At 63.6% G+C, this 115,343-nt stretch carries 100 protein-coding genes (1 of these 100 cut by a window edge); 62 read left to right on the top strand and 38 right to left on the bottom strand.

Translation table 11 applies throughout. The features are described 5' to 3' along the window. Positions 1-161: 161 nt before the first annotated feature. From moaC to KCG88_RS13640, 4 genes are all read left to right on the top strand, one after another. Positions 162-635, top strand: coding sequence for a cyclic pyranopterin monophosphate synthase MoaC (gene moaC / locus KCG88_RS13625; RefSeq protein ID WP_047284014.1), 474 nt, complete (start codon positions 162-164; stop codon positions 633-635). After that, a complete protein-coding gene (locus KCG88_RS13630) occupies positions 632-874 on the top strand; it encodes a MoaD/ThiS family protein (RefSeq protein WP_047335759.1) in 243 nt (80 codons plus the stop codon). The genes moaC and KCG88_RS13630 overlap by 4 nt, the downstream gene beginning before the upstream one ends. Before the next feature lies 1 nt (position 875). Next, positions 876-1,328: a molybdopterin synthase catalytic subunit MoaE gene (gene moaE / locus KCG88_RS13635; RefSeq protein ID WP_047284016.1), complete on the top strand. Its 453-nt coding sequence runs from the start codon at positions 876-878 to the stop codon at positions 1,326-1,328. A 213-nt stretch (positions 1,329-1,541) separates the two neighbouring features. Continuing rightward, complete coding sequence (locus KCG88_RS13640) at positions 1,542-2,318, top strand: ABC transporter substrate-binding protein (RefSeq protein ID WP_019094752.1); 777 nt, start codon at positions 1,542-1,544, stop codon at positions 2,316-2,318. Positions 2,319-2,411: 93 nt separating this feature from the next. On the opposite strand, the gene KCG88_RS13645 is transcribed toward KCG88_RS13640, so the two are convergent. The 5 genes from KCG88_RS13645 to KCG88_RS13665 all read right to left on the bottom strand — a co-directional run bounded on the left by KCG88_RS13645 (position 2,412) and on the right by KCG88_RS13665 (position 7,634). After that, a complete protein-coding gene (locus KCG88_RS13645) occupies positions 2,412-3,041 on the bottom strand; it encodes a transcriptional regulator (RefSeq protein ID WP_047284017.1) in 630 nt (209 codons plus the stop codon). Between the two features lie 73 nt (positions 3,042-3,114). After that, complete coding sequence (locus tag KCG88_RS13650) at positions 3,115-4,254, bottom strand: FAD-binding oxidoreductase (protein WP_047335760.1); 1,140 nt, start codon at positions 4,252-4,254, stop codon at positions 3,115-3,117. A gap of 34 nt (positions 4,255-4,288) precedes the next feature. Next, positions 4,289-5,242, bottom strand: coding sequence for an ornithine cyclodeaminase family protein (locus tag KCG88_RS13655; protein WP_210712544.1), 954 nt, complete (start codon positions 5,240-5,242; stop codon positions 4,289-4,291). 141 nt (positions 5,243-5,383) lie between these two features. Then, entirely contained in the window at positions 5,384-6,880 is a 1,497-nt protein-coding gene (rhlB, locus tag KCG88_RS13660) for an ATP-dependent RNA helicase RhlB (protein WP_015634252.1), read from the bottom strand. Positions 6,881-6,977: 97 nt separating this feature from the next. After that, complete coding sequence (locus KCG88_RS13665; protein WP_047284020.1) at positions 6,978-7,634, bottom strand: alpha/beta hydrolase; 657 nt, start codon at positions 7,632-7,634, stop codon at positions 6,978-6,980. A gap of 473 nt (positions 7,635-8,107) precedes the next feature. Here KCG88_RS13665 and KCG88_RS13670 point away from each other — a divergent pair, with 473 nt between their 5' ends. The 4 genes from KCG88_RS13670 (at position 8,108) to KCG88_RS13685 (ending at position 12,266) form a co-directional block, all read left to right on the top strand. Next, positions 8,108-9,136 carry an amino acid ABC transporter substrate-binding protein gene (locus KCG88_RS13670; protein WP_047284021.1) on the top strand — a complete coding sequence of 343 codons (1,029 nt, stop codon included), beginning with the start codon at positions 8,108-8,110 and terminating at the stop codon, positions 9,134-9,136. A 65-nt stretch (positions 9,137-9,201) separates the two neighbouring features. Beyond that, on the top strand, positions 9,202-10,383 hold the full coding sequence (locus KCG88_RS13675; protein ID WP_210712545.1) for an amino acid ABC transporter permease: 1,182 nt from the start codon (positions 9,202-9,204) through the stop codon (positions 10,381-10,383). Positions 10,384-10,393: 10 nt separating this feature from the next. Then, entirely contained in the window at positions 10,394-11,491 is a 1,098-nt protein-coding gene (locus KCG88_RS13680; RefSeq protein WP_047335762.1) for an amino acid ABC transporter permease, read from the top strand. 10 nt (positions 11,492-11,501) lie between these two features. Continuing rightward, positions 11,502-12,266 (top strand): amino acid ABC transporter ATP-binding protein, encoded by a 765-nt coding sequence (locus KCG88_RS13685; RefSeq protein ID WP_011059402.1) that lies wholly within the window; start codon positions 11,502-11,504, stop codon positions 12,264-12,266. 65 nt (positions 12,267-12,331) lie between these two features. Here KCG88_RS13685 and KCG88_RS13690 read toward each other — a convergent pair whose 3' ends face one another. Further along, positions 12,332-12,814, bottom strand: coding sequence for a type II toxin-antitoxin system MqsA family antitoxin (locus tag KCG88_RS13690; RefSeq protein WP_210712546.1), 483 nt, complete (start codon positions 12,812-12,814; stop codon positions 12,332-12,334). Further along, entirely contained in the window at positions 12,811-13,122 is a 312-nt protein-coding gene (locus tag KCG88_RS13695; protein ID WP_210712547.1) for a type II toxin-antitoxin system MqsR family toxin, read from the bottom strand. The genes KCG88_RS13690 and KCG88_RS13695 overlap by 4 nt, the downstream gene beginning before the upstream one ends. Positions 13,123-13,287: 165 nt before the next feature. Between KCG88_RS13695 and KCG88_RS13700 the strand changes: the two genes are divergently transcribed. From KCG88_RS13700 to KCG88_RS13720, 5 genes are all read left to right on the top strand, one after another. Beyond that, complete coding sequence (locus tag KCG88_RS13700) at positions 13,288-13,947, top strand: FadR/GntR family transcriptional regulator (RefSeq protein ID WP_210712548.1); 660 nt, start codon at positions 13,288-13,290, stop codon at positions 13,945-13,947. 13 nt (positions 13,948-13,960) lie between these two features. Then, positions 13,961-15,232, top strand: a complete 1,272-nt coding sequence (locus KCG88_RS13705) for a CynX/NimT family MFS transporter (protein ID WP_047335765.1) — start codon at positions 13,961-13,963, stop codon at positions 15,230-15,232. Positions 15,233-15,331: 99 nt separating this feature from the next. Then, positions 15,332-15,802 (top strand): nuclear transport factor 2 family protein, encoded by a 471-nt coding sequence (locus tag KCG88_RS13710; RefSeq protein ID WP_047284027.1) that lies wholly within the window; start codon positions 15,332-15,334, stop codon positions 15,800-15,802. Between the two features lie 54 nt (positions 15,803-15,856). Further along, complete coding sequence (locus KCG88_RS13715; protein WP_210712549.1) at positions 15,857-16,177, top strand: GIY-YIG nuclease family protein; 321 nt, start codon at positions 15,857-15,859, stop codon at positions 16,175-16,177. Between the two features lie 88 nt (positions 16,178-16,265). Beyond that, positions 16,266-17,201: a glutathione S-transferase family protein gene (locus tag KCG88_RS13720; RefSeq protein ID WP_047284029.1), complete on the top strand. Its 936-nt coding sequence runs from the start codon at positions 16,266-16,268 to the stop codon at positions 17,199-17,201. A 92-nt stretch (positions 17,202-17,293) separates the two neighbouring features. Here KCG88_RS13720 and KCG88_RS13725 read toward each other — a convergent pair whose 3' ends face one another. Together KCG88_RS13725 and yejK are read right to left on the bottom strand one after the other, a co-directional pair. Further along, positions 17,294-17,647: a glutaredoxin family protein gene (locus tag KCG88_RS13725; protein WP_210712550.1), complete on the bottom strand. Its 354-nt coding sequence runs from the start codon at positions 17,645-17,647 to the stop codon at positions 17,294-17,296. Continuing rightward, on the bottom strand, positions 17,647-18,651 hold the full coding sequence (yejK, locus tag KCG88_RS13730) for a nucleoid-associated protein YejK (RefSeq protein ID WP_210712551.1): 1,005 nt from the start codon (positions 18,649-18,651) through the stop codon (positions 17,647-17,649). Before yejK ends, KCG88_RS13725 begins: the two co-directional genes overlap by 1 nt. A 394-nt stretch (positions 18,652-19,045) precedes the next feature. On the opposite strand from yejK, the gene KCG88_RS13735 reads away from it, so the two are divergent. Further along, on the top strand, positions 19,046-19,327 hold the full coding sequence (locus KCG88_RS13735; RefSeq protein WP_003440137.1) for an HU family DNA-binding protein: 282 nt from the start codon (positions 19,046-19,048) through the stop codon (positions 19,325-19,327). 94 nt (positions 19,328-19,421) lie between these two features. Here KCG88_RS13735 and rlmF read toward each other — a convergent pair whose 3' ends face one another. From rlmF to KCG88_RS13760, 5 genes are all read right to left on the bottom strand, one after another. After that, entirely contained in the window at positions 19,422-20,447 is a 1,026-nt protein-coding gene (rlmF, locus tag KCG88_RS13740) for a 23S rRNA (adenine(1618)-N(6))-methyltransferase RlmF (RefSeq protein WP_210712552.1), read from the bottom strand. A 190-nt stretch (positions 20,448-20,637) separates the two neighbouring features. Next, positions 20,638-23,484 (bottom strand): valine--tRNA ligase, encoded by a 2,847-nt coding sequence (locus KCG88_RS13745; protein ID WP_210712553.1) that lies wholly within the window; start codon positions 23,482-23,484, stop codon positions 20,638-20,640. 119 nt (positions 23,485-23,603) lie between these two features. Beyond that, positions 23,604-24,089 (bottom strand): hypothetical protein, encoded by a 486-nt coding sequence (locus KCG88_RS13750; protein ID WP_047335769.1) that lies wholly within the window; start codon positions 24,087-24,089, stop codon positions 23,604-23,606. A 7-nt stretch (positions 24,090-24,096) separates the two neighbouring features. Further along, positions 24,097-24,525 carry a DNA polymerase III subunit chi gene (locus KCG88_RS13755; RefSeq protein ID WP_015634262.1) on the bottom strand — a complete coding sequence of 143 codons (429 nt, stop codon included), beginning with the start codon at positions 24,523-24,525 and terminating at the stop codon, positions 24,097-24,099. 60 nt (positions 24,526-24,585) lie between these two features. Beyond that, positions 24,586-26,076 carry a leucyl aminopeptidase gene (locus tag KCG88_RS13760; RefSeq protein WP_047284035.1) on the bottom strand — a complete coding sequence of 497 codons (1,491 nt, stop codon included), beginning with the start codon at positions 26,074-26,076 and terminating at the stop codon, positions 24,586-24,588. 306 nt (positions 26,077-26,382) lie between these two features. On the opposite strand from KCG88_RS13760, the gene lptF reads away from it, so the two are divergent. The 8 genes from lptF (at position 26,383) to pdxJ (ending at position 34,788) form a co-directional block, all read left to right on the top strand. Continuing rightward, on the top strand, positions 26,383-27,501 hold the full coding sequence (gene lptF, locus KCG88_RS13765) for an LPS export ABC transporter permease LptF (protein WP_047284036.1): 1,119 nt from the start codon (positions 26,383-26,385) through the stop codon (positions 27,499-27,501). Next, positions 27,494-28,555, top strand: coding sequence for an LPS export ABC transporter permease LptG (gene lptG / locus KCG88_RS13770; protein WP_047284037.1), 1,062 nt, complete (start codon positions 27,494-27,496; stop codon positions 28,553-28,555). Before lptF ends, lptG begins: the two co-directional genes overlap by 8 nt. A 168-nt stretch (positions 28,556-28,723) precedes the next feature. Beyond that, the gene (gene lepA, locus KCG88_RS13775; RefSeq protein ID WP_047284038.1) at positions 28,724-30,523 is read left to right on the top strand and encodes a translation elongation factor 4; all 1,800 of its coding nucleotides are present in this window, start codon (positions 28,724-28,726) and stop codon (positions 30,521-30,523) included. 5 nt (positions 30,524-30,528) lie between these two features. Then, the gene (lepB, locus tag KCG88_RS13780; RefSeq protein WP_047284039.1) at positions 30,529-31,383 is read left to right on the top strand and encodes a signal peptidase I; all 855 of its coding nucleotides are present in this window, start codon (positions 30,529-30,531) and stop codon (positions 31,381-31,383) included. A gap of 216 nt (positions 31,384-31,599) precedes the next feature. Next, a complete protein-coding gene (rnc, locus tag KCG88_RS13785; RefSeq protein ID WP_011059421.1) occupies positions 31,600-32,289 on the top strand; it encodes a ribonuclease III in 690 nt (229 codons plus the stop codon). Then, positions 32,282-33,184 (top strand): GTPase Era, encoded by a 903-nt coding sequence (gene era / locus KCG88_RS13790; protein WP_019094760.1) that lies wholly within the window; start codon positions 32,282-32,284, stop codon positions 33,182-33,184. The genes rnc and era overlap by 8 nt, the downstream gene beginning before the upstream one ends. 118 nt (positions 33,185-33,302) lie before the next feature. Further along, positions 33,303-33,992 carry a DNA repair protein RecO gene (gene recO, locus KCG88_RS13795; RefSeq protein WP_210712554.1) on the top strand — a complete coding sequence of 230 codons (690 nt, stop codon included), beginning with the start codon at positions 33,303-33,305 and terminating at the stop codon, positions 33,990-33,992. Between the two features lie 49 nt (positions 33,993-34,041). After that, positions 34,042-34,788, top strand: a complete 747-nt coding sequence (gene pdxJ, locus KCG88_RS13800) for a pyridoxine 5'-phosphate synthase (RefSeq protein ID WP_011059424.1) — start codon at positions 34,042-34,044, stop codon at positions 34,786-34,788. Between the two features lie 66 nt (positions 34,789-34,854). Here the strand turns inward: pdxJ and mltF are convergent, their stop codons facing one another. Continuing rightward, positions 34,855-36,315: a membrane-bound lytic murein transglycosylase MltF gene (gene mltF / locus KCG88_RS13805; RefSeq protein WP_210712555.1), complete on the bottom strand. Its 1,461-nt coding sequence runs from the start codon at positions 36,313-36,315 to the stop codon at positions 34,855-34,857. A 287-nt stretch (positions 36,316-36,602) separates the two neighbouring features. On the opposite strand from mltF, the gene purL reads away from it, so the two are divergent. Next, the gene (gene purL, locus KCG88_RS13810; RefSeq protein ID WP_210712556.1) at positions 36,603-40,499 is read left to right on the top strand and encodes a phosphoribosylformylglycinamidine synthase; all 3,897 of its coding nucleotides are present in this window, start codon (positions 36,603-36,605) and stop codon (positions 40,497-40,499) included. Between the two features lie 5 nt (positions 40,500-40,504). Further along, positions 40,505-40,816, top strand: coding sequence for a YqfO family protein (locus KCG88_RS13815; protein WP_047284042.1), 312 nt, complete (start codon positions 40,505-40,507; stop codon positions 40,814-40,816). A gap of 123 nt (positions 40,817-40,939) precedes the next feature. Here the strand turns inward: KCG88_RS13815 and nagE are convergent, their stop codons facing one another. From nagE to KCG88_RS13850, 7 genes are all read right to left on the bottom strand, one after another. Continuing rightward, on the bottom strand, positions 40,940-42,646 hold the full coding sequence (gene nagE, locus KCG88_RS13820; RefSeq protein WP_047284043.1) for an N-acetylglucosamine-specific PTS transporter subunit IIBC: 1,707 nt from the start codon (positions 42,644-42,646) through the stop codon (positions 40,940-40,942). Positions 42,647-42,668: 22 nt separating this feature from the next. Then, the gene (ptsP, locus tag KCG88_RS13825; protein WP_210712557.1) at positions 42,669-45,191 is read right to left on the bottom strand and encodes a phosphoenolpyruvate--protein phosphotransferase; all 2,523 of its coding nucleotides are present in this window, start codon (positions 45,189-45,191) and stop codon (positions 42,669-42,671) included. Between the two features lie 26 nt (positions 45,192-45,217). Beyond that, on the bottom strand, positions 45,218-46,240 hold the full coding sequence (locus tag KCG88_RS13830; protein ID WP_144420505.1) for an SIS domain-containing protein: 1,023 nt from the start codon (positions 46,238-46,240) through the stop codon (positions 45,218-45,220). After that, positions 46,221-47,327, bottom strand: coding sequence for an N-acetylglucosamine-6-phosphate deacetylase (nagA, locus tag KCG88_RS13835; RefSeq protein WP_210712558.1), 1,107 nt, complete (start codon positions 47,325-47,327; stop codon positions 46,221-46,223). The genes KCG88_RS13830 and nagA overlap by 20 nt, the downstream gene beginning before the upstream one ends. 27 nt (positions 47,328-47,354) lie before the next feature. Next, positions 47,355-48,086, bottom strand: a complete 732-nt coding sequence (locus tag KCG88_RS13840; RefSeq protein WP_047284047.1) for a GntR family transcriptional regulator — start codon at positions 48,084-48,086, stop codon at positions 47,355-47,357. Positions 48,087-48,362: 276 nt separating this feature from the next. Then, positions 48,363-48,866: a L,D-transpeptidase family protein gene (locus KCG88_RS13845; RefSeq protein ID WP_047284048.1), complete on the bottom strand. Its 504-nt coding sequence runs from the start codon at positions 48,864-48,866 to the stop codon at positions 48,363-48,365. Between the two features lie 48 nt (positions 48,867-48,914). Beyond that, positions 48,915-49,466, bottom strand: coding sequence for an NUDIX hydrolase (locus tag KCG88_RS13850; RefSeq protein WP_011059434.1), 552 nt, complete (start codon positions 49,464-49,466; stop codon positions 48,915-48,917). Between the two features lie 147 nt (positions 49,467-49,613). On the opposite strand from KCG88_RS13850, the gene KCG88_RS13855 reads away from it, so the two are divergent. The 5 genes from KCG88_RS13855 to purT all read left to right on the top strand — a co-directional run bounded on the left by KCG88_RS13855 (position 49,614) and on the right by purT (position 52,881). Then, the gene (locus tag KCG88_RS13855; RefSeq protein ID WP_047284049.1) at positions 49,614-50,213 is read left to right on the top strand and encodes a CoA pyrophosphatase; all 600 of its coding nucleotides are present in this window, start codon (positions 49,614-49,616) and stop codon (positions 50,211-50,213) included. A gap of 56 nt (positions 50,214-50,269) precedes the next feature. Further along, positions 50,270-50,794, top strand: coding sequence for a gamma carbonic anhydrase family protein (locus tag KCG88_RS13860; RefSeq protein ID WP_210712559.1), 525 nt, complete (start codon positions 50,270-50,272; stop codon positions 50,792-50,794). Next, positions 50,791-51,006, top strand: a complete 216-nt coding sequence (locus KCG88_RS13865) for a DUF1289 domain-containing protein (protein WP_210712560.1) — start codon at positions 50,791-50,793, stop codon at positions 51,004-51,006. The genes KCG88_RS13860 and KCG88_RS13865 overlap by 4 nt, the downstream gene beginning before the upstream one ends. A gap of 132 nt (positions 51,007-51,138) precedes the next feature. Further along, complete coding sequence (locus KCG88_RS13870) at positions 51,139-51,606, top strand: preQ0 transporter (protein ID WP_210712561.1); 468 nt, start codon at positions 51,139-51,141, stop codon at positions 51,604-51,606. 93 nt (positions 51,607-51,699) lie between these two features. Next, positions 51,700-52,881, top strand: a complete 1,182-nt coding sequence (gene purT, locus KCG88_RS13875; RefSeq protein WP_047284052.1) for a formate-dependent phosphoribosylglycinamide formyltransferase — start codon at positions 51,700-51,702, stop codon at positions 52,879-52,881. A gap of 79 nt (positions 52,882-52,960) precedes the next feature. Here the strand turns inward: purT and KCG88_RS13880 are convergent, their stop codons facing one another. From KCG88_RS13880 to ccsA, 3 genes are all read right to left on the bottom strand, one after another. Next, the gene (locus tag KCG88_RS13880) at positions 52,961-54,277 is read right to left on the bottom strand and encodes an MFS transporter (RefSeq protein ID WP_047284053.1); all 1,317 of its coding nucleotides are present in this window, start codon (positions 54,275-54,277) and stop codon (positions 52,961-52,963) included. 289 nt (positions 54,278-54,566) lie between these two features. After that, positions 54,567-55,796 (bottom strand): transporter associated domain-containing protein, encoded by a 1,230-nt coding sequence (locus tag KCG88_RS13885; protein ID WP_047335776.1) that lies wholly within the window; start codon positions 55,794-55,796, stop codon positions 54,567-54,569. A 9-nt stretch (positions 55,797-55,805) separates the two neighbouring features. Next, positions 55,806-56,609 (bottom strand): cytochrome c biogenesis protein CcsA, encoded by an 804-nt coding sequence (ccsA, locus tag KCG88_RS13890; protein ID WP_169892741.1) that lies wholly within the window; start codon positions 56,607-56,609, stop codon positions 55,806-55,808. 217 nt (positions 56,610-56,826) lie between these two features. On the opposite strand from ccsA, the gene ffh reads away from it, so the two are divergent. From ffh to rplS, 5 genes are all read left to right on the top strand, one after another. Then, complete coding sequence (gene ffh / locus KCG88_RS13895) at positions 56,827-58,203, top strand: signal recognition particle protein (RefSeq protein WP_047284055.1); 1,377 nt, start codon at positions 56,827-56,829, stop codon at positions 58,201-58,203. 251 nt (positions 58,204-58,454) lie between these two features. Next, complete coding sequence (gene rpsP, locus KCG88_RS13900; protein ID WP_007927680.1) at positions 58,455-58,706, top strand: 30S ribosomal protein S16; 252 nt, start codon at positions 58,455-58,457, stop codon at positions 58,704-58,706. Positions 58,707-58,711: 5 nt separating this feature from the next. Continuing rightward, positions 58,712-59,248, top strand: a complete 537-nt coding sequence (gene rimM, locus KCG88_RS13905; protein WP_011059444.1) for a ribosome maturation factor RimM — start codon at positions 58,712-58,714, stop codon at positions 59,246-59,248. Next, positions 59,230-60,003 carry a tRNA (guanosine(37)-N1)-methyltransferase TrmD gene (gene trmD, locus KCG88_RS13910; RefSeq protein WP_170001093.1) on the top strand — a complete coding sequence of 258 codons (774 nt, stop codon included), beginning with the start codon at positions 59,230-59,232 and terminating at the stop codon, positions 60,001-60,003. Before rimM ends, trmD begins: the two co-directional genes overlap by 19 nt. Positions 60,004-60,048: 45 nt before the next feature. Beyond that, entirely contained in the window at positions 60,049-60,399 is a 351-nt protein-coding gene (gene rplS, locus KCG88_RS13915) for a 50S ribosomal protein L19 (RefSeq protein ID WP_009047143.1), read from the top strand. A 58-nt stretch (positions 60,400-60,457) separates the two neighbouring features. Here the strand turns inward: rplS and KCG88_RS13920 are convergent, their stop codons facing one another. After that, positions 60,458-62,584 (bottom strand): DUF4132 domain-containing protein, encoded by a 2,127-nt coding sequence (locus KCG88_RS13920; RefSeq protein WP_210712562.1) that lies wholly within the window; start codon positions 62,582-62,584, stop codon positions 60,458-60,460. Between the two features lie 325 nt (positions 62,585-62,909). Between KCG88_RS13920 and KCG88_RS13925 the strand changes: the two genes are divergently transcribed. Next, positions 62,910-63,323: an acyl-CoA thioesterase gene (locus tag KCG88_RS13925; RefSeq protein ID WP_019094772.1), complete on the top strand. Its 414-nt coding sequence runs from the start codon at positions 62,910-62,912 to the stop codon at positions 63,321-63,323. Between the two features lie 72 nt (positions 63,324-63,395). On the opposite strand, the gene KCG88_RS13930 is transcribed toward KCG88_RS13925, so the two are convergent. Continuing rightward, positions 63,396-65,198 (bottom strand): sodium:proton antiporter, encoded by a 1,803-nt coding sequence (locus KCG88_RS13930; RefSeq protein WP_210712563.1) that lies wholly within the window; start codon positions 65,196-65,198, stop codon positions 63,396-63,398. Positions 65,199-65,305: 107 nt separating this feature from the next. Between KCG88_RS13930 and xerD the strand changes: the two genes are divergently transcribed. The 6 genes from xerD (at position 65,306) to KCG88_RS13960 (ending at position 75,092) form a co-directional block, all read left to right on the top strand. After that, on the top strand, positions 65,306-66,202 hold the full coding sequence (gene xerD, locus KCG88_RS13935) for a site-specific tyrosine recombinase XerD (protein WP_210712564.1): 897 nt from the start codon (positions 65,306-65,308) through the stop codon (positions 66,200-66,202). A 149-nt stretch (positions 66,203-66,351) separates the two neighbouring features. After that, positions 66,352-67,083 carry a thioredoxin fold domain-containing protein gene (locus KCG88_RS13940; protein ID WP_011059450.1) on the top strand — a complete coding sequence of 244 codons (732 nt, stop codon included), beginning with the start codon at positions 66,352-66,354 and terminating at the stop codon, positions 67,081-67,083. Positions 67,084-67,217: 134 nt separating this feature from the next. After that, positions 67,218-68,522, top strand: a complete 1,305-nt coding sequence (locus KCG88_RS13945; protein WP_011059451.1) for a homoserine dehydrogenase — start codon at positions 67,218-67,220, stop codon at positions 68,520-68,522. Positions 68,523-68,629: 107 nt separating this feature from the next. Further along, positions 68,630-70,039: a threonine synthase gene (gene thrC / locus KCG88_RS13950; protein WP_011059452.1), complete on the top strand. Its 1,410-nt coding sequence runs from the start codon at positions 68,630-68,632 to the stop codon at positions 70,037-70,039. Positions 70,040-70,139: 100 nt separating this feature from the next. Then, positions 70,140-73,742: a transporter substrate-binding domain-containing protein gene (locus KCG88_RS13955; RefSeq protein WP_210712565.1), complete on the top strand. Its 3,603-nt coding sequence runs from the start codon at positions 70,140-70,142 to the stop codon at positions 73,740-73,742. 90 nt (positions 73,743-73,832) lie between these two features. Further along, positions 73,833-75,092: an EAL domain-containing response regulator gene (locus KCG88_RS13960; protein ID WP_047284059.1), complete on the top strand. Its 1,260-nt coding sequence runs from the start codon at positions 73,833-73,835 to the stop codon at positions 75,090-75,092. Here KCG88_RS13960 and KCG88_RS13965 read toward each other — a convergent pair. Next, positions 75,089-75,751: a response regulator transcription factor gene (locus KCG88_RS13965; RefSeq protein WP_047335782.1), complete on the bottom strand. Its 663-nt coding sequence runs from the start codon at positions 75,749-75,751 to the stop codon at positions 75,089-75,091. The genes KCG88_RS13960 and KCG88_RS13965 overlap by 4 nt on opposite strands. A gap of 208 nt (positions 75,752-75,959) precedes the next feature. On the opposite strand from KCG88_RS13965, the gene KCG88_RS13970 reads away from it, so the two are divergent. Further along, positions 75,960-76,247: a DUF3509 domain-containing protein gene (locus tag KCG88_RS13970; RefSeq protein WP_047284061.1), complete on the top strand. Its 288-nt coding sequence runs from the start codon at positions 75,960-75,962 to the stop codon at positions 76,245-76,247. 168 nt (positions 76,248-76,415) lie between these two features. Here KCG88_RS13970 and KCG88_RS13975 read toward each other — a convergent pair whose 3' ends face one another. Both KCG88_RS13975 and KCG88_RS13980 read right to left on the bottom strand, forming a co-directional pair. Next, a complete protein-coding gene (locus KCG88_RS13975) occupies positions 76,416-77,267 on the bottom strand; it encodes a TIGR02285 family protein (RefSeq protein ID WP_047284062.1) in 852 nt (283 codons plus the stop codon). Between the two features lie 76 nt (positions 77,268-77,343). After that, a complete protein-coding gene (locus tag KCG88_RS13980) occupies positions 77,344-78,543 on the bottom strand; it encodes a CaiB/BaiF CoA-transferase family protein (RefSeq protein WP_047284063.1) in 1,200 nt (399 codons plus the stop codon). 305 nt (positions 78,544-78,848) lie between these two features. Here KCG88_RS13980 and KCG88_RS13985 point away from each other — a divergent pair, with 305 nt between their 5' ends. The 6 genes from KCG88_RS13985 (at position 78,849) to KCG88_RS14010 (ending at position 89,046) form a co-directional block, all read left to right on the top strand. After that, entirely contained in the window at positions 78,849-79,469 is a 621-nt protein-coding gene (locus KCG88_RS13985; protein ID WP_047284064.1) for a YjfI family protein, read from the top strand. A 15-nt stretch (positions 79,470-79,484) separates the two neighbouring features. Beyond that, positions 79,485-80,180, top strand: coding sequence for a PspA/IM30 family protein (locus KCG88_RS13990; RefSeq protein WP_047284065.1), 696 nt, complete (start codon positions 79,485-79,487; stop codon positions 80,178-80,180). Between the two features lie 66 nt (positions 80,181-80,246). Continuing rightward, a complete protein-coding gene (locus KCG88_RS13995; RefSeq protein WP_047284066.1) occupies positions 80,247-80,888 on the top strand; it encodes an OB-fold-containig protein in 642 nt (213 codons plus the stop codon). Positions 80,889-80,924: 36 nt separating this feature from the next. Further along, positions 80,925-83,000 carry a flotillin family protein gene (locus tag KCG88_RS14000; protein ID WP_047284067.1) on the top strand — a complete coding sequence of 692 codons (2,076 nt, stop codon included), beginning with the start codon at positions 80,925-80,927 and terminating at the stop codon, positions 82,998-83,000. Positions 83,001-83,172: 172 nt separating this feature from the next. Next, positions 83,173-88,320 carry a DNA repair ATPase gene (locus tag KCG88_RS14005; RefSeq protein WP_210712566.1) on the top strand — a complete coding sequence of 1,716 codons (5,148 nt, stop codon included), beginning with the start codon at positions 83,173-83,175 and terminating at the stop codon, positions 88,318-88,320. Positions 88,321-88,356: 36 nt separating this feature from the next. After that, complete coding sequence (locus KCG88_RS14010; RefSeq protein ID WP_047335785.1) at positions 88,357-89,046, top strand: phospholipase D-like domain-containing protein; 690 nt, start codon at positions 88,357-88,359, stop codon at positions 89,044-89,046. Positions 89,047-89,074: 28 nt separating this feature from the next. Here the strand turns inward: KCG88_RS14010 and KCG88_RS14015 are convergent, their stop codons facing one another. Together KCG88_RS14015 and KCG88_RS14020 are read right to left on the bottom strand one after the other, a co-directional pair. Continuing rightward, entirely contained in the window at positions 89,075-90,799 is a 1,725-nt protein-coding gene (locus tag KCG88_RS14015; RefSeq protein ID WP_210712567.1) for a hypothetical protein, read from the bottom strand. Between the two features lie 104 nt (positions 90,800-90,903). Then, positions 90,904-92,640, bottom strand: a complete 1,737-nt coding sequence (locus KCG88_RS14020) for a hypothetical protein (protein WP_210712568.1) — start codon at positions 92,638-92,640, stop codon at positions 90,904-90,906. Positions 92,641-92,859: 219 nt separating this feature from the next. On the opposite strand from KCG88_RS14020, the gene KCG88_RS14025 reads away from it, so the two are divergent. The 3 genes from KCG88_RS14025 to KCG88_RS14035 all read left to right on the top strand — a co-directional run bounded on the left by KCG88_RS14025 (position 92,860) and on the right by KCG88_RS14035 (position 96,686). Further along, a complete protein-coding gene (locus tag KCG88_RS14025) occupies positions 92,860-93,402 on the top strand; it encodes a YaeQ family protein (protein WP_011059467.1) in 543 nt (180 codons plus the stop codon). A gap of 57 nt (positions 93,403-93,459) precedes the next feature. Continuing rightward, complete coding sequence (recJ, locus tag KCG88_RS14030) at positions 93,460-95,169, top strand: single-stranded-DNA-specific exonuclease RecJ (RefSeq protein ID WP_072451195.1); 1,710 nt, start codon at positions 93,460-93,462, stop codon at positions 95,167-95,169. A 410-nt stretch (positions 95,170-95,579) separates the two neighbouring features. Continuing rightward, complete coding sequence (locus KCG88_RS14035; protein ID WP_047284073.1) at positions 95,580-96,686, top strand: NADH:flavin oxidoreductase/NADH oxidase; 1,107 nt, start codon at positions 95,580-95,582, stop codon at positions 96,684-96,686. A 203-nt stretch (positions 96,687-96,889) separates the two neighbouring features. Here the strand turns inward: KCG88_RS14035 and KCG88_RS14040 are convergent, their stop codons facing one another. Continuing rightward, positions 96,890-98,509: a glucan biosynthesis protein D gene (locus KCG88_RS14040; RefSeq protein ID WP_047284074.1), complete on the bottom strand. Its 1,620-nt coding sequence runs from the start codon at positions 98,507-98,509 to the stop codon at positions 96,890-96,892. Positions 98,510-98,709: 200 nt separating this feature from the next. Here KCG88_RS14040 and KCG88_RS14045 point away from each other — a divergent pair, with 200 nt between their 5' ends. Next, positions 98,710-99,243, top strand: a complete 534-nt coding sequence (locus tag KCG88_RS14045; protein ID WP_210712569.1) for a GNAT family N-acetyltransferase — start codon at positions 98,710-98,712, stop codon at positions 99,241-99,243. On the opposite strand, the gene KCG88_RS14050 is transcribed toward KCG88_RS14045, so the two are convergent. From KCG88_RS14050 to KCG88_RS14065, 4 genes are all read right to left on the bottom strand, one after another. Continuing rightward, on the bottom strand, positions 99,240-100,433 hold the full coding sequence (locus KCG88_RS14050) for a DUF418 domain-containing protein (RefSeq protein ID WP_210712570.1): 1,194 nt from the start codon (positions 100,431-100,433) through the stop codon (positions 99,240-99,242). The genes KCG88_RS14045 and KCG88_RS14050 overlap by 4 nt on opposite strands. Positions 100,434-100,580: 147 nt before the next feature. Then, positions 100,581-101,603 (bottom strand): hypothetical protein, encoded by a 1,023-nt coding sequence (locus KCG88_RS14055; RefSeq protein ID WP_241774807.1) that lies wholly within the window; start codon positions 101,601-101,603, stop codon positions 100,581-100,583. Between the two features lie 50 nt (positions 101,604-101,653). Further along, positions 101,654-102,097: a hypothetical protein gene (locus KCG88_RS14060; protein WP_047284078.1), complete on the bottom strand. Its 444-nt coding sequence runs from the start codon at positions 102,095-102,097 to the stop codon at positions 101,654-101,656. Next, entirely contained in the window at positions 102,087-102,497 is a 411-nt protein-coding gene (locus KCG88_RS14065) for a hypothetical protein (protein ID WP_210712571.1), read from the bottom strand. Before KCG88_RS14065 ends, KCG88_RS14060 begins: the two co-directional genes overlap by 11 nt. A gap of 271 nt (positions 102,498-102,768) precedes the next feature. Between KCG88_RS14065 and KCG88_RS14070 the strand changes: the two genes are divergently transcribed. The 8 genes from KCG88_RS14070 to KCG88_RS14105 all read left to right on the top strand — a co-directional run bounded on the left by KCG88_RS14070 (position 102,769) and on the right by KCG88_RS14105 (position 112,181). Beyond that, positions 102,769-103,494, top strand: coding sequence for a tellurite resistance TerB family protein (locus KCG88_RS14070; protein WP_047284079.1), 726 nt, complete (start codon positions 102,769-102,771; stop codon positions 103,492-103,494). A 217-nt stretch (positions 103,495-103,711) separates the two neighbouring features. Next, a complete protein-coding gene (locus tag KCG88_RS14075; RefSeq protein WP_047284080.1) occupies positions 103,712-105,334 on the top strand; it encodes a methyl-accepting chemotaxis protein in 1,623 nt (540 codons plus the stop codon). Next, a complete protein-coding gene (locus tag KCG88_RS14080) occupies positions 105,334-105,870 on the top strand; it encodes a chemotaxis protein CheW (RefSeq protein ID WP_047284081.1) in 537 nt (178 codons plus the stop codon). The genes KCG88_RS14075 and KCG88_RS14080 overlap by 1 nt, the downstream gene beginning before the upstream one ends. Next, the gene (locus KCG88_RS14085) at positions 105,867-107,141 is read left to right on the top strand and encodes a protein-glutamate O-methyltransferase CheR (protein ID WP_047284082.1); all 1,275 of its coding nucleotides are present in this window, start codon (positions 105,867-105,869) and stop codon (positions 107,139-107,141) included. The genes KCG88_RS14080 and KCG88_RS14085 overlap by 4 nt, the downstream gene beginning before the upstream one ends. Continuing rightward, positions 107,138-107,824, top strand: a complete 687-nt coding sequence (locus KCG88_RS14090) for a chemotaxis protein CheW (protein ID WP_047284083.1) — start codon at positions 107,138-107,140, stop codon at positions 107,822-107,824. The genes KCG88_RS14085 and KCG88_RS14090 overlap by 4 nt, the downstream gene beginning before the upstream one ends. After that, positions 107,821-110,124 carry a hybrid sensor histidine kinase/response regulator gene (locus KCG88_RS14095; protein ID WP_210712572.1) on the top strand — a complete coding sequence of 768 codons (2,304 nt, stop codon included), beginning with the start codon at positions 107,821-107,823 and terminating at the stop codon, positions 110,122-110,124. The genes KCG88_RS14090 and KCG88_RS14095 overlap by 4 nt, the downstream gene beginning before the upstream one ends. Next, positions 110,121-111,131: a chemotaxis response regulator protein-glutamate methylesterase gene (locus KCG88_RS14100; protein WP_011059482.1), complete on the top strand. Its 1,011-nt coding sequence runs from the start codon at positions 110,121-110,123 to the stop codon at positions 111,129-111,131. Before KCG88_RS14095 ends, KCG88_RS14100 begins: the two co-directional genes overlap by 4 nt. A 48-nt stretch (positions 111,132-111,179) precedes the next feature. Further along, positions 111,180-112,181, top strand: coding sequence for a PleD family two-component system response regulator (locus tag KCG88_RS14105; protein ID WP_025127597.1), 1,002 nt, complete (start codon positions 111,180-111,182; stop codon positions 112,179-112,181). A gap of 5 nt (positions 112,182-112,186) precedes the next feature. Here the strand turns inward: KCG88_RS14105 and KCG88_RS14110 are convergent, their stop codons facing one another. Then, complete coding sequence (locus tag KCG88_RS14110) at positions 112,187-112,702, bottom strand: hypothetical protein (protein ID WP_210712573.1); 516 nt, start codon at positions 112,700-112,702, stop codon at positions 112,187-112,189. Positions 112,703-112,890: 188 nt separating this feature from the next. Here KCG88_RS14110 and prfB point away from each other — a divergent pair. Together prfB and lysS are read left to right on the top strand one after the other, a co-directional pair. Next, positions 112,891-113,986 (top strand): peptide chain release factor 2 gene (prfB, locus tag KCG88_RS14115; protein WP_210712574.1). Its coding sequence is split into 2 segments (ribosomal slippage): positions 112,891-112,962 and positions 112,964-113,986, totalling 1,095 coding nucleotides; the frame shifts between segments, so codons are not numbered across the junction. Between the two features lie 112 nt (positions 113,987-114,098). Next, positions 114,099-115,343 carry the 5' portion of a lysine--tRNA ligase gene (gene lysS, locus KCG88_RS14120; RefSeq protein WP_047335798.1) on the top strand. Its footprint extends 258 nt past the window's final position, so 1,245 of the gene's 1,503 nt are visible here — the first part of the coding sequence; its start codon is at positions 114,099-114,101; its stop codon lies off the right edge, out of view.

Here is a 115,343-nt window from a genome sequence, read left to right on the forward strand (position 1 = left end):
GAAGGTAGGCACTGTTGTACGTTTATCCGCCGTCGGGCTCCAATTCGTTGTTCTGATGCGGGATATTCGTCGGGCTGATTGCCGTTTGGCGCGGGCAGATGCCCCGTGCGAAAAATTGACCCGCGGGTTTACAATCGGCCCACCTGATCAGGAGTAACGCCGTGCTGACTCATCTCGATTCCCAAGGGCGCGCCAATATGGTCGACGTCACCGACAAGGCCGTGACCTTTCGCGAGGCGGCGGCCGAAGCGCGGGTGCGCATGCTCCCGCAAACCCTGCAGATGATCGTCAGTGGCGGTCACCCCAAGGGCGATGTATTTGCCGTGGCGCGCATCGCCGGGATCCAGGCGGCGAAGAAGACCAGTGACCTGATTCCCCTGTGCCATCCCCTGATGCTGACCAGCGTCAAAGTCGAACTCAGTGCCCAGGGCGAGGACAGCGTGCACATCGTGGCGCGTTGCAAGCTGTCGGGGCAGACCGGGGTGGAAATGGAGGCGCTGACCGCCGCCAGCGTCGCCGCGCTGACCATCTACGACATGTGCAAGGCCGTGGACCGCGGCATGACCATCGAAGGCGTTCGGGTGCTGGAGAAGAGCGGTGGCAAAAGCGGCGATTACCGGGTGGCTGACGCATGAGGATCTCGGTGAAGTTCTTTGCCCGTTACCGTGAGGCCCTGGGGCTCGATGGCCTGCCTATCGAGGGTGACTTTGCCTGTGTCGACGATGTGCGCCAGGCATTGCTGGCCCGTGAGGGCGCCAGCGTATTGGCCGAACAGAACCTGATGTGCGCCCGCAACGAAGAGCTGTGCCAGCTGGACGAGCCCTTGGCGGACGGCGATGAAGTGGCGTTCTTCCCCACCGTGACCGGAGGCTGAGATGGCGATCCGTGTGCAATCCGCGGCCTTCGATCCCGGCGCCGAAGTCAACGCCATGCACGCCGCCGATACCGGGGTGGGCGCGGTGGTCAGCTTTGTCGGCTACGTGCGCGACTTCAATGATGGGCAGGATGTCCATGGCATGTTTCTTGAGCACTACCCGGGCATGACCGAAAAGGCCCTGGGCAAGATCGCCGCCGAAGCCGAGCAGCGCTGGCCACTGTTGCAACTGGAAGTGCTGCACCGCATCGGCGCCCTGGAGCCGGGCGAGCCCATTGTGTTTGTCGGTGCCGCCAGTGCCCATCGCCAGGCGGCATTCGAGGCCTGCGCCTTTGTCATGGATTACCTGAAGACTCGGGCGCCTTTCTGGAAGAAGGAAAACACCGCCGACGGCCCGCGCTGGGTCGAAGGTCGCGACAGCGACCATGCGGCGGCGCAGCGCTGGAAAGCCTGACCCCCTGAGGCAGCGTCCAGGGCAGGCAGCCTGCTGATCCCCTCAAGCGAGTGTGCATTTCCCCAGTGACCATTGGGGAAATGCACCTGTTCGCGTCGTTGACGATATGTACATAAAAGTCCAGTATGGATTAACAAGTACAAATAAAGCGTCGCCTGTTTCTCCTCTTCTTTCTGTCTTGCCAAACCAACAACAACCCGCGAGAGAACGAACATGAAAAAACTCCCCCTCATCAGTGGCCTGGCCTTGAGCCTGTTGGCGTGCAGCAGCCTGTTCGCGGCCGAAAAGACCCTGCGCCTGGGCATCGAGGCGGCGTACCCGCCATTTGCCTTCAAGACCGCCGAGGGCAAGATCGGTGGTTTCGACTACGACATCGGCAATGCCCTGTGCGCGCAGATGCAGGTCAAGTGCGAGTGGATCGAGGGCGAGTTCGACGGCCTGATTCCCTCGTTGAAAGTGAAGAAGATCGACGCGGCGCTGTCCTCCATGACCATTACCGCCGAGCGCCGCAAATCCGTGGATTTCACCCACAAGTACTATTTCACCTCGTCGCGCCTGGTGATGAAGAAGGGCGCCGAGGTGGACGACCAGTACGCCAGCCTCAAGGGCAAGACCGTGGGCGTGCAGCGCTCCACCACCACCGACCGCTATGCCACCGAGGTGTTCGAACCCAAGGGCATCAAGGTGGTGCGCTACAGCAACAACGAAGAGATCTACATGGACCTCGCGGCCGGGCGCCTGGACGCGATCTTTGCCGACAGCATTCCGCTGGCCGACTTTCTGTCGATGCCCCGGGGGGCCGACTACGCCTTTGTCGGGCCTGAGCTCAAAGATCCGAAGTACGTCGGCGAGGGCGCCGGGATTGCCGTGCGCAAAGGCAACAGTGAACTGGTGGGCGAGTTGAACAAGGCCATCGATGATATTCGGGCCAATGGTGAATATCAGAAGATCCAGGCCAAGTACTTCAAGTCGGATATCTATGGGGATTGAGACGTTGCGGCATTCTTGAGGGCGTCTTCGCGAGCGCGCTGGCTCCTACAGGTGTGGTGCAAGCCGTGTAGGAGCGAGCTTGCTCGCGAACCTTTATTGGCCCTTCAATTCCTTCAGGTGCTTGTACACCGTCGCCCGGCCCATGTTCAGCACGTTGGCCACGTAGTTGGAGGCGCTCTTGCCCTTGAAGGCGCCCTCGGCGTGCAGCGCCAGCACCAGTTCGCGTTTGTGATCGCGGGTCAGCAGGTTCAGCCCCAGCTGGCGCTCGCGCAGCCAGTTGTGCAGGAAGGTGTTGATCCGCTCCTGCCAGTCATCGCGAAACAGCGAGTCGGGCTGGGGAATCAGCTTGCTCGGCGACAGAAACAGGTCCAGTGCCGCCTTGGCATTTTCCAGCAGCGAGATGTTCAGGTTGATGCACAGCACCGCCTGGGGCTGGCCTTGGCTGTCGCGCAGCACGCTGCTAAGGCTGCGGATCTTCTGACCGTCCCAGTTGAGTTTTTCATAGGGGCCGATATTGCGTTCGTCGCTGTCGCCGCTGAGCAGGTCTTCCAGGGCCGCATCGTCGCCCACTTCGCGCTTGGACAGGTTGTTGGCGATGTAGTCGATCTTCTGTGTACGCAGGTCGTGGAGCACCACCTCGGCATGGGGGAAGAACAAGGTGGCAATGGCATCGGCAATCGCCCGGAAATTGTCCAGGGCAGGGTCCTTTGCAGGTGAGGTCATGGTCGTACTCCAGGCAGCTTCAGTGCCCGCCGGCAGCGGGCGCTGGGAGTGTGCCGCAATCGTTGGGGGCGCCTCAACCGGTGGTTCGGTCGAGGCGGGCCGGGGACAGCATGGCAGGCGTGAGGCCGAAGCGGGTCAGGTGTTCCGGCAAGGGGGCACCTCGCACCAGGGCGGCGCTGGCCTGGCCCATGGCCGGCGAGGTCTGGATGCCGTAGCCGCCTTGCCCGGCGACCCAGAACAGGCCGGGCACCTGGGGATCGAAGCCGGCCAGCAGATCGCCGTCGCTGACAAAGCTGCGCAGGCCAGCCCAGGTCCGGGTCGGACGTCGGATGCTCAGGGTGGTGGCTTCTTCGATCTGGTAGATGCCCAGGGCAATGTCCAGCTCTTCGGGTTGCACATCGTGGGGTTCGACCGGGTCGGCGTTGGCCGGCGAGCCGAGGAACATACCGGCGTCGGGCTTCATGTAGAAGGATTCGTCCAGGCTCACCAGCATTGGCCAGTGGTGGAAGTCCAGGCCTTCGGCGCCGGCGAAGATGAAAGCCGCGCGGCGCTTGGGCTGCAGGCCCAGGGCGCGGGCTCCGGCCATTGTGCCGATGTGGTCGGCCCAGGCCCCGGCGGCATTGATCAACACCGGCGCGCTGAAGGTCTGACCGGCCGTTCGCACCTGCCACTGCCCCTGGCTGTCGCGCTCGATCCCCAGCACTTCGTGGTCTGTGCAGACCTGGCCCTGGTTGCGGCGGATGCCCCGCAGGTAGCCCTGGTGCAGGGCGTCGGTGTCGATATCGCTGGCGCTGGGGTCGTAGAGGGCGCCATGGACCTTTTCACGGCGCAGGATCGGCAGGCGTGCACAGGCTTCGTCTGCACTGAGCAGTTGCATCTCCGGCACCGAGGCCTTGGCGCTGAGGTATTGGCTGTTCAGTTCGGCCGGGTCACCGTTGAAGTCCACGGTCATTTCACCCCGTGGGGTCAGCAGTGGGTGTTCGCAGAAACCTTCTGGCGGGTGGTCGAAGAAGGCCCGGCTGGCCAGGGTCAGGGCTCGCACCTGGGCGGTGCCATAGGCGGCGGTGTAGAGCGCGGCGGAACGGCCGGTGGAGTGATAGGCCGGGTGCGACTCGCGTTCCAGCACGATGACCCGGCCATGGGGCGACAGCCAGTAGCCGGTGGAGGCCCCGGCGATACCGCCGCCGATGATGATGAAATCTGCCTGGGTCATTGATAACTCCGCAAAAAATACAGGTGACGGGTGCTTATGGCTGGCGTTGCAAGTGGTACAGGGCATTGGCCAGGGCAATGTCTTCCAGACCCAGGCCGATGGAGCGGAAGAACACATGGCGCTCGGCGCTGGGGCGCCGGGCCTGGCCGCTGAGCAGCTCCGGCAGGTCGCCGAGGATCGCCGCGCTGTCCCAGCCGTGCTGTTGGCCGGCAATCAGCATCTCGCCGGCCGAGCCCGGCGTGGTGCGCCGGTAGTCGCAGTAGACCTGCATCTGTGCCAGGGCCGCGGGCGGCACTTCGTGGGCCCGTGGCGCATTGGTGCTGATGGAGGTGATCAGCGCCGGCTTGCCGAGGCTGCTCGGATCCAGCACGGGGCCGGCGGACGAGGTGCAGAGCATGATCACGTCGGCGCCTTCGGTGGCGTCTTCAAGCCGGGCCACCAGTTGCAAGCGCGGGTCGAGGGCTTGCAAGTGGGCAAGCTCCGCGGCGGGCTTGTTCGCCAGGCTCGGGGAATAGAGGCGGATGCTCTGCCAGGGGCGCAGGCCCTGCACATAGCGCAAGTGCGCCTGGGCCACCGCGCCGCTGCCGATGATCGTCAGGTGCCGGGCCTCGGGCATGGCCAGTGCCTCCACGGCGACTGCAGTGGTGGCGGCGGTACGGGCGGTGGTCAGTTCGGCGGCGTCGCACAGCAGCAGCGGCTGGCCGCTGTCCATGGACATCAGCAACGTCCAGGCGGTGACCAGTGCGCCTTCGGTGCGGACGATGTAGGGCGAAGTCTTGACCCCGTACACCCGATCTTCAGCCAGCACCCCCAGGTAATTGATGAAGTCGCCGGCCCCCTGGGGAAACTCCACCAGCTGTTGTGCCGGTTGCACGGCAAGCCCGGCAGCCAGGTCACGGAACAGTTTGCGCAGGATCTGCGGCACGTCGATGCGTTCGAGCAATTGACGGGCCTCGGGGCGGGCAATCACGTAAGGCGTGCTGGACATGCAAGGACTCCCAGGAATTAAACTAATTTGTCTATTATGGACTTTTAGTTATTGTGGGCAATATCCAGGCGAAAAAAAACGCAGCCTGTGGTCGGGCTGCGTTTCTTCAGGTTGCCGGGGGCGCTGCGCGAGCGCCGGCCGTCAGGCTTGCGGGCGCTTGCGCTCCACCGGGCGCAGCAGTTCGGCGGGCGGCATTTCGCAGCTGATCTTGCGGCCCAGCAGGGCTTCGATCGATGGCAGCTGGTAGGAGTCGTCCTCGCCGGCGAAGCTGATGGATACGCCGTCGGCACCGGCGCGACCGGTCCGGCCGATGCGGTGCACATAGTCGTCCGGCACTTCCGGCAGGGTGAAGTTGATCACGTGGCTGATGCCGTCGATGTGGATGCCGCGGCCGGCCACGTCGGTGGCCACCAGGACCCGGATCTTGCCTTCGCGGAAGCCTTCCAGGGTCTTGATCCGCTTGTGCTGCGGCACGTCGCCGGACAGCTGGGCGGCGTTCACCCCATCGCGTACCAGGCGTTCCTCGATGCGTCGCACTTCATCCTTGCGGTTGGCGAAGACCATCACCCGTTCCCAGCCGTTGTCGGTGACCAGGTTGTACAGCAGCTTGTACTTGTCGGCGCCGGCCACGGCATAGATGTGCTGTTCGACGTTGGCGTTGGCGACGTTCTCGGCTTCGATCTCGACGATCGCCGGGTCGGTGGTCCATTGCTTGGCCAGGTTCATCACGTCTTCGGTGAAGGTGGCGGAGAACAGCAGGGTCTGGCGCTCGCTCTTGGGCGGGGTCTGGCGAATGATCTGACGTACCTGCGGGATGAAGCCCATGTCGAGCATGCGGTCGGCTTCGTCCAGCACCATCACTTCGACCATGTCCAGGTGCACGTCGCCGCGCTGGTTGAAGTCCAGCAGACGGCCCGGGGTGGCCACCAGGATGTCGCAGTGGCGGGCTTCCAGGTGCTTGAGCTGCTTGTCGAAATCCATGCCGCCAACGAAGGTCATGACGTTGAGGCCGGTGTACTTGGTCAGCGCCGCGGCGTCCTTGGCGATCTGTACCACCAGCTCCCGGGTCGGAGCGATGATTAGCGCCCGTGGTTCGCCCATGTAGCGCTCCTTGGGCGGCGGGGTCTGCAGCAGCTGGGTGATGATCGACACCAGGAACGCGGCGGTCTTGCCGGTACCGGTCTGGGCCCGGCCGATGGCGTCCTTGCCCGCCAGGGTATAGCCCAACACCTGGGCCTGGATTGGCGTGCAATAGGGAAAGCCCAGGTCCTGGATGGCGTGCATCAGTTCCGGAGCGAGCTTGAAGTCGTGGAAGCGGGTCTTGCCTTCCTGGGGTTCGACCACGAAGTCTTCGAGCTTCCAGGTGCTGACCGGCGGTTTCGGCGCGCGCGGGCGACGCGGCTGCTCGGCTTTGGGTTGCTCGGCCTTGGGCTTCTCTTGGCGTGGGGCTTTGGGAGCGGAAGGGGTGGCCGGTGTGTTCACCGGTTCTTTTTTAGCTGCGGTAGCGGGTGCGCTCCGTTCCGGCTGACGGCCGTCATGACGGCTGCTGGAACTGGGGGAGGGGGCACTGGGGCTTGGCGCGAGCGGCTCAGCCTCGCTTTTACCGAAGATTTTCTTGAGTGCTTTGAGCACGGTCATCTCATCAATTGGTTAAGGAATGTACGCCGGCCAGTGTAATGCAAGAAACGGGCGCGGCGTAGTCTGTTGCTCACCGGGGGCGCGGCGCGCGGATTTTCTAGCGCAAGCGCTCGCTCAGCCAGGAGCCGATGTCGCGGATTTCCTCTGGTAACACCTCGTGTTCCATTGGGTATTCCTGCCATGTCACGGTGACACCATGTTGCTTCAGGTACTCATAAGCGGTACGGCCCATGGCGTTCTGCACCACTTCGTCGTACTGGCCGTGCAGGCAAAGCACCGGAATCCGCTGTTGGCTGGCCGACAGTTGCAGTTCATCGCTGAAGGTCGGGGCATAGGTGGACAGGGCAAGTACGCCACCCAATGGACCCTGCCATTTGAGGAAGGCGGTGTGCAGTACAACGGCGCCACCCTGGGAGAAACCGGCGAGGAAAATTCGCGATGCGTCTATTCCGCTGGTGCGTTGTTCTTCGATCAGTCTGATGACCTCGTCAGACGATTCTTCAAGCTGTTCACGGCTAATGGCGCGGGCCGGGTTCATGGCCAGAATGTCGTACCAGCTGGGCATGGCATATCCGCCATTGATGGTCACTGCCCGGGTCGGTGCCTGGGGCAATACGAAGCGCGTGCTCAGCAGGGTTTCCTGCAGCATTTCGGCTACTGGCAGGAAGTCGTAACGGTCCGCTCCCAGGCCATGAAGCCAGATCACACAGGCATCTGCGGGCTTGCTGGGCTGAAGAATCAAGGGCTCGGTCATGGCTGCTCCATTTATGTGCGTGCGCGCTGATTGTGTGCGTGAGGGAAGGGCGCGCCCGGTTGATCGGTGAAGAAGATGTCGCACGGTTGAACGTTTTACTGTTGATCAGCGGCTGAAACGCTTTAGCCGGGACTGTGGTACGGGCTTTGCTATGGCTCAGAAAGAGGAGCCCGGGTGAAAGCCCTGCCCGCCGGCGGTAACACTAACAGGCTACCGCAGGCGATGGGATAGCCAGCCTCCTCTGATGAAGGTTCGCCACTGGCCGCTACGGGCTTTGCGAACTGCGAAGGGCTACAGCCCGTTCGGCCGATTGGTGAGATGTAGGTCCCCTATTACGTGGATTTCTCCTACTAGACTCATAGCTAAGGTCTTACGCCGCTTGACCCCATAAAAAAGCCTACACGGGTCAGTGCCTCATAAGGGCGCGGCAGGACTCAAGCTCCGACACAACAAGAGCAAAATTGGAGGTTTGAATGAAGATGTTGAAATCCACCCTGGCTGCCGTCACGGCAGCAACGGTGCTGGGTATGAGCGGTTTCGCACAGGCGGGTGCGACCCTCGATGCAGTACAGAAGAAAGGATTCGTGCAATGCGGCGTCAGTGACGGTTTGCCGGGCTTCTCGGTACCGGATGCCACCGGCAAGATCCTCGGCATCGATGCCGACGTCTGCCGCGCGGTGGCTGCTGCGGTGTTCGGCGATGCGACCAAGGTCAAGTTCAGCCAGTTGAATGCCAAGGAGCGCTTCACTGCGCTGCAGTCCGGCGAGATCGACGTGCTGTCGCGCAACACCACCTGGACCAGTTCCCGCGATGCGGGCATGGGCCTGGTGTTCACCGGCGTCACCTATTACGACGGCATCGGTTTCCTGGTGAACAACAAGCTGGGTGTAAAAAGCGCCAAAGAGCTGGACGGTGCGACTATCTGTATTCAAGCCGGTACCACTACCGAACTGAACGTGTCGGACTACTTCCGCGGCAATGGTCTGAAATACACCCCGATCACTTTCGATACCTCAGATGAAAGCGCCAAGTCCCTGGAGTCCGGGCGTTGCGACGTGCTGACCTCCGACAAATCCCAGCTCTACGCGCAGCGCAGCAAGCTGGCAACCCCCACCGACTATGTCGTACTGCCGGAAACCATCTCCAAGGAGCCCCTGGGCCCGGTGGTGCGCAAGGGTGATGAAGAGTGGTTCAGCATCGTCAAGTGGACCCTGTTCGCCATGCTCAACGCCGAAGAGGCGGGTGTCACCTCGAAGAACGTCGAGGCTGAAGCCAAATCCACCAAGAACCCTGATGTTGCACGTCTGCTGGGCGCGGACGGTGAATACGGCAAAGACCTGAAACTGCCGAAGGACTGGGTAGTGCAGATCGTCAAGCAAGTAGGTAACTACGGTGAAGTGTTCGAGAAAAACCTCGGCAAGAGCACGCCACTGGCCATCGACCGCGGCCTGAACGCGCTGTGGAACAACGGCGGCATCCAATACGCACCACCTGTGCGCTGATGGTTCTATCACCCGGCGGGCCAACCGCCGGGTGATGTTCTGTTCCATTATTCCTGGGGCACTTCATGCAAAATACAATCGGCGCACCCAAGCAGAGGCTCAGCCTCAGCGATCCCCGTGTGCGCGCCTGGCTGTTCCAGATCATCACCCTGGTGGCGGTGGTTTCGCTGGGCTGGTTTCTGTTCGACAACACGCAGACCAACCTCCAGCACCGAGGGATCACCTCGGGTTTCGACTTTCTCGAGCGCAGCGCCGGGTTCGGCATCGCGCAACACCTGATTGCCTACACCGAAGCGGATAGCTATGCCCGGGTGTTCGTCATCGGCCTGCTCAATACCCTGCTGGTGACCTTTATCGGGGTGATCCTCGCGACCCTGCTGGGGTTCATCATCGGTGTGGCGCGGCTGTCGCCGAACTGGATCATCAGCAAGCTGGCGACGGTGTATGTGGAAGTGTTCCGCAACATTCCGCCGCTGCTGCAGATCCTGTTCTGGTACTTCGCGGTATTCCTGACCATGCCGGGGCCGCGCAACAGCCATAACTTCGGCGATATGTTCTTCGTCAGCAGCCGCGGCCTGAACATGCCGGCGGCGCAGATGGCCCCCGGTTTCTGGGCGTTTGTCGCAAGCCTGGTCCTGGCCATCGGCGCCATCGTGCTGATGTGCCGCTGGGCCAACCGGCGTTTTGAAGCCACCGGCGTGCCTTTTCACAAGTTCTGGAGCGGCCTGGGCCTGTTCTTGGTGATTCCCGCGTTGTGCACGCTGATCTTTGGCTCGCCGGTGCACTGGGAGATGCCGAAGCTGGCGGGGTTCAACTTCGTCGGCGGCTGGGTGCTGATTCCCGAGCTGCTGGCCCTGACCCTGGCCCTGACTGTCTACACCGCGGCGTTCATCGCCGAGATCGTGCGGTCCGGGATCAAGTCGGTGAGCCACGGCCAGACCGAGGCGGCCCGCTCCCTGGGGCTGCGCAACGGCCCGACCCTGCGCAGGGTGATCATTCCCCAGGCCCTGCGGGTGATCATTCCGCCGCTGACCAGCCAATACCTGAACCTGGCGAAGAACTCGTCCCTGGCCGCCGGTATCGGCTACCCGGAAATGGTTTCGCTGTTCGCCGGCACGGTGCTCAACCAGACCGGACAGGCCATCGAAGTCATTGCCATCACCATGAGCGTGTACCTGGCGATCAGCATCAGCATTTCCCTGCTGATGAACTGGTACAACAAGCGCATTGCGCTGATCGAGCGGTGAGGAAGCGCCCATGACGACTCATACCTTCAAGCCCGATATGCCGCCGCCCAGCCGCAGTATCGGCGTGCTGGCGTGGATACGCGCCAACATGTTTTCCAACTGGCTCAATACCCTGTTGACCCTGTTTGCCTTCTACCTGATCTACCTGGTGGTGCCGCCGCTGCTGCATTGGGCGATTCTCGACGCCAACTGGGTCGGTACCACCCGCGCCGACTGCACCAGGGGGGGCGCCTGCTGGGTGTTCATCCAGCAACGCTTCGGCCAGTTCATGTACGGCTACTACCCGGTTGAACTGCGCTGGCGGGTAGACCTGACCGTGTGGCTGGCGGTGATCGGTGCCGCACCGTTGTTCATCTCGCGCTTCCCGCGCAAGGCGATCTACGGGCTGTGCTTTCTGGTGGGTTACCCGATCATTGCCTACAGCCTGTTGCACGGCGGCTACCTGGGCCTGAGCAATGTCGCCACCAGCCAGTGGGGCGGCCTGATGCTGACCCTGGTGATCGCCACCGTGGGCATCGCCGGGGCACTGCCGCTGGGAATCCTGCTGGCATTGGGAAGGCGCTCCAACCTGCCGGCGATCCGCGTGGTCTGCGTGACCTTCATCGAGTTCTGGCGCGGCGTGCCGCTGATCACCGTGCTGTTCATGTCGTCGGTGATGCTGCCGCTGTTCCTGCCCGAAGGCATGAATTTCGACAAGCTGCTGCGGGCGCTGATCGGGGTGATCCTGTTCCAGTCGGCCTATGTGGCCGAGGTGGTACGCGGTGGCCTGCAGGCCATTCCCAAGGGCCAGTACGAAGCGGCTGCGGCCATGGGCCTGGGCTACTGGCGCGCCATGGGGCTGGTGATTCTGCCCCAGGCCCTGAAGTTGGTGATCCCCGGCATCGTCAACACCTTTATCGCCCTGTTCAAGGACACCAGCCTGGTGATCATCATCGGCCTGTTCGACCTGCTCAACAGCGTCAAGCAGGCCGCCGCCGACCCCAAATGGCTGGGCATGGCCACCGAAGGCTATGTCTTCGCGGCCCTGGTGTTCTGGATTTTCTGTTTCGGTATGTCCCGCTACTCCATGCACCTGGAGCGTAAGTTGGACACAGGCCACAAGCGTTAGGAGTACCTCCATGAGTCAAGCGAGCAAAAAGCCTGTGGGCCCTGAAGGCATTATTCAGATGCAGGGTGTGAACAAGTGGTACGGCCAGTTCCACGTGTTGAAGGACATCAACCTCAACGTCCGCCAAGGTGAGCGCATCGTGCTGTGCGGGCCTTCGGGTTCGGGCAAGTCCACCACCATCCGCTGCCTCAACCGCCTGGAAGAACACCAGCAGGGGCGCATCGTGGTGGATGGCGTGGAACTGACCAACGACCTCAAGCAGATCGAGGCCATCCGCCGGGAAGTGGGCATGGTGTTCCAGCACTTCAACCTGTTCCCGCACCTGACCATTTTGCAGAACTGCACGTTGGCGCCGATGTGGGTACGCAAGATGCCCAAGCGCAAGGCCGAGGAAATCGCCATGCATTACCTGGAGCGGGTGCGCATTCCGGAGCAGGCCAACAAGTACCCGGGCCAGCTCTCCGGCGGCCAGCAGCAAAGGGTGGCGATTGCCCGTGCGTTGTGCATGAAGCCCAAGATCATGCTGTTCGACGAACCCACCTCGGCCCTGGACCCGGAGATGGTCAAGGAGGTGCTGGACACCATGATCGGCCTGGCCGAAGACGGCATGACCATGCTCTGCGTGACCCACGAAATGGGCTTTGCCCGCACCGTGGCCAACCGGGTGATCTTCATGGACAAGGGCGAGATCGTCGAGCAGGCGGCACCCAACGACTTCTTCGACAACCCGCAGAACGATCGCACCAAGCTGTTCCTGAGCCAGATCCTGCATTGATGCTGCAGAGGGGCCTGCGCTGACGATAAACCCGGACTGGCTCCGGGTTTATTTTTGCCCGGCGTTCAACTGCCAGCAGCGCCGAGCTGTGGTTCGGGTTGGTCGCTCAAGGCCGAGGGCGCCAGCCGTGGCTCGCCAAGGGCCAGTACGTCCTTCATCAACCGTGGGTGACGGTCCAGCAGGTGCATCAGCACGTACAGCGGTTGGGGCACGCCGACTTCGCCGCGCTCGTATCGGGAAAAGGCATTGTGCCCGCCGCCGGACAGCAGTTTGACCGCTTCCTTCTGCGAGAGGTGCAGCTTGCGGCGGATGCGCTTCATGTCGGCGGCGACGCTCTGCCGGTACTCCTCCAGCAATTGGTCGCCCGCGGCGGTGTAGCGTTCTGCACTGGCGGCGTCGAATTCGATTTCACCACACTCCTGGCATTCCCAACCCGCCAGGCCATGGAGGTGACGCTGCAGGTGCCGATAGTCGATGAGCTCGCTGCGCTGCTCGAACGCCAGCATGCCGGTGGGAGCGCCGCATCTGTAGCATTGTTGCCGTTTCATGTCTCTGCCTCCTTGAAGGAGATCACGGGAGGCCCTGCGCCGGGGCGGTAAGTGACCTTGATGTAGAGCGCCCAGTTATCGGTGCGGGTGTAATACACGCCCTGCCACAGCCGATGATCGCTATAGGTGGTCATCGATTTGTAGAACAGGCTGCCCTGGAGTCCGGCTATCACTCGTTGCATGGCCGCCAGGGACAATCCGAGTTCCTTGCCCCAGCGCAATGCGCTTCGAGTGAAGGCTTGTGCTCCTTGCCGAGCGACCTGCGCCTTGATCAGCGACAGGTCATGGTGAGGTGTTTTCTTTTCCATAAGACACCCTTGAGGCTTGATCGAAATTACCCTTATAGGGTTTTTTGTCAAGACCTGTTTGAAATGGCGAAAGTGCCTGCTCCAGCCTAAAACGTTGAACTCTGCGAAAGGTCTGAATACCATGCCAGGCAATTCATCCGATGATTGGATGAAAGAGTGAGTTCAATGAGCGAAATATCCCCCCTGATCAAACGTTCCCTGGTCGACCAGGCCTTGGAGCAACTGCGCCTGCGCATCACCAATGGCGCCTGGGTCGTGGGCCAACGCCTGCCCACCGAACCGGAACTGGCCAGTGAGCTGGGCATCAGCCGCAACACCGTGCGCGAGGCCATGCGGGTACTGGCGTTTTCCGGGCTGATCGAAATCCGCCAGGGTGACGGTAGTTACCTGCGAGCGGTGGCCGATCCGCTGGACATGCTCCAGGCCCTGTCCCAGTGCTCCCTGGAACAGGCCCGGGAAACCCGGCAGATCCTTGAAGTGGAGGCAGTCGGCCTGGCGGCCCTGCGCCGCACCGACGAGGACCTGCAGGCCCTGAAGCAAGCCTTGCAGACCAGCAGCGGGCATTTTCATGGCGACCTGGAAAGCTACATCGCCTGCGACCTGGTGTTTCACCAGCGCCTGGTGGACGCCGCCCACAACCCGACCCTCAGCCAGCTGTATCGCTATTTCTCCAGCGTGGTCGGCGCCCAGTTGCGCCAGACCCTGACCCTGACTCCGCGTCGCCAGGACGTTTTCGATCTCCATCAGCACCTGCTGGATGCCATCGAGCAAGGCGACCCCGAGCGGGCCAAGAACCTTTCACGCCAGTTGATCAACGAATCCTGAATCCGAGACCTTTATGTCCAACCACCAGGCCCCTCCGAACACCCCGTCGCCTCCAGAATTGTTGATCGACGCCGAGGCCGATGACGAACAAGTCCAGCAGGCCCCTGCACCCTTGCGCCGGCCCTGGCTGTTGCTGCTGGGACTGATTCTGGTGGCGCTGAACCTGCGTCCGGCACTGTCGAGCATGGCGCCACTGCTCAGTGACGTATCCCAGAGCCTGGGCCTGTCGGCGGCCAAGGCGGGGTTACTGACCACCTTGCCGGTGTTGTGCCTGGGGCTGTTCGCGCCTTTGGCGCCGCTGCTGGCCCGGCGCTTCGGTGCCGAGCGGGTGGTGCTGGGGATTCTCCTGACCCTGGCCCTGGGCATTGTGCTGCGCAGCTCGCTCGGTGAGTTCGGCGTCTTTGCCGGGAGCGTCCTGGCCGGGGCCAGCATCGGCGTGATCGGGGTGCTGCTGCCGGGCATCGTCAAGCGTGACTTCGCTCGGCACGCGGGCACCATGACCGGGGTCTACACCATGGCCCTGTGCCTGGGGGCGGCGATGGCGGCGGGGGCCACGGTACCCCTGAGCCAGCATTTCGGGGGCAGCTGGGCCATGGGCCTGGGCTTCTGGGTGGTGCCGGCGCTGGTGGCGGCCCTGTTCTGGTTGCCACAGGTCGGGCACCAGCACGGTGCTCACCATGTGGCCTTTCGCGTGCGTGGTCTGCTGCGGGACCGCCTGGCCTGGCAGGTAACCCTGTACATGGGCCTGCAATCCTCCCTGGCGTACATCGTGTTTGGCTGGTTGCCGTCGATCCTGATCGGCCGAGGGCTGACCCCGACCCAGGCCGGGCTGGTGCTGTCCGGTTCGGTGATCGTGCAATTGGCCAGCTCCCTGGCGGCGCCCTGGCTGGCGACCCGGGGCAAGGACCAGCGCCTGGCCATCGTGATTGTCATGCTGATGACCCTGGGCGGCCTGTTCGGTTGCCTGTACGCGCCCATCGAGGGCCTGTGGGGCTGGGCGATCCTGCTGGGCCTGGGGCAGGGTGGCACCTTCAGCCTGGCCTTGACCCTGATCGTGCTGCGCTCCCGGGACCCCCATGTGGCGGCCAACCTGTCGAGCATGGCCCAGGGCATCGGCTACACCCTGGCTTCCATGGGGCCGTTTGCGGTGGGCCTGGTGCACGACTGGACCGGGGGCTGGAATGCTGTGGGCTGGATTTTCGCAGTGCTGGGCTGCGGTGCAATCATCGCCGGGCTGGGCGCCGGTCGTTCGCTGCATGTGCAGGTGCAGAGCGAGAGAATCTGACGGGCCTTGCTTGCGGTATTTGCCCGGTAAATGCCGATAGTGTTCGCCGGGGTTGCGGATTATTGTGCTGCATCCCCCTTGCCCTTTCGGAGTCCGTTCATGAGTGATGCCCATCGTGCCCTGATCACCGAGTTCTATCAGGCTTTCCAGCGCCTGGATGCCGAGGCCATGAGCGCCTGCTACACCGAGGATGTGCTGTTCAGTGACCCGGCGTTCGGCCAGTTGCGTGGGCGTGATGCCGGCGATATGTGGCGCATGCTCACCTCCCGTGCCAAGGATTTTTCCCTGACGTTTGATCAGGTGCGTGCCGACTCGAACTCCGGTAGCGCGCACTGGGTTGCCACTTACCTGTTCAGCCAGACCGGCAACACGGTGGTCAACGATATCCAGGCCCGGTTCGTGTTTCGCGACGGCAAGATCTGCGAGCACCACGATCAGTTCGACATGTGGCGTTGGGCGCGCCAGGCCCTGGGCACCAAGGGCCTGCTGCTGGGCTGGACGCCGCTGCTCAGGAATGCTGTTCGAGCCCAGGCGCGCAAGGGGCTCAAGGCCTTCCAGAGCGGTCGCTGAAAGCCATCCTCTGCTAAGATCGCGGCTTGTTATCCACAGGCCTCGATACCTTTTGTGACCAGCCCTCTTTCATCCTCCAGTGCCGAAACGGCGCAGCCTGCCACCGATGCCAAGCCCTGGTTCGTGTACCTGGTGCGCGCGGCCAACGGCGCTCTGTACTGCGGCATCAGCGACGACCCCGTGAAGCGCTTCGCCAAGCACCAGAGCGGCAAGGGCGCGCGTTTCTTTCTCTCCAGCCCAGCGGTGGCGCTGGTCTATACCGAGGCCTGCCGCGACAAGGGCGAAGCCCTGCGCCAGGAGCGGCTGATCAAGAAGCTCAGGAAGAGCGCGAAGGAATGCCTGGTGGCTACGGCCAGCGCCACGGCATCAATCTGACTGATAGGTTCTCATCAGCTGGATCTGTAGGCCGTCCACGGATTGCACGCTAAGCTTCAGCGCTCTCCCTCTTGTGGCGGACCCCAGCATGTCAGAGTTGATCCTGCACCATTACCCAACTTCTCCATTCGCGGAAAAAGCCCGCTTGCTCCTGGGTTTCAAGGGCCTGTCCTGGCGCTCCGTGAAGATCTCCCCGGTCATGCCCAAGCCTGATCTCACGGCCCTGACCGGCGGCTATCGCAAGACCCCGGTGTTGCAGATCGGCGCGGATATCTATTGCGACACGGCCTTGATCGCCCGGCGCCTGGAGCAGGAAAAAGCCTCACCGGCACTGTTTCCCGAAGGCCAGGAAATGATCAGCGCGACCTTCGCCGCGTGGGTTGATTCGGTAGTGTTCCAGCATGCGGTAACCCTGGTGTTCCAGCCCGAATCGGCGGCCGTGCGCTTTGGCAAGCTGCCGCCGGAAGCGGTCAAGGCCTTCATGGCCGACCGTGCCGGACTGTTCAGTGGCGGCAGCGCCAGCCGGCTGCCTCTGGAGGTGGCCAAGCATCAGTGGCCAACCCTCATGGCGCGTCTGGAGCAGCAGTTGCAGCGCGAGCCGGGGGACTTCCTGTTTGGCGAGCCGTCGATTGCCGATATCGCCCTGGCTCACCCGCTGTGGTTCCTCAAGGGCACGCCGGTGACTGCGCCGCTGGTGGACGAGTATCCGGCGGTATCTGCATGGTTGGCGCGGGTACTGGGCTTTGGCCATGGCTCCTTCACCGAGATGAGCGCCGAAGAGGCCCTTGAGGTCTCGCGCAGCGCTACCCCGGCGGCGCTGCCGGATGAGCGGTTTGTCGATCCCAACGGCTTCAAGGCGGGCCAGCAGGTGGTGATTGCCGCCACTGACTATGGTGTCGACCCGGTGGCGGGCGAGTTGCTGTTCGCCGGTACTGAGGAGTTGATCCTGCGCCGTGAAGATCCACGCGCCGGTGTGGTCCACGTGCACTTCCCACGGCTGGGCTTTCGCATCCAGGCGCAGTGATCCACACCTGTAGGAGCTGGCTTGCCAGCGAAGGCGTCCTCAAGATCGGTGCATGATCTGCCGCCCCCTTTCGCCGGCAAGCGAAACGGCTCCTAGGGCTTCAGCGCCGCCATGATGGCGTCGGGATCATAGGTGCGGATCAGGGTGCCATTGACATCCAGGATCGGAATCCCGGCACCACCCAGGGCGGTGTAGGCCTTGCGCGCCTCGGCATCTTTCTCGATGTCGAACTCGCGGTAGGGAATGCCCTTCTGATCGAGAAAGCGCCGGGTGGCCTTGCAGTAGCCGCACCAGTCGGTGGCGTACAGCACCACCCGGGCCTGGCCGCGGATCTCTTCGCTGACCACCGCCGAAGGGTTGAACAGGCGCTCGATCTTGCCCCAGTGCTGGTAGATCACCACCACCAGCAGGATCAGCAAGAACTTCTTCAATACCCCCTGGAGCATCAGTTACGGCGCTTGAGCTGGTCGGTCAGCTGGGTTGGCAGGCCCTTGATGATCAGGGTTCCGGCTTCTTCGTCGTACTCGATCTTCGAACCCAGCAGATGGGCCTCGAAGCTGATGGACAGGCCCTCGGCGCGACCGGTGAAGCGGCGGAACTGGTTCAGGGTGCGCTTGTCCGCCGGGATCTCCGGTGACAGCCCGTAGTCCTTGTTGCGGATGTGATCGTAGAACGCCTTGGGGCGATCCTCGTCGATCAGTTCCGAGAGCTCTTCCAGGCCCATGGGTTCGCCGAGCTTGGCCTGGCTGCTGGCGTAGTCCACCAGGGTCTTGGTCTTTTCCCGGGCCGAGTCTTCCGGCAGGTCCTCGCTTTCGACGAAGTCGCTGAAGGCCTTGAGAAGGGTGCGGGTTTCACCCGGGCCGTCGACGCCTTCCTGGCAGCCGATGAAGTCGCGGAAATACTCCGAGACCTTCTTGCCGTTCTTGCCCTTGATAAAGGAGATGTACTGCTTGGACTGCTTGTTGTTCTGCCATTCGGAGATGTTGATCCGCGCCGCCAGGTGCAACTGGCCCAGGTCCAGGTGGCGCGACGGCGTCACGTCCAGCTCGTCGGTCACGGCCACGCCTTCGCTGTGGTGCAGCAGGGCGATGGCCAGGTAGTCGGTCATGCCCTGCTGGTAGTGGGCGAACAGCACGTGGCCGCCGACCGACAGGTTGGACTCTTCAATCAGCTTCTGCAGATGTTCCACCGCTACCCGGCTGAACGCGGTGAAGTCCTGGCCGCCGTCCAGGTACTCCTTCAGCCAGCCGCTGAAGGGGAACGCGCCGGACTCGGGGTGGAACAGGCCCCAGGCTTTACCCTGTTTGGCGTTATAGCTTTCATTGAGGTCGGCGAGCATGTTCTCGATGGCCGCGGACTCTGCCAGTTCGGAATCGCGGGCGTGCAGGACTGCTGGGCTGCCGTCGGGTTTTTTGTCGATCAGGTGGACGATGCAATGACGGATCGGCATGGGCTTCTCGGCTGATTGAAGGGGGAGGGCGGGCTCCCCGAAAAAGTGCCCAGTGTACCGCACCCACTGGTTTTGGCGCGGTTTGCCGGGTGATGAACGGCTCGTCGGTAAGGCTTATGCATTTTTTTACCGATTTAGCGCAATAAAGCTGACCAAATGGCTAGGTAGAGGCGGATATTTCCCCGTCTGTGTGCTAGTTTTGCCCCGTCTTACGCGATGTCTCAGCGTTAAGCGTGCATTCAGCATTTGTCGGGTCGAACCAAACCCTGATTTCGGTATCTATAACCCCGATCTGTCGTGGTTGTAACCGGGGTGCCAGATTCAAAAGATCTGGCTCGATGGCTGACACTGCACTCTGCAATCCAAATGAATTTGATAGGGAAGGAACACCACAATGGCTATTACTAAAGACCAACTGATCGCTGATATCGCTGAAGCTATCGACGCGCCGAAAACCACCGCGCGTAACGCCCTGGACCAACTGGCTCAGATCGTTGCTGATCAATTGGAAAATGGCGGCGAAATCACTCTGCCAGGTATCGGCAAACTGAAAGTGACCGAGCGTCCTGCCCGTACTGGCCGTAACCCATCGACTGGCGCTGCCATCGAAATCGCTGCCAAGAAAGTTATCAAGCTGGTTGTGGCTAAAGGCCTGACCGACGCTGTTAACAAGTAATACTTGCAGTGAAACCGTGCTCAGAAGTTTTCCGGGCACGGTTTGTGTAACACCGATTCACGCAAGGTGAATCGTCTTTGACTCCCCCGCCTCTTTAGTTCTTCCTCGTCCAGCGTTCCTGGCTCCAGGCCTGTTGCTGTGCCTTGTCCTTGAAGGTCCAGGCGACGAAGCGGCTCTGTTTCTGCCCCTGGGACATTTCCACCACCTGGCTTTCCAGGGCTCCGGCCTTTTTCAGCGCGCTTTCAATCGCCGGCAGGTTAGAGGCCTTCGACACCAGGGTGCTGAACCACAGCACCTGTTGGCCGACGCTGGCGCTTTCACTGATCAACTGGCTGACAAAGCGGATCTCGCCGCCTTCGCACCAGAGTTCCCGGGCCTGCCCGCCAAAGTTCAGCACCGGCAATTTGCGCTTGGGGTCGGCCTTGCCCAGGGCCCGCCATTTACGCTGGCTGCCGCGGGTGGCTTCGTCCAGAGAGGAGTGGAAGGGCGGGTTGCACATCGTCAGGTCGAAACGCTCGGTGCTGTCGAGCAGGCCGCCGAGGATCTGTTTGGGGTTGCCCTGCTGGCGCAGGCTGATGGCCTTGTTCAAGCCGTTGGCCTGGACGATGGCCTTGGCCGCGGCCAGGGCGGTGCTGTCGATGTCCGAGCCGAGGAACTGCCAGCGGTAGTCGCTGTAGCCGATCAGCGGGTAGATGCAGTTGGCGCCGACCCCGACATCCAGGACCCGCACCGCCGCGCCACGAGGGATTTCCCCCTGGTTGTGGCTGGCCAGCAGGTCGGCGAGGAAATGCACGTAATCGGCACGACCCGGCACGGGCGGGCAGAGGAAATCCGCCGGAATGTCCCAGTGGGCAATCCCGTAGAAGGCCTTGAGCAGGGCCCGGTTGAAGACCCGTACGGCGGCCGGGTCGGCGAAGTCGATGCTTTCCTTGCCATAGGGATTGAGGATCACGAACTGCCTCAACTCCGGTGTGCTCTTGATCAGTTGCGGGAAGTCGTAACGCCCCTGGTGACGATTGCGCGGATGCAGGCTGGCCTTTTCCCGGGGCGTGGCGGCTTTGGCGGGGGCGGCGGGCTTGGGCTTTTTGCGCGAAGGCTTGGGTGTGCTGGGGGCGGTCATGGGGGATCGATTCGGGGTGGTTCAAAGTGGCGAGCATTGTCCCATATCTTGCGGCGTTGGGGCGGGAGGCTTCGCCTCCGGCAAACCACCGCGTAAGGCTAGGAGTTGGCTTGCCAGCGAAAGCGATGTGCCGCCAATAAAAAAGGGAGGCCTTTGCGGGCCTCCCTCTTTCACACTGCGCGAATCGCCGTTACAGGCTGGAGATCCGGGCGTGCTGCTCTGCCAACTTGCCCAGAGCCTGTTCGGCTTCGGCCAGTTTGGCGCGTTCCTTCTCGATCACTTCGGCCGGGGCCTTGTCGACGAAGGACGGGTTGGACAGCTTGCCGCCCACTCGCTGCACTTCACCTTGCAGGCGCTGGATTTCCTTGTCCAGGCGCGCCAGTTCGGCGCCCTTGTCGATCAGGCCGGCCATGGGCACCAGCACTTCCATCTCGCCCACCAGCGCCGTGGCGGACAGCGGCGCTTCGTCACCGGCAGCCAGTACGGTGATGGATTCGAGCCGGGCCAGCTTCTTCAGCAAGGCTTCGTTCTCGGTCAGGCGACGCTGGTCTTCGGCGCTGACATTCTTCAGGAACAGGGCCAGGGGCTTGCCCGGGCCGATGTTCATTTCGGCGCGAATGTTGCGAGTGCCGAGCATCAGGCCCTTGAGCCATTCGATGTCGTCTTCGGCGGCCTGGTCGATGCGTGCTTCATTGGCCACCGGCCAAGGCTGCAGCATGATGGTCTTGCCTTCGGCGCCGGCCAGCGGAGCCAGGCGCTGCCAGATTTCCTCGGTGATGAACGGCATGAACGGATGGGCCAGGCGCAGGGCCACTTCCAGTACGCGGACCAGGGTGCGCCGGGTGCCGCGCTGGCGTTCAACCGGCGAGTTCTCGTCCCACAGCACCGGCTTGGACAGCTCCAGGTACCAGTCGCAGTACTGGTTCCAGATGAACTCGTACAGGGCCTGGGCGGCCAGGTCGAAACGGAACTGGTCGAGCTGGCGGGTGACTTCGGCTTCAGTGCGCTGCAGCTGCGAGATGATCCAGCGGTCCGCCAGGGACAGCTCATAGGCCTCGCCGTTCTGGCCGCAGTCCTCGCCCTTGTCCAGCACGTAGCGCGCGGCGTTCCAGATCTTGTTGCAGAAGTTGCGGTAACCCTCGACGCGGCCCATGTCGAACTTGATGTCGCGACCGGTGGTGGCCAGGGAGCAGAAGGTGAAGCGCAGGGCGTCGGTGCCGTAGCTGGCGATGCCCTCGGCGAATTCGGCGCGGGTCTGCTTCTCGATGGCTTTCTGCAGTTTGGGCTGCATCAGGCCGGTGGTGCGCTTCTGCACCAGGGTTTCCAGGTCGATGCCGTCGATGATGTCCAGCGGGTCGAGGACGTTGCCCTTGGACTTGGACATCTTCTGGCCCTGGCCGTCGCGGACCAGGCCGTGCACGTACACGGTCTTGAACGGAACCTGCGGCGTGCCGTCTTCGTTCTTCACCAGGTGCATGGTGAGCATGATCATCCGGGCGACCCAGAAGAAAATGATGTCGAAGCCGGTGACCAGCACGTCAGTGGGGTGGAAGGTCTTGAGGAACTCGGTCTGCTCCGGCCAGCCCAGGGTAGAGAAGGTCCACAGGCCCGAACTGAACCAGGTGTCGAGCACGTCGTTGTCCTGCTGCAGGGCAACGTCCGGGCCGAGGTTGTGCTTGGCCCGTACTTCGGCTTCGTCACGGCCGACATAGACCTTGCCCGACTCGTCGTACCAGGCCGGAATGCGGTGGCCCCACCACAGCTGGCGGCTGATGCACCAGTCCTGGATGTCACGCATCCAGGAGAAATACATGTTCTCGTACTGCTTGGGCACGAAGGCGATGCGGCCGTCTTCCACGGCGGCGATGGCAGGTTCTGCCAGCGGCTTGGTGGAAACATACCACTGGTCGGTGAGCCACGGCTCGATGACGGTGCCGGAACGGTCGCCCTTCGGCACTTTCAGCGCGTGGTCGTCGACGCTCACCAGCAGGCCGGCGGCGTCGAACGCGGCCACGATCTGCTTGCGCGCTTCGAAGCGGTCCAGGCCCACGTACTCGGCCGGGATCTTGCCGTCGATGCTGTCGTTCAGGCTGCCGTCCAGGTTGAACACCTGGCAGGCCGGCAGCACGGCGGCGTTCTTGTCGAAGATGTTGAGCAATGGCAGGTTGTGGCGCTTGCCGACTTCATAGTCGTTGAAGTCGTGGGCCGGGGTGATCTTCACGCAACCGGTGCCGAACTCGGGGTCGCAGTAGTCGTCGGCGATGATCGGGATGCGGCGGCCCACCAGGGGCAGCTCGACGAATTTGCCGATCAGGGCTTTGTAGCGCTCGTCTTCAGGGTTCACCGCGACGGCGGAGTCACCGAGCATGGTTTCCGGGCGGGTGGTGGCGACGATCAGGTAGTCGTTGCCTTCGGCTGTCTTGGCGCCGTCGGCCAGCGGGTACTTGAGGTTCCACAGGAAACCCTTCTCGTCGTGGTTTTCCACTTCGAGGTCGGAAATCGCCGTGTGCAGTTTGGTGTCCCAGTTGACCAGGCGCTTGCCGCGGTAGATCAGGCCGTCTTCGTGCAGGCGCACGAAGGCTTCCTTCACCGCTTCCGAGAGGCCGTCGTCCATGGTGAAGCGCTCGCGGCTCCAGTCCACGGAGGAGCCCAGGCGGCGGATCTGGCGGCTGATGTTGCCCCCGGACTGATCCTTCCATTCCCAGACTTTCTCGAGGAATTTTTCCCGGCCCAGATCATGGCGATTCTGGCCCTGGGCTTCGATCTGGCGCTCCACCAGCATCTGCGTGGCGATACCGGCGTGGTCGGTACCCGGCTGCCACAGGGTGTTGCGACCCTGCATGCGGCGGAAACGGATCAGGGCGTCCATGATCGCGTTGTTGAAACCATGGCCCATGTGCAGGCTGCCGGTGACGTTCGGCGGCGGGATCATGATGGTGTAGGAGTCGCCCGCGCCTTGCGGGGCGAAGTAGTTCTCGGACTCCCAGGTCTGGTACCAGGAAGTTTCAATGGCGTGCGGCTGGTAGGTCTTATCCATGCGCGGCGGGACCCTATTGGCATTTATTCAGGAAAAGCCGGGAAGTATAGCGGAGGGCGGCGCCAGCAAGCCACCAGCGGCAAGCGACAAGATGGCCATGCCCGGCTTTTGCGTGTGGCTTATGGTTTGCCGCTGGTGGCCGCTGCGAGCAGGCGTTCCAGGCGGGCGTCGAGGCGACGCTTGATCTCGGTTTCGATATGCGGCGCGAAGTCGTCGATCACGTCCTGCATGATCAATTGCGCGGCGGCGCGCAGCTCGCTGTCCAGGTGCAGCAAGGCATCGGCATGGGTGCCGGCGGGCGCAGGCTTGGCGACGGGTGCAGCAACAGGTGCCGGGGCAGGGGTGGGAACCGGGGGCAGTGCGGGTGCGGCCACTTGCGCCGGGGCTGGCGCGGGTTGCGGTTTGACAGGGGCTACGGGAGCAGATGGCGCGGCGGCAGGCTGTTGGCTGCCCACCATGTCGAACAGCAGGGGAATCTGTACTTCACTGCTGACGGTCTCGGTCAGCAGTGGCGGTTGCAGGTTTTCATCGCCGAGCAGTTTACGGATCGACTCGAGGTCATCCAGCAGGTGCGCGGGCTTTTGCAGCGGATTGGGAGTGTCCATCGGGTGCTCAGAGTCGCTGTAAACGGTGATCTTGCAGAGGATAGCCCTGTTCGCGATAGAAACGGAAACTCTCGCGGGCCGCCTGACGAATAGCGGGGTCTTCCACCACCACCTCGGCAATCCGGGCAAAACGCGGAGCGAAGGCCGGCACTTTCAGGTCCAGGTTCACCAGCAGGTCATTGTGGGGGCCGGGGTCCTGGCCCAGGCCGAGGACGATCAGGCTTTCGGGTTCGCTTTCTGCCGGGCCGTGGGGGACGAAGGTTTCGCCCTTGAAGCGCCACAGGCGGGCATCGAGCTCGTCCCTTTGCTCTGCATCGCTGCAATGCAGGTAGATGCGGTGGCCCATGCGCCAGGCCTTGTCGGTGAGCTTGCAGGCAAAATCCAGGCGCGCCGCAGGGTCCGCGCTGGGAAGAATATAGAAGTCGACTTTGGTCATTGGGCTTCCTGAGCCGAGGAGGGCGCCGCCTTCATGCGGCGCCCCCTGCGGTCATGGTTTTCAGGCTTTGGCGCGGTCCAGCAGGTATTGGGTCAGCAGGGGGACCGGACGGCCAGTGGCGCCCTTGTCCTTGCCACCGCTGGTCCAGGCAGTGCCGGCGATGTCCAGGTGCGCCCAGTTGAGGTTCTTGGTGAAGCGCGAGAGGAAGCAGGCGGCGGTGATGGTGCCGGCCTTCGGCCCACCGATATTGGCGATGTCGGCGAAGGGGCTGTCCAGTTGCTCCTGGTACTCGTCGAACAACGGCAGTTGCCAGGCGCGGTCGTCGGCTTGCTGGCCGGCGCTGAGCAGTTGGCCGATCAGTTCGTCGTTGTTGCCCAGCAGGCCCGAAGTATGGGCGCCCAGGGCGACCACGCAGGCACCGGTGAGGGTGGCAATGTCGATCACGGCCTGTGGCTTGAAGCGCTCGGAGTAGGTCAGGGCATCGCACAGCACCAGGCGGCCTTCGGCGTCGGTGTTGAGGATCTCCACGGTCTGCCCGCTCATGGTGGTGACGATGTCGCCAGGGCGCGCGGCGCCACCGCTGGGCATGTTCTCGGCGCAGGCCAGGATGCACACCAGGTTGATCGGCAGCTTGAGCTCCAGCACGGCGCGCAGGGTGCCGAACACACTGGCGGCGCCGCCCATGTCGTACTTCATTTCATCCATGCCGGCGCCCGGCTTGAGGCTGATGCCGCCGGTGTCGAAGGTGATGCCCTTGCCCACCAGGGCGAACGGCTTCTCGGACTTCTTGCCGCCGTTGTACTGCATGACGATCAGGCGCGGCGGCTGGTCGCTGCCCTGGCCCACGGCATAGAACGAGCCCATGCCCAGTTCCTTGATCTTCTTCTCGTCGAGGACCTCGACCTTCAGGCCCTTGAACTCCTTGCCCAGGGCCTTGGCCTGTTCGCCGAGGAAGGTCGGGTGGCAGACGTTCGGCGGCAGGTTGCCCAGGTCGCGGGTAAAGGCCATGCCATTGGCGATGGCCTGGGCATGGGTCACGCCGCGCTGGACTTCGGCTTCGGCGGCCTTGATGGTCAGCAGGGTGATTTTCTTCAGGGCGCGAGGTTCGGCCTTCTGGCTCTTGTAGCGGTCGAAGACATAACCACCGTCCACCAGGGTTTCGGCCAGCAGGCGGGTCTTGCCGTAGCTGTCACGGCCCTTGACCACCACTTCATCCAGCGCTAGCACGGCGTCGCTGCCGCCCAGGCCCTTGAGGGTGGCGAGCACGCCGCTGATGATCTTGCGGAACGGGCGGTCGCCCAGTTCGCCGTCCTTGCCGGTGCCTACCAGCAGCAGCCGCTCGGCCTTGAGCTTGGCCACGCCGTGCAGCAACAGGCTCTGGCCGACCTTGCCGGCCAGGTCGCCGCGCTTGAGTACGGCGCTGATGGCGCCGCCGCTGAGTTCGTCCAGTTGCTTGGCAACGCTGCCGAGTTTGCGGCCTTCACCGACGGCGACCACCAGGGTGGCGGTCTTCAACGTTTCCGGGCTAACGCTTTTTACAACCAGTTCCATGTCTGGGTCCCTGAATAAATGGTCAAAGAGCGCAGGAAGCTGCCCTGCGCCGAGCTTATCTATATAGAAGAAGACGCCGCATGCTGCCGACGACAAAGCCGCCAGTTTGAACCTCGCCGGTCGCGGCTGACAACCCTCGCATGGGCCAGTTTCGGTGCATGAGAGCGCTGGGTGAGCATCCTCCGTGACAGGCGCGCGCAATCACAGGATAATGCGCCATCTTTTTTCGGCGGCCCTGCGTCTGGGGCCGGCTCGATACGTTTGCTTGTTCGGCCGCCTTAGCCTGACAACCCTGGAGTGTCTGGTTTGATCGTCTTTCGTTATCTGTCCCGCGAAATCCTGTTGACCCTCAGTGCCGTGAGTGCGGTATTGCTGGTCATTATCATGAGCGGGCGCTTCGTCAAGTTCCTCGCGCAAGCCGCCTCGGGAGCCCTGGATCCGGGCTCGCTGTTCCTGATCATGGGTTATCGCCTGCCGGGCTTCTTGCAACTGATCCTGCCCCTGGGGCTGTTCCTCGGCATTCTCCTGGCCTATGGCCGGCTTTATCTCGAAAGCGAGATGACGGTGCTGTCGGCTACCGGCATGAGCCAGCAACGCCTGTTGGGCATGACCCTGATTCCGGCGGCCCTGGTGGCCCTGGTGGTGGCCTGGCTGAGCCTGAGCCTGGCGCCCCAGGGCGCCAACCAGTTCCAGCTGCTGCTGAACAAGCAGGATGCCCTGACCGAGTTCGACACGCTGGTGGCCGGGCGCTTCCAGGCGCTCAACGACGGTACCCGGGTCACCTACACCGAGCAGTTGTCCGAAGATCGGGCCAACCTGGGCGGGGTGTTCATTTCCGAGAAGCGCCTGGGCCAGCAGAAAAAGGACGAGGGCATTTCGGTGCTGGTGGCCGAGAAGGGCCATCAGGACATTCGCCCCGACGGCAATCGCTACCTGATCCTGGAAAACGGCTATCGCTATGACGGCAACCCGGGCGAGGCCAACTACCGGGTGATCAAGTACGACACCTACGGTGTTTTGCTGGAGCGTCCGGATGTCAGCGACGAAGTGACCGACCGCGACGCCATGCCGACCTCCGAGCTGATCGGCAAGGATGACCTGCGGGCCCGTGCCGAGCTGCAGTGGCGCCTGTCCCTGCCGTTGCTGGTGTTCATCGTGACGCTGATGGCGGTGCCACTGTCCCGGGTCAATCCGCGTCAGGGCCGCTTCCTCAAGCTGATCCCGGCCATCCTGCTGTACATGGCCTACCTGACCATCCTGATCGCCGTGCGCGGTGCCATGGAGAAGGGCAAGATGTCCCCGACCCTGGGGCTGTGGTGGGTGCACCTACTGTTTCTGTTGATCGGCCTCGGCCTGATGTATTGGGAGCCGATGCGCTTGAAAATGGCGAGTCGTCGCAGCGTGAAGGAGATGGCTCGTGGTTAAGCTCGATCGCTACATCGGTAGCAGTGTGTTCATGGCTATCCTGGCGGTCCTGGGGATCATTCTCGGGCTGGCCTCGCTGTTTGCCTTTATCGATGAGATGGGCAGCGTCAGCGATACCTACACCGTGATGGATGTCATGAGCTACGTCGTCCTCACCGCGCCGCGCCGGGTCTATGAAATGCTGCCCATGGCCGCCCTGATCGGCTGCCTGATCGGCCTGGGCACCCTGGCCAGCAACAGTGAGCTGACCATCATGCGCGCCGCTGGTGTGTCGGTGGGGCGCATCGTCTGGGCGGTGATGAAGCCCATGCTGGTGCTGATGCTGGTGGGTGTGCTGGTGGGCGAGTACGTGGCCCCGGCTACCGAGACTCAGGCCCAGGCCAGTCGTGCCCTGGCCCAGGGTTCCGGCGATGCCCAGAGTTCCAAGCACGGTCTGTGGCATCGCCAGGGTGATGAATTCATTCATATCAACGCAGTTCAGCCCAATGGCCTGCTGTATGGCGTGACCCGCTACCACTTCGATGGCCAGCGCCACATGCTGTCGTCGAGCTTTGCCCGCCAGGCCCGTTTCCACGAGGACTACTGGCAGTTGACGGACGTCACTACCACCTACTTCCGCGACGGTCATACCGAAGTCATCAGCGTGCCCGACGAACGTTGGGACGTGGCTCTGAGCCCGCAACTGCTGAGTACCGTGGTGATGGCGCCGGAATCGCTGTCCATCAGCGGCTTGTGGGGGTACATCCACTACCTGGCCGACCAGGGCTTGAACAACGGTCGCTACTGGCTGGCATTCTGGGTCAAGGTCCTGCAGCCGCTGGTGACGGCAGCGCTGGTATTGATGGCCATTTCCTTCATTTTCGGTCCGCTGCGTTCGGTCACCCTGGGGCAGCGGGTATTCACCGGCGTACTGGTGGGGTTCACCTTCCGAATCGCCCAGGACCTGCTGGGCCCTTCGAGCCTGGTATTTGGCTTTTCGCCGCTGTTCGCGGTGCTGGTGCCTGCGGGTATCTGTGCGGTGGCGGGTGTCTGGCTGTTGCGCCGGGCCGGCTGATTCTGCGGCTTTGCCAGGGTTTTGAGGTAACGCCCCGGTCCTTGGATCGGGGCGTTTTTGCATTTGACAAACGCTGACAGGCGAGCGTGACGCTTGTGCCGAGTATCAGGTACAATTCCCGGCTATTTTTCGGCGGGCCATGCCTGCAGCCTTTTTGAGTGTTCATCCGTGAGTGATTTGAGTCATATCCGCAATTTCTCCATCATCGCCCACATTGACCATGGCAAGTCGACTCTGGCCGATCGCTTCATCCAGATGTGCGGCGGCCTGGCCGAGCGCGAAATGGAAGCCCAGGTTCTGGACTCCATGGACCTTGAGCGTGAGCGCGGGATCACCATCAAGGCCCACAGCGTCACCCTCTATTACAAGGCCCGCGACGGCATTACCTACCAGCTGAACTTCATTGACACCCCGGGCCACGTGGACTTCACCTACGAAGTCAGCCGTTCCCTGGCGGCCTGTGAAGGCGCATTGCTGGTGGTGGACGCCGGCCAGGGCGTCGAAGCCCAGTCGGTTGCCAACTGCTATACCGCCATCGAGCAAGGCCTGGAAGTGATGCCGGTGCTGAACAAGATCGACCTGCCACAGGCCGATCCGGAGCGGGTCAAGGAAGAGATCGAGAAGATCATCGGCATCGATGCCACCGACGCCGTGACCTGCAGCGCCAAGACTGGCCTGGGCGTGGACGAGGTGCTCGAGCGCCTGGTGACCACCATTCCGGCACCGACCGGCAATATCGAAGACCCGCTGCAAGCCCTGATCATCGACTCCTGGTTCGACAACTACCTGGGCGTCGTGTCCCTGGTACGTGTACGTCATGGCCGGGTGAAGAAGGGCGACAAGATCCTGGTCAAGTCCACCGGCAAGATCCACCTGGTGGACAGCGTTGGTGTATTCAACCCGAAACACACCGCCACCACCGACCTCAAGGCCGGTGAAGTGGGCTTCATCATCGCGGGCATCAAGGACATCCACGGCGCGCCCGTGGGTGACACCCTGACCCTGAGCTCGACCCCGGACGTTGAAGTGCTGCCGGGTTTCAAGCGCATCCAGCCCCAGGTCTACGCCGGCCTGTTCCCGGTCAGCTCCGACGACTTCGAGGATTTCCGCGAAGCCCTGCAGAAGCTCACCCTGAACGACTCTTCCCTGCAATACACCCCGGAAAGTTCCGATGCGCTGGGCTTCGGCTTCCGCTGCGGGTTCCTCGGCATGCTGCACATGGAGATCATCCAGGAGCGCCTGGAGCGCGAGTACGACCTGGACCTGATCACCACCGCACCGACGGTAATCTTCGAGCTGCAACTGAAGAACGGTGACACGATCTACGTCGACAACCCGTCCAAGCTTCCGGATCTGTCGGCGATCGAAGACATGCGCGAGCCGATCGTGCGGGCCAATATTCTTGTGCCGCAAGAGCACTTGGGCAACGTCATAACCCTGTGTATCGAGAAGCGCGGCGTGCAGCACGACATGCTGTTCCTCGGCAGCCAGGTCCAGGTGACCTACGACCTGCCGATGAACGAAGTGGTTTTGGACTTCTTCGACCGTCTGAAATCCACCAGTCGCGGCTATGCTTCGCTGGATTACCATTTCGATCGTTACCAGTCGGCTAATCTGGTGAAACTGGATGTGCTGATCAACGGTGAGAAGGTCGACGCCTTGGCGTTGATCGTGCACCGTGACAACGCCCACTACAAAGGGCGTGCGCTGACCGAAAAGATGAAAGAACTGATTCCTCGGCAGATGTTTGACGTGGCAATCCAGGCCGCCATCGGTGGGCAGATTGTGGCGCGGACAACCGTCAAGGCGCTCAGAAAGAACGTACTGGCCAAATGCTACGGCGGCGACGTTAGCCGTAAGCGCAAGCTGTTGGAAAAGCAGAAGGCCGGTAAGAAACGCATGAAGCAAGTGGGTAACGTGGAAATTCCACAAGAAGCCTTCCTTGCCGTGCTCAGGTTGGATAGTTAGGTCCTATGTCACTAAATTTCCCGCTGTTGCTGGTCATCGCTGTCTTCGTTTGCGGTCTCTTGGCGTTGCTCGACCTGGTGTTCCTGGCGCCGCGCCGGCGTGCCGCCATTGCCAACTATCAGGGCAGCGTCAGCCAGCCGGACGGGTTGGTGGTCGAGAAGCTGAGCAAAGAGCCGCTGCTGGTTGAATACGGCAAGTCGTTCTTTCCGGTGCTGTTCATCGTCCTGGTGCTGCGTTCGTTCCTGGTGGAACCGTTCCAGATCCCATCGGGCTCGATGAAGCCGACCCTGGATGTGGGCGACTTCATCCTGGTGAACAAGTTTTCCTACGGGATCCGCTTGCCGGTGATCGACAAGAAGGTCATCGAAGTCGGTGATCCGCAGCGCGGCGATGTGATGGTGTTCCGCTACCCAAGCGATCCGAACGTCAACTACATCAAGCGTGTGGTCGGCCTGCCGGGTGATGAAGTGCGCTACACCAGTGACAAGCATCTGTTCGTCAACGGTCAGCCGGTGGCGGAGCAACTGGTGGGGGCTGAACCCGGCACCTTGGGCAGCGCCGAGCTGTACAAGGAAAAACTGGGCGCCGCCGAGCACTTGATCCGCAAGGAAATGAGCCGTTACCGGGCAACCCCGGACGGTCGCTGGGTGGTGCCGGCCGGGCACTACTTCATGATGGGCGACAACCGCGACAACTCCAACGACAGTCGCTACTGGGACGATCCAAGTATTCCCAAGGACCTGCTGGGCATGGTTCCCGACAAGAATATCGTCGGCAAGGCCTTCGCAGTCTGGATGAGCTGGCCCGAACCGAAACTCAGCCACCTGCCGAATTTCTCGCGGGTTGGCCTGATCAAGTAATCACACGCGGCGCTGTTGAACACAGCGCCGAATGCTTTTCTGGCTCTTGTATAAAACGGCCTTGCCCTTGGGCGACCCGTAACAGCCTTATCGCCAGAAGCATGCAGTCAACGATATTCAGGATGTAAATTTGAACACAGCGTTAATTGCTACCCGCACCTCGTGCGCGGCCCCTGGGATGGCGAGTTTCGGCAACGAAACCAGCGTGGGTAAACCGTGAGCGTTTCTTTGAGCCGTCTCGAGCGTCAGCTCGGTTATTCCTTCAAGGACCAGGAGCTGATGCTGCTGGCCCTCACTCACCGCAGCTTTGCCGGGCGCAACAACGAACGCCTGGAGTTTCTCGGTGACGCCATTCTCAACTTCGTGGCCGGCGAGGCGCTGTTCGAGCGCTTTCCCCAGGCCCGCGAAGGCCAGCTGTCGCGCTTGCGCGCGCGCCTGGTGAAAGGTGAAACACTGGCGGTGCTGGCCCGCGGTTTCGACTTGGGCGAATACCTGCGCCTGGGCTCCGGCGAATTGAAGAGCGGCGGTTTCCGTCGTGAGTCGATCCTGGCCGATGCCCTGGAAGCCCTGATTGGTGCGATCTACCTGGACGCCGGCATGGAGACTGCCCGTGACCGCGTGCTGTCCTGGCTGGCCTCGGAGTTCGAGAGCCTGACCCTGGTGGACACCAACAAGGACCCCAAGACCCGGCTGCAGGAGTTCCTCCAGTCCCGCGCCTGCGAACTGCCACGCTACGAAGTGGTGGATATCCAGGGCGAGCCGCATTGCCGGACATTCTTCGTTGAATGTGAAGTCACCTTATTGAATGAAAAAAGCCGAGGTCAGGGTGTGAGCCGCCGTATTGCCGAACAGGTAGCGGCCGCCGCAGCACTGATTGCCCTGGGCGTGGAGAATGGCCATGACTGATTCAACTGCAACACGCTGTGGCTATGTCGCCATCGTCGGCCGCCCCAACGTGGGCAAGTCGACGCTGCTCAACCACATCCTCGGCCAGAAGCTGGCGATCACCTCGCGCAAGCCCCAGACCACTCGTCACAACATGCTCGGGATCAAGACCGAAGGCGCCATCCAGGCGATCTACGTCGACACCCCCGGCATGCACAAGAGCAACGAGAAGGCGCTGAACCGCTACATGAACAAGACCGCCTCGGCGGCCTTGAAAGACGTCGACGTGGTGATCTTCGTGGTCGATCGCACCAAGTGGACCGACGAAGACCAACTGGTACTGGAGCGTGTGCAGTACGTGCAGGGCCCGGTAATCCTGGCGATCAACAAGACCGATCGCATCGAGGACAAGGCCGAGCTGATGCCGCACCTGACCTGGCTGCAGGAGCAACTGCCGAACGCCGAGATCGTGCCGGTTTCCGCCCAGCAGGGGCACAACCTTGAAGCCCTGGAAGGCCTGATCGCCAAGCACCTGCCGGAGAACGACCACTTCTTCCCGGAAGACCAGATCACCGACCGCAGCAGCCGCTTCCTCGCCGCCGAACTGGTGCGGGAAAAGATCATGCGCCAGCTCGGTGCCGAGCTGCCTTACCAGATCACCGTGGAAATCGAAGAGTTCAAGCAGCAGGGCAAGACCCTGCATATCCATGCCTTGATCCTCGTCGAGCGCGACGGCCAGAAGAAAATCATCATTGGCGACAAGGGTGAGCGGATCAAGCGCATCGGCATGGAGGCGCGCAAGGACATGGAGCTGCTGTTCGATTCCAAGGTCATGCTCAACCTTTGGGTCAAGGTCAAGGGCGGCTGGTCCGACGACGAACGCGCCCTGCGCTCGCTGGGCTACGGCGACCTCTGATGCACTTCGCCGGCAAGCCGGCTCCTGCACCTTCCTGTAGGAGCTGGCTTGCCGGCGAACAGCTGCAACCCCTTTTCCGGACCCGGTTCCCTCTCTTCCCCTGAGATCCCTCGCAACCATGTCCAGCAACGCCCCAGTCGGCCAACTCGCCTACGTCCTGCACAGCCGCGCCTACCGCGAAAGCAGTGCCCTGGTGGATTTTCTTACCCCCCAAGGTCGCCTGCGTGCTGTCCTGCGTAATGCGCGGGGCAAGGCCGGGACCCTGGCGCGGCCCTTCGTGCCCCTGGAAGTCGAGTTTCGCGGCCGCGGCGAACTGAAGAACGTCGGGCGCATGGAGAGTGCCGGCGTCGCCGCCTGGCTCAATGGCGAGGCGTTGTTCAGCGGCCTCTATCTGAACGAGCTGCTGATTCGCCTGCTGCCGGCGGAAGATCCCCATCCTGCGGTATTCGACCACTACGCTGCCACGCTGCTGGCCCTGGCCGAAGGCCGTCCCCTGGAGCCCCTGCTGCGGGCTTTCGAATGGCGCCTGCTGGATGACCTGGGCTACGGCTTTGCCCTGGACAGCGACATCCATGGTGCGCCCATCGCTGCCGACGGCCTGTACCGTTTACAGGTGGATGCCGGGCTGGAGCAGGTGTTCCTGCTGCAGCCGGGGCTGTTCAACGGCACCGAGTTGCTGGCCATGGCCGAGGCCGACTGGAGCGCTCCCGGCGCGCTGTCGGCGGCCAAGCGCCTGATGCGCCAGGCCCTGGCGGTGCACCTGGGCGGCCGGCCCCTGGTCAGTCGTGAGTTGTTTCGCAAGCCTTAGTCTCCCCGTATGCTGTGCGCCGAATCTTCATTTATTCAGGAGCGCTTCCGTGACCACCAGCAATCGCATTCTTCTTGGCGTGAACATCGACCACGTTGCCACCCTGCGCCAGGCACGGGGCACCCGTTACCCGGACCCGGTCAAGGCAGCGCTGGACGCGGAAGAGGCGGGCGCCGACGGCATCACCGTGCACCTGCGCGAAGATCGCCGGCATATCCAGGAGCGCGACGTGCTGCTGCTCAAGGACGTGCTGCAGACCCGCATGAACTTCGAAATGGGCGTCACCGAAGAGATGATGGCTTTTGCCGAGCGCATTCGCCCGGCGCACATCTGCCTGGTACCGGAAACCCGCCAGGAACTCACTACCGAGGGCGGCCTGGATGTGGCGGGGCAGGAGGCGCGGATCAAGGCGGCGGTAGAGCGGCTGTCGAAAATCGGTTCCGAGGTGTCCCTTTTCATCGACGCCGACGAGCGTCAGATCGAGGCCTCCAAGCGGGTCGGCGCGCCGGCCATCGAACTGCACACCGGGCGTTATGCCGATGCCCAGACGCCCAGTGAAGTGGCCGAGGAGCTGCAGCGTATCGTCGACGGCGTTGCTGTTGGCCTGGCCCAGGGCCTGATCGTCAACGCCGGCCATGGCCTGCATTACCACAACGTCGAGGCGGTGGCGGCGATCAAGGGCATCAACGAGCTGAACATCGGCCATGCCCTTGTGGCCCACGCTCTGTTTGTCGGTTTCAAAGGTGCGGTGGCTGAGATGAAGGCCTTGATCCTGGCGGCTGCGGCCAAGGCCTGAATCGCCTTCGCCGGCCAGCCGGCTCCTACACAGGTTGTGCAGGAGCCGGCTGGCCGGCGAATGCTTTTAAAGCGGCGGATTCTCTTCCGGCGGCTTGGTCTTGTTGACCCCGGGTACGTGCAGGTTGCCTTCGGCGACCTGGTCGCCTTCCAGCTGCGGCTGGGTCACCCAGGTGAGAATGTCGTAGTAGCGACGGATGTTGGCGACGAAATGCACGGGCTCGCCGCCCCGGGCATAGCCGTAGCGGGTCTTGCTGTACCACTGCTTCTGCGACAGGCGCGGCAGCATCTTCTTCACATCCAGCCACTTGTTCGGGTTCAGGCCCTCTTTCTCGGCCAGCTTGCGCGCGTCGTCCAGGTGGCCGGTGCCGACGTTGTAGGCGGCCAGGGCGAACCAGGTGCGATCCGGTTCCTCGATCTTGTCGTCCAGCTGTTCCTTGATATAGGCCAGGTACTTGGCCCCGCCGCTGATGCTCTGCCTGGGGTCCAGGCGGTTGGACACGCCCATGGCCTGGGCGGTGTTCTGGGTCAGCATCATCAGCCCGCGCACCCCGGTCTTGGAGGTGACCTCGGCCTGCCACATCGATTCCTGATAGCCCACGGCCGCCAGCAGGCGCCAGTCGAGCTTTTCCTGCTTGGCCGACGCCTTGAAGTGCTTCTCGTACTTGGGCAGGCGTTGCTGCAGGTGCTGGGCAAAGGTGTAGGCGCCGACATAGCCGAGCACGTCCACATGGCCGTAGTAGCGGTCCTTCAGGCGTTGCAGGGTGCCGTTCTTCTCGACCTTGTCGAGGAAACTGTTGATCTCGTTGAGCAGGCTGTTGTCGTCGCCTGCGGCCACGGCCCAGCTCTGGCTGCGGGCGTCGCCCAGGTCAAAGGCCACTCGCACGTTGGGGAAGTAGACCTGGTTCATCGCCAGTTCGTTGGAGTCCACCAGGGTCAGGTCGATCTGCCCTTCGTCCACCATGCGCAGCAGGTCCACCACTTCCACGGCGTCCGACTCTTCGTATTCGATGCCGGGGTACTTGAGCTTGAGTTCCGCCAGTTGCTCGGCGTGGGTGCTGCCCTTGAGCACCATGATGTGCTTGCCCACCAGGTCTTGCGCGGTGGTGGGGCGGGAACGGCCATTGCGATAGATGACCTGGGGCGTGACTTCCAGATAGGGGTGGGAGAACCGCACCTGCTGCTTGCGCTGCTCGCTGCTCACCAGACCGGCGGCGGCCAGGACCGGGCCCTTGGGCTGGCCCAACTGGTCGAACAGATCGTCGAGGTTGTCGGCGGTCTCGATCTTGAGCTCCACCCCCAGATCGTCGGCAAAGCGTTTCACCAGCTCGTATTCGAAGCCGGTTTCACCGTTGCGATCCTGAAAGTAGGTAGCAGGGCTGTTACGGGTGACCACCCGCAGCACACCATCCTCCTTTACGCGCTCGAGCGTGCTGGGTTTCTCAACACAGGCGCCGAGCATCAGGAAGAGTCCGGTAACGATGAGCCATTTGGCGCAGCGTGGACGTAAAGCCATAGGGGAAAACATTGGCGCAGTATACGCAAAGGATAACGGCCGCCATATCTCGACAGCGAAGGGCTTGTCTGCTAGCGATGCTCGAGCCGGGCTGAAGGCCTCAGGAATGGGGCCTGGGCGCTGAATGTGACGTTTAAAATAACCACCGGCAATGACCCTGATGAGGCTTTGTTATAGGGGGCTGGCCCCGGGCCGACGTCCGGAGGCGCCCGGGGGTTGCGTTTCGAGTGCCGATGCCAGCGGTTTACGTTAGAATGCACGGCCTCAAAGCACACCCCCTTCCCGAGGCTGTCCCGAAGATGTTGATCCTGCGCGGCGCTCCTGCCCTTTCTGCCTTTCGCCACAGCAAACTCCTTGAGCAACTGAGCCAGAAAGTACCGGCTGTCAGTGGCTTGTATGCTGAATTCGCTCACTTCGCCGAAGTCACCGGCGTCCTGACCGGCGACGAACAGCAGGTGCTTGCGCGCCTTCTGAAGTACGGCCCCAGCGTTCCGGTACAAGAGCCGACCGGCCGCCTGTTCCTGGTCCTGCCACGTTTCGGCACCATTTCGCCGTGGTCGAGCAAGGCCAGCGACATCGCCCGCAACTGTGGCCTGGCGAAGATCCAGCGCCTGGAGCGCGGCATTGCCTTCTATGTGGCCGGTGAGTTCAGCGAGGCCGAGGCCCAACTGATCGCCGATGCCTTGCACGACCGCATGACCCAGATCGTGGTGGCCAACCTGGAACAGGCCGCTGGCCTGTTCAGCCACGCCGAACCCAAGCCGCTGACTGCCATCGACATCCTCGGTGGTGGCCGTGGCGCGCTGGAGCAGGCCAACAGCGAGCTGGGCCTGGCCCTGGCCGAAGACGAAATCGATTACCTGATGAACGCCTTCCAGGGCCTCAAGCGTAATCCCCACGACATCGAACTGATGATGTTCGCCCAGGCCAACTCCGAGCACTGCCGCCACAAGATCTTCAACGCCAGTTGGGATATCGACGGCCAGAGCCAGGAAAAAAGCCTGTTCGGCATGATCAAGAACACCTATCAGATGCACAACGAAGGTGTGCTCTCCGCCTACAAGGACAACGCCGCGGTCATCGTCGGTTCGGTTGCCGGGCGCTTCTATCCGAACCCCGAGACCCGCCAGTACGGTGCGGTGCAGGAGCCGGTGCACATCCTGATGAAGGTCGAGACCCACAACCACCCGACCGCCATCGCGCCGTTCCCGGGGGCCTCCACCGGTTCCGGCGGCGAAATCCGCGACGAAGGCGCCACCGGGCGCGGCGCCAAGCCCAAGGCCGGCCTCACCGGTTTCACCGTGTCCAACCTGCAGATCCCGGGCTTCGAACAGCCGTGGGAAGTGCCGTACGGCAAGCCTGAGCGCATAGTCACCGCCCTCGACATCATGATCGAAGGCCCACTGGGTGGCGCGGCGTTCAACAACGAATTCGGCCGTCCGGCCCTGACCGGTTATTTCCGCACCTTCGAGCAATCCATTACCACGCCTCGTGGTGATGAAGTTCGCGGTTACCACAAGCCGATCATGCTGGCCGGCGGCATGGGCAACATCCGTGACGAGCACGTGCAGAAAGGCGAGATCACCGTCGGCTCCAAGCTGATCGTGCTCGGCGGCCCGGCGATGCTCATCGGCCTGGGCGGCGGCGCCGCTTCCTCCATGGCCACTGGCACCAGCTCGGCGGACCTGGATTTCGCTTCGGTGCAGCGTGAAAACCCTGAGATGGAACGCCGTTGCCAGGAAGTCATCGACCGTTGCTGGCAGCTGGGGGATAACAACCCCATCAGCTTCATCCACGACGTCGGCGCCGGCGGCCTGTCCAACGCCTTCCCGGAGCTGGTCAACGATGGCGGCCGTGGCGGTCGCTTCGAACTGCGCAACATCCCCAACGACGAGCCGGGCATGGCCCCGCACGAAATCTGGTCCAACGAATCCCAGGAGCGTTATGTCCTGGCGGTAGGTGCTGCGGATTTCGAACGTTTCAAGGCCATCTGCGAGCGTGAGCGCTGCCCGTTCGCGGTGGTCGGCGAAGCCACTGCCGAACCACAGTTGACCGTGACCGACAGCCACTTCGGCAACAGCCCGGTGGACATGCCGCTGGAAGTGCTGCTGGGCAAGGCCCCACGCATGCACCGTTCGGCCGTGCGGGAAAACGAGTTGGGTGACGATTTCGATCCAAGCACCCTGGATATCGCCGAGAGCATCGAGCGCGTCCTGCACCACCCGGCCGTGGCCAGCAAGAGCTTCCTGATCACCATCGGCGACCGCACCATCACCGGCCTCGTGGCCCGTGACCAGATGGTCGGCCCCTGGCAGGTGCCGGTGGCCGACGTGGCCGTGACCGCCACCAGCTTCGACGTCTACACCGGTGAGGCCATGGCCATGGGCGAGCGCACGCCGCTGGCCCTGCTGGATGCCCCGGCGTCCGGCCGCATGGCCATTGGCGAGACCCTGACCAACATCGCGGCCTCGCGCATCAACAAGATCAGCGACATCAAGCTGTCCGCCAACTGGATGTCCGCTGCCGGCCACCCGGGCGAAGACGCGCGTCTGTACGACACCGTCAAGGCGGTGGGCATGGAGCTGTGCCCCGAGCTGGGCATCACCATCCCGGTGGGCAAGGACTCCATGTCCATGGCCACCCGCTGGAACGAAGAGGGCGTGGACAAGAGCGTCACCTCGCCGCTGTCGCTGATCGTCACTGGCTTCGCACCTGTGGCGGACATTCGCCAGACCCTGACCCCGCAACTGCGCATGGACAAGGGCACCACCGACCTGATCCTGATCGACCTCGGTCGCGGGCAGAACCGCATGGGCGCCTCGATCCTCGCCCAGACCCACGGCAAGCTCGGCAAGCAAGCGCCGGACGTCGATGACGCCGAAGACCTGAAAGCCTTCTTCGCGGTGATCCAGGGCCTCAACGCCGACGGCCACCTGCTGGCCTACCACGACCGCTCCGATGGCGGCCTGCTGGTCAGCGCCGTGGAAATGGCCTTCGCCGGCCATTGCGGCCTGAACCTGAGCCTCGACGCCGTGGCGGAAAACACCGCCGAAATCGCCGCCATCCTGTTCAACGAAGAGCTGGGTGCGGTGATCCAGGTGCGCCAGGACGCTACTCCGGACGTGCTGGCCCAGTTCAGCGCCGCCGGCCTGGGCGATTGCGTGGCCGTGATCGGCCAGCCGATCAACAACGGTGAAGTGAGCATCTCCTACAACGGCGAAACCGTGTTCACCGGCCAGCGTCGCCTGCTGCAGCGTCAGTGGGCAGAAACCAGCTACCAGATCCAGCGTCTGCGGGACAACGCCGACTGCGCCGAGCAGGAATTCGACGTGGTACTGGAAGAAGACAACCCGGGCCTGAGCGTCAAGCTGGGCTTTGACGTCAACCAGGACATCGCCGCGCCTTACATCAAGAAAGGCGTGCGCCCACAAGTGGCGGTGCTGCGTGAACAGGGTGTCAACGGCCAGGTGGAAATGGCCGCGGCCTTCGATCGCGCCGGCTTCAACGCCATCGACGTGCACATGAGCGACATCCTCGCCGGTCGCGTCGACCTCAACGACTTCAAGGGCATGGTTGCCTGCGGTGGCTTCTCCTACGGTGACGTACTGGGCGCCGGTGAAGGCTGGGCCAAGTCGGCGCTGTTCAACAGCCGCGCCCGCGACGCCTTCCAGGGCTTCTTCGAGCGTACCGACAGCTTCACCCTGGGTGTGTGCAACGGTTGCCAGATGATGTCCAACCTGCACGAGCTGATCCCGGGCAGCGAGTTCTGGCCGCACTTCGTGCGCAACCGCTCCGAGCAGTTCGAAGCCCGGGTGGCCATGGTCCAGGTGCAGGAATCGAACTCGATCTTCCTGCAGGGCATGGCCGGTTCGCGGATGCCGATCGCCATCGCCCACGGTGAAGGCCATGCGGAATTCGAAAGCGAAGAGGCATTGCTGGAAGCCGACCTGTCCGGTTGCGTGGCCCTGCGTTTCGTCGACAACCACGGCAAGGTCACCGAGCGCTACCCGGCCAACCCCAACGGTTCGCCCCGCGGGATCACCGGCCTCACCAGCCGCGACGGTCGCGTCACCATCATGATGCCGCACCCTGAGCGGGTGTTCCGTGCCGTGCAGAACTCCTGGAGCCCGGATGAGTGGAACGAAGATGGGGCGTGGATGCGCATGTTCCGCAACGCTCGGGTCTGGGTGAACTGAGGCTGATGTACAAGCTCAGCTTCTTCGTGCCTCCCAGCCATGTGGAGTCGGTCAAGAGCGCTGTGTTCGCCGCGGGCGGCGGACGCATCGGCGCTTACGACCAGTGCGCCTGGCAGGTGCTCGGCCAGGGCCAGTTTCGCCCGTTGGACGGCAGCCAGCCGTTTCTCGGGCAGACCGGCCAGGTGGAGCGGGTGGAGGAGTGGAAGGTCGAGCTGGTGGTGGCCGACGAATTGATTCACGACGTGGTACTGGCCCTCAAGCAGAGCCATCCCTACGAAACGCCGGCCTATGAAGTCTGGCGCCTCGAAGCGTTCTGAGGTTATCCACAGACACAAAGCCCGCTGAACCGGCAACGGTCAGCGGGCTTTTTTGTGGGCCTTCGCCGGCCAGCCGGCTCCTACAGGAGCCTTGCAGGAGCCGGCTGGCCAGCGAAAATGCCTTCAGGCACCTGCGCCGACTTCTCGGTGCAGCAAGCCTGCCAGTGCCACCTGCAAGCCCCCGGCCTTTTCGCCAATCAGCACGTGCCAGACGTCCCCCTCCATGCGCCGCATGCCCTGGCAGCCCAGCCCCTTGAGCGCCGGCTCCGACAGGCTGCGGCTATTGTTCACTTGCACTCGCAACCGGGTCAGCGCCACACAGTCCATCTGTACCAGGTTGTCCCGCCCGCCCAGGGCGTTGAGCCACTGCTGGGCTTCGTGGATGGAAATGTCGACCTGCGGGTTTTCTGCAACAGGCGCCTGTGTCACCGCAGCCCTGGTCGAAGCAGGTGACGCCAGGCGGATTTCGTCGGCAATGCTGTCTGCCAGCGGCCCCACCACCACCTGCAAGCTGCCGCCCTTGCCGGGGCGCACCACGGCCATGGCGCCCAGGGCCTTGAGCTCGCTGTCCGAAGCCAGGTTGCGGTCTGCCAGTTCCAGGCGCAGGCGCGTGGTGCAGGCACCGACGGTAAGCAGGTTGCCGGCGCCGCCCAGGGCCTTGATGTAGGCCGCAGCGCGCTGGTCGACGCTCAGTTCAGTCTTTTCGCTGGAGGGGCTGTCTTCACGGCCCGGGGTCTTGAGGTTGAAGCGGCGGATGCAGAAATCGAACACCAGGTAGTACACCACTGCGTACAGCAGGCCCACCGGGAACACTTTCCAGCCGTTGGTGGAGCGCCCCCAGCCCAGGGCCATGTCGATGGCGCCGCCGGAGAAGGTAAAGCCCAGGTGGATGTTCAGCAGGTTGGTCAGGGCCATGGCCAGCCCGGTGAGCAGGGCATGCACCAGGTACAGCAGGGGGGCAAGGAACATGAAGGCGAATTCGATCGGCTCGGTGACCCCGGTCAGGAACGAGGTCAGGGCCATGGACAGGAAGATCCCGCCCATTACCTTGCGCCGTTCCGGCGGTGTGTTGCGGTACATCGCCAGGCAGGCGGCGGGCAGGCCGAACAGCATCATCGGGAACATCCCGGTCATGAACTGGCCGCCCTTGGGGTCGCCGGCAAAGTAGCGGGTCAGGTCGCCGGTGACCACGGCGCCGGTGCTCGGGTCGGTGAAGCTGCCGAAGATGAACCAGGCCATGTTGTTGAGGATGTGGTGCAGGCCGGTGACGATCAGCAGCCGGTTGAACACGCCGAAGACAAAGGCGCCGAAGCTGCCGCTCTCCAGCAGCAACTGGCCGAAGCTGTTGATGCCGTGCTGGATCGGCGGCCAGATCAGGCCGAACACCACCCCCAGGCCCACGGCGGTGAAACCGGTGGCGATGGGCACGAAGCGCCGGCCGCCGAAGAACGCCAGGTACTCCGGCAGCTTGATGTCCTTGAAGCGGTTATACAGCGCGCCGGCCATCAGCCCGCTGATGATCCCGGCGAGCATGCCCATGTTGATGCTGGCGTCCAGCACCTTGAGGGTCGAGATCATCACCAGGTAGCCAATGGCCCCGGCCAGCCCGGCGGTGCCATTGTTGTCCTTGGCAAAACCCACGGCGATGCCGATGGCGAAGATCAGCGCCAGGTTGCCGAAGATCGACTGCCCGGCATCGTGGATGATCGCGATGTTCAGCAGGTCGGTGTCGCCCAGGCGCAGCAGCAGACCGGCGATGGGCAAGATAGCAATGGGCAGCATCAGCGCCCGGCCGAGGCGTTGCAGGCCCTCGATGAAATACTGGTACATGGCGTCTCTCCTGGAATTCTTGTTATGAGTGCAGAGGCCAAAGCCGTTCGCAGGCCTGACGGACTGCGGCGGCACCGGGCAGGTTGAGCAGCGGCTGGCTGAGCTGGCGGCACTGGCTGGCGTCCAGCTGGCGCACCCGGTCCTTGATCTCGCCCACCTGTGGCGGGCTGACCGACAGCTCGCTGACGCCCAGGCCAATGAGTACGGGTGTGGCCAGGGGATCGGAGGCCAGGGCGCCACAGACCCCGACCCAGCGACCATGGCGCCGGGCGCCGGCGCAGGTCTGGGCGATCAGCCGCAGCAGGGCGGGGTGCAGGGCGTCGACCCGTGCCGCCAGCCCGGCGTGATCACGGTCCATGGCCAGGGTGTACTGGGACAGGTCGTTGGTGCCGATGGACAGGAAGTCGGCGTGTTCGGCCAGTTGCTCGGCCATCAGGGCGGCGGCGGGGACTTCGATCATGACCCCCAGTTCCGGGCGCTGGCTCAGGCCCAGTTCGGCAGCGAACAGGTCCAGGCGCTGGCGGATGTGCAGCAGCTCGGCGACTTCGGTGACCATCGGCAGCATCACCCGGCAGCGTTGCACGGGGCTGACCTGGAGCAGCGCCCGCAGTTGTTGGTCCAGCAGCTCAGGGCGGGCCTGGGCCAGGCGGATGCCGCGCAGCCCAAGTACCGGGTTGGCTTCCACCGGCAGGGGCAGGTAATCCAGTTGTTTGTCGCCGCCGACGTCGATGGTGCGGATGATCACCGGCTTGTCACCCATGGCGTTGAGCACTGCCTGATAGGCCTGGCGCTGTTCTTCTTGATCCGGGGCGGTCTGGCGGTCAACGAAGAGAAACTCGGTGCGCAGCAGGCCGACGCCGTCGGCGCCACCCTGGTGGGCGTCCCGGGCTTCATCGCTGGACGCCACATTGGCCGCCACCTCGATCTGCTGGCCGTCCTGGGTCAGGGCGGGCTCATGGGCTTTTTGCTGTTGCAGCGCACGGCGCTGGCGCTGGGTTTCGCCGGCCTGTTGCACCTGTGCGATGCGCTGCGGGTCGGGCTCCAGTTCCAGGCGCCCGCCGTTGGCATCCAGCACCACCTGGCGGCCACTGTCGATGCGCAGCACTTGCGGGCCCAGGGCCACCAGGCAAGGCAGGCCCTTGCCCCGGGCGAGGATCGCCACGTGGGAAGTGGCACCGCCGGCGGCCATGCACAGCCCGGCCACGCCCTGGGCGCTGAGTTGCAGAAGGTCGGAAGGGGTCAACTCCTCGGCGGCAACGATCGCCCCGGCTGGCAGATCGTAGTGCCAAGCCTCTCCCAGCAGGGCGCGCAGAACGCGCTGCTGCAGGTCCCGCAGGTCGTTGGCGCGTTCGGCCAGCAGCGTACTGCCCAGTTGCTGCAGGATCTGGCATTGCTCGGTAATCGCCGCGCTCCAGGCATGGGTGGCAGCGCGGCCCTGGGCAATGGAGGCTTCGGCGGCGTCCAGCAGGGTCGGGTCTTCGAGCAGCGCCAGGTGGGCGCTGAAGATGTCCTGTTCCTGCTGGTCGCGGCGTTGCCGGGCCTGCTCCAGGGTGTGGCGGATTTCCCCGCGCACCTGGTCCAGGGCGGCGCTCAATGCTTGCCGTTGGGGCTCGGGTGGATGCTGGCCATGATCCTCCGCCAGGACCATGGCGTTGAGCCGCACCAGTGGCCCGCACACCAGGCCCGGCGCGGCGCAGACGCCCGCCAGCATGCCGTCTTCCACGGGGCCTTGGGCGGCCGCGGCCGGTACCGGGGTTTCGCCATGGGTATCTGTGGCCATCGCGGTGCCGAGGGTCTGCAGCATCGCCTGCAGGGCATCCTGGCAATCGTCGCCCTGGCAACTGACCAGCACTTCTTCCTGTTCACCGATGCCCAGGCTCATCAGGGCGATCAGGCTGGTGCAGGAGGCGCTCTTGTCCTTGAAGGTCAACTGCGAATGGCTGTTGAAGCTCAGGGCGGTCTGGCGCACCAGGGCGGCGGGGCGGGCATGCAGGCCGCCGCGATGGGCGACCTTGATCCGGGCGCTGGCCTGCTGCCCGGATTGCTCTTGCGTAAGCGGCTGCGGGCCCGCGTTGGCGCGCCGGCTGATGTGCAGCAATGGCTCGCCCACCTGGACCGTCGACAGGGTCAGCGGGCGCAGGTCGAAACCCTCGCCATTGGTCAGGATCAGCAGGCTGATCAGGCTTCGGCAATGCTGTGCCACGTGGTCCAGATCAACCCGCAGCAAGGGCTGGCCGGCACGCACCTGCTGGCCTTCCTTCACCAGCAGGGCAAACCCCTCGCCCTGCAGTTCGACGGTGTCCAGGCCCAGGTGCAGCAGCAGTTCGGCCCCATTGGCGGCGCGCAGGGTGATTGCGTGCCCGGTACGTGCGACCTGGATCACCTGGCCGGCGCAGGGCGCATGCAAGGTGTCGTTGAGAGGATCGATGGCGATGCCGTCGCCCATGGCACCGCTGGCGAACACCGGGTCGGGCACGCTGCGCAGGGTTAGCACTGGCCCGCTTAACGGGGCACCGAGCGTCAGTTCGTTATTGTTGTTGTGCATGGCGCAGTACTCGTTGGCGATGGGGCTTAGTGAGTGCGGGTCACTTTGCTCAGGTGGCGCGGTTGGTCGGGGTCCATGCTGCGGGCTTGGGCGAGGCCGGCGGCCATGACGTAGAAACTCTGGATCGCCAGGATCGGGTCGAGTGCCGGGTGTTCGGCACGACTCAGGGTCAGGTCCCGTTCACCGATGTCGTCCGGAGCGGCCAGCAGCACCTTGGCGCCGCGCTGGCGCATGTCGGCGGCCAGGCTCAGCAGGCCGCCCTGCTCGGCGCCGCGGGGGGCGAACACCAGCAGCGGATAGTCGTGGTCGATCAGCGCCATGGGACCGTGGCGGACTTCGGCACTGCTGAAGGCTTCGGCCTGGATAGCCGAGGTTTCCTTGAGCTTGAGCGCGGCTTCCTGGGCAATGGCAAATCCCGCCCCACGGCCGATCACCATCAGCCGCTGGCAATCGCACAGAGCATTGACGGCCGGGCTCCAGTCCTGGGTCGCGGCCTGGCGCAGGCCTTCGGGTAGGGCCAGGCCGGCTTCGAGCAAGCGTTCGTCATCATTCCAGTGGCCGATCAGTCGCGCGCTGGCGCTGAGGGTGGCAATAAAGCTCTTGGTGGCGGCCACGCTCTGCTCGGCGCCGGCGTGCAACGGCAGGAAGAATTCGCTGGCCGCTTCCAGCGGGCTGTTTTCCGCGTTGACCATGGCCACGCTGAGGGCCCCGCGCTTGCGTAGCAGGCGCACGCTGTTCACCAGGTCCGGGCTTTGCCCCGATTGCGAGAAGGCGAACACCGCCTGGCCGCTGACCCGCAGGGGCGCCTGTTGCATGGTGACCACCGACATCGGCAGCGACGCCACGGGAATACCCACTTGCTGCATGGTCAGGTAGGCGAAGTAGCTGGCGGCGTGGTCGGAGCTGCCCCGGGCCACGGTCATTGCCACTTGTGGCGGCTGGCGGCGCAGGCGGCCGGCGACCTCGATCAGCGCCGGGTCCAGGTGCTGCAACTGGTTGCTCGCGGCCAGGTGCGAGGACAGCGCCTCTTCAAGCATTTTTGAAGTCAATGTCTTCTCCTTCGACCATGACGGCGGTCAGTGTGAGTGCCCGGTCCAGGCGCACGCTGTCGGCCCAGCTGCCAGGTTGCAGGCGGCCGCGTTGGGGAATGCCGAGGTAGTCGGCGGGAAATTGCGACAGGCGCTGCGAGGCTTCGGCCAGGGGCAGGCCGATTTTCACCAGATTGCGCAGGGCCTGGTCCATGGTCAGGGTGCTGCCGGCCAGTGTGCCGTCGGCCAGGCGCACACCACCCAGGCACTTGGTCACGGTGTGGCTGCCCAGCTTGTATTCACCGTCGGGCATGCCGGCAGCGGCGGTGGAGTCGGTAACGCAGTACAGGCAGGGGATCGAACGCAGGGCCACGCGCATGGCGCCGGGGTGCACGTGCAGCAGGTCCGGGATCAGCTCGGCGTACTGGGCGTGGGCCAGGGCCGCGCCGACGATCCCCGGCTCGCGGTGATGCAGCGGGCTCATGGCGTTGTACAGGTGGGTGAAACTGGTGGCGCCCGCGGCGAGGGCCGCCACGCCTTCCTCGTAGCTGCCCAGGGTGTGGCCGATCTGCATGCGCACGCCGCGGGCGCTGAGTTCGCGGATCAGGCCGTCGTGGCCAGCGACTTCCGGGGCGATGGTGATCACGCGGATCGGCGCCAGCGCCAGGTACTGCTCCACTTCCGCCAGCAGTGCGGTGTGGGCGAAGTTGGGCTGGGCGCCAAGTTTGCCGGGGTTGATGTAGGGGCCTTCCAGGTGAACGCCGAGCACTCGGGCGCAGCCTTTGGGGCGCTGTTGGGCATAGCTGCCCAGTTGCTCCAGCACCTGGCGGATTTCCTCGCTGGGGGCAGTCATGGTGGTGGCCAGCAACGAGGTGGTGCCGAAGCGCACATGGGTGCGGGTGATGGTCTGGAAGGCATCGCGGCCTTGCATGATGTCCTTGCCGCCGCCGCCGTGCACATGCAGGTCGATAAAGCCGGGCAGCAGGTAGGGCAGGTCGTTGTCCGCCGGGTTGCAGGGGCTGCCTTCGATGGCGGTCACCTTGCCGTCCTGATGCAGCAGACGGCCGCGGACCCAGCCTTGGGGCGTGAGGATGTTGTCTTCGGACATGGCGTTTCTCTGGCTCCGGAAGCGGGTTCAGCGTCGCAGTTCAGCGACGAAGTCGTAGTAGTCGTTGCGGCAGTAGGTGTCGGTGACTTCGATGGGTGTGTTGTCTTCCAGGTAGCCGACCCGGGTCATCAGCAACATGGCGGTGCCTGGGGCGATGCCCACCAGGGCGGCGAATTCGTCCGAGGCATTGATCGCCTGGATGTGTTGCAGCGCCCGCACCACGGGGCGACCGATGCCGTCGAGGTATTCGTAGAGCGAATCGCCCACCGCTTCGGGGCGGGCGATGATGCTGGCGGGCAGGGTGCTCATCTCGATGGCCATTACGGTGTCGTCGGCTTTGCGCAGGCGCTTGAGCCGCGCCACCTTGTCGTTGGGCGACAGGCCGAGGCGGATCAGTTCTTCATGGGTGGGCGGGGTGAGGGTGCGTTCCAGCCATTGGGAGCCAGGCACGAAACCCTTCAGGCGCAGCATTTCGCTGAAGCCGGAAAGGCGCGACAGCGGTTGTTCGAGGCGCGGGGTGATGAAGGTCCCCGAGCCCTGGCTGCGGCGGATCAGGCCCTGTTCGAAGAGCACTTCCAGGGCCTTGCGCGCGGTGACCCGGGAGATCCCCAGCAATTCGCTGAGGTTGCGTTCCGACGGCAGTGCCTGCTCGGCTTTCCACTGGCCGGCATGGATTGCCGCTTCCAGGTTGCGGGCCAGTTGCAGGTACAGCGGAGTGGGTTGGGAGTCGTCGGGGCGCAGGGCCAGTAGGTGATTCATCTGTAGGTTTTCCGATGCGGTTATTAGGTTGTTGTCGCCCGGTAGTGCCGAAAAAACTAATACCACTTAGATACCATGTCAACGCCACTGGTCTGCTGGATACGGCGTAAATCCAGCATTTACGGGGGGCTTTGAAGGGTAAATGATTAAAGTGGTATTAGGCAGGTCTGACAGCCATCGCCACGGCGCCGAGTGGCGACCCGTTGCGGGTCGCCAAGTGGTATGGGCGCAGTGGAAGAGCTGGCGGGGGTAAAAATATTTTTTGCGGGAGGGAAATTAAGGGCGAATCTCGATCATGGTGCCGTCCTTGACCAGGCCCCAGACCTCGCGCATGTCGACGTTGCGCATGGCGATGCAGCCATCGGTCCAGTCCAGGGTGTGGAAGTACTGCTCGGGAAACTCTTCGGTGTCCGGGGTGCCGTGGATCATGATCATGCCGCCGGGATTGACCCCTTCGCGACGCGAGCGGGCGGCATCGGTGATGTTCGGGTAGGAGATGTGCATGGCCAGGTTGTAGCGGTCGCTGGTCTTGCGCCAGTCGAGCCAGTAGAGGCCTTCGGGGGTGCGCTTGTCGCCCTCCATGAGCTTGGGCCCCTTGGGCTTCTTGCCCAGGGAGATGCGGTAGGTCTTCAGTGGCTTGCCACCGTTGATCAGTTGCAGTTGATGGGCGGACTTGAGTACCAGGACCTTTTCGATGACCTTGCCGTCCAGGGTTTCCACGGTGGAGGCCTGGCACACAGCAACGACGGAACAGCACAGCAGGGCAAGCAACCAGCGCATTGACACGATATCCCCAGGCGCGCACAGATCCCGTGCACGTTTTATTGTTTAACTGATGGCAGGCTGAGAGAGCGGCGGAATGGATTCGGAGCGCACTTCAAAGGCTGCGGCCCGCCGGTCAGCGAAGAAGCATTCTAAGGTACGGCCGACGGTGCGGAAAGCCAGCTCGGACCAAGGGATATCGGCTTCGTCGAACAACTGCACTTCCAGGCTCTCGGGGCCGGCGGCAAAGTCCAGGTCGGCGAGTTCCGCGCGAAAGAACACATGCACCTGGCTGATGTGCGGCACATCGATCAGGGTGTAGATGCTCAGGCCGCGCACCCGGGCGCAGGCTTCCTCGTAGGTTTCGCGAATGGCCGCCTGTTCGATGGTCTCGCCGTTCTCCATGAAGCCTGCCGGCAGGGTCCAGTAGCCCAGGCGCGGCTCGATGGCGCGACGGCACAGCAGCACCTTGCCCTCCCAGGTGGCAAGGCAGCCGGCGACGATATTGGGGTTCTGGTAATGGATGGTCTGGCAGTGGTCGCAGACATAGCGCAGGCGTGAATCGCCTTCGGGAATGCGCTGGGTCACCGGGTTGCCGCACTGGCTGCAAAATTTCATGTGGGGTATCCGAAAAGGCTGGGGCTATCTTGGCGCGCCAGCCCCGTTGTCGGCAAGTTGTCGTTAAGCGACATGCCCGGGGGCAGGGGTTGGGCCGAAGATTGGATTGGTGCATGATGCACGGTAGCCAACAGATCGAGATGCCTCATGCTGGACGAGCTACTTCATCGGGTAAGCCACTACACGCCGCGTACGCTGGAGACCGACCGACGTTTTCCCGAAGCTGCGGTGCTGGTGCCCATCACCCGCAGCGAAGAACCGGAGCTGGTGTTGACCTTGCGTGCCAGTGGGCTGTCGACCCATGGCGGCGAGGTGGCTTTCCCTGGTGGCCGGCGCGATCCGGAAGACCCGGACCTGATCTTCACCGCGCTGCGCGAGGCCCAGGAGGAAATCGGCCTGCCGCCGGGGCTGGTGGAGGTCATCGGGCCTTTGAGCCCGCTGATTTCCCTGCACGGAATCAAGGTCACGCCTTACGTCGGGGTGATTCCCGACTATGTCGAATACCAGGCCAATGACGCCGAGATCGCCGCCGTTTTCAGCGTGCCCCTGGAGTTCTTTCGCCAGGACCCCCGCGAACATACCCATCGCATCGATTATCAGGGGCGCAGTTGGTACGTCCCCAGCTACCGCTTTGGCGAGTACAAGATCTGGGGCCTGACCGCGATCATGATCGTCGAGCTGGTCAACCTGTTGTACGACGCCGGAATCAGCCTGCATCGCCCGCCGAAAAACTATATCGATACCTGAAGCCATCACTTCGCATGGCATAAACCCGCGGCTGCCTGAGCCATGAGGACAATAAGATGAAATACCGCCTGGGCGACGCCCGAGTCGAGACCCATCCACAGAGCTGGGTTGCCCCGAATGCCACGCTGGTGGGCAAGGTCAAGCTGGAGGAGGGAGCCAGCGTCTGGTTCAACGCCGTGCTGCGCGGGGACAACGAACTGATCCTGATCGGCAAGCACAGCAACGTCCAGGATGGCACGGTGATGCACACCGACATGGGCTTTCCACTGACCATCGGTACCGGCGTGACCATCGGCCACAACGCCATGCTGCACGGTTGCAACGTGGGCGACTACAGCCTGATCGGCATCAACGCGGTGATCCTCAATGGCGCCAAGATCGGCAAGAATTGCATCATCGGCGCCAACTCGCTGATCGGCGAGGGCAAGGAAATCCCCGACGGTTCGCTGGTCATGGGCTCGCCGGGCAAGGTGGTGCGGGAGCTGACCGAACCGCAGAAGAAAATGCTCGAAGCCAGCGCTGCGCACTACGTTCATAATGCCCAGCGTTATGCCCGAGATCTGGTTGAGCAAGAACAATGACAACCCCTGAAAGACCCGTTGCTTCACCCTGCGTGAGCATCTGTGCCCTGGACGAGCAGGATACCTGCACCGGTTGCCAGCGCACCGTGGACGAGATCACCCGCTGGAGCCGCATGGACAACGCCGAGCGGCGTGCGGTCCTGGCCCTGTGCCATGAGCGGGCCAAGTCCAGTGGGTTGCTGTGGATGATCGGCACCAGCTCGGCAAGTTGATCCGCTCGTTTCGCCCGCAAGCTGGCTCCTGCAATCTTGTGCAGGAGCCAGTTTGCTGGCGAAAGGGTTTCTTGGCCCTGCCCCGGGCCTGCAGTAACCTGTGCACCTTCCTGACAGGTACCCTTGGCCCCCATGTTCTTCCTGATCGCCTATATCAGCAGCGTCGTGCTGATCAACTACGCCTTTTCGTCTGCCCCGCATCTGGACATCGTCTGGTCGGCCTGGGGTGGGTTGGTGTTTGTCCTGCGGGACATGGTGCAGACTCGTTTCGGCCATGGCGCCATCGTCGCCATGCTGGTGGCCCTGGTGCTGTCCTATGTGACCTCCGATCCGACCATCGCCCTGGCCAGCGCCACGGCATTCGCCGTCTCGGAATGCATCGACTGGCTGGTGTTCAGCATCACCAAGCGGCCCCTGCATGATCGCCTGTGGATCAGTTCGGCCCTGAGCATTCCCCTGGATACCTTCATCTTCTACGGCATGATCGATGCCTTGACCCCCGGGGTCGTGCTGACCGCCCTGGGTTCGAAGTTCGCCGGGGTCACCGTGGTCTGGTTGGCCATGGCCTGGCGTTTGCGCAAAGCGGCGTGTGCCGGCTGAGCCAAAGCCCGCGCTTCATGTAAAATGCCGCTCCCCATGGGTCGCCCGCCTGGCGCTCGGCCCTCGATGATCCGCTCCTTTGAGGACCTTCAGATGACTCGTATCGGAACTCCACTGTCGCCAACTGCGACCCGCGTCTTGCTTTGTGGCTGTGGTGAGTTGGGCAAGGAGGTGGTGATCGAGCTGCAACGCCTGGGTGTCGAGGTGATTGCCGTGGACCGCTACGCCAACGCTCCGGCGATGCAGGTTGCCCATCGCAGCCACGTGATCAACATGCTCGACGGCGCGGCCCTGCGGGCCGTGATCGAAGCCGAGAAGCCACACTTCATCGTGCCGGAAATCGAAGCCATCGCCACCGCGACCCTGGTGGAGCTGGAAGCCGAGGGGTTCACCGTGATCCCCACCGCCCGGGCCACTTCCTTGACCATGAACCGCGAAGGCATCCGCCGCCTGGCCGCTGAAGAGCTGGACTTGCCGACCTCGCCATACCATTTCGCCGACACCTTCGAAGACTATTCCAAGGCCGTGCAAGACCTGGGCTTCCCGTGCGTGGTCAAGCCGGTGATGAGTTCCTCGGGCAAGGGCCAGAGCCTGCTGCGCAGCGTCGACGACGTGCAGAAAGCCTGGGACTACGCCCAGGAAGGCGGCCGTGCCGGCAAGGGCCGAGTGATCATCGAAGGCTTTATCGACTTCGACTACGAAATCACCCTGTTGACCGTGCGTCATGTGGGCGGCACGACCTTCTGTGCGCCGGTCGGCCATCGTCAGGAAAAGGGCGACTATCAGGAATCCTGGCAGCCGCAGGCCATGAGCCCCAAAGCCCTGGCCGAGTCCGAGCGTGTGGCCAAGGCCGTCACTGAGGCCCTGGGCGGCCGCGGCCTGTTTGGCGTGGAGCTGTTCATCAAGGGCGATCAGGTGTGGTTCAGCGAAGTGTCGCCGCGCCCCCACGACACTGGCCTGGTGACCCTGATTTCCCAGGACCTGTCCCAGTTCGCCCTGCATGCGCGGGCCATTCTCGGCTTGCCGATTCCGCTGATCCGCCAGTTCGGGCCTTCGGCCTCGGCGGTGATCCTGGTGGAAGGCAAATCTACCCAGACCGCTTTCGCCAACCTTGGCGCCGCTCTGAGCGAGCCGGACACTGCGTTGCGCCTGTTCGGCAAGCCGGAAGTCAATGGCCAGCGCCGCATGGGCGTGGCCCTGGCGCGTGACGAGTCGATCGAAGCCGCCCGGGCCAAGGCGACCCGCGCTGCGCAAGCGGTGGTGGTCGAGCTGTAAAAAAAACATCGCGAGCAAGCTCGCTCCTACAAGGTTTGCGTTGAATCTGTAGGAGCGAGCTTGCTCGCGAAGCCTTTGTTCACACGACCCGATTCAAATCGTTGTTCCGCGTTTCCTTCAAGCACAGCACCGCGATCAAACTCAGGATCGCCGCCCCCGACACATACCCCCCAACCCAGCTCAGCCCGCCCATCGCCACCAGTTTCTGGGCGAAGAACGGCGCGGCCGAAGCTCCGACGATGCCCCCCAGGTTGTACGCCGCCGAAGCGCCGGTATAGCGCACGTGGGTCGGGAACAGCTCCGGCAGCAGGGCGCCCATCGGGGCGAAGGTCACCCCCATCAGAAACAGCTCGATGCACAGGAACAGCGCCACGCCGGCGGTGGAACCCTGGGTCAGCAGGGGTTCCATGGTGAAGCCGGACACAATCGCCAGCACGCCGCCAACCATCAGCACCGGCTTGCGCCCGAAGCGGTCGCTGGCCCAGGCCGACAGAGGGGTGGCCGCGGCCATGAACAGTACGGCGAAGCACAGCAGGCCGAGGAAGGTTTCCCGGCTGTAGCCCAGGGTAGCGACGCCGTAGCTCAGGGAAAACACCGTGGATATGTAGAACAGGGCGTAGCACACCACCATCGACGCGGCGCCGAGCAGTACCGGCAGCCAGTACTGGCTGAAGAGTTCCACCAGCGGCATCTTCACCCGTTCCTGGCGTGCCACGGCGTTGGCAAAGACCGGGGTTTCGTGCAGCTTCAGGCGCACGTACAGGCCCACCATCACCAGGGCGGCGCTGAGCAGGAAGGGAATGCGCCAGCCCCAGGAGCGGAACTGCTCGTCATCCAGGCCCATGGCCAGGGCCAGGAACAGGCCGTTGGCCGCGAGAAAGCCGATGGAGGGGCCCAACTGCGGGAACATGCCGAACCAGGCGCGCTTGCCTTCCGGTGCGTTCTCCGTGGCCAGCAGCGCGGCGCCGCCCCATTCGCCACCCAGCCCCAGGCCCTGGCCGAAACGCAGCACGCAAAGCAGGATGGGCGCCCAGGCACCGATGCTGGCGTAGCCTGGCAGGACGCCGATCAGGGTGGTGCACACGCCCATCAGCAGCAGCGAGGCAACCAGGGTCGACTTGCGTCCGATACGGTCGCCGAAGTGGCCGAACAGTGCCGAGCCCAGGGGGCGGGCAAGGAAGGCGATGCCGAAGGTCAGGAACGCCGAGAGCATCTGGGCGGTGCCGGAGGTCTGGGGAAAGAACACCGGGCCTATCACCAGTGCGGCGGCGGTGGCGTAGACGTAGAAGTCGTAGAACTCGATGGCGGTGCCGATAAAGCTGGCAGTGGCTACCCGCGAGGTGGAATTGCTCGGTTGGGCAGGCGTGGTGGCGCTGTAGGCGGTGCTGGTCGTCATGCGGTTATCCCTGACAGTCTGTGCTCCGGTGGAGCGAATTATTATGGTCGAGCACCCAGGGATGTGGGTTTGGCGCGGTCGTCCCTCGGGATGGGAGTGACGTCGAACAGAAGGGCTGGTTATCGGCAGATTTGCGCTGGGTGCGGGTAGCACGCGGGTCTGCACAGGGCTTGGGTAAGCGGATCGATTATAGAAAGGCGGCTAACGATTCAACAAGGGGCTTGGCGGCTGCCGGGCTGGCGAGAAGGTTTTCGAGCTTCGGGGCGCCATTGGCCGCGGCGGCAGGCGATCAGATGCGGGCGGGGACGCTGCTGGTGTGCCAGATCAGTACGCGGCTGACGCGGTTTTCCTCGGTTTCGAGGATTTCCAGGCGGTAGCGGCCGATTTTCAGGCACACCGCGCTGTCGGGGATGGTTTCCAGGGCTTCGGTGACCAGGCCGTTGAGGGTCTTGGGACCGTCGCTGGGCAGGTGCCAGCCCAGGCTCTTGTTCAGCTCGCGGATCGATGCCGCACCTTCCACCACATAGCGGCCATCGGCCTGGGGGTGGATGTGCGGGTTGTCCAGGCTGTGCTCGCTTTCGAACTCGCCGACGATTTCTTCGAGGATGTCTTCCAGGGTGACGATGCCCAGCACTTCGCCGTATTCGTCCACCACCATGCCCAGGCGCCGTTGCTGCTTGTGGAAGTTGAGCAGTTGCAACTGCAACGGGGTGCTTTCCGGGACGAAGTAGGGCTCGTGGCAGGCCGCCAGCAGGGCGTCCTTGGTCAGGCTGGCGTCCGGCAGCAGGTGACGGATCTGCCGGGTGTTGAGCACCGCTTCGACCTGGTTGATATCGCTGTGGAACACCGGCAGCCGTGTGCGTCTGTTCAGGCGCAGTTGGGCGATGATGTCTTCGATCGGGTCGTCCAGGTTGATGCCGTCCACTTCGCTGCGGGGCACCAGGATGTCGTTGACGGTGATGTTGTCCAGGGCGTGGATGCCGGACAGGGCGTGTGGCTCCTGCGGCGTAGGCTCGTCGTCCAGCAGCGCCGGGTCGTCGTCACTGTGCTTGACCGCGCCGGCCTTGCGGGCAAACGGGCGCAGCAGCAACTGGCTGAGGGTGTCGAGCAGCCAGGCCAGGGGATAGACGATTTTCATCGGGATGAGCAGCAGGCTGTTGCCAAAGCCCAAGGTACCTTCCGGGTAGCGCACGGCCAGGGCCCGAGGCAGGTATTCAGCCAGCACCAGCAGGGCGCAGGTGCTGATCAGGCAGGCCAGCCAGGGGCCATTTTCCGCCCAGTAGAACAGCGCCAGCAGGGTGCTGATGACCACCGCCAGGACCCGGCACAGGGTATTGCACAGGATCAGGCTTTCCTTGGGGAAAGCCAGGCGTGCCTGGGACTTGTCGCCATTGCGCGAGTTGCCGCGCAGGGTCAGCAGGTGCTGCTGGGCGGCATCGATAGCGGTGAACAGGCCCGACCAGACGATGAGCAGGGCGATTACCGCGAGCATGGGCCCGGTGGGCAGGGAGTCGGTCATGGCCGGTCGTCAGATGTGCAGGATGTATTCACGAACCAGCTTGCTGCCAAAGTAGGCCAGCATCAGCAGGCAGAAACCTGCCAGGGTCCAGCGAATTGCCTTGTGTCCGCGCCAGCCGAGGCGATTGCGGCCCCAGAGCAGCACGCTGAACACCACCCACGCCAGGCAGGCCAGCAGGGTCTTGTGCACCAGGTGCTGGGCGAACAGGTTCTCGACGAACAGCCAGCCGGAGATCAGCGACAGCGACAGCAGGGTCCAGCCGGCCCAGAGAAAACCGAACAGCAGGCTTTCCATGGTTTGCAGCGGTGGGAAGTTCCTGATCAGCCCGGACGGGTGCTTGTTCTTCAGTTGATGGTCCTGCACCAGCAGCAACAAGGCCTGGAACACCGCGATGGTGAACATGCCGTAGGCCAGGATCGACAACAGGATATGGGCGAGGATCCCGGGTTCCTCATCGATCACCGGCACTGTGCCGGTGGGGACGAATTGCGCCAGTAGCGCGGTCAGGGCGCCGAGCGGGAACAGCAGCACCAGCAGGTTTTCCACCGGGATGCGCCAGCAGGCCAGCAGGGTCAGGGCGATGACTGCAGCGGCAATCAGGCTGGCGGCGCTGAAGAAGTCCAGGCCCAGGCCCACCGGAGTCAACAAGTGGGTCAGCAGGCTGGCGGCATGGGCCAGCAAGGCCAGGATGCCGAGCGTAACCAGCAGGCGCTTGTTCGCCTTGGCGCCTGTGGCCAGGCGGGAGCCTTGGTAGAAGGTCGCAGCGGCATAAAGGACGGCGGCGGCGAGGGTGGGTAGCAAACTGGGTGACAAGGGGAGCATAAATCCTGTTAGGCAGGCCCGAAAGTCGCTGAGTTTGGCATAGAACCCAGAGCCCTGAAAGACCAGGCAAGCAGACGGCGAGGTGTCCGCCACGCACAGTCTTCGCTATAATCCGCGACCTGCCCACGCCGCAGGCTCATCGAGCACTTGTTTATTACGCTCTGGGCCGCCATTACCCCGGTCTACCTTGGGCCTGAAAGGATCGAGCATGTTTGAAAACCTAACCGACCGTCTCTCGCAGACGCTGCGCCATGTCACCGGCAAGGCCAAGCTGACCGAGGACAACATCAAAGACACCCTGCGCGAAGTGCGCATGGCGCTGCTCGAAGCCGACGTTGCGTTGCCGGTGGTCAAGGACTTCGTCAACTCGGTGAAAGAGCGTGCGGTCGGCACCGAAGTGTCCCGCAGCCTGACTCCGGGCCAGGCCTTTGTGAAGATTGTCCAGGCCGAGCTGGAAAGCCTGATGGGCGCGGCCAACGAAGATTTGAACCTCAGCGCCGTGCCACCAGCCGTGGTGCTGATGGCCGGTCTGCAGGGTGCGGGTAAAACCACCACCGCCGGCAAGCTTGCGCGCTTCCTTAAAGAGCGCAAGAAAAAGAGCGTGATGGTGGTCTCCGCGGACGTCTACCGTCCGGCGGCGATCAAGCAGCTGGAAACCCTGGCCAATGATATTGGCGTGACCTTCTTCCCGTCGGACCTGAGCCAGAAGCCGGTGGCCATCGCCGAAGCGGCTATTAAGGAAGCGAAACTCAAGTTCATCGACGTGGTGATCGTCGACACCGCCGGTCGCCTGCACGTCGACAGCGAGATGATGGACGAGATCCAGGCGCTGCACGCGGCCATCAAGCCGGTGGAAACCCTGTTCGTGGTCGATGCCATGACCGGCCAGGACGCCGCCAACACCGCCAAGGCCTTTGGCGACGCGCTGCCGCTGACCGGGGTGATCCTGACCAAGGTCGATGGTGACGCCCGTGGCGGTGCCGCGCTGTCGGTGCGGGCCATTACCGGCAAACCGATCAAGTTCATCGGCATGGGCGAGAAGAGCGAAGCCCTGGAGCCGTTCCACCCTGAGCGTATCGCTTCGCGCATCCTCGGCATGGGCGACGTGCTCAGCCTGATCGAACAGGCTGAAGCGACCCTCGACAAGGACAAGGCCGACAAGCTTGCCAAGAAACTGAAGAAGGGCAAGGGCTTCGACCTCGAAGACTTCCGCGATCAGTTGCAACAGATGAAGAACATGGGCGGCCTGGGCGGCCTGATGGACAAGCTGCCGAACATCGGTGGCGTGAACCTGGCGCAGATGGGCAATGCCCAGGGCGCGGCAGAGAAGCAGTTCAAGCAGATGGAAGCCATCATCAACTCCATGACCCCGGCCGAGCGCCGCGACCCCGAGCTGATCAGCGGTTCGCGCAAGCGCCGGATCGCCCTGGGTTCCGGCACCCAGGTGCAGGACATCGGTCGCTTGATCAAGCAGCACAAGCAGATGCAGAAGATGATGAAGAAGTTCTCCGCCAAGGGCGGTATGGCCAAGATGATGCGCGGCATGGGCGGTATGTTGCCCGGCGGCGGCATGCCGAAGATCTGAAGAATCCGCGCCGGCCGTCATGCCGGCGCTTTTTTCCACGGGGACGTGGAATCCCGGGCAAACCCTCGATTGGGGTGTGCTCACTCGCTGTCGCTTGCGGCAGCTCCATGGCAAATCTGAATGGCAGCCGACGGGCGCCGGAAAAAGTCATTTGCAAAAGTCCGGATATTCCTTAGAATATGCGGCCTTTCGGGCACCCATGCCCGCTGTGCATTTAGATTTGCAGCACCGACTACAGGAACGATGTTCACATGCTAACAATCCGTCTTGCCCTTGGCGGCTCCAAAAAGCGCCCGTTTTACCACTTGACCGTGACCGACAGCCGCAACCCACGCGACGGTTCGCACAAAGAACAAGTTGGCTTCTTCAACCCGATCGCTCGTGGTCAAGAAGTCCGCCTGTCCGTGAACCAAGAGCGCGTAGCCTACTGGCTGAGCGTTGGTGCACAGCCTTCTGAGCGTGTTGCTCAGTTGCTGAAGGAATCGGCTAAGGCTGCAGCCTGAACCCTATGAACGCGACGCCAGCTCCTGCTGATGATTTGATCGTTATCGGCAAAATCTACTCTGTTCATGGCGTTCGCGGCGAAGTGAAGGTCTTTTCCTTTACTGATCCGATTAAAAACCTGTTGGACTACAAAACCTGGACGCTCAAGCGCGAAGGTAGCGTGAAGCAGGTTGAGCTGGTCAGCGGACGCGGGAACGACAAGTTCCTGGTCGCAAAGCTCAAGGGTCTTGATGATCGCGAGGAAGCTCGTCTTCTGGCCGGTTATGAGATCTGCGTGCCGCGCAGCCTGTTCCCTGAACTGACCGACGGCGAGTACTACTGGTACCAGCTGCAAGGTCTCAAGGTTATCGACGGCCTCGGGCAACTGCTCGGGAAGATCGATCACCTGCTGGAGACCGGCTCGAACGATGTAATGGTGGTCAAGCCTTGCGCTGGCAGCCTGGATGATCGCGAACGCCTGTTGCCCTATACCGAGCAATGCGTGTTGGCTGTCGACCTGGCCGCGGGCGAGATGAAGGTGGAATGGGATGCGGACTTCTAAGCGTGGCTAACTTGCGCGTAGAAGTGATCAGTTTGTTTCCCGAGATGTTCTCCGCCATCAGCGAGTACGGCATAACCAGCCGCGCGGTGAAACAGGGGCTGTTGCAGCTGACCTGTTGGAATCCGCGAGACTACACCACGGATCGACATCACACTGTGGACGATCGCCCGTTTGGCGGTGGTCCGGGCATGGTGATGAAGATCAAGCCCCTGGAGGATGCACTGGTTCAGGCCAGAAACGCAGCCGGGGAGGGCGCGAAGGTGATCTACCTGTCGCCCCAGGGCCGTCAACTGAATCAGTCGGCGGTGCGCGAGTTGGCGAATGAGGATGCATTGATCCTGATTGCTGGTCGTTATGAAGGCATTGACGAGCGTTTTATTGAGGCTCATGTCGATGAAGAGTGGTCGATTGGCGACTATGTACTCTCCGGTGGCGAGCTGCCGGCGATGGTCCTGATTGATGCGGTTACGCGACTGCTGCCCGGAGCTTTAGGGCATGTGGATTCCGCGGAGGAAGATTCCTTCACGGACGGTCTGCTGGATTGCCCGCACTACACCCGACCGGAGGTGTATGCGGATCAGCGTGTTCCCGACGTATTGCTAAGTGGCAATCACGCACACATCCGGCGTTGGCGTTTACAGCAGTCCCTTGGTCGGACCTATGAACGACGCGCCGATCTTCTGGAAAGCCGCTCGCTTTCTGGAGAAGAGAAGAAGCTGCTCGAGGAATATCTCCGCGAGCGGGACGATAGTTAACAACGTATCGATGGTAGATCCGACGATTTACCTTAGGAGCACAGCATGACCAACAAAATCATCCTTGCACTCGAAGCAGAGCAGATGACCAAAGAGATCCCAGCCTTTGCCCCGGGCGACACCATTGTCGTTCAGGTGAAAGTGAAGGAAGGCGATCGTTCCCGTCTGCAGGCGTTCGAAGGCGTAGTTATCGCCAAGCGCAACCGCGGTGTGAACAGCGCGTTCACCGTACGTAAAATCTCCAACGGTGTTGGCGTAGAGCGTACTTTCCAGACCTACTCCCCGCAGATCGACAGCATGGCTGTCAAGCGTCGCGGTGACGTGCGTAAAGCCAAGCTGTACTACCTGCGCGACCTGTCGGGTAAAGCAGCTCGCATCAAGGAAAAACTGGCTTAAGTCCAGCTTCCGATGCAGAAAAAAGCAGCCTACGGGCTGCTTTTTTGTTGCCTGTCATTTAATGCCCGGAGCGGTTCAGCAGGGCGCAGACCGTGTTGGCGATCCGTTCCAGCAGTACCTCGTCATAAGGCAGCCAGGGCAGGGCGGTCAATTTGCCGCTTTGCGCCGCCAGGGCCATCTCCACGGGTTCGCCATCGCGTGTCACGCGCCCGGTGACCAGATGCACCGCATGGTCGCCGATGCGGACATGGCGCCCCTCCAGCGACAACTTCCCCTCCTCGATCAGCGTGGCGAAGGCCATGCCCAGCACGTGGCGGCGCATCAGCGTCATCTGGGTGAGATTCTGTCCGGCCAACAGATTCAGGCGTTGCTCGCGCCTGGCGGCCGGCATTTGCGGCAGGGGCTGGCCGGTGGCGCTCTGTGCCAGCTCTTCGATGGCGAAACTGCTGACGCTCACCAGCAGGTCGATGGCCCGGCAGGCTTCTGAAAACACTTGCAGCGGCACGTCCTGCAGCAGCATCGGCTGCCAGTGTTTATCGGTGCGCCGAGCGAAGCTTGCGCTGCCGGACAGGCAGTGCCCCTGCAGCCCAGGATAGAGTGCCGCGTCCACCGCAAAGCTCACCCGGATATCCCCCAGGTTTCGGCTCAGGCCGCTGTCCCTGTCGATCTTCCAGCCTTCGCGGCGGGCCAGGCCGATCAGGGGGCGGATGGCCAGGCTGTATCCGGCGAATGCCTGGCAGGTGTGGCTTTCCAGCTCTTGCTGAGAGGGTAGGTAGTACTCGCGAAACACTTGGCGCAGCGGCTGCTTGATCCGGCGCGCGCTGATCAGGGCCTGCCAGGCGTGGCGCTCCGCGGCGTTGGCTGACAGCGGGTGCCATAGCGAAATCCTGCACCCGCCATCCAGGCTCAGCGGTTGGCCCTGGCAGTCTAGCGCTTGAGCATCCGCGTCCAGCAGGAAGCTGCGGCGTTGGCTATCTGCGCAACGGGCAACCCAAACCAGTGAGCGGGCAAAGGGCGAGCCCACGGCGGAGTCCGCCAGTTGTGCTCGCCAGTCGCTGTAAGACAACTCGAAGGTTTGCCACAGCCCGGATTCCAGGCAACTGGCCAGAAGCCCGTGCTGAGCCTTGCCGGGCGTGCTGGTGGGGGCCAGGCGCAGGGCGATCTCGGGGCGTTGGGCCAGGCCGCGTTCTGCAGGTTTGAGGTTGCGGGTGAGTTTTTTCTGGATGCTGGCATGGCGCACCAGGCCCAGGGCGCTGCGCAGTGCTTGCACGCTTTCCGGGGTTGGCACCTGCTCGATGCAGTGCCCCAGGGCAATGGCCAGGGACTGCGACGGCGCAGTCTTGGCCTGGGTCGGGGCGACGCAGGCCTTGGGCAGCAAAATGTCCATCAGTGGCGGCAGCCAGGAGGCATCGCGCAGCAGGGCGACCCGCGCGGCGCGGGCGATCACCGGGGTGTCATCGGTGGTAAAGGCGCCATCGGCCACATAGGGCGTGGCGCCGCTGTGGATAGCGTCCAGGCGCTGGGCGGCAGTACTGAGGATCTGTTGTGAGAATTCGACGTACGCCACGTCATCCATCAGCACCCTGGCCGGATCGGCGCTCAGGTGATGGTGGCCGGTCCAGTACTCGCTGCCGGCCAGGGCCTGCCGTGAGCGAGGTTCCAGTTGCCTGAGCAGTTCGAACTCCTGCCGGGCGTAGGGCGCATTGGCGTAGTGTTGTTCCACGCAATGCCGCAGCGCCGTGCGGGTTTCTTCATCCACCCATTGCGCCAGCACGTACGCCTGGTGGTAGTGCAGCGCCCACTGTGGGCCCGGCTCCGCAAGGATCCTGCGCAGTTCCTCGGCCAGGGCGGGGCTCGGTGTACCGCTGAAACAGGCCAGTTGTTCCAGCGCCTCCTGCCAGTTCACGCAACTGCGCAGCGCTTCCAGCAAAGTGGCTTGATCGAGGGCTGGGCTCAGCTCCAGTTGCATGGCCTGCCGCACGATCGCAGCCGCCAGTTGCTGCGCCGCCGGGTTGGCATGGTCGCGCAGGGCCCGGCGGATGGCCGGCCACAGGCTGCCCAATTGAGCGGGCGTCAATGGGCTGATGTCGGGCGGCGGGCCGATGAAGTTCGGATGATCCACTCGGTCGGCGTTCAGGCGTTGTTGCAGGTGCGCGACGAGCGAAGGCGCGAGCGAGGCATCCATGGCGGTGGGTCTCCTTTTTCAGTGCGCGGATAATCGCATTTTTTATCGCCGGTTGTGGCCTCTGGCCCCTGGCGGGTTCTTTCAGCCCCTGCCGGGCGGCGATATACTCGCCGGCCCAATAAAGTGTGATCGCCCGAGCTGTGCAGCCTGCACGGACGCCCAGGGTGCGTCACATCCTCCCGGCAATCCTGGCCTGGTTCTATCCACAGGCAGGCCGCCCCCGATTATTCCCATCCAGCCTTGGCTCGCTGCCCGGCAGCGCCCATTGGCGCTCCATGCCCGCAGCGTGCCCGTGCGCGGATCCATCCATTCAGGCAGTAGTCCGATGACCCTTCGTGAGCAAGAAATCCAGCGCCGTACCGAACTCTCGGTGACCCGCGTGACCAAGGCGGTATTCCCGTCCACCACCAATCATCACAACACCCTGTTCGGCGGCACTGCCCTGGCCTGGATGGACGAGGTTTCGTTTATTGCAGCGACCCGTTTCTGCCGGCTGCCGCTGGTGACGGTGTCCACCGACCGCATTGATTTCAACCATCCGATTGCCGCGGGTTCGATCGTCGAATTGGTGGGGCGAGTGGTGAAGGTGGGCAACACCAGCCTCAAGGTCGAAGTCGAGGTGTTTGTAGAGAGCATGAGCTGTGATGGTCGGGAAAAGGCCATCCATGGCTTGTTCAGCTTTGTCGCCATCGACGATGACAAGCGCCCGGTGCCGGTGCTTCCAGGGTTTGCGACGTAGGAGCCGGCTTGCCGGCGCAGAGGCCGTCGGGCCTTCTTGCTGGCAAACCAGTTCCTGCTGCAAGGGGGAGCGTTACAGGGACTCGGGCTGGATCAGGGCCAGCAGCGTCCAGCCTGCCGCCGGCTTGAGGCTGCTGTCTGGGGTAACGACATGCACCCAGCCGCTATTGTCGCGGGCGAACAGCAGGGTGGCGCGTTCGCCGTGCAGGGCCTGGTAATCGTCCCAGCCAAAGGCTTCGGTCAGGTTGGTGCTGTACAGCTCCGCGCCTTGGCCCAGCAGGCTGGCCAACTTGGTGTAGGTCAGGGCCTCGCTGCCCAGCAACTGGCCGCGGTGTTCGTGGCTGGCCCGGTGCTTGTCGGTGCGCCGGCTTTCCTGGCTGTTGGCCAGGGCGAACAGGCGCTGGTGGCCGAAGTCGTGGCGAAAGCGCATGGCGGCCAGGGTGTTCAGCTCTCCTGAGGGCGAGAGTGCAAGCAAGTGGCCCAGGCCCACCAGGTCCAGATGGGCATCGGCGTGCTGCGAGGCGGGGTTGCCGAAATAGGTGGGCAGCCCTTCCATGCGCGCCGCGCGAATGTTTTCCCAGCTGGAGTCGGTCAACAGCACCCGGCTGCCCAGTTGCTGCAAGGCTTTGCCAAGGGTCCGTGCCGGGCCGTTGGCGCCGACGATGAGAAAGCCGCTGGGCGCTGGCTCGGCGACTTTCAACAGGCGCGCCAGGGGGCGTGCGGTGGCGCTTTGCAGGACCACGGTGCCGATGATCACGGCAAAGGTCAGTGGCACCAGCAGCAATGCCCCCTGATGACCGGCTTCATCCAGGCGGATGGCGAAGATCGCCGACACCGCTGCCGCAACAATCCCCCGTGGGGCAATCCACGCCAGCAAGGCGCGTTCGCGCCAGTTGAGGCTCGACCCGGCGGTGGACAGCAGCACGTTCAGTGGCCGGGCGATGAACTGGATCACCAGCAGCAGGATCAGCACCAGCGGGCCCAGGGCTATCAGCGCGTTGAGGTCCAGGCGTGCCGCCAGAAGGATGAACAGCCCGGAAATCAGCAGCACGCTGAGGTTTTCCTTGAAGTGCAGGATGTGCCGCACATCCACGCCCTTCATGTTGGCCATCCACATGCCCATCAGGGTCACCGCCAGCAGTCCGGATTCGTGCATCACCTGGTTGGAGGCGATGAAGATTCCCAGCACTGCCGCCAGGGTTGCCAGGTTGTGCAGGTATTCCGGCAGCCACTGGCGGCGCATGATGCTGCCCAGCACCCAGCCGCCGGCGATGCCGAACAGGCTGCCGCACAGAATCACCCCACCAAAGGTCAGCAGGCTCTGGCTCAGGCCGGCGCCCTCGGCGCTGGCGATGATGAAGCTGTAGACCACCACCGCCAGCAGGGCGCCGATAGGGTCGATGACGATGCCTTCCCAGCGCAGGATGTTGGCGATCGAAGCCTTGGGCCGCACCACGCGCAGCATCGGCACGATCACCGTCGGCCCGGTGACCAGGGTCAGGGTGCCGAACAGCAGGGCCAGCATCCAGTCGAAGCCCAGCAGCCAGTGGGTGGCCAGGGTGATCACGGCCCAGGTGGACAGTGCGCCGATGGTCACCAGGCGGTGCACCACGCTGCCGATCTCGCGCCACTCGGAGAGGTGCAGGGTCAGGCTGCCTTCGAACAGGATCAGCGCCACGGCCAGCGAAACCAGGGGCATCAGCAGCGGGCCGAACATCTCTTGCGGGTCGAGCCAGCCCAGTATCGGCCCGGCCAGAATGCCGCTGAGCAACAGAAAGAGAATGGCCGGCAGTTTCAGCCTCCAGGCCAGCCACTGGCAGCCCAGCGCGGCCACGCCGATGCCGCCGAAGGCCAGCAGAATCTGTTGTTCACTCATCAATGCACCCTGTTCCTGAAAATGGCTGGCTATGAAAGACTAGCGACCCTGCGCGCAGTTCACTATTTTTTTACGCCTGGCCTCTGGGCCGCGCCTTTCGAGTCTCTATGCCTGCCATCGACCACCCCCTGATCGACCGTTTTCTCGACGCCCTGTGGTTGGAGAAAGGCCTGTCCGATAACACGCGCAACGCCTATCGCAGTGACCTGGCGTTGTTCAACGGCTGGTTGCAGGAGCAGGGGCTGGAGTTGCCTCGGGCCGGGCGCGAGCTGATCCTCGATCACCTGGCCTGGCGCGTGGAGCAAGCCTACAAGCCCCGCTCGACAGCGCGATTCCTCTCGGGGGTGCGTGGTTTCTATCGCTATCTGCTGCGGGAAAAGCTGATTGAAATCGACCCCACCTTGCAGATCGACATGCCGCAACTGGGGCGTCCGTTGCCCAAGTCGCTGTCGGAGGCGGATGTGGAAGCGCTGCTGGCCGCGCCGGATCTGAGCGAGGCCATCGGCCAGCGCGACCGGGCCATGCTCGAAGTGCTTTATGCCTGCGGCCTGCGGGTTACCGAGCTGATCAGCCTGACCCTGGAGCAGGTCAACCTGCGCCAGGGCGTGCTGCGGGTCATGGGCAAGGGCAGCAAGGAGCGCCTGGTGCCCATGGGCGAGGAGGCGATCGTCTGGGTCGAACGCTACATGCGTGATGCCCGCGCCGAGCTGCTGGGCGGGCGTCCCAGTGACGTGCTGTTCCCCAGCCTGCGTGGCGAGCAGATGACCCGCCAGACCTTCTGGCATCGGATCAAGCACCAGGCCAAGGTCGCCGGGATCGGCAAGGCGCTGTCGCCCCACACCTTGCGCCATGCCTTTGCTACCCATCTGCTCAATCACGGCGCCGACCTGCGAGTGGTGCAGATGCTGTTGGGCCATAGCGACCTGTCCACCACCCAGATCTATACCCATGTGGCCCGTGCCCGGCTGCAGGATCTGCACGCCAAGCACCATCCGCGCGGTTGAGTTGCCTTGCGGGCCGTGCTTTGCGTCGCCCGTAGTCGGTGCGGGCAAACAGATGTGATAGGCTTTGCCGGTTTGCAAAACGGCTGTTTGCGAGCGGTTGCCATGGTGATCGCTGCGAATGGCCCATTTGCCCGCCTTCAGGAGTTCCCATGCGCTTGACCCAGATTTTTGCCGCCGCCTCCCTGGCGCTGCTCAGCACTTTTGCCATGGCCGATGACAGTGCCGAGAAAGCCATCCGCAAGAGCCTCGAGACCCTGCAGCTCGAAACGCCTGTGGAAAGCATTACCGCCAGCCCCATGGGCGGCCTGTACGAAGTCAAGCTCAAGGGCAGCCGTGTGCTGTACGCCAGCGCCGACGGCCAGTTCGTGGTCCAGGGCTACCTGTTCCAGCTCAAGGACGGCAAGCCGGTCAACCTCACCGAAAAAACCGAGCGCCTGGGCATTTCCAAGTTGATCAACGGCATTCCGGTCGCGGAAACTGTGGTCTATCCAGCCATTGGCGAGACCAAGACCCACATCACCGTGTTCACCGACACCACCTGCCCGTACTGCCACAAGCTGCACGCCGAAGTGCCCGAGCTGAACAAGCTGGGTGTGGAAGTGCGCTACGTGGCGTTCCCGCGCCAGGGCCTGGGCTCGCCGGGTGACGAACAGCTGCAGGCGGTCTGGTGCTCGGCGGACAAGAAGGCCGCGATGGACAAGATGGTCGACGGCAAGGAAATCAAGGCCGCCAAGTGCGCCAACCCGGTGTCCAAGCAATTCGCCCTGGGCCAGTCGATCGGTGTCAACGGCACCCCGGCCATCGTTCTGGCCGATGGCCAGGTGATTCCCGGCTACCAGCCGGCACCGCAGATCGCCAAACTGGCCCTGGGTGCGAAATAATCCTGCATCGTCACGCTAGCCTTTGACGATCATGGCTCGCCGGCCAAGCCGGCGGGCCATTAATAGAGAGCCGCGCAGTTTGCGGCTGTATTCCACGGCCGGCCTAGAGTCGGCCGTTTTATGGGGAGTTCAGAGTGAATCCGGTCAAAGTAGGCATCTGTGGGCTGGGTACTGTCGGTGGCGGTACCCTAAACGTACTTCAGCGCAACGCCGAGGAGATTGCCCGCCGTGCCGGGCGTGGAATCGAAGTAGCGCAAATTGCTACCCGTACGCCAAAGCCGCAGTTCCAAACGACCGGTATTGCGATTACCAACGATGTCTTCGCCGTGGCCACCAACCCTGAAATCGATATCGTCATCGAGCTGGTGGGCGGCTACACCGTGGCCCGTGACCTGGTGCTCAAGGCCATCGAGAACGGCAAGCACGTGGTCACCGCGAACAAGGCGCTGATCGCCGTGCACGGCAACGAGATCTTCGCCAAGGCCCAGGAGAAGGGCGTGATCGTGGCCTTCGAAGCCGCCGTGGCCGGTGGCATCCCGGTGATCAAGGCGATCCGCGAAGGCCTGTCGGCCAACCGCATCAACTGGCTGGCGGGGATCATCAACGGCACCGGCAACTTCATCCTCTCGGAAATGCGCGAGAAGGGCCGCACCTTCGAAGACGTGCTGGCCGAAGCCCAGGCCCTGGGCTACGCCGAAGCCGATCCGACCTTCGACGTCGAAGGCATCGACGCCGCGCACAAGCTGACCATCCTGGCCTCCATTGCCTTTGGTATCCCGCTGCAGTTCGACAAGGCCTACACCGAAGGCATCACCAAGCTCACCACCGCCGACGTGAACTACGCCGAGGCCCTGGGCTACCGCATCAAGCACCTGGGCGTGGCGCGCCGCACCGAGGCCGGTATCGAGCTGCGGGTGCACCCGACGCTGATCCCGGCCGATCGCCTGATCGCCAACGTCAACGGTGTGATGAACGCGGTCATGGTCAATGGCGATGCCGCCGGTTCGACCCTGTTCTACGGCGCCGGCGCGGGCATGGAACCGACCGCTTCCTCGGTGGTGGCCGACCTGGTGGACGTGGTTCGCGCCATGACCAGCGACCCGGAAAACCGCGTGCCGCACCTGGCGTTCCAGCCTGACTCGCTGTCGGATCATCCGATCCTGCCGATCGAGTCCTGCGAGAGCGCCTACTACCTGCGCATCCAGGCCAAGGATCATCCCGGCGTCCTGGCCCAGGTGGCGAGCATCCTCTCGGAGCGCGGCATCAACATCGAATCGATCATGCAGAAGGAAGTGGAAGAGCAGGACGGCCTGGTGCCGATGATCCTGCTGACCCACCGTGTTCTGGAGCAGCACATCAACGATGCGATCACCGCCCTGGAGGCCCTGCAGGGCGTCGTTGGCCCGGTGGTGCGTATCCGCGTCGAACATTTGAATTAATGAAGCAGCCGCAAGTGGCAAGCGACAAGCGCCAAGTCAGAAGCTGATCGGCTTTGACTTGAGGCTTGAAGCTTGCGGCTTGAGGCTCAAACCGAAGGTTTGTCCCCATGCGCTATATCAGTACTCGTGGCCAGGCACCGGCCCTGAATTTCGAAGATGTGCTGCTGGCAGGTCTAGCCAGCGACGGCGGCCTCTATGTGCCAGAGAACCTGCCGCGTTTCACCCAGGAAGAAATCGCTTCCTGGGCTGGCCTGCCGTATCACGAGCTGGCGTTCCGGGTCATGCGCCCGTTCGTCACCGGCAGCATTCCGGACGCCGATTTCAAGAAGATCCTGGAAGAAACCTACGGCGCCTTCTCCCACAACGCCATTGCGCCGCTGCGCCAGCTCAACGGCAACGAGTGGGTGCTGGAGCTGTTCCATGGCCCGACCCTGGCATTCAAGGACTTCGCCCTGCAACTGCTGGGTCGCCTGCTGGATTACGTGCTGGAGAAGCGCGGCGAGCGCGTGGTGATCATCGGTGCCACCTCCGGTGACACCGGCTCGGCGGCCATCGAAGGCTGCAAGCGTTGCGACAACGTCGACATCTTCATCCTGCATCCGCACAACCGTGTATCGGAAGTGCAGCGCCGGCAGATGACCACCATCCTCGGCGAGAACATCCACAACATCGCCATCGAAGGCAACTTCGACGACTGCCAGGAAATGGTCAAGGCCAGCTTCGCCGACCAGGGCTTCCTCAAGGGCACTCGCCTGGTGGCGGTGAACTCGATCAACTGGGCGCGGATCATGGCCCAGATCGTCTACTACTTCCACGCGGCCCTGCAGTTGGGCGGCCCGGCGCGCTCCATCGCGTTCTCGGTGCCCACCGGCAACTTCGGCGACATCTTCGCCGGCTACCTGGCGCGCAACATGGGCCTGCCCATCAGCCAGCTGATCGTCGCCACCAACCGCAACGACATCCTGCACCGCTTCATGAGCGGCAATCAGTACGTCAAGGAAACCCTGCACGCGACCCTGTCGCCGTCCATGGACATCATGGTCTCGTCGAACTTCGAGCGTCTGCTGTTCGACCTGCACGGTCGCAACGGCGCGGCCCTGGCGGCCTTGATGGACAGCTTCAAGCAGGGCGGCGGTTTCAGCGTCGAACAGGATCGCTGGACCGAAGCGCGCAAGCTGTTCGACTCCCTGGCGGTGAACGACGAGCAGACCTGCGAAACCATCGCCGAAGTCTTCGCCCAGACCGGCGAAGTGCTGGACCCGCACACCGCGATCGGGGTCAAGGCCGCCCGTGAATGCCGGCGCAGCCTGGATACACCCATGGTGGTCCTGGGCACCGCGCACCCGGTCAAGTTCCCGGATGCGGTGGAAAAGGCCGGTGTCGGCAAGGCTCTGGAGCTGCCGGCGCACCTGTCCGACCTGTTCCAGCGTGAAGAGCGCTGCACGGTCCTGGCCAACGACCTGAAAGCGGTGCAGGCTTTTGTCAGCCAGCACGGCAATCGTGGCAAGCCGCTCTGATTCATTGGCTTTGCCGACTAACAAGCCCGTCTTCTGACGGGCTTTGTTTTTTCTTGCCCCAGTGGCATGAGTGTGGCCCGCAAGACGCCGGGAGGCCCGGATGATACGCCGTCGAACCTATCGGAAACTGCCCGTCCAGCGCTGGCTGTGCGGGCCTGTGCTGGTCTGCGCAATATTCGCTTGGATGGCACCTGCCTACGCCGCTCAGAACCTGTCCTTCAAGTTGGTGCCGGCCTTTGTCGATCTCGACCCCTTGCCCCTGGCGCCCGCCGAGCAGCGATGGCTGAAAAGCCACCGGACCCTACGGGTGGGGATTTCCATCGATGACTACCAGCCCATCGACATCACTCGCGACCGCAACCGTTACCAGGGCATCAGCGCCGATTACCTGAGCCTGGTGGGCGAGCGCCTGGGGACGTCCATGGAGGTCGTGGGCTTTTCCGAGCGCGAGCAGGCGGTGGAAGCGCTGCGCAACGGCACCATCGATGTGCTGACCAGTGCCAACGGCTATGAGCGCGGAGCGCCGGGGCTGCGTTTCACCAGCGACTACATGCCGGACCTGGCGGTGGTCGTGGTGCGTCGGGACGAGCCGCAGCCCAGTGACGACCTGGCGGGCAAGAAGGTGGTGCTGCTGGACGGCTACGCCAATGCCGCCCAGATCCATGCGGCCTATCCCGACAGCCAGATCATGCTTTCACCGAACCTCTACAGTGGCCTGGAAGCGGTGAAGCAGGGGGATGCCGATGCCTTCATCGGCAACGAGGTGATCGTTCGCGCCTACAAGGCCCTGCGACCCTACCTGGGGTTGCAGATCCACGTGGAAAGCCGCCTGCCACCCACCGGCTTTGCCTTCGCCACCCGCGACAGCAATGTGCTGCTGGCACAGTTGCTGGAAAAGGCCCTGCAAAGCATCGATGAATCCATACGCCGGGAAATCCAGGCACGCTGGACCACTGGCCTTGGGGCGAGCAACTTCGCTGAGCCGATCGAGCTCAGCGCCCAGGAACAGGCCTGGATCCTCCAGCACCAGCATGTGGTGGTGGCCTCCCAGCAATACCCGCCCCATGTGTTCAAGGACAAGGACGGCCAATGGAGCGGCCTCAATATCGACCTGCTCAACCGTATCTCGCGCATGACCGGGCTGCATTTCGTGCAGAAGGAAAGCCAGACCACTGCCCAGACTCTGGAACTGCTGGAAAGCGGGCAGGCGCAAATGAATACCACCCTCACCGCCAGCGACGACCGGCGGCTGTTCCTGAACTTCTCCCATGCCTTCGGGGGCGCGGCCTGGGTGTTCGTGGTGCGTCCCGAGGACCGGCGCCTGAGCAGCCTGAAGCAGATGGCGGGGAAGGTGCTGGTGCTTCCGGCCCGGCATACCCTGGAGAGCTTTATCCGGCGCAACTACCCGGACATTCGCCTGCGCAGCGTTGCCAGCTATGAAGAGGCCCGGGCCCTGGTCAGCAGTGGCGAGGCCATGGCGACTATCCAGAGCGAGGTGCAGGCCCTGGGGCCGGCCGAGACCGGGGTGATGGTGGGGCGTAGTGTCGAGGGCACTTGGTCGGCCGACGAGTTTTCCGTGCGCAAGGACCAGCCCGAGCTGCTGAGCATTCTCAACAAGGCACTGGAAGCCTTGCCGGTAGCGGAGCTCAGTGCTCTGCGCCTGAAATGGCTGGGGGCTACGCCCGTGCCGGTGCCTGCCTGGCAGCGCGTGCCGAACTGGGTGTATTGGGCGATTGCCACAGCGCTGCTGTTCGGCCTGATTTCCCTGGCCTGGAACAGTCGCCTCAAGCGCCAGATCCAGCAGCGATTGCTGGCCGAACAGCGGCTCAATGATCAACTGGTGTTCAAGCGGGCCTTGCTCGATGGTATTCCCAACCCGATTTTCGTGCGCGACCTGCAGGGGCGTTTGATGACCTGCAACAAGAGTTATGAACAGCAATTGGGCACCAGCCTGGCGCAGATCCAGGGGCGGCAACTGACCGAACTGGACATCCTGCCGCCGGCCACCGCCCAGCAGTTGCATGGTGAGTTCATGCAGTTGCTGGCCTCCGGTGAGTCGGTGTTCGCCGACCGACAGGTGGAGTCCAGGAATGGCCCTATCGATGTCTATCAGTGGGCGGTGCCGTTCTACAGCGCAGAAGGGCAGTTGCAGGGCTTGCTGGGCGGCTGGATCGACATCACCGAGCGCAAGCGCCTGGAGAACCAGCTGGTGGAGGCACGCCAGGCGGCCGATCAGGCCAACGCGGCAAAGACGGCTTTCCTGTCCACCATGAGCCACGAGATCCGCACACCGATGACCGCCATCCTTGGCCTGCTGGAGCTGGAGAAAGAGCAGGCGCGGCTGCGCGGCGTGCCCTTTTCCGAAGCCCTGCGGGTGGCTTACCAGTCCGCCCAGGAGTTGATCGGCCTGATGGGCGATAGCCTGGACCTGGCCAAGATCGAGGCCGGGTATATGCACCTGGTGCCCCAGGTCACCGCCCTCAAGCCGTTTTTCGAGAGTATCCGGCAGTTGTTCGAGGTTACGGCGCGTAACCAGGGCGTGCAGTTGCAACTGGTGTTCAGTGAGCGGGCCAAGGGCCGTTATCTGTTCGACCCGGCGCGCCTGCGCCAGGTAGTGCACAACCTGTTGAGCAACGCGCTGAAATTCACCGCCCAGGGCGAGGTGCGGATGACGGTGGAGTGCCAGCCTGGCGAGTCCGGCCTTGAGTGCCTGCGTATCAGCGTTGCGGATACCGGCCGCGGTATCAGCGCCGAGCAGCAGGCCAAACTGTTCACGCCCTTTGTCCAGGCCGATGCCATGACCGCGTCAGCCTATGGCGGCACCGGGCTGGGGTTGAGTATCTGCCGGCAACTGGTGGAGCTGATGGGCGGGCGTATTGATCTGCTCAGCGAGCCCGGGGTCGGTACCGTGGTGTCGCTGGAGTTGTACCTGGAGCGGGTCAGTGACGACTTCGAGTCGGGACCGGCGTCGACGCAGGAGCGACCGCCGAGCCGGAGCATGGAGGTGCTGGTGGTGGATGACTTGAGCGCCAACCGCATGGTCCTGTGCCAGCAACTGATGTTCCTCGGGCACCGGGTGGAGGCCTGTGACAATGCCCGGGAAGCCTTGCAGCAATGGCGTGGCGGCACCTTCGACGTGGTGATGACTGACTGCAACATGCCGGACATGAGCGGCTACGCCTTGGCCGAGGCGATCCGCCAGGCCGAGGCACAGGAGGGGCGCGGGCGCTGTCCGGTGATCGGCTGCACCGCCAATGCCTTCGAAGACGAGCGCGAGCGCTGCGAGGAGGCCGGAATGGATCAACTGCTGGTCAAACCGGTAACCCTGGATCAGTTGGCCCAGGCCCTGGCGCGCTTCCTGCCGCCGCCATCCTTCAACATCCAGACCTTGCGCAGCATGACCCAGGCCGACGACCCGGTGCTGCAACGCATGCTGCACGAGTTGTTGCGCAACCTCGCCGAGGAGCAGCAGGCACTGGAAGCGGCGCACCAGGCCCGCGACCGGGAACGCCTGGGGGGTACCCTGCACCGGCTCAAGGGTGTGTGCTGCCTGATCGATGCGCTGCCCCTGGCCAGGGCCTGTATCGAGCTCGAGGGGCTGGTCAAGGGGCGCCAGGACGAGGCCATCGATCGTTATTGGCCGTTGCTGCTGGAGGTCATCGCCAGCTTGCGCAGTGATATCCAGGCTGCCCTGGACGATTAGGACTTGTCCTATGTGTGTGTGGGAAATGTCTGATTAACCTGCCGGCTCGTTGTGGATACTTGCCACGCACGTCGTACCGGAGGTTGCCCCATGCATTCGCTTAAAGTGCTGATTCTCGAAGATAACTCGTTCCAATTGATGGCCCTGCACCAGATGCTCAACGCCAATGGCGTGTTCAATGTGCTGACCGCCGAGAGTGTCGAGGCCGCACGGCGTTCGCTGGACAGCAAGGGGCCGGTGGATATCGCCATCTGCGACCTGTACCTGGAGCAGGCCGACGGCCTGGAGTTGATCCGTGACCTGGCCCGCCAGGAGCGGGCCCGGGCGCTGATCATCCTCAGCGATGCCGAGGAGGATGTGCTGGAGGGGGCGGCCGGCATGGCCCGGGAGCTGGGCCTGAAAGTGCTGGGCTGCCTGCCTAAGCCGGCCTCGGTGGCGGTGATCGGCGACTTGCTCACCGCCTACCAGCAGCACTCCAGACAGGGGGCGCCGGCGCCGGACCAGGCGTTGCTGCGGGAGTTGCTGGCGCTGGAGCCGTTTTCCCTCGACAGCGTCACCCAGGAGGAAGGGCTGGCGGCGATCCTGGGCCACGGCGTGGCGTATTTCCAGCCGGTCATCCAGCCCCACGGCGAGCTCCAGGGAGTCGAGGCCCTGGCTCGCTGGCAGCACCCCGAGCGCGGGCTGCTGATGCCTGGGGAGTTTCTGCCATTGATCGAGTTCGCCGGCCTGCAGGAGATCTTTACCTGGCACATGCTGGAACAGGCCCTGGAGCTGGCGGCCGGGGTGAAGCTGGTGATGGGTCATTCCTTGCCGGTGGCAGTGAACATTCCCATCGGCATCCTTGAGCGGCCGCTGTTTCCCCGTCAGTTGGAGGCCTTGCTCAGGCGTTTCGAAGTGCCAGCCCGGCTACTGACCCTGGAAATCATCGACACCACCCGGCTACAGACCGATACCGCCCATGTGGAGGCGCTGCTGCGCCTGCGGATGATCGGCTGCAAATTGTCCATCGGCGACTTCGGCATCGGCGGCACCAGCCTGCAGCGTCTGTTGGAACTGCCCTTTACCGAGTTGAAGATTCCCCCGGTGTTCGTAGCGGGCATGGCGGCCGACGAGCGCAAGGTGGCCCTGGTCGGCGGTGCGATGAACATGGCCCGGCGCATGTCCCTGGGAGTGGTGGTGGCCGGAATAGAGAGCGAGGCCGACTTTAAGGCAGCCAAGGCCCTGGGGGCGGCCCATCTGCAGGGCTGTTTCCTGGCCGGGCCGATGAGCGCCGCCCAGATGCGCCAGTGGCTGGCGCAGGCGCTGGACCGGGGTACAGAGGGAGCTGGCGCTGAGGGCCTGTGTGCCTAGGACAGCCCGTGCTCCTGCACGTAGATGTACAGCGCGGCTTCACTGGACAGGCCGAGCTTGCGCATGGCACTGACCTTCTGCGCACTGACGGTCTGCTTGCTGCGGTTGAGTTGCGCGGCAATTTCCCCCACCGCATGGCCGGCGGCCAACAGGCGGATCACTTCCAGCTCCCGCGGCGACAACTGATCGCTGGAAACCAGGCGGTCCGGCCCCACTTCGCCGGCCAGGCTCAGGGCCTGCTTGATGGCCTGGGCGATGTAGGGCTTGTGTTGTCGCGCCCGGGCGATGGCGGTCGGCAGCTCGTCCGCCAGGCTGGCCTTGCTCAGCAGGCCCGTCACCCCCAGGTCGAGGATCGAGCGGAACAGCCCGGGGTGGTTGAGCATGGTCACCACCACGATGGGCAGGTCGGGGTGGTGGCGGCGCAGCTGTTCGATCAGGCGCAGGCCGTCGTTCTGCTGTTCGGCGGGCATCATGAAATCCGTCACCAGCACATCGCACTCGATCTCCTGCATCAGTTGCGCCAGGGCGGAGGGCGAGCTGGCCTCGCCGACGATGGCCAGGCTGTCGTCCTGTTCCAGGACGGCGCGCAGGCCAATGAGGAAGATCGGGTGGTCGTCGGCAAGGATGATGCGCAATTTGTTGTTCGTCGTTGCTTTCAAAGCTGAGCTCCAATGCAAAGGCGGCGTTGTTTGCGCCTGGTCGGCCGTTTTTCAGCTGTCATATTACCCGTGCATGCTCGGTTGACTCAGGTCGGCAGCAGTAGGTGTGGCGAACTTTCTTCTCTGAGCGATGGTCACTTGAATGTCAGAAAGCTACCGGCATTTTTGTTTTCGAACCTTTAATTCGAGCTATTGAGTGGTGATCTAGATGGAAAGTATCAGTCTTTTATTGAGTGAGGCCCTGAGCCCTTACCAGGTTGCTCTGACGCCTTGCGGGGCTCGGGGCGAATGCCTGGTGACCTTGAAGAATGCTGCCGGCGCCATCGTGGTGGAGCGTGAGGTCAATCGGGCCCAGCTCGCTGACAAGCGCCTGCTCACTGATGTGGTGGACGGCCTGCACCGTGATGTGCTGATCGCCGAAGGCCGGCTCGAACCCTGCGTGATCGCCGCCCTGCGCCATGCCGCCGAAGACAAGGCGTTCGCCCGGCGCACTTGAACTGAAATTTTATGGAACCTTCCGCCAGGCTCGTCAGTCAGACTCAGTATCAGCAGGATCAGGCATTGTGCTCCGGTGCTTGTGGCCTGCTGGTACGGGTCTGCAAAGACCACGTTTAACCCCGAGTCGTCTCCCCACTTCTCGGGGTTTCTTTTTGCCTGGCGTTTGTCAGTGGTCCTTCAATTGCTGGAAGTAGGCTCGGGCGTCGGCGCGGTATTCATCGCGCATTCCGGGGTCCAGCCAGGCGGCATACAGCTCCACCAGCCGCTCTTCGCGCAGCTTGAGCAGGGCCTGGTTGATCCGGGTGATGGCTTTGCGGCCCTGGGGGGTGTCGGAGCAGCCAACGTGGATTTCCTGATACTTGCTGGTGCCTTCGACCGGGTAGAACTCCAGATCCTGCGGGTCCATACCCTGCTGCACGGCCTGGTAGCGGATTTCCGGCCAGTAGCCCAGCAGCAGTTGCAGGCGCCCCAGGCGCTGCATCTGCAGCAGGCTGCCCAGGGCGTCGTTGCCGTAGTGGGCGCGGATCTGCTGCGGAGCAACCTGCTGCAGCAGGTTATCGAGCTGTTGTCCGTAGCTGCGTTCGGCCACCACCCCGATCAGTTCCTTGCCGCTGTCGAGCAGGCCATGCAGGTCGACCTTGCCGTCATGGATGAAGTGCGCGATCTGCTCACGGTCGGTACGGCGGATCGCCAGGCCATTGCTCAGCACTCGAAAGCTGGTGATGGAAAAGGCTACCCATTGCGCACGCTCCTTGTTCCAGATCAGCGCCGGATCGCAGGTGAAGCTGGGGTCGCGCAGTATCTGCATGCCCCGGGCTCGATTGACCCGTACCAGTTCGTGCTGGTACTCCGGCAGGCTGGCAATCAATTGCGGCATCAGCAGGTCGACCACCCCTCGACCTTTTTGCTGGCCCTCGAAAATGTTCAGCGGCGGCAGGTCGCGCAGCAGCCAGGTGAGCATTTCGCCGGCGTGGCCGGTGGCGCAGGGCAGCCACAGCAGGCAGGTCGCGAGCGCCATCGTCAGCCGGCCAAGGCCTGGGCTCGAGCGTCGTTGGGCCCGTTGTGGGCTGTCAGTGTGAGGCGGCTGTTTCAGTTTAGATTGCCCCAGAGTTGCGCAGGTCCTGGATCTGCTCGCTGCTGTAGCCCAGGCTGGCCAGAACTTCGCTGGAGTGTTCGCCGAGCTCGGGGCCGATCCAGTCGGCCGAGCCCGGAGTCTGCGAGAGCTTTGGCACGATGCCGGGCATCTTGAAGGCCTTGCCGTCCGGCAGCCTGGCCTGGAGGAACATTTCCCGGGCGAGGAATTGCGGGTCGTGGAACATGTCCTCGGCGCTGAAGATGCGGCTCGCCGGGACTTCGGCCTGGTTCAACTGCTCCAGCACCTGCTCCAGGGGCAGGGCCCCCACCCAGCGGTCGATCACCCCATAGAGTTCGTCGCGGCGGGTGTCGCGCCCGTCGTTGCTGGCCAGGGCCGGGTCATTGGCCAGGTCCTCGCGGCCGATCAGGAGCATGAAGCGCTTGAAGATCGCATCGCCGTTGGCGCCGATCTGCACGTGCTTGCCGTCGGCACTGGTGTGGATCGACGAAGGGGTGATGCCGGGCATGATGTTGCCACTGCGTTCGCGAATGAAGCCGAATACGTCGAACTCCGGGACCATGCTTTCCATCATGGCGAAGATCGCCTCGTACAGCGCCACGTCCACCACCTGCCCCTGGCCGCCGTTGACCTCGCGGTGACGCAGGGCCATCAGCGCGCCGATCACCCCCCACAGGGCAGCGATGGAGTCACCGATGGAGATTCCGGTGCGCACCGGTGGGCGGTCCTCGAAACCGGTGATATAGCGCAGGCCGCCCATGGATTCGCCCACCGCGCCGAAGCCCGGTTGGTCCTTCATCGGCCCGGTCTGGCCAAAGCCCGATAGCCGCACCATCACCAGTTTGGGGTTGAGGGCGTGCAGTACGTCCCAGCCCAGGCCGAGTTTTTCCAGCACGCCGGGGCGAAAGTTCTCGATCAGGATGTCCGCTTCGCCCAATAACTGCTTGAGCACCGCCAGGCCTTCGGGGTGCTTGAGGTTCAGGGTCAGGGACTTCTTGTTGCGCGCCTGAACAAACCACCACAGCGAGGTGCCTTCATACAGCTTGCGCCATTTGCGCAGCGGATCGCCGCCGTCCGGGGATTCGACCTTGATCACCTCGGCACCGAACTCGGCGCAGATGCGCGAGGCGAAGGGGCCGGCGATCAGGGTGCCGAGTTCTATCACTTTCAATCCGGCGAGGGGCTTGCTGAGACTGTTCATGGGGCATCCGCTGGGCAGGAAAATCCGCCTAGCCTAGACCATTGGTCGCCATTAAGGCAGCGCCTGGCGTTGGCCTGCATTCATTATTTCCAAGTGCATGAGGGGATAATTGTGCTTCTCATTCCCTTGGGTGACAGGTTTAATGACGTCTTCCGAGAAAAAGCCCTTGCAAAGGACGCAATCTGGTCTATGCCCGCGACGCTTGCTTGGGCGGCATTTCTGATAAATCTCGTTACAAATACCCGGTCAAAAACTTACATGTGATGAATTGAACTCCTTACATGTGATGCTCTAGTCTGTGCGTCATGGAAAACAAATCCTCAGCCCATTACCAACGTTTATTCCGCCAGCGCCTGCGTGATCAGGGCTTGGTGAAAAAGGAAGTCTGGATACTGCCGGAGAACGCCCAGGCGTTGCTGGCGGTTGAACGCAAACTGCGTCAGCCCTCAGAAGGGCTGGCTCCTGTGGAAAAGGATGGAGAAATGAGCATGCCGCAGATCTGGAATGCCCGATCGCTGTGCCAGGCCCTGATGGCCACCGAGTTGTTCAGCAGCGGCGAAGCCAGCGTTGAACTGCTGGAGGGCGCCGAGCCGAGCTTGCACGTGACCATGCGCGAATACGGCGACCTGCCGTTGTTCGTGGCCCTGTCCGGTGAGCAGATCCTGGTGGAGGCGCTGCTGTGGCCGCAAAGCGAAGTGACCGATGTGGCCGCGTTCAACGAGGAAGTGTTGCTCAGCCGCCAGTTGTTCCCGCTGTCGAGCATCGGCCTGGAAACCCGCTTTGGCGGTGAGCGCTTCTACATGATGTTCGGTGCGCTCAGCGCCACCTCGATTCTCTCCAACGTGCTCTACGAGATCGAAACCCTGGCCAGCAACGTGATCAGGGCAACCGAGGCCTACGAAGGCTACCTGAAGGCTCAGGCCTGACCTGGAGGAATGCACATGAACGTATGGAGCAAGCTGCTCACCGCGCTGCGCGGTGGTGCCAATGAGGCGGGCGAGGCCCTGGTGGACAGCCAGGCACTGAGGATTCTCGATCAGGAGATCCGCGACGCCGACCAGGAACTGCGCAAGTCCAAGGAAGCCCTGGCCGAGATCATGGCCCGCCAGAAACTCGCCGCCGAGCGCGCCAACGGCAGCGCGGCCAAGGTCGCCGAGTATGAAAGCTACGCCCTCAAGGCCCTGGAAGCGGGCAACGAAGCCCTTGCCCAGGAAGTGGCGCAAAAGATCGCCAACCTGGAAAATGACTTGGCCGTGGAGCGTGAGCAGGCCGATGGTTTTGCCGCCAGCGTCGCGCAGTTGCGCAAGGCCGTGACCCAGGCCGAGGGCAATATCAAGCATTTGAAACAACAGGTGGATACCGTCAAGGCCACCGAAAGCGTGCAGAAGGCCCAGCAGGCCGTGGCCCAGCGCTACGGCGGCTCCCAGAGCAAGCTGCACACCGCCGTGGAGTCCCTGGAGCGGATCAAGCAGAAGCAGGCCGAGCGCGCGGCAAAGATGGACGCCGCGGCCGAGCTGGCCAATACCAGCAGCCCGGACGATGCCCTGGACGCCAAGTTGCGTGAAGCCGGAATCGTTGCCGGCAGCACCAGCGCCGACAGCGTGCTGGCGCGCCTCAAGGACCGTAGCAAGTCCTGATTCACCGTTGTGTTGTAGGGGCGGGGCCGTCGGGCCTTGCCCGGCTTTTTCAGGGATAGGAAAGCAATGGAAATCTTCCTGCAGACAGTGTTGTCGTTCCCCACAGTGCTGTTCAGCTTCATGCTCTGCCTGGCCGTGATCTACTGGGCGGTGGTGGCCATGGGCATGCTTGAAGTCGACCTGCTGGACTTCGAGGCCGACTCGCTGCTCGACAGCGCCCACGCCGGCGAAGGCCTGGCCGGGCTGCTGATCAAGTTCAAGCTCAACGGGGTGCCGGTCACCCTGGTGCTGACCCTGCTGATGTTCTTCAGCTGGTTCCTGACCTATTTCGCCGAACTCTACGTCCTCAGTCACCTGCCCCTGGGCTGGCTGCGCTATCCCCTGGGCCTGTTGCTGGCGGTGCTTGCGCTGTTTCTGGCGGCCCCCATCAGCGCGGCCATCTGCCGCCCGCTGCGTCCGCTGTTTCACAAGATGGAAGCCACCAGCAGCCAGTCGGTGTTGGGGCAGACCGCTGTGGTACGCAGCGGCAGAGTCACCCTGGAACACGGCGAAGCCGTGCTCGAGAACGGCGGCGCGGGCCTGATCCTGCGTGTGCGTGCCGATGAGGCACGAGCTTTCAAACGCGGCGATCGCGTCGTGTTACTGGAGTATCTGGAGGCGCAACACGCCTATCGGGTCATTACCGAGGACGAGTTTCGCGGCCTCTGAGCCCGGGCTTCCTCAGAATCAAAGGAGATTGATTGCATGAATTTACCGTCGCTGCTGCCCATCCTGCTCGGGATCGGCCTCGTCGTTCTGGTGGTCTTCGGCCTGCTGGCCCTGTTCAAGGCCTTCTATATCAAGGTCCCCCAAGGCACGGCACTGATCGTCAACGACATGTCCTCGACCCCCAAGGTGCACTTTACCGGCGCCCTGGTGTACCCGGTGATCCACCTCAAGGAGTTCATGCGCATCTCGCTGATCACCCTGGAAGTCGACCGTCGGGCCAAGGATGGTCTGATCTGCCGCGACAACATGCGCGCCGACATCACCGTGGCTTTCTACCTGCGGGTCAATGAAACCCAGGAAGACGTGCTCAAGGTGGCCAAGGCCATTGGTGTCGACCGTGCCTCCGACCGCGCCGCGGTCAACGAACTGTTCAACGCCAAGTTCTCCGAAGCGCTGAAGACCGTGGGCAAGCAGTTCGACTTCGTCCAGCTGTTCGAGAACCGCCAGGACTTCCGCGACCGCATCATCGAGATCATCGGCAACGACCTCAACGGCTATGTGCTGGAAGACGTGGCCATCGACTACCTGGAACAGACCGCCAAGCACTCCCTGGACCCGAGCAACATTCTCGACGCCGAGGGTATCCGCAAGATCACCGAGCTGACCGCGGCGCAGAACGTCATCACCAACGAACTGGAGCGCAACCAGGAACTGGCGATCCAGAAAAAGAACGTCGAGACCCGCGAAGCCTCGCTGTCCCTCGAACGCCAGCAGGCCGATGCCGAAGCCCGGCAGAAGCGCGAGATCGAAACCATCCGCGCCCGCGAGGAAGCCGAGACCGCCAAGGTCAAGGAAGAAGAGCGGCTGAAGGCCGAACAGGCGCGCATTCAGGCGCAGCAGGAAATCGACGTGCGCACCGAGAACCATCAGCGCGAAGTCGAAGTGGCCCAGCAGAACCGCCAGCGCGCGGTGGTCATCGAAGTGGAGAAAGTCACCCGCGCCAAGGACCTGGAAGTGGTGGCCCGCGAGCGTGAAGTGGAACTGCAACGCATCGAGAAAGAAAAGGCCCTGGAAGAGCAGCGCAAGAACATCGCCACTGTGATCCGTGAGCGGGTAGCGGTGGAGAAGACCGTGGCCCAGGAAGAAGAGCGGATCAAGGAAGTGCGCGAAGTCTCCGAAGCCGAGCGCGCCAAGCAAGTGGTGGTGATCCAGGCCCAGGCCGAAGCCGAGCAGGACCTGGTGCGCCAGGTCAAACAGGCCGAAGCCGACGAAACCCGCTCCAAGCACAAGGCCGTGGAAATCAACAACCTGGCCCAGGCCGAACTGGAAGCAGCGGCCAAGCAGGCCGAAGCCAAGAAACGCCTGGCCGAAGGCCTGGAAGCCGAGCGCGCCGCGCCTGGCCTGGCCGATGCCCGGGTGCTGGAAATCACCGCGGCGGCCCAGGAAAAAGAAGGCCTGGCCCAGGCTCGCGTACGCACCGAGCAACTGATTGCCGAAGCCCGTGGCGAGCAGGAAAAAGGCCTGGCAGACGCCCGCATCATGGAAGCCCAGGCGGTTGCCAAAGAGAAGGACGGCCTGGCCGAAGCCAAGGTCATGGAAGAGAAGCTCGGTGCCCAGGCCCGTGGCGAAGAACAGTTGGGCGCGGCCAAGGCCAAGGCCACCAAGGACCTGGGTTCGGCCGAAGCCGAAGTGCTGCTGCAGCGCCTGAACGCCGAGGCCGAAGGCCTGGGCAAGAAGTTCGGTGCCCTGGACTCCCTCAGCGACAGCGCGCGGTCCCACGAAGAGTTCCGCATGCAACTGGAGAAGAACTTCGAGGAAGCGATGGCTGCCATCGCCGCCAACAAGGAAATCGCCAAGGACCAGGCCGAAGTGCTGTCGGCCGCCCTCAGCAAGGCCAAGATCGAGATCGTCGGCGGCGAAGGCGACTTCTTCAATTCCTTTGCCAAGTCGCTGTCGGTGGGCAAGGCCATTGAGGGCGTGGTGGGCAAGAGCCCGGTGGTCCAGGACGTGCTGGCACGCCTGCTCAACGGCAAGGGCGCTCCGGCCGTAGCCGCTGAGCTGGCCGCCGCTGCCGTTACGCGCAAGGCCGACGCTCCGTCTGCCGAAGCCTGAAATGCCTGACCACATCTGATTCGCCAGCCCTCGCCTGATCCTGTAGCCGTCGTTTTTATCGACGGCTGCAGGGCAGGTGTCAGGCGGCGGGTTTCAGCTGGCTTCAGGTGCCGGGCTCCAGGTTTGAGGAGCCCGCTTTTTTGCACACCGCCGTAGATCCAGGAAGGCCACGATGTCGGACGCTCAAGTCGCAACTCCCCCACAGGACGTATTGGATAAGGCCGTCGCCGAAGGCGGCGCCTATGAGGTGCTGCACAAGCGCCTGCTGGACCAGGGCCAACGCCTGCGGCAGACCACGGATGGCCTCAACCAGAGGCGTCTCGACGAGTTCGGCAACAGCCGCATGGAAGTGGTCGGGCGGGTGCGCATCCGTACCGAGAACAACTGCATCGCCCGGGACATCGTCCAGGTGGGCGACTGCCTGCTGTTCGGCTACAACGTGTTCATCGGCCTGAAGAAGGAAACCAGCGTCGCCGACGTGTTTTCCCTCTACCGGCTGGTGGAAGAGGGCGAAGGCTACGAAGCCGAGCCCGTGCCCCTGGAAGGCAGCTTTTTGGCGGCCCAGGGCTTCCTCAACGATTTCAACGAGCTCTATACCTATTACAAGAACACCCGCCTGCTGCAGCTGGCGATCCGTGACGGCAAGCTGCTGGCAAGTTTCCAGATCGGCGAGCGCGTCACCGATGTGCGGGTGTTCCGCTGGTCGATCTCGGTGGACGGACGGGACGTCCGTTACATCGACAACCGGGGCGAACGGGATATCGCCCTGCCGGCGCCCTTCGATTTCGAATGGAAGAAAGCCACCCGCGAGATGGTGGTCGAAGGCCGCTTTCCGCACCTGAACATCCTCGACACGGTGTTCGTCGAGACCATCGGCGGCGACCTGACCATCAAGGTCGAGAACAACACCGAGTCGGGCCTGGGCATCTATCGCGAAGAGGTGCTGGACAAGACCCAGTCGCTGGACGACTCGCAGATCGAGTTCGCCCGCCTGGGCAGCCTGATCCTGCTCAAGGTCCTGCCGTACCGCGAAGAGCAGTGGCGCTACCTGGTGTTCAACAGCCTGACCCGCCAGGTGGAGCGCATCGACGCCATCGGCCTGGCCTGTGTGCAGCTGCCGGAAGACCACGGGATCATCTTCCCCGGCGGCTACTACCTGCAAAGCGGCGAGTACAAGACCTTCGAGCAGTCCATGGAGGGCATGCGCTACAAGCGCTCGGTGCGCTCGCCCAACGGTGAGGATGTGCAGTACATCTTCTACCACCCGGAGCAGGGCCGCTCGGTGCTGCTGACCTACAACATGATCAACCGCCAGTTGCAGAACCCGCTGTTCGGCCACGGCTATGCGCGGCTGGAAGACGGGCGCATGGTGATCTTCGCTGCCGAAGGCGACGAGCCGACCCGGGTTCACCCGATGCAGGTCTGGCAGACACCGTTCTTCACCGAGGAATACGCCGCGCGGCAACCGACCCGCAGCGGTTTCCTCGGGCGCATCGGCAACGCCGAACTGGTGCGCAGCGTGTCCGACCTCTACGACCTGTGCCGCGAGATCGACACCCCGGCAGTGTCGGTGCAGCGCTATTCGCTGCTGTGCCAGAACACCCGGCGGCTGTTCGATGTGTACCACTGGCTGGGCAGCGACGAGCTGGACGGCCTGGCCCCGTTGCTGCGCGAGGTGGCGTCCACCTCGGAGCTGGTGCTGGACGAATACGAGAAGGTCGAAAGCATCCGCCGCCAGTCGGACCAGGCCATGGTGGCCGCCGAGGCCAAGCAGAAAGCCCTGCTGGACAGTCTGTTGGTGGATAGTTGGGATCAGGTGCAGAGCTTCGTCGATGCGCTGAACGGCATCACCACCCAGCGCGGATTGCTGCTGACCATTCGCGACTACCGCTACATCGACGTAGCGCGCATCGACGCCATGGAAGCCGAGCTGCTCAAGGCCCAGGAACGCACCGCCGCCGGCACCGCGACCTTCCTCGCCAGCGATCAGGCCCTGCAACCCTTCGTCACCCAGCTCGAAACCCTCGACGCCCAGGCGCAGAAAGCCGAAACCGTGGCCCAGCTCAGCGAGCCCCTGGGCGCCCTGCAAGCCATGGCCGGCGACCTGGACATGCTGTCGAGCCTGATGGCCTCGTTGCAGATCGACGACGCCACCCAGCGCACCCGGATCATCGAATCCATCTCGCAGATCTACGCCCGCCTGAACCAGGCCAAGGCCCGCGCCGAACAGCGGCGCAAGGCCCTGGGTTCGACCGAGACCGTGGCCCAGTTCGGCGCCCAGTTCAAACTCTTCAGCCAGGGCATCACCAACGCCTTGGCCCAGGCCCAGGACCCCGAGCGTTGCGACGAGCAGCTGTCGCGCTTGCTGGTGCAGCTTGAGGAGCTGGAGAGTCGCTTTGGCGATCACGAACAGTTCCTCGGTGACATCCTCGGCAAACGCGAGGAATTGCTGGAAACCTTCGAGGCCCACAAGCAATCGCTGCTCGACGAGCGCCAGCGCAAGGCCCAGGGCCTGCTGGATGCGGCGCGGCGGATTCTCGACAGCCTTGGCCGGCGCACCGCCAAGTTCACCCAGGCCGAGGAGCTCAATGCGTTCTTCGCCGCCGACCCGCTGATCCTCAAGCTGCGGGAGCTGGCCGAGCGCCTGCGCGAGCTCAAGGACAGCGTCAAGGCCGACGATGTCGAGTCGCGCCTCAAGGGCGCCCGGGACCAGGCCGTGCGTGCCCTGCGCGACAAGACCGAGCTGTTCGAGGAGGGTGGCAACGTCATCAAGCTGGGGCCGCGCCATCGCTTCAGCGTCAACACCCAGGAGCTGGACCTGACCCTGATGCCCCGGGGCGATGAACTGCACCTGCACCTGACCGGCACGGATTTCCTCGAACCCCTGCGCGACCCCGAGCTGGAAGCCCTGCGCGACTTCTGGCAGGTAGCCCTGGAGTCGGAATCGGCCCAGCTGTACCGCGCCGAATACCTGGCCGGGCAGGTGCTGGACGCCGCCGACCAGGGCCAGGAAGGCCTGAGCCTGGAAAGCCTGAAACCCTTGCTGGCGCACCCCGAGGAGTTGGCGCGGGTGATCCGCGACTTCGCCGCGCCGCGCTACAAGGAAGGCTACGAGAAGGGCATCCACGACCACGACGCCGCAGCGATCCTGCTGCAACTGCTGCCCCTGCGTGACAGCGCCGGCCTGCTGCGTTTCGGCGCGGCGGCGCGGGCCTTCGCCGCGCTGTTCTGGGACCGCCAGCAGCACCAGCCGCAACCGCAGCAATGGGCCGAGCGGGCCCGCACCAGCCGGCATATCCAGCAACTGTTCGGCCGTCGTGAAGGCTTGCTGCAGTTGCAGGAGGAAATCTTCCTGGCGCTGCAGGACTGGCGCCAGCAGCAGGCCTTCAGCCTGCCGGCGGAGCTGCTGCCGGAAGCCGCCGAATACCTGGTGCAGGAGCTGGCGGCGGAGCGTATCGAATTCACCTTCAGCAAGTACGCCAGGCAGTTGCAGGAAGCCCTGACCCTGCGCCTGCAAGGCGCGCGCATGTGGGACGACTATCAGCAGGCCTTGGCGCAGCTGGCAGAGCGGCCCGCCGCGCAATGGGCCCTGGCCGGCAACTGGCTGTCGGCTTTGTGCGCCGAGGGCGAGTTCGCCGAATGGAGCGACTACGTGCCCGAGGCCGTGGCCCTGTCACTGCTGCGGGACGACTTTGCCAAGCGCATCACCGAAGTCGACCTGCGCTTCAGTGTCGGCAACCTGATGGGCGAACACCCGCGCATCCAGGAGCGCAGCCTCTCCCTTACCGTGGACGGTTTCTTTGCCCGCCTGCGGGCCCACCGCGAACAATTCCTGCCTGGCCTGCAGCGTTACCAGGCGCTACGCCAGGGCATCATCAGCCGCGAGCGCACGGCCCTGCGCCTGAGCGAATTCAAGCCGCGGCCGCTCAGCTCGTTCGTGCGCAACAAGCTGATCAACGATGTGTACCTGGGCTTTATCGGCGACAACCTGGCCAAGCAGATGGGCACCGTGGGCGAGAACAAGCGCACCGACCTGATGGGCCTGTTGATGCTGATTTCGCCACCGGGCTACGGCAAGACCACCCTGATGGAGTACGTGGCCCACCGCCTGGGCCTGATCTTCATGAAGATCAACGGCCCGGCCCTGGGGCACCAGGTGCGTTCCCTCGACCCGGCCCAGGCGCCGGACGCCACCTCGCGCCAGGAACTGGAGAAGCTCAACCTGGCCCTGGAGATGGGCAACAACGTGATGCTCTATGTCGACGACATCCAGCACACCCACCCCGAGTTCCTGCAGAAGTTCATCTCGCTGTGCGACGGCACCCGGCGCATCGAAGGCGTGTGGAAAGGCCGTACCAAGACCTACGACATGCGCGGCAAGAAGTTCTGCGTGGTGATGTCGGGCAACCCGTACACCGAGTCCGGCGAGGTGTTCAAGATCCCCGACATGCTGGCCAACCGGGCCGACATCTATAACCTCGGCGACACCCTGGGCGGCATGCAGGAAGCCTTCGCCCTGAGTTACATCGAGAACGGCCTGACCTCCAACCCGGTACTGGCGCCCCTGGCCACCCGCGACATGGCGGACGTCTACCGCTTCGTCGCCAAGGCCGAGGGCAAGGCCTTCTCCAGCAACGAGCTGAGCCACAGCTACAGCGGTGCCGAGATCAACGAGATCACCACCACCCTGCAACGCCTGATGCAGGTGCGCGACGTGGTGCTGCGGGTCAACCAGCAGTACATCGCCAGCGCCGCCCAGGCCGACCAGTACCGCAGCGAGCCGCCGTTCAAGCTGCAGGGCAGCTACCGCAACATGAACAAGATGGCCGAGAAGATCTCGGCGGTGATGAACGACGCCGAGCTCCTGCAACTCTTGGCCGACCACTATCAGGGCGAATCCCAGCTGCTGACCACCGGTGCCGAAGAGAACCTGCTCAAGCTTGCCGAACTGCGGGGCAACCAGACCCCGGAGCAGAAGGAGCGCTGGACCCAGATCAAGCGCGACTTCGTGCGCAACCGTTCCATGGGCGGCAGCGACAGCGATGTCGGTACCCGCGTCGTGGCCCAGCTCAACGATCTGGTGGAAGGCGTGCGCGGCCTGGCCCGGCCCGCGCCGCAGCAAGGCATGCGTGAAGTGCTGGAGAACCTCGCCGAGCACCTGGAGCAGAGTTTCCTGCCGCTGCTCAAGGTCATGCACAAGAAGATCGACGTCGACCTGCACAGCCACCAGCGCATTGGCGACATTGCCACGCGCCTCGACGAACTGAGCCAGATGCTCAGTAACGGCGAGGTTCCGACCCTCAAGGACTCCCAACCGTAGGAGCCGGCTTGCCGGCGAACAGCCAAGGATCACGACATGGATTTTGCCCACCTGGACCAGCAACTGCGCGACAGCCTGCTGGACCTGAAACTGAGCAACGAAGAGCGCGACGAACTGCGCCAGCTGGGCAGCGAACTGGGCAGCGACCAGGTGCGCTACCTGCGCAACCGGGCCTTTGATCTGGTGCGCGAGCTGGCGCTGACAGACAGCGCCAATGTGCTGCCGGCGCTGAAATGGCTGGAGCAGGTGATCAAGACCCTGGACACCCACAGCGCCCCGGTGCGGGACATGGCCAGCGCCCACTTCAGCCCGGGCGAGGATTGCCGGCGCAAGATCCGCGACCTGTGCCGCCAGGCGCGAGTCTCGGTGGATATCTGCGTGTTCACCATTTCCGACGATCAACTGAGCGACGAAATCCGCGCCTGCCACCAGCGCGGCGTGGCCGTGCGGGTGATCAGCGACAGCGAAAAACAGTACGACGTCGGCAGCGATATTGCTGCGCTACGCGAAGCCGGGGTGCCAGTGCGGATCGACGACACGCCGTTCCACATGCACCACAAGTTTGCCGTATTCGATGGCCGGACCCTGCTCAACGGCAGCTTCAACTGGACCCGCAGCGCCACCACCGGTAATGAGGAAAACCTGCTGGTGATCGACCATCCGCAACTGGTGGCCAGTTACCTCAAGGAGTTCAACGAACTCTGGAGCCGCTACGCGCCGCGTTAAGGCGTGCAGCGGCGGGCCTCATACGGCCTTAGGCGGCGTTCGGGTAACCCCAGGCGCTCTCGGCGGCTAGGCTGTCGATCAGCTTCTGGCGCAGCTCATGGGCTTTTTCCGGTGCACTCTGGCTCAGGGTTTCCAGGGCCAGGTGCAACTGCTGCACCGGGTTTTCGCCGATAAACAGGTTGCGCAGTTCCAGGCCGGCAATCGCCTCCTCGAAGCGTTGCTGGCGGATATGGTTCAACACCATGGCCTGGCTCAACTGGCTGGCATAGGCCGCCAGCTGTTCCAGGCGAGTCTTTATCTCGGCGGCTTTTGCCTGATCGTCGATGTAGACGTAGCTCAGCGCCAGCTGTTCCAGGAAGAAGGTTTTTTCCGCAGGGTCCAGCGTCGCATTTTGACTGTCGTCGTCGAGCGCTTGCACAGCCTGATCCAGCAGTTCGCCGGCTTGCCGGGTGTGTTCCAGGTCGTGTAGCAGCTTGGCCTGCAACGCCAGTTTCATCGGACGATCGGCGTATTCGAGCTGGGTGTTGAGATGCGCCATTTCCTCCAGGTTGTTGCGGATCAGCCAGCTGTCGCGGCGCAGGCGCGGCAGGGCGGCCTGCACCCGCAGTTGGGTTTCCAGGATCAGCAGGCGCAACCACGGCCATTGCTCATCGCCACGCAAGGTCTCCAGTGCCAGCAAGGCTTGCTCCAGCAGATGGGCGCACCATTGCGAGTGTTCCTCGACGTAGGTCCCCCACAGACAGACCAGGCACCAGATACGCTGCGAGGGCGAAACGGCGCAGGCCTGCAAAGCCGCCTCGGCCTCGGCCATTTCATTGCGCCCGACATGCCAGTTCAGCAGGCTCAACAGCAGCTCGCTGGCGTAGCTTTCCGGCACCTGGGCGATCAGCCGTGGAGCCAGATCCGGGCGGTTGGCGTCCAGGATCAGCTTGAGCAACGGCGGGAAACCGAAGTAGTCGTCAGGCTCGGGGTTCTGCGCCAGCAGTTCGAACCCGGTATCGAACTCCCCGGTTTCCATGAGCAAGGTCACGACGATGATCTGGGCCGATCCGGGCAACTGCGCGGCCATGGCCGGGAACTGCGCGTCCTGCCCCTGGGCGCGGTACTCGCGCAGGGTCTGTTCCACTTCATGCAGGTCCAGTTCATTGGCCGGCTGCTTCAGCAGCAGTTGCCAGGCCAGGCCGATGCTGATGGCGGCTTTGTCGGCCAGGCCCAAGCTGCGTTGCAGGGCAGCCAACTGCCGATGCTCGCTGGCGGAGTCCTGGCTCAATTGCTCGACACCGAAGGTCACCAGCAAGGCGCGGGCCTGCTCGTGTTCACCGCTGGCCACCAGCAATGGTATGCGCAGCATGGGCGCTGACGGCAGAGGTTGATGCAGGCGCTCCAGCAGGCTCAGCACAGCCTGCGGGCCGTCCTTGTCGAGCAGGGTTTCGAGCAGTTGGTTCAGGGCCATGGGTTGGTAGGTTTCATCGAGTTCGGCCAGAACCTCCAGGGCCTGCTCCTGGTCGCCTTGTCGGTACAGCGCCGCAGGTATCTGCATCAGCCCCAGTTGCCGGGCTTTGCCCGTCAGACGCTGGGCCAGTTGCAAGCCCACTTGCGGTTCGATGGCGCTCAGGTGCGCCGCGCGATTGATCTGCGCTGCCTCGTCCAGGGTGATGCCCAGGTCATTGGCGGAGCTGCGGCTCTTGTGGGCATACACCACCAGCAGCGAGATCACGCCGGTAATGAGCAGCAGGATGATAAGCACTTCCATGATTCGGTTTTCCTTGGCGGCGGGTCGTGGCCTGGCGCGTTGCATGGGGTCGTCCTGGACGACCGGGTTGCAGCCAGGCGTATGTCAGCTCGGGGGTGGGGCGGTCAAGTCGCCTGAGAGGTGCGCCAGGCCATCCCGCTGCTGAACCGCTCCATCAGCTGTTGCTGAAGTTCGCTGGCCCGCTCGGGGGCCCGTTGGTGCAGCTCCTCCAGGGCCTGATACAGGCGCGATAAAGGCTTCTTGTCGCTGAGCAGGACGCTCAGGTTCAGGGCTTCGATGGCCTGGGCGTAACGCTGGTGCTCGATGTGATTGAGCAGCAGGTCCTCTTCCAGGTCGCGACTACCGGCCTCCAGGCTGTGCAATCGATCCTGCAGGACCTGGGCCTGCTGCGCCTCGTCGATGCTCAGGTAGGCGCTGGCGATGTCCTCCAGGTAGAAGGTTTTGTCCATCTCATCGACCTCCGGCAGGCGGTCGCTGTCCAGCAACTCCAGGGCCTGCTCCAGCAGGGTCCTGGCCTGGGCCGTTTGCCCCAGGTCGTGCAGCAGCCTGGTCTGCTCGCGAATGCACAGCAATTGCTGTTCGCCGTCTTGCTGCTGATGCAAGCGCTGCCATTCCTCAAGGCTGCTGCGCACCAGCCAACTGTCCCGGCGATGGGCCGGCAGTCGGCTTTGCAGCTGTAGCTGGGTGTGCAGGGCCTGCATGCGCATGCCGCTCCAGAACTCCTGGTCATTCTTGTACCCGTCGATCTGTTGCAGTGCCTTGGCCAGCAGTGCCTCGGCCCATTGCGGCTGGGTGGCGTGGTGCTGTTCACAGAGACTGAGCATCAGCCCCGGATGCTGGCTCGGTTCAGGTTCCAGGCTCAGCAGCAACGCTTCGGCCTCTGCGGTCCGGCCTTGTGTCGCCAGATGGCTCAGCAGGCTCAGCAGCAGGCTGTAGCGATGCAGGTCGGGGGCCTTCTCCAGCAGGCGCAGGGCGTTGTCGATGGGCGGCATGGCCAGGGCCAGGTCCATCAGTTCGCTGTGGGTGGTGGAGTAGAGGTCTTCGCTGATGGGGGTCAGCAGGTTGAGGGCAGCGTCCAGTTGAGCGGCCTTGATCAGGGCGGCGACTGCCTGGGCCCGTTCTTCTGCCGGCAGTGGCGCGGCCCGGGTGAGGATCGTGTCGAACTGCCCCAGGGTTGCGCAGGCTTCGAACAGGCTGCGCAGCGTCGACTGGCGATGTCCGTCCTCGGATTGGTCAAACGCCGACCAGGCGAGCTCGACGCTGGCCAGCGCCGCGTCCTGCATCCCGGCCTGATGCTGCAGGCGCGCCAGGATCAGCAGGTTGCCGATGCTCTGGCGTTCATGGGCGGCCGCTTGGCGCGGGTCGCTCAGTTCGCCCAGCACGGCCAGGGCCCGCTCCTGTTCGCCACGGGCCTGGAGGATACGCACTTGCAGCAGCGGCCAACTGGGCAGGGACTCCCCCCAGTTCTCCAGGAGTTCCAGGCAGGCCTGGGTATCGTCGCTGTCGAGCAGGGTTTCGATCAGGGTATTGAGCACGTAGTCCCGGGCGTGAGACGGCAGTTGCTGGTACAGCTCCCGGGCCTGGGTTTTGTGGCCTGCCAGGTAGAGCTCGCTGGCCACCAGTTGCAAGGCCAGTTCCCGGGCTTCGCCGGGTAGCGTCTCTGCCAGTTTCAGCGCCAGCAGCGGTTCGGCCTTGCTCAGCAGCAGGGTCTGATTGATCTGCGCGGTGAGGTTGCCGGTCTGTTCCAGGTACTGCTGCTGGTCGGCGGTTTTCTGGCGCAAGTACAAAATCAGTGCGATGAACAGCAGCACGATGACAAGCAGGGTGACAAAGAGGGTCATGGACGTCCTTTTCTATTGAACTGCGGCGTTGGAGCGATGCGCGCCAGCTGATTCGCGCGGGGTTTATAAAACCCGGGCGGCAGGCTGGCAACCGACTTTACCGAGGCAATGCATTTCAGCGGATTTCAGCGCCAGGGCCGCTGGCCGGTCAGCGGTCGGGCAGGGCGGCAGGTTTCGGGTTAGACTTGCCGCCTTTTCGCACACTCAAGAAGCCCGCACATGGCCCAGCCGTCCACCACCTACAAATTCGAACTGAACCTGACCGACCTCGACCGTGGGGTCTACGAAAGCGTCAAGCAGACCATCGCCCGTCACCCTTCGGAAACCGAAGAGCGCATGACCGTGCGGCTGCTGGCCTACGCCTTCTGGTACAACGAGCACCTGTCGTTCGGTCGGGGTCTGTCGGATGTGGACGAGCCGGCACTGTGGGAAAAGAGCCTGGACGACCGCGTGCTGCACTGGATCGAAGTCGGCCAGCCGGACGCCGATCGCCTGACTTGGTGCTCGCGCCGCACCGAGCGCACCAGCCTGTTGGCCTACGGCAGCCTGCGGGTCTGGCAGACCCGGGTGCTGGACGCGGTGAAGAACCTGAAGAACCTCAATATCGCCGGCGTGCCCCAGGAGGTTCTCGAAACCCTGGCCAAGGACATGCCACGCGTCATCAAGTGGGACGTGATGATCAGCGAAGGCACGATCTTCGTCACCGATGATCGCGGCCAGCACGAAGTGCAGCTGGAATGGCTGCTGGGCGAGCGCGGCTGATTGCCCGCTCCGCCCCTGAACGATCCACCGTCCCCCCAGAGAAGTTGCTGTTAGCCCATGCGTATCGAACCCCGTGAGTTGCCCGCCGTCCTGCCCTTTCTCGGCGATCTGCCGCCACTGCTGACCCGCCTTTATGCCGCCCGTGGCGTGCAGTCGGTGGAGGAGCTGGACAAGAGCCTGGCGCGGCTGATCCCGTATCAGCAGCTCAAGGGCATCGATGCCGCGGTGGACCTGCTGGTGACCGCCCTGGACCAGCGCCAGCGCATCCTCATCGTCGGCGACTTCGACGCCGACGGTGCCACTGCCAGCACCGTGGGCCTGCTGGGCCTGCGCCTGCTGGGCGCGGCCCATGTCGATTACCTGGTGCCCAACCGCTTCGAATACGGCTACGGCCTGACCCCGGAAATCGTTGCCGTGGCCCTGCAGCGCGAGCCGCAGTTGCTGATCACCGTGGACAACGGCATCTCCAGCGTCGAAGGCGTGGCGGCGGCCAAGGCAGCAGGCTTGCAAGTGCTGGTCACCGACCACCACTTGCCCGGCCATGAACTGCCCGCGGCGGACGCCATCGTCAACCCCAACCAGCCGGGCTGCGAGTTCCCGAGTAAGGCCCTGGCCGGGGTCGGGGTGATCTTCTACGTGCTGATGGCCCTGCGCGCCCGTTTGCGCAGCCTGGGGCGCTATGAAACCCGGCCGCAGCCAAACATCGGCGAGCTGCTGGATTTGGTGGCCCTGGGCAGCGTGGCGGACGTGGTGCCCCTGGATGCCAACAACCGCATCCTGGTGCATCAGGGCCTGGAGCGGATTCGCGCCGGTCGCGCGCGGCCGGGGCTCAAGGCGATTCTCGAAGTGGCCAAGCGCGATCATTCGCGCATCACCTCCACCGACCTGGGCTTTATCCTCGGTCCGCGGCTCAACGCCGCCGGGCGCCTGGACGACATGAGCCTGGGCATCGAATGCCTGCTCAGCGACGACGTTTCCGCTGCCCGGGCCATGGCCGCCCAGCTCGACGAACTGAACCAGGATCGCAAGTCCATCGAGCAGGGCATGCAGCGCGAAGCGTTGGCCCAGCTCAAGGAGCTGCCGGTGGAATCCATGCCGTTCGGCCTGTGCCTGTTCGATGCCGACTGGCACCAGGGGGTGATCGGGATTCTCGCCTCGCGCCTGAAAGAGCGGTACCACCGGCCGACCATCGCCTTTGCCGATGCCGGCGACGGCATGCTCAAGGGTTCGGCGCGCTCGGTGCCGGGCTTCCATATCCGTGACGCCCTGGACGCCGTGGCCGCGCGCCATCCACAACTGATCAGCAAGTTCGGCGGCCACGCCATGGCCGCCGGCCTGTCGCTGCCGGAGCAGAACTTCCCGGCCTTTGCCGAGGCCTTCGACGAAGAAGTGCGGCGCCAGCTGCGCGAAGAAGACCTCACCGGGCGCCTGCTGTCGGACGGCACCCTGGCGGTGGAAGAGTTCCACCTGGAACTGGCCCGCGCCCTGCGCCACGCCGGCCCCTGGGGCCAGCATTTCCCCGAGCCGATGTTCCATGGCGTGTTCGAACTGGTGGAGCAGCGCATCGTTGGCGAACGCCACCTGAAAGTGGTGCTGCGCAGCGAATGCGGCTCGCTGAAGCTGGACGGCATTGCCTTCGGCATCGACCGCGAAGTCTGGCCCAACCCGACCATCCGCTGGGTGGAGCTGGCCTACAAACTCGACCTCAACGAGTTCCGTGGCCAGGAAACCGTGCAGTTGATGATTGCCCACATCGAACCGCGCTGACCTACGAAAGGGCGCCGGGCCTTGCCTTGTGCGTCCTCACCACCTTCCCCCGCCTCTGCTGGCAACCCCTGTAGCCGCTGCCTAGCCTGTGGCGAGGCTGCGAAAAGGCCCGCAGGGCCTTGCCGGCAATCTTGCGCCGACCTCTGAGGGCCTTTGAAGCCCCACGTCTGCTACGCAGCCGATCGCAGCCTGCGGCAGCGGCTACAAGGGGAGCAGCGCCTTTTTTGCCCGGGCACGCATCAGGAACCCTGCCGGCGACAGTGTTGTCGACTAGTCTCTAAGCACTGTCTGATTGGCCTTGTGACCTTTTGTCATTCTTCTACCCGCGGGGGCGGGCGCTTCACTTCGCAGTCACTCGTCGACCGTTCAAACAGAACCCTGGAGCCTGACCATTGACCGAGAGGTGCCCCATGAGTCTGCTGCTTGAACCCTATACCCTGCGTCAACTGACCCTTCTCAACCGCATCGCCGTGTCGCCCATGTGCCAGTACTCGTCGGTGGACGGGTTGGCCAACGACTGGCACCTGGTGCACCTGGGCAGCCGCGCCGTCGGCGGCGCCGGGTTGATCTTCACCGAGGCCACGGCGGTTACCGCCGAAGGCCGGATCACCGCCCAGGACCTGGGGCTGTGGAACGACGCGCAGATCGAACCCTTGCAGCGCATCACCCGTTTCATCACCGCCCAGGGCGCCGTGGCCGGCATCCAACTGGCCCATGCCGGACGCAAGGCCAGTACTCACCGGCCCTGGCTCGGCAAGTCCGGCAGCGTCAAGCCCGAGGACGGCGGCTGGGTGCCGGTGGGGCCCTCGCGGATTGCCTTCGACCCTCAGCACACGCCGCCCACCCAGCTGGACCAAGGGCAGATCGATGAGATCATCCAGGCCTTCGTCGCGGCAGCCAAGCGCGCTCTGGTGGCCGGTTTCAAGGTGGTGGAAGTGCATGCGGCCCACGGCTACCTGCTGCACCAGTTCCTCTCGCCCCTGAGCAACCAGCGCCAGGACCAATACGGTGGCTCGTTTGAAAACCGCATCCGCCTGGTGTTACAGGTGACCGAGGCGGTGCGCAAGGTGTGGCCCGAGGAGTTGCCGCTGTTTGTGCGGGTGTCGGCCACCGATTGGGTGGAAGACGGTTGGAACCCGGACGAGACCGTGGAGCTGGCGCGACGCCTCAAGGACCTGGGGGTGGACTTGATCGATGTGTCGTCCGGCGGCACCGCGGCCAATGCCGAGATTCCCACCGGGCCGGGCTACCAGACGCGCTTTGCCGAGCGGGTGCGCAAGGAGTCGGGGATTGCCACGGGCACCGTGGGAATGATTACCGAACCGGCCCAGGCCGAGCACATTTTGCGCACCTGCCAGGCGGACATCATCTTCCTGGCCCGGGAGCTGCTGCGCGACCCGTACTGGCCGCTGCATGCCGATGACGACCTGGGCGGGCGCAAGGCGACCTGGCCGGCGCAGTACCAGCGGGCCACCCACAGGGACCAGCCGATTCATGAGTCGGATTTGCGCGATTAGGCTTTTGCCGATGTAAAAAAACGGCCCGTTTGGGCCGTTTTTTGTGCCTGGCTTCGCTGGCAAGCCAGCTCCTGCGCGGGGAGTGTGGCCTGTAGGAGCCGGCTTGCCGGCGAAGAGGCCCTGGAGGCGGGCGCTTTAGGTACCGACGCCTTCGCGGGCAAGCCCGCTCCTACGGGGAGCAGCGGGCCGGGGCTGGCAGCGGGTCATGGGTATTTGCGCTTGTCCGGTGCCGGCGGGAAGTACTGGTACAACCAGGTCTCGCTCAGGGTTCGGTCGTTGGTGCGGATGAACAGCCGCAACTCCACCGGTTCGACGCTGTCGTTGGTCGGGTACCAGTCGAAGAGGATGCGGTAGCCCTTGATCTCGTCCAGCACCAGCACGCTGAAGTCCTTGACCTGGCCATTGGAGGCGGTGACCACCGGCTCGATGCCGGTGCCCGCTGGCAGGCGGTCGAGGCCGCCGCCGGTGAAGTCCACGGCAAAGCGCCGTGCCCAGGCTTGCGGGTAATGCTCGCCCGGGGCCCAGCCTTCGACGAAACCGCCCATGCCGGAGCGGGTGGCGTGTACCCGCGCCAGGGGCGTGCCCACGGGTGGCAGGGCGCTCCAGTAGAGTTTGTAGCCGTAGTTCAGCGAGTCCCCGGCGGCCACCGGATTTTTCGGCGTCCAGAAGGCCACGATGTTGTCCAGGGTTTCGCCCGTGGTGGGAATTTCCAGCAGGTCGATGCTGCCTTCGCCCCAGGCGGTGGTGGGCTCGACCCACAGGCTCGGGCGGCGGCTGTACCAGTCCACGGTGTCCTGGTAGCTGGCGAACTCGTGGTCGGTCTGCACCAGGCCGAAGCCTTTCGGGTCCTTGTCGGCGAAAGCGTTGAATTGCAGGTTCGCCGGGTTGTTCAGCGGGCGGCAGATCCACTCGCCGTTGCCGCGCCACATGGCCAGGCGGTCGGAGTCGTGGATCTGCGGGTGGATGGTGTCGCACATGCGCCGTTCGTGGGTGCCGCAGCTGAACATGCTGGTCATCGGTGCAATGCCCAGTTGCTCGATGGCGGTGCGGGCATTGATGTGGGCGTCGACGTCCATCACCACGCGCTCGGCCTGGCAGTCGATGTCGAAGCGGTAGGCACCGGTGGCGCTCGGCGAATCCAGCAGGGCGTAGACCACGAAGCGGGTGCTGTCCTTGTCCGGGGTCTCGAACCAGAACTGGGTGAAGTCGGGGAATTCCTCGCGGCGCTTGGCGTAGGTGTCGATGGCCAGGCCACGGGCCGAGAGGCCGTACTGGCCGGTGGCGTCCACGGCGCGGAAGTAGCTGGCACCGAGGAAGGACACCACGTCGTGCTTGTCCAGTTCCGGGGCCTTGAACAGCTTGAACCCGGCAAAGCCCAGGTCGCCCTTGAGCTGGGCGGTGTCGACGCTGGTGTTCTGGTAGTTGAACAGTGGCGGGCGGAAGTGCACCTCCCGGGCCTGGCGGGTCTTGGGGTCGACACTGTGCATGCGCACCGGCTGCTTGAAGCCCATGCCGACGTGGAAGAACTGCACGTCCAACTGCCCGTTCAACTCGTTCCACAGCGAGTGCTTGCTGTCGTACTGGATGGCGTTGAAATTCTGCGGGGTCATCTTCGCCAGGGTGGGCGGCAACACCTGCTTGGTGTCCACGTACTGGCTGGCGGCAAGTTGCTTGGCCTGGGCCTTGAGCTGGTCGAAATCGAACGCCTGGGCCTGGCCATCAGCGGCGCCGGCCCAGGCGCGGGCGGCCAGCAGACCGCTGGCCGAGAGGCCGGTATAGGCCGCCAGGGCCATGGAGGCTTTGAGGAGATTCCTGCGGTGCATGGTTGAACCTTGATCAGAGAAAGATCCCAAGCCGTTCCTGGCTGCGTGGGGGGATCGCGAGGGGTGGTTCGGTCATGCCATCGGCCAAACGCAACGGACTATAAACAGACGCTGGATAGAATAAACGGTTCGCCAAGCGCAGAAAAATGATTAGCTTGTGTCCATTGGTAACCGCCCGATCACCTTCAGGAACTGCTCCCATGCTGCACCCGCGCTTGCTCGGCGAAGACGATATCCCCTTGCTCAAATGGATCGACCGCGCCGAGGTCATCGATGAGTTCTACCGCCTGGATAATGGGCAATTGAGCCGCTACGCCCAGCATGAAGTGGTGCAGGGCTGGCCGGAGGGCGAGGCCGAGCATGACGCGCTGATCTTGCAGCAGTGTTACCGGCGTGGCGGTTGGCTGTACGGGGTGTTCGACGGCCCGGCGCTGGTGGCCGCGGTGGTGGTGGATTGCCTGCCGATCGCCTGTGCCGGGCTGGATCTGCGGCAGTTGAAATTCCTCCATGTGAGCCAGGCCTATCGCGGCCTTGGCCTGGGCCGTCAGTTGTTTGCCCTGGCCCGGGAGCAGGCCCTGGTCCTGGGGGGGCAGGGCTTGTATGTGTCGGCCACGCCGTCGCGGCATACGGTGGATTTCTACATGGGCCTGGGCTGTGAACTGCTGGCCACGCCCGCCCCGGAACTGCTGCGCAGCGAGCCCGAGGACATCCACCTGTACCTGCGCCTGGCCTAGGCCACCAGGCGCTTGCGCCAGCTTGGCCAGGCCGCGAGGGTCACGGCCCGCAGCAGCCACTCGCAGGGACCGTACTGGTGGCTGCGCAACCACAGGGTGCTGAGCTGCATCTGCAGCAGGTAGATGGCAACCACCAGCAGCACAATCCACAACGGCGGCAAGTGGTTGACCAGCCCCAGCCCGTAGCCGGTGAACAGCAGCCCCAGAATCAGCGATTGCAGCAGGTAGTTGCTCAGCGACATGCGCCCCAGCGGCGCCAGCCGTCGGCACAGGCGTTGGCCCGGGGCCGAGCTGAAGGCCTTGAGCAGCAGCATGGCGTAGCTGGCCGAGAGCAGTGGTGCGGTCAGTTGGCTGATGCCGTAGCCGAGCACTTCCAGGCCGCCACCGGGCGCATAGGCCGCCCAGTAGCCGTAGAGCAGGGCGCCACCCAGGCCCAGTGGCAGGCTGATCCTCAGCAACCATGTCAGGTGCGGTTCGAAGGCGTAGGGCGCCACCAGCAGCTTGTTGCGCCCCGCCACATAACCCAGCAGGAACATTGCCAGGGTGCTGGGGCCCTGCAGCAGCCACAGCGCGGAGGCGGTTTCCAGCAGGTGCGAGGCGTTATAGGCCAGGGTTTGCAGGGCGCTGCCGCTCAGGGCCAGGTCCTTGAGCAGCGGCCCGCCATCGGCGGCGCCGGTGTAGAGGCCGGCCTCCAGCAGGGTGATGCTGAACAGCAGGAACAGCGCCGCCGTGCCGCTGATCAACAATGCTGCCAGGGCCGCCGCCCAGCGGACCGACAAGCCGCGCAGCATCAGCAGGACCAGCCCCAGCACGGCGTACAGCGAGAGAATTTCGCCATAGAACAGCAGGGCGCCGTGGATCAGGCCGATCACCAGCAAGGCCAGTTGCCGGCGCAACATGCGCGGCACCAAGCGTTTCCCCGAGCGTTCGGCGGAGGTCATCTGCAAGGTGAAGCTGTAGCCGAACAGGAACGAGAACAGCAGGTAGAACTTGGTCTCGAAGAACACCGACACCAGCCAGCGAACCAGGTGGTCAAGGCTACTGGCGTAGCCCGGGTTGCTCACCGACGAGGCGTAGTACGGATCGGCGAAGGACCAGATATTCACCGCCAGGATGCCCAGCAGGGCGAAACCGCGCAGGGCGTCCACCTGCTCCAGGCGCGCTGCTTGCGTCGCTCCCAAGGCCGTCATCTGCGGGGTACCGGCAACAGCAGCGGTGAAAGCGGGGTACAGCGCATGGAACGGACCTCCGGGGTTGATCGAGCCAGAGGCTCAATTAACCCGATCAGGCCGGGGCCCAGCTATGGGGATTTTGTTAAAAAGCGTCAAGAGGCGGGCTCAGCTTCCCGCCTGTGCGGGCGCTGAAGGTTCCAGGCACTGGGCGCCGCTGGCCGGCATCTCGTTCTTTTTGCTCCACCAGGTCAGGGGCCAGAGGCTATGCAGGTCACCGCGCTTGAGTGCTTCCTGGTGACAGGCCAGGGCCCTGGGTCTGTCGGTGACGCCCCACTGGCCATCGGCATAGCCACTGCCCAGGTAGTAGAAGGCGCTGCCTGAATCCAGTTCCCTGGCGGTGCGCAGCACCAGCTCTTCGGACTTGCGCGGCTGCTGGCATTGGGTGATCGAGCCATCGCCGACCGGGTCGCAGTAGTACATGGACAACATCAGCGCCGCCTCGGCATCGGTCTTGGCGTAGGGCAGCAGCAGTTCTTCCGGCTCCCCCGGCTTGAGCGCCGGGGCCATGCCCGAGTAGCCCAGGCTGACCGCCTGCACCGCGGCCTTGGGGGAGCCGTGGCGGGCGGCATCGAGCAGGATGCGTTGCCCGAGCTCGAAGAAGTACGCGGTCAGCGGGTACTGCTCGCGTCCGCCGTAGCCCAGGAACAGGTCAGCCTTGCGCATCTGTCGCTGCAGGGCGCTTTCGCCTGCGGGGGCGTTGTGTGTGAGCAATTGGTCCATGGACCACTGCTCGACGCGCACCAGTTGCCAGCAGGCACCCTGTTCAAAGACGAAGGCTTGCACCACATCGCCCAGGGAATCGTTGACCACCAGGGTATTGCCCTCCCAGAAGCTCTGCAGGCCAGCTTCGGCCTGGGCCTTGGGGGCGAGCCGGGTCAGCAGGTGGCGGGTGTCGCCCGTGAGCTTGTATCGCGCGGTGACTTCCCGGCCGCGCTCGTCAGTGATCGGCCGTTGCTCGACCAGTGGCACGGCAGTGAATGCCTGCTGCAGTTCCGGGCTGCTGGCAAAGGCCTGGGCAAAGACCTTCAGGTCGCTGGACGGGCAGGCAGGTGCGGCGGCGGCATGGGCGGCGGCACCGAGCATCAGGCTCAGGGCGATCAGGTGCAAACAGCGACGGGGGGTGGGCATCGGCAGGGTCATCCGGGGGCGATACAGAACAGGCATGTGGGCAAGCAGGCTCATTGGCTTTGCGGGTCGCAATACAGCACCGAGCTGCCGGGAGTATGGCGGTCTTCGGTGAGCAGCGGGCGTTCCCGGCCATCACCGAAGAAGGCGGTTCCCAGGTGCTGGCGCACGCTGTCGACACTGTCCTTGAGATACAGGGCGTGGACCGAGAACGGCCCGCGATAGGGAATCATCACGGCGCTGACTGCCAGGCCGTGGTACTGGTCGTCGACGCAATAGCGGGCGGCTTCGTCCAGCTCGCAGGGCTGCAGTTGGCGTTCGCTGAAGTACGCGCCCCGGGGCTGGTGGTCGCTGGCGTCCAGGTAGACGTTTTCCATGGAGCAGTCGGCAAGCCCGGCGAACTGCTGCTCCAGGCTCATGGCCAGGCAGGGGCGGCCCATGATCAGCAGTACAAGCGCCAGCCAGAAGCGCGCAATTGGGGTGTTTCTACTGGGCATGCAACTGCTCCCCGGGCAGGCACAGCCGGCACAGACCCTGCGCCAGCCAGATCGCCAGCAATGGCGGCACGGTCATCAGGAAGCAATAGACGTAGCCGCGTATCGGATGGTCGGGAAACATTGCCCAGGCGGTGAACAGCGCCAGGGTGCCAATCAGGACCAGCTTGACCTTGAGCTGGGGCACCAGGACCTGCAGGAAACTGACGACGATCAGCAGCTGCAGCAGCAGTTCCACCATCATCACCAGACCGAAGCCCTTGGCGAGAGCGCCAAAGTGGCTGCGGTACACCGGTATGCCCCAGACATGGGCGTAGTAGAACAGCAGCGGTGGCAGGCAATGGGGCGCCAGGCCGGTGAGGATTCGCGTCACCTGGTAACGGCTGGCGGCGTCCAGGCTCATGGGCGGCACTCGCAGGCGGTGGCGGGGTTGTTACGGGGCATGGGCGCATCCTTGCTGCCGGAAGTTCAGGGGGGAGCCCGGGCAGTGGCGCCGGTGCTTTCAGGCGGCGGATAGTGCCGTAACTCGGTGTGCTAATCCAGTGGGGCGACGCCGGTGTTTCAGGCCGGGCAAAGCAACATTCAGAAGCACTATCGCCGCATCGACCCGGGCACTTCTCTCTAGGCTTACAGCCTTATGTGTCGACATGACACCTATTTTCCGGAGGCAGCAGATGAACACCCGTGGATTGCTCGATCAATTACTCAGGTCCGGCCAGGAAATGCTGCAGAACAAGGCAGGCGCAGCGCCGGTGGAGCACGGCAAGGCCTCGCAGGGCGGCCTCGGCGGCTTGCTCGGTGGCCAGTCCGGCGGCCTCGGTGGGCTGCTTTCCGGCGCCGGTGGTGGTGCCTTGGCAGCCGGGGCCATGGGCCTGCTGCTGGGCAACAAGAAGGCCCGCAAGTACGGCGGCAAGGCCCTGACCTACGGCGGTCTCGCGGCCCTCGGCGTGCTGGCCTACAAAGCCTACGGCAACTGGCAGGCGCAGCAGGGCGCCGCCCCGCGCAGCGAACCCCAGACCCTGGACCGCCTGCCGGCGCAGCAGGTGGAATTGCACAGCCAGGCGATCCTCAAGGCGCTGGTGGCGGCGGCCAAGGCCGACGGCCATGTGGACGAGCGCGAGCGGGCGCTGATCGAGGGCGAGTTCCGCAAACTGGACAATGACCCGCAATTGCAGCAGTGGCTGCACAGCGAGCTGAACAAGCCCCTGGACCCGGCGGACGTCGCCCGGGCCGCGAGCACGCCGGAAATGGCCGCGGAAATGTACCTGGCCAGCGTGATGCTGGTGGATGAAGAACACTTCATGGAAAAAGCCTACCTGGACGAGCTGGCGCGCCAGTTGCAACTGGCGCCGGGGCTCAAGGCCGAACTGGAGAACCAGGTGCGCCAGAACAACCTCTGAAGCAGCGTTGGGAGTGCCGCTGGCCAGGGATGGCGGTTCTGCCGGGTGGATTTGCCGAATTGCCTTGGCCAGGGTGATGAAAACCGTCGCTGAGCCGCCATCCAGAGCGGGTGCACAAATTTATCGAAAGTGCCAACCGCGGCGCTAAACCACCCATAAAACCTGCATCGTCCTCGGCTATACTCCCCACATTTTTGAATGGCCCCGAGGACTGACTGTGAAGAACTGGACGTTGCGCCAACGCATTTTGGCGAGCTTTGCGGTGATTATCGCCATCATGCTGTTGATGGTCGTCGTCTCGTACTCGCGGCTGTTGAAGATCGAGTCCGGTGAGGAGCGCATGCGCAATGACGCCGTGCCCGGGGTCTATTTCAGTTCGATGATCCGCAGCGCCTGGGTCGACACCTACCTGCAGACCCAGGAAATCATCGGCCTCAAGCAGGATCAGGACATCAGCGCCGAGGACAAGGCGGACTTCAAGGCCTTCGAAGAACGCCTGCAGACCCAGATGACCAACTACAAGCAGACCATCAACAGCCGCGAGGACGAGAGCGAGTTCGCTGCCTTCGAGAAGGACCACCAGGAGTTCAACCGCATCCAGGCCGCCGTGCTCGATCTGCACCAGCGTCGCCAGGAAGACGAGGCGATCCGCCTGTTCAATGAGCAACTGACCCCGGCCTGGACCGCCGGGCGGATGAAACTCAACGACATCATCAGCGAAAACAAGGCCGTGGCCGACTCCGCCACCGCCGCCATCGACGATGCAGTGGCCGCGGCCAAGGTCAGCATGGGCGTGTCGTTGCTGCTGGCGGTGCTGGCTGCCGGGCTCTGCGGCCTGCTGCTGATGCGCGCAATCATGGCGCCGATGAACCGCATCGTGAGCATTCTGGAAATCATGCGCACCGGTGACCTGAGCGGCCGCCTGAACCTGGACCGCAAGGACGAGTTCGGCGCCGTGGAAACCGGCTTCAACGACATGATGACCGAGCTCACCGCCCTGGTGTCCCAGGCCCAGCGTTCCTCAGTGCAGGTCACCACCTCGGTGACCGAGATCGCCGCCACCTCCAAGCAGCAACAGGCCACCGCCACCGAGACGGCCGCCACCACCACGGAAATCGGCGCCACCTCGCGGGAGATCGCCGCGACCTCCCGGGACCTGGTGCGCACCATGACCGAAGTGTCCAGCGCCGCCGACCAGGCCTCGGTGCTTGCCGGCTCCGGCCAGCAGGGCCTGGCGCGCATGGAAGACACCATGCACTCGGTGATGGGCGCGGCAGACCTGGTGAACGCCAAGCTGGCGATCCTCAACGAGAAGGCCGGCAACATCAACCAGGTGGTGGTGACCATCGTCAAGGTCGCCGACCAGACCAACCTGCTGTCGCTGAACGCCGCCATCGAGGCGGAGAAGGCCGGCGAGTACGGCCGCGGTTTTGCCGTGGTCGCCACTGAAGTGCGGCGCCTGGCGGATCAGACCGCAGTGGCCACCTATGACATCGAGCAGATGGTCCGCGAGATCCAGTCAGCGGTGTCGGCGGGGGTCATGGGCATGGACAAGTTTTCCGAGGAAGTGCGCCGCGGCATGGCCGAGGTGCAGCAAGTGGGCGAACAGCTGTCGCAGATCATTCATCAGGTCCAGGCCCTGGCCCCGCGGGTGCTGATGGTCAATGAGGGCATGCAGGCCCAGGCCACGGGGGCCGAGCAGATCAACCATGCCCTGGTGCAACTGGGGGATGCCAGCAGCCAGACCGTCGAGTCCCTGCGCCAGGCCAGCTTTGCCATTGACGAGCTGAGCCAGGTGGCGGTGGGGCTGCGCAGCGGCGTTTCGCGCTTCAAAGTCTGATGGATGAGCTCGCGCACAAGCGCAACGGCGCAACCGGCGCCAAGAATGCGCTGTTCCTGGTGTTCCGCATCGGCCAGGAGCGCTATGCGCTGCAGGCCGTGGATGTGGTGGAGGTGTTGCCGCGCCTGCAGCTCAAGCCCATTGCCCAGGCACCGTCCTGGGTGGCCGGGGTGTTTGCCTATCGTGGCGTGGTGGTGCCAGTCATCGACCTGTGCGAGCTGACCTTTGGCCGCCCGGCGCAGTTGCGAACCAGTACCCGGCTGGTGCTGGTGCACTACCGTGGCGATGCCGCGCAGCCGGCACGGGTTCTCGGGTTGCTGCTGGAACAGGCCAACGACACCCTGCGCTGCGACCCGGCGCAGTTCCAGCCCTATGGCCTGGACAACCGCCAGGCGCCGTACCTGGGGCCGGTGCGCGAAGACGCCCAGGGCCTGCTGCAATGGGTGCGGGTCGACGACCTGCTGCCCCTCAAGGTGCGTGAGCTGCTGTTTCCCGCCGTGCCCCTGGATCCGGCATCGCTTGAGGAGCCTCGATGAGCGAGGAGCAACGATTTTTCGATTTCCTCAAGGAGCGTATTGGCCTGGATGTCGCCTCCGTGGGGCCGGCGATCATCGAGCGCGCGGTACGCCAGCGCTGCAATGCGCTGTGTGCCCGCAGCAGCGATGAGTACTGGCAGAAACTGCAAGGCTCGCGGGATGAGCAGCAGGCCCTGATCGAAGCGGTGATCGTTCCGGAAACCTGGTTTTTCCGCTATCCGGAATCCTTCGCGACCCTGGTCAAGCTGGCCAAGGCGCGGCTGGCGCAGATCAAGGGCATGCGGGCCCTGCGCCTGTTGAGCTTGCCGTGCTCCACTGGCGAGGAGCCCTATTCCATCGCTATGGCCCTGCTCGATGGCGGCCTGGCGCCGCATCAGTTCAAGGTCGACGGCCTGGACGTCAGCCCGTTGTCGGTGGAGCGGGCCAAGGCTGCGCTATACGGCAAGAATTCCTTTCGTGGCCAGCCCATCGAGTTTCGCGAGCGGCATTTCAACCCTGAAGAGGGCGAGCGTTATCGCCTGAGCGAGCGGGTCCGTGAGCAGGTGCGATTACAGGTGGGCAATGTCCTGGATCCGGGCTTGCTGGCCAGTGAACCGGCCTTCGATTTCGTGTTCTGCCGCAACCTGCTGATCTATTTCGACCAGCCGACCCAGCGTCAGGTGTTCGAGGTGCTCAAGCGCCTGACCCATGAAGAGGGCGTGCTGTTCATCGGCCCCGCCGAAGGCAGCCTCCTAGGGCGCCTGGGCATGCGCTCCATCGGCATCCCGCAGTCCTTCGCCTTCAGCCGCCACCATGAGCCCGAGCCGGCTCCGGTGGCGCTGCCGCAACCCTTGCCGCTGCCGGTTCCTGCGCGCAGCGTGGTGCCCCCGGCGCCGCGCCCAAGGCCGTTCGCCAGCCGCCCGGTAGCGGCGCCGTTGAGCGACGGCGCGCTGATGGAAAGCGATGCCGCCAGCCTGCTGGCCACCATTGCCGCCCTGGCCAACGAGGGCAAGAGCGCCGAGGCCCGCGCCGCCTGCGAGCGTTATTTGCAGCAGCACGAGCCGGTGGCCCAGGTGTTCTACTGGCTGGGCCTGCTCAGTGATGTGGCCGGCAATGCCATGGAGGCCCAGGGTTACTACCGCAAGGCCCTGTACCTGGCGCCCCAGCACCCTGAAGCCCTGGCGCACCTGGGCGCGCTGCTGGCTTCCCAGGGGGATGTGGCCGGGGCCCAACGATTGCAGGAGCGCGCCGCCCGCAGCGTTCGCTCTGCCGACAGTGAGTTGAAACGATGAGCCACCCCTATTCATTGGACGTCACCCGTGAAGATGCGCAGGCCATCGATGATTGCTGGAACCGCATCGGTATCCATGGCGACAAGTCCTGCCCGTTGCTGGCCGAGCACATTCACTGCCGCAACTGCTCGGTGTATTCGGCTGCGGCCATCCGCCTGCTGGACCGCTATTCGTTGCGCCAGGAGGACCGCGAGCATTCGGTGGTGCTGGAGGCCGACAGCGATGTGGTCACCCGTTCGCTGCTGATGTTCCGCCTCGGCGAAGAGTGGCTGGGCCTGCCGACCCGTTGCCTGCTGGAAGTGGCACCGCAGCAGGCGATTCATTCCTTGCCGCACCAGCGCTCGCGTGCCCTGCTGGGGGTGGCCAATGTCCGCGGGGCGCTGGTGGCCTGCCTGTCGCTGACCGAACTGCTGGGGCTGGATCCTGCCCCGGCCGCGCCGGCAGGAGGACGGGTGATGCCGCGCATGCTGATCATCGGTGCCGCTGGTGGCCCGGTGGTGGTGCCGGTGGACGAAGTGCACGGCATCCACGCCATTGACGAGCGCATCCTCAACGGCGCCTCGGCCTCCGGCGAGCAGGCCAATGCCAAGTACACCCGTGGCGTGTTGCAATGGCAGGGGCGCAGCCTGCGCCTGCTGGACGAAGATCAATTGCTCGCGGCCGTGACCCGGAGCCTGACATGACCCCCGATCAGATGCGCGACGCCTCGCTGCTGGAGCTGTTCAGCCTGGAAGCCGAAGCCCAGACCCAGGTGCTCAGCGCCGGGCTGCTGGCCCTGGAGCGCAATCCGACCCAGGCAGACCAGTTGGAAGCCTGCATGCGCGCGGCCCATTCCCTCAAGGGGGCGGCGCGGATTGTCGGGGTCGATGCCGGGGTCAGTGTTGCCCACGTGATGGAAGATTGCCTGGTGAGCGCCCAGGAAGGGCGGTTGTACCTGCAGCCCGAGCATATCGATGCCCTGCTGCAGGGTACCGACCTGCTGATGCGCATCGCCACCCCGGGTGGTGCGGAGCTGGTCGCTGCGGACATTCCGTTGTACGTGGCCCTGATGGAGCGCCTGTTGACCCCAGGGGCCACGATGCCGGTGGCGCAAACGCCGGAAGCGCCAGCGCCGGAGCTGCCGATCGCACAACCGCAAGCGTCCCAGGCTGAACCCGACGCCGAACCTGTGCTGCTGGCTGCCAGCGAACCCGCCCATGAGCCCGCTCGCCCGGGCAAGCGCATGACCGAAGGCGGCGAGCGGGTGCTGCGGGTCACGGCCGAGCGTCTCAACAGCCTGCTGGACCTGTCGAGCAAATCCCTGGTGGAAACCCAGCGGCTCAAGCCCTACCTGGCCACCTTGCAGCGCCTGCGGCGGATCCAGAGCAACAGCCTGACCGCCCTGGAAAACCTCAACCTGCACTTCAAGGAACATGCCTTGAGCCTGGAGGCTCAGGAGGCCCTGGCGGATGCGCGGCGCCTGCTGGCCGAATCCCAGCAGCTGCTGGCGGAGAAAACCGCCGAACTCGACGAATTCGGCTGGCAGGCCAGCCAGCGCGCCCAGGTGCTCTACGACACCGCGCTGGCCTGCCGCATGCGGCCCTTTGCCGACGTACTCACCGGCCAGGTGCGCATGGTTCGCGACCTGGGCCGCAGCCTGGGCAAGCAGGTACGCCTGGAGATCGAGGGGGAGAAGACCCAGGTCGACCGCGATGTGCTGGAGAAACTCGAAGCGCCGCTGACCCACTTGCTGCGCAACGCCGTCGATCACGGCATCGAACTGCCGGAGCAGCGCCTGCTGGCGGGCAAGCCGGCGGAAGGGGTGATTCGCCTGCGGGCATCCCACCAGGCCGGTCTGCTGGTGCTGGAACTCAGTGACGACGGCAATGGGGTCGATCTGGAGCGTTTGCGCCAGAGCATTGTCGAGCGCCAGTTGTCGCCGGCGCAGACCGCGGCCCAGCTCAGTGAGGAAGAGTTGCTGACCTTCCTGTTCCTGCCGGGCTTCAGCCTACGGGACAAGGTCACCGAGGTCTCCGGTCGCGGCGTTGGCCTGGATGCGGTGCAGCACATGGTGCGTCAGTTGCGCGGGGCGGTGGTGCTGGAACAGGACACTGGCCAGGGCAGCCGTTTCCACCTGGAGGTACCGCTGACCCTGTCGGTGGTGCGCAGCCTGGTGGTGGAGGTCGGCGATGAGGCCTATGCCTTCCCGCTGGCCCATATCGAACGCATGTGCGACCTGGAGCCCGAGGCCATCGTCCAGGTGGAAGGGCGCCAGCATTTCTGGCACGAAGGCCGGCATGTCGGCCTGGTCGCTGCCAGCCAGTTGCTGCAGCGGCCGGCAACCCAGGAAAGCGCGCCAACTCTGAAAGTGGTGGTGATCCGCGAGCGCGATGCGGTGTACGGGATTGCCGTGGAGCGTTTCATTGGCGAGCGCACCCTGGTGGTGCTGCCGCTGGACGACCGCCTGGGCAAGATTCAGGACATCTCCGCCGGAGCCCTGCTCGATGACGGCCGGGTGGCGCTGATCGTGGACGTCGAGGACATGCTGCGCTCGGTGGACAAACTGCTCAATACCGGGCGCCTTGAGCGCATTGCGCGCAATCATCAGCAGCACGCGCAGGCCGCGCGCAAGCGTATTCTGGTGGTGGACGATTCGCTGACGGTGCGTGAATTGCAACGCAAGCTGCTGATCAATCGCGGTTACGACGTGGCGGTGGCAGTGGATGGCATGGATGGCTGGAATGCCTTGCGTTCGGAAAGTTTCGACCTGTTGATCACCGACATCGACATGCCGCGAATGGATGGAATTGAATTGGTCACACTCTTGCGTCGTGACAATCGCCTGCAGTCCCTGCCGGTGATGGTGGTGTCCTACAAGGACCGTGAGGAAGACCGGCGCCGTGGACTGGATGCCGGTGCCGACTATTATCTAGCCAAAGCCAGTTTCCATGACGACGCCCTGCTGGATGCGGTGGTGGAACTGATTGGAGGAGCGCGGGCATGAAGATAGCGATAGTCAACGACATGCCCATGGCCGTGGAGGCCCTGCGCCGTGCCCTGGCCTTCGACCCCAGCCACGAGGTGGTGTGGGTCGCCACCAATGGTGCGGAAGCGGTGAAGTACTGTGCCGAACTGACCCCGGACCTGATTCTCATGGACCTGATCATGCCGGTGATGGATGGCGTCGAGGCTACGCGGCGGATCATGGCCGAGTCGCCGTGCGCCATCGTGATCGTCACTGTCGATCGCCAGCAGAATGTGCACCGGGTGTTCGAAGCCATGGGCCACGGCGCCCTGGATGTGGTAGACACCCCGGCCCTGGGCGCGGGCAATGCCCAGGAAGCGGCGGCGCCACTGTTGCGCAAGATCCTCAATATCGGCTGGCTGATCGGCCAGCGCGGTAGTCGGGTGCGTTCCGCGCCCCAGCCACTGCGCAGCGGTGCGCCACGCCAGAGCCTGGTGGCCATTGGCTCCTCCGCGGGTGGGCCGGCGGCGCTGGAAGTGTTGCTCAAGGGCTTGCCAAAGGACTTTGCCGCCGCCATCGTGCTGGTCCAGCACGTTGATCAGGTGTTTGCCGCAGGCATGGCCGAATGGCTCAGCAGTGCCTCCGGCCTGGAGGTGCGCCTGGCCCGGGAAGGCGAGCCGCCGCAAAGCGGCAAGGTCCTGTTGGCGGGCACCAACCATCATATCCGTCTGTTGAAGAACGGCACCCTGGCCTATACCGCCGAGCCGGTGAACGAGATCTACCGGCCCTCCATCGATGTGTTTTTCGAGAGCGTTGCCAGTTTCTGGAATGGCGATGCGGTGGGGGTGCTGCTGACCGGCATGGGCCGCGACGGCGCCCAGGGCTTGAAGCTGATGCGTGATCAGGGTTATCTGACCATCGCCCAGGACCAGAACAGCAGTGCGGTGTATGGCATGCCCAAGGCGGCCGCTGCCATCGGCGCCGCCTCAGAGATTCGCCCGCTGGACAAGATTGCTCCACGTTTGCTGGAGATATTTGCCAAATGACTGATAAACGCAGCGGTCTTGGCCAGGTAGCAATTCAGGTGACAACCCATGAATGATTTACAGCTCGACGAATTCAAGACCGACGAAAATGCCGCCATGGTGTTGCTGGTGGACGACCAGGCCATGATCGGCGAAGCGGTGCGGCGTGGGTTGGCGAACGAGGAAAACATCGATTTCCACTTCTGCGCCGATCCGCACCAGGCCATTGCCCAGGCGATCCGCATCAAGCCTACGGTAATTCTCCAGGACCTGGTGATGCCGGGCCTGGACGGCCTGACCCTGGTGCGCGAGTACCGCAACCACCCGGCGACCCAGAACATTCCGATCATCGTCCTCTCCACCAAGGAAGACCCGCTGATCAAGAGCGCGGCCTTTGCCGCCGGGGCCAACGACTACCTGGTCAAGCTGCCGGACAACATCGAGCTGGTGGCGCGCATTCGCTATCACTCCCGTTCCTACATGACCCTGTTGCAGCGTGACGCGGCCTACCGCGCCCTGCGGGTCAGCCAGCAGCAGCTGCTGGACACCAACCTGGTGCTGCAACGGCTGATGAACTCCGACGGCCTGACCGGGCTTTCCAACCGCCGGCATTTCGATGAGTACCTGGAGCTGGAGTGGCGGCGGGCGATGCGCGAACAGAGCCAGCTGTCGCTGTTGATGATCGACGTCGACTACTTCAAGACCTACAACGACACCTTCGGCCACCTGGAGGGCGACGAAGCCCTGCGCAAGGTGGCCACGGCGATTCGCGAGGCCAGCAGCCGGCCTTCCGACCTGCCGGCCCGCTACGGCGGCGAAGAGTTCGTGCTGGTGCTGCCCAATACCTCGCCGGGCGGGGCGCGACTGGTGGCCGAGAAGCTGCGCCAGACCGTGGAGGCTTTGAAAATCCCCCATATCGCGCCGGTGGAGGGCGCGAGCCTGACCATCAGCATCGGTCTTTCCACCATAACGCCACAGCCCAACAGCCATTGCCGGCAGTTGATTTCGGCGGCGGACAAGGGGCTGTACCTGGCCAAGAACAACGGCCGCAACCAGGTCGGTATCGAGTAACCGCCTCAGCTTCCAGGCTGCTCGTCGGTCTCCGGGGCCCGAGTGACGGGTACCAGGGTGTCGCCGAACAGGTAGTAGCTGTGGCTTGCGGTTTGCGAGCAGGTGAGAAGGGCCGCTTCGACCCGGTATCGGGTGTGCAGGTCGAGCCTTTTCTCGTTGAAGAGGTTGTTCAGCCGGCAGCAGGCAGCGATGGGATAGTCACCGAAGCTGTAGCTGAAGTTGCCATTTCGGTGGCTGGAGACCCAGGTGGCGCTGAATTGACCTTGCAGCCACTGGGTCCGGGCTGCCACCTCGCTTTGCTGGCCTTTCAGGCGATGCAAGACCCACCACCACAGGAAGATCGCCCACGGCACCAGCAGGGCGCAGGCCAGCTGTGGGGAGATCAACAGCCAGACCCCTTGCAGCAGGATCAGCACGAACAGGCTCAGGAACAGGCATATGAATGCCTGCGCTCCCCTGAGATTGCGACGCTCGCGGGCCTTGATGTAGCGGATTTGCGAGTCGCTGAGGGTTCTCTCCATGGCGGGCTGTTTCCTGGTTCTGCTGGCAATCGAGTGCGAGAAGTGGCATTCACGCTCGGATTGTATAGGTCCTGGCGCTTAAATTAGCGGGTCTAATTGCGCTTAAAGCCGCTAAGCGGGCTGCCGTGAATCAGTGATTCCGTTATAATCTCCGGCTTTCAAAAGTTCGCCAACGAGTGCCGCCCCCCATGGAAATCAACCCGATCCTGAACACCATCAAGGACCTGTCCGAGCGCTCCGAAACTATTCGGGGGTATCTTTGACTACGATCAAAAGCATGAGCGTCTGACCGAAGTCAATCGCGAGCTTGAAGATCCGAGTGTCTGGAACAAACCCGAATACGCCCAGGAACTGGGCCGCGAGCGCGCAGCGCTGGCACAGATCGTCGAGACCCTGGACGAACTGAACGGCGGCTTGGCCGATTGCCGCGATCTGCTGGACATGGCGGTCGAGGAAGAGGACGAAGGCGCAGTGGGCGATGTCGTCGCCGAGCTGGCCCGTCTCGAGGAAAACCTCGCCAAGCTCGAATTCCGCCGCATGTTCAGCCACGAAATGGACCCGAACAACGCCTACCTGGACATCCAGGCCGGTTCTGGCGGCACCGAGGCCCAGGACTGGGCCAACATCCTGCTGCGCATGTACCTGCGCTGGGCCGACAAACGCGGTTTCGACGCAATCATCATGGAACTGTCGGCCGGTGAAGTCGCCGGTATCAAAGGTGCGACCGTGCACATCAAGGGCGAATACGCCTTTGGCTGGCTGCGCACCGAGATCGGCGTGCACCGTCTGGTGCGCAAGAGCCCGTTCGACTCCGGCAACCGTCGCCACACCTCGTTTTCCGCCGTTTTCGTCTCGCCAGAGATCGACGACAAGGTGGAAATCGAAATCAACCCGGCAGACCTGCGGATCGACACCTATCGTTCCTCCGGTGCGGGTGGTCAGCACGTAAACACCACCGACTCGGCCGTACGTATCACCCACGTACCGACCAACACCGTGGTCAGCTGCCAGAACGAACGTTCCCAGCACGCCAACAAGGACACCGCCATGAAAATGCTGCGGGCCAAGTTGTACGAGCAGGAAATGCAGAAGCGCAACGCCGCTTCCCAGGCCCTGGAAGACACCAAGTCGGACATCGGCTGGGGTCACCAGATCCGCTCCTACGTGCTCGATGCGTCGCGGATCAAGGATCTGCGCACCAACATCGAACGCAGCGACTGCGACAAGGTACTCGACGGCGACATCGACGAATACCTGGAAGCCAGCCTGAAATCGGGCTTGTAATACTGCAATACGGGATCGGCTGACACGGTGCGATCCCGTAGGAGCCGGCTTGCCGGCGATCTCCAGGCCGAAGGCCTGGGGGCAATGAACCTGTGATGGAATTTCAAAAGACATGAGCGACCAACAACTCGACCCGCAAGCACTGCAACAGGAAGAAAACTCCCTGATCGCCCTGCGCAAGGAAAAGCTTGCTGCCGAGCGCGCCAAGGGCAATGCCTTCCCGAACGACTTCCGCCGCGAAAACTACTGCGACGATCTGCAGAAGAAATACGCGGACAAGACCAAGGAAGAGCTCGCAGAGGCTGCAATCCCGGTCAAGGTTGCCGGTCGCATCATGCTCAACCGTGGCTCGTTCATGGTGATCCAGGACATGACCGGTCGCATTCAGGTCTACGTCAACCGCAAGACCCTGTCCGAAGAGACCCTGGCCTGCGTCAAGACCTGGGACATGGGCGACATCATCGCTGCCGAAGGCACTCTGGCCCGTTCCGGCAAGGGTGACCTGTACGTTGATATGACCAATGTGCGCCTGCTGACCAAGTCGCTGCGCCCGCTGCCGGACAAGCACCACGGCCTGACCGACACCGAGCAGCGCTACCGTCAGCGCTACGTCGACCTGATCGTCAACGAAGAAGTACGCCAGACTTTCCGTGTGCGTTCGCAAGTGATCGCCCACATCCGCAGCTTCCTGATGAAGCGCGACTTCCTCGAAGTCGAAACGCCGATGCTGCAGACCATCCCTGGCGGCGCTGCGGCCAAGCCGTTCGAAACCCACCACAACGCGCTGGACATGGAAATGTTCCTGCGTATCGCCCCTGAGCTGTATCTGAAGCGCCTGGTGGTTGGCGGTTTCGAGAAAGTGTTTGAGATCAACCGCAACTTCCGTAACGAAGGCGTTTCGACCCGTCACAACCCCGAATTCACCATGTTGGAGTTCTACCAGGCTTACGCCGACTACGAAGACAACATGGACCTGACCGAAGAACTGTTCCGCGAACTGGCGCAGTTGGTCCTGGGCAGCACCGACGTGCCGTACGGCGACAAGGTGTTCCACTTCGGCGAGCCGTTCGCGCGCCTGTCGGTGTTCGACTCGATCCTCAAGTACAACCCCGAGCTGACCGCTGATGACCTGAACGACATCGACAAGGCTCGCGCCATCGCCAAGAAGGCCGGTGCCAAGGTGCTGGGCTTCGAAGGCCTGGGCAAGTTGCAGGTGATGATTTTCGAGGAGCTGGTGGAGCACAAGCTGGAGCAGCCGCATTTCATTACCCAGTACCCGTTCGAAGTGTCGCCGCTGGCCCGTCGCAACGACGATAACCCCAACGTCACCGACCGTTTCGAGCTGTTCATTGGTGGC

The sequence above is a fragment of the Pseudomonas sp. MWU349 genome (genome assembly GCF_017947325.1).
GTDB classification, from domain to species: domain Bacteria; phylum Pseudomonadota; class Gammaproteobacteria; order Pseudomonadales; family Pseudomonadaceae; genus Aquipseudomonas; species Aquipseudomonas protegens.

Coding starts and splice junctions, on each gene's coding strand:
- KCG88_RS14095 (WP_210712572.1), top strand. CDS start 107,821: ATGACCCCCGATCAGATGCGCGACGCCTCGCTGCTGGAGCTGTTCAGC.
- KCG88_RS13685 (WP_011059402.1), top strand. CDS start 11,502: ATGAGTCAAGCGAGCAAAAAGCCTGTGGGCCCTGAAGGCATTATTCAG.
- era (WP_019094760.1), top strand. CDS start 32,282: ATGACTGATTCAACTGCAACACGCTGTGGCTATGTCGCCATCGTCGGC.
- KCG88_RS14020 (WP_210712568.1), bottom strand. CDS start 92,640: ATGACCCTCTTTGTCACCCTGCTTGTCATCGTGCTGCTGTTCATCGCA.
- rimM (WP_011059444.1), top strand. CDS start 58,712: ATGAACGCGACGCCAGCTCCTGCTGATGATTTGATCGTTATCGGCAAA.
- KCG88_RS13745 (WP_210712553.1), bottom strand. CDS start 23,484: ATGGATAAGACCTACCAGCCGCACGCCATTGAAACTTCCTGGTACCAG.
- KCG88_RS14080 (WP_047284081.1), top strand. CDS start 105,334: ATGGATGAGCTCGCGCACAAGCGCAACGGCGCAACCGGCGCCAAGAAT.
- moaE (WP_047284016.1), top strand. CDS start 876: ATGGCGATCCGTGTGCAATCCGCGGCCTTCGATCCCGGCGCCGAAGTC.
- KCG88_RS14050 (WP_210712570.1), bottom strand. CDS start 100,433: ATGACGGCCTTGGGAGCGACGCAAGCAGCGCGCCTGGAGCAGGTGGAC.
- KCG88_RS13995 (WP_047284066.1), top strand. CDS start 80,247: ATGGAAATCTTCCTGCAGACAGTGTTGTCGTTCCCCACAGTGCTGTTC.
- purL (WP_210712556.1), top strand. CDS start 36,603: ATGTTGATCCTGCGCGGCGCTCCTGCCCTTTCTGCCTTTCGCCACAGC.
- KCG88_RS13750 (WP_047335769.1), bottom strand. CDS start 24,089: ATGGACACTCCCAATCCGCTGCAAAAGCCCGCGCACCTGCTGGATGAC.
- KCG88_RS13955 (WP_210712565.1), top strand. CDS start 70,140: ATGATACGCCGTCGAACCTATCGGAAACTGCCCGTCCAGCGCTGGCTG.
- nagA (WP_210712558.1), bottom strand. CDS start 47,327: ATGTCCGAAGACAACATCCTCACGCCCCAAGGCTGGGTCCGCGGCCGT.
- KCG88_RS13725 (WP_210712550.1), bottom strand. CDS start 17,647: ATGCTCCAGGGGGTATTGAAGAAGTTCTTGCTGATCCTGCTGGTGGTG.
- KCG88_RS13985 (WP_047284064.1), top strand. CDS start 78,849: ATGGAAAACAAATCCTCAGCCCATTACCAACGTTTATTCCGCCAGCGC.
- yejK (WP_210712551.1), bottom strand. CDS start 18,651: ATGCCGATCCGTCATTGCATCGTCCACCTGATCGACAAAAAACCCGAC.
- KCG88_RS13850 (WP_011059434.1), bottom strand. CDS start 49,466: ATGAAATTTTGCAGCCAGTGCGGCAACCCGGTGACCCAGCGCATTCCC.
- KCG88_RS14110 (WP_210712573.1), bottom strand. CDS start 112,702: ATGGAGAGAACCCTCAGCGACTCGCAAATCCGCTACATCAAGGCCCGC.
- KCG88_RS14035 (WP_047284073.1), top strand. CDS start 95,580: ATGAGTCTGCTGCTTGAACCCTATACCCTGCGTCAACTGACCCTTCTC.
- KCG88_RS14045 (WP_210712569.1), top strand. CDS start 98,710: ATGCTGCACCCGCGCTTGCTCGGCGAAGACGATATCCCCTTGCTCAAA.
- KCG88_RS14085 (WP_047284082.1), top strand. CDS start 105,867: ATGAGCGAGGAGCAACGATTTTTCGATTTCCTCAAGGAGCGTATTGGC.
- recJ (WP_072451195.1), top strand. CDS start 93,460: ATGCGTATCGAACCCCGTGAGTTGCCCGCCGTCCTGCCCTTTCTCGGC.
- KCG88_RS14070 (WP_047284079.1), top strand. CDS start 102,769: ATGAACACCCGTGGATTGCTCGATCAATTACTCAGGTCCGGCCAGGAA.
- KCG88_RS13695 (WP_210712547.1), bottom strand. CDS start 13,122: ATGGAAAAGAAAACACCTCACCATGACCTGTCGCTGATCAAGGCGCAG.
- KCG88_RS14040 (WP_047284074.1), bottom strand. CDS start 98,509: ATGCACCGCAGGAATCTCCTCAAAGCCTCCATGGCCCTGGCGGCCTAT.
- KCG88_RS13680 (WP_047335762.1), top strand. CDS start 10,394: ATGACGACTCATACCTTCAAGCCCGATATGCCGCCGCCCAGCCGCAGT.
- purT (WP_047284052.1), top strand. CDS start 51,700: ATGACTCGTATCGGAACTCCACTGTCGCCAACTGCGACCCGCGTCTTG.
- KCG88_RS13975 (WP_047284062.1), bottom strand. CDS start 77,267: ATGGCGCTCGCGACCTGCCTGCTGTGGCTGCCCTGCGCCACCGGCCAC.
- KCG88_RS13760 (WP_047284035.1), bottom strand. CDS start 26,076: ATGGAACTGGTTGTAAAAAGCGTTAGCCCGGAAACGTTGAAGACCGCC.
- KCG88_RS13645 (WP_047284017.1), bottom strand. CDS start 3,041: ATGACCTCACCTGCAAAGGACCCTGCCCTGGACAATTTCCGGGCGATT.
- rplS (WP_009047143.1), top strand. CDS start 60,049: ATGACCAACAAAATCATCCTTGCACTCGAAGCAGAGCAGATGACCAAA.
- KCG88_RS13675 (WP_210712545.1), top strand. CDS start 9,202: ATGCAAAATACAATCGGCGCACCCAAGCAGAGGCTCAGCCTCAGCGAT.
- KCG88_RS14100 (WP_011059482.1), top strand. CDS start 110,121: ATGAAGATAGCGATAGTCAACGACATGCCCATGGCCGTGGAGGCCCTG.
- recO (WP_210712554.1), top strand. CDS start 33,303: ATGTCCAGCAACGCCCCAGTCGGCCAACTCGCCTACGTCCTGCACAGC.
- KCG88_RS13720 (WP_047284029.1), top strand. CDS start 16,266: ATGTCAGAGTTGATCCTGCACCATTACCCAACTTCTCCATTCGCGGAA.
- KCG88_RS13630 (WP_047335759.1), top strand. CDS start 632: ATGAGGATCTCGGTGAAGTTCTTTGCCCGTTACCGTGAGGCCCTGGGG.
- KCG88_RS14065 (WP_210712571.1), bottom strand. CDS start 102,497: ATGAGCCTGGACGCCGCCAGCCGTTACCAGGTGACGCGAATCCTCACC.
- KCG88_RS13670 (WP_047284021.1), top strand. CDS start 8,108: ATGAAGATGTTGAAATCCACCCTGGCTGCCGTCACGGCAGCAACGGTG.
- KCG88_RS14015 (WP_210712567.1), bottom strand. CDS start 90,799: ATGGAAGTGCTTATCATCCTGCTGCTCATTACCGGCGTGATCTCGCTG.
- KCG88_RS13865 (WP_210712560.1), top strand. CDS start 50,791: ATGACAACCCCTGAAAGACCCGTTGCTTCACCCTGCGTGAGCATCTGT.
- KCG88_RS13650 (WP_047335760.1), bottom strand. CDS start 4,254: ATGACCCAGGCAGATTTCATCATCATCGGCGGCGGTATCGCCGGGGCC.
- KCG88_RS13710 (WP_047284027.1), top strand. CDS start 15,332: ATGAGTGATGCCCATCGTGCCCTGATCACCGAGTTCTATCAGGCTTTC.
- KCG88_RS13855 (WP_047284049.1), top strand. CDS start 49,614: ATGCTGGACGAGCTACTTCATCGGGTAAGCCACTACACGCCGCGTACG.
- KCG88_RS13845 (WP_047284048.1), bottom strand. CDS start 48,866: ATGCGCTGGTTGCTTGCCCTGCTGTGCTGTTCCGTCGTTGCTGTGTGC.
- KCG88_RS13880 (WP_047284053.1), bottom strand. CDS start 54,277: ATGACGACCAGCACCGCCTACAGCGCCACCACGCCTGCCCAACCGAGC.
- KCG88_RS14025 (WP_011059467.1), top strand. CDS start 92,860: ATGGCCCAGCCGTCCACCACCTACAAATTCGAACTGAACCTGACCGAC.
- nagE (WP_047284043.1), bottom strand. CDS start 42,646: ATGTACCAGTATTTCATCGAGGGCCTGCAACGCCTCGGCCGGGCGCTG.
- KCG88_RS13960 (WP_047284059.1), top strand. CDS start 73,833: ATGCATTCGCTTAAAGTGCTGATTCTCGAAGATAACTCGTTCCAATTG.
- thrC (WP_011059452.1), top strand. CDS start 68,630: ATGCGCTATATCAGTACTCGTGGCCAGGCACCGGCCCTGAATTTCGAA.
- KCG88_RS13870 (WP_210712561.1), top strand. CDS start 51,139: ATGTTCTTCCTGATCGCCTATATCAGCAGCGTCGTGCTGATCAACTAC.
- KCG88_RS13665 (WP_047284020.1), bottom strand. CDS start 7,634: ATGACCGAGCCCTTGATTCTTCAGCCCAGCAAGCCCGCAGATGCCTGT.
- KCG88_RS13705 (WP_047335765.1), top strand. CDS start 13,961: ATGTCCAACCACCAGGCCCCTCCGAACACCCCGTCGCCTCCAGAATTG.
- lepB (WP_047284039.1), top strand. CDS start 30,529: ATGTCACTAAATTTCCCGCTGTTGCTGGTCATCGCTGTCTTCGTTTGC.
- KCG88_RS13930 (WP_210712563.1), bottom strand. CDS start 65,198: ATGAGTGAACAACAGATTCTGCTGGCCTTCGGCGGCATCGGCGTGGCC.
- xerD (WP_210712564.1), top strand. CDS start 65,306: ATGCCTGCCATCGACCACCCCCTGATCGACCGTTTTCTCGACGCCCTG.
- trmD (WP_170001093.1), top strand. CDS start 59,230: ATGGGATGCGGACTTCTAAGCGTGGCTAACTTGCGCGTAGAAGTGATC.
- rlmF (WP_210712552.1), bottom strand. CDS start 20,447: ATGACCGCCCCCAGCACACCCAAGCCTTCGCGCAAAAAGCCCAAGCCC.
- mltF (WP_210712555.1), bottom strand. CDS start 36,315: ATGTTTTCCCCTATGGCTTTACGTCCACGCTGCGCCAAATGGCTCATC.
- KCG88_RS14005 (WP_210712566.1), top strand. CDS start 83,173: ATGTCGGACGCTCAAGTCGCAACTCCCCCACAGGACGTATTGGATAAG.
- rhlB (WP_015634252.1), bottom strand. CDS start 6,880: ATGACCGTGCTCAAAGCACTCAAGAAAATCTTCGGTAAAAGCGAGGCT.
- KCG88_RS13920 (WP_210712562.1), bottom strand. CDS start 62,584: ATGGATGCCTCGCTCGCGCCTTCGCTCGTCGCGCACCTGCAACAACGC.
- KCG88_RS13940 (WP_011059450.1), top strand. CDS start 66,352: ATGCGCTTGACCCAGATTTTTGCCGCCGCCTCCCTGGCGCTGCTCAGC.
- KCG88_RS13990 (WP_047284065.1), top strand. CDS start 79,485: ATGAACGTATGGAGCAAGCTGCTCACCGCGCTGCGCGGTGGTGCCAAT.
- KCG88_RS13885 (WP_047335776.1), bottom strand. CDS start 55,796: ATGACCGACTCCCTGCCCACCGGGCCCATGCTCGCGGTAATCGCCCTG.
- KCG88_RS14105 (WP_025127597.1), top strand. CDS start 111,180: ATGAATGATTTACAGCTCGACGAATTCAAGACCGACGAAAATGCCGCC.
- KCG88_RS13755 (WP_015634262.1), bottom strand. CDS start 24,525: ATGACCAAAGTCGACTTCTATATTCTTCCCAGCGCGGACCCTGCGGCG.
- KCG88_RS13980 (WP_047284063.1), bottom strand. CDS start 78,543: ATGAACAGTCTCAGCAAGCCCCTCGCCGGATTGAAAGTGATAGAACTC.
- KCG88_RS13700 (WP_210712548.1), top strand. CDS start 13,288: ATGAGCGAAATATCCCCCCTGATCAAACGTTCCCTGGTCGACCAGGCC.
- ptsP (WP_210712557.1), bottom strand. CDS start 45,191: ATGCACAACAACAATAACGAACTGACGCTCGGTGCCCCGTTAAGCGGG.
- KCG88_RS14055 (WP_241774807.1), bottom strand. CDS start 101,603: ATGCCCACCCCCCGTCGCTGTTTGCACCTGATCGCCCTGAGCCTGATG.
- KCG88_RS14060 (WP_047284078.1), bottom strand. CDS start 102,097: ATGCCCAGTAGAAACACCCCAATTGCGCGCTTCTGGCTGGCGCTTGTA.
- KCG88_RS13690 (WP_210712546.1), bottom strand. CDS start 12,814: ATGAAACGGCAACAATGCTACAGATGCGGCGCTCCCACCGGCATGCTG.
- KCG88_RS14000 (WP_047284067.1), top strand. CDS start 80,925: ATGAATTTACCGTCGCTGCTGCCCATCCTGCTCGGGATCGGCCTCGTC.
- KCG88_RS13860 (WP_210712559.1), top strand. CDS start 50,270: ATGAAATACCGCCTGGGCGACGCCCGAGTCGAGACCCATCCACAGAGC.
- KCG88_RS13655 (WP_210712544.1), bottom strand. CDS start 5,242: ATGTCCAGCACGCCTTACGTGATTGCCCGCCCCGAGGCCCGTCAATTG.
- KCG88_RS13640 (WP_019094752.1), top strand. CDS start 1,542: ATGAAAAAACTCCCCCTCATCAGTGGCCTGGCCTTGAGCCTGTTGGCG.
- KCG88_RS14090 (WP_047284083.1), top strand. CDS start 107,138: ATGAGCCACCCCTATTCATTGGACGTCACCCGTGAAGATGCGCAGGCC.
- KCG88_RS13840 (WP_047284047.1), bottom strand. CDS start 48,086: ATGAATCACCTACTGGCCCTGCGCCCCGACGACTCCCAACCCACTCCG.
- KCG88_RS13815 (WP_047284042.1), top strand. CDS start 40,505: ATGTACAAGCTCAGCTTCTTCGTGCCTCCCAGCCATGTGGAGTCGGTC.
- ffh (WP_047284055.1), top strand. CDS start 56,827: ATGTTTGAAAACCTAACCGACCGTCTCTCGCAGACGCTGCGCCATGTC.
- rpsP (WP_007927680.1), top strand. CDS start 58,455: ATGCTAACAATCCGTCTTGCCCTTGGCGGCTCCAAAAAGCGCCCGTTT.
- KCG88_RS13970 (WP_047284061.1), top strand. CDS start 75,960: ATGGAAAGTATCAGTCTTTTATTGAGTGAGGCCCTGAGCCCTTACCAG.
- KCG88_RS14010 (WP_047335785.1), top strand. CDS start 88,357: ATGGATTTTGCCCACCTGGACCAGCAACTGCGCGACAGCCTGCTGGAC.
- KCG88_RS13925 (WP_019094772.1), top strand. CDS start 62,910: ATGACCCTTCGTGAGCAAGAAATCCAGCGCCGTACCGAACTCTCGGTG.
- KCG88_RS13735 (WP_003440137.1), top strand. CDS start 19,046: ATGGCTATTACTAAAGACCAACTGATCGCTGATATCGCTGAAGCTATC.